This window comes from Streptomyces sp. NPDC044003 (genome assembly GCF_056435185.1).
This window is the reverse complement of record NZ_JBWKFA010000018.1, coordinates 1-111,821: the sequence shown is the minus strand read 5'-3', so window position 1 is coordinate 111,821 and position 111,821 is coordinate 1. Positions and strand designations below refer to the sequence as shown.

The window sequence follows — 111,821 nt, the reverse complement described above, 5'->3', positions numbered from 1 at the left end:
GGGCGCGGGAGTGCAGTTCGGCCTCGGTGGTGGTGAGCCAGATCGAGCCGAGCCAGACGCCCTGGGCGCCGAGAGCGAGTCCGGCGGCGATCTGCTCGCCGCTGCCGATGCCGCCGGCGGCGAGCACGGGCAGCGGGGAGACCGCGTCGACGACCTCGGGGGTGAGGACCATGGAGGCGATCTCGCCGGTGTGGCCGCCCGCCTCGTACCCCTGGGCGACGACGATGTCGATGCCGGCGTCGGCGTGGTGCCGGGCATGGCGGGCGCTGCCCGCGAGGGCGGCGACGAGGACCCCGTGGTCGTGGGCGCGGGCGACGACGTCGGGCGGTGGTGAGCCGAGGGCGTTGGCGAGGAGTTTGATCGGGTAGTCGAAGGCCACGTCGAGCTGGCTCCGTGCGACCTGCTCCATCCAGCCGGTGATCCGCCAGCCGGAGGCCTCGCCCTCGGCCAGTTCGGGGACCCCGTGCTTGGCGAGGGTGGCGCGGACGAACGCCCGGTGCTCCTCGGGGATCATCGCCTCGATCTCGGCCTCGCCGACCCCTTCGACCGCCTTCTTGGCGGGCATCACGACGTCGAGGCCGTAGGGCAGGCCGTCGGTGTGCTCCTGCATCCAGTCGAGGTCGCGGGCGAGGTCGTCGGGCGCGGTGTAGCGGACCGCGCCGAGGACGCCGAAGCCGCCGGCTCTGGTGAGTGCGGCGGCCACCGCGGGGAAGGGCGTGAAGCCGAAGATGGCGTGCTCGATCCCCAGTGTGCGACTCAGCTCCGTCTCCATGGGCGGCAGGATGCCGCAGCGGCGCGGCGGAGGGAAGAGGTTTTCTGACGCAACGTCAGATTCTTTGGGGCCGGTGCGTCCGCGTTTCGCCACCGCGCCCGGTGGGAGAGGGTGGGCATGACGCAGGAAGCGAAACGAGACGGAAGGCCGAGCCGCCGTGCGTTCGGCGGCGGGGTACTGGCCCTCGGAGGGGCGCTGATGATCGGTGCGGTGCCGGGTGCGGCAGCTGCGGAGGGCCCGCGGCCCGGGTCGGGATCGGCCGCGCGGCGGACCACGCTGCGGCGCGGGCCGGCCGAGCGCGCCGGGCTGCTCGCGCCGCACCTGGACGGGCTCGTCGCGGAGGCCGAACGTTTCCTCGGGCCCTCCCCCGCACACCCCTGGTACGCGGGCGCCGTACTGCTCGCCGGGCGGGGCGGGACCGTCGCCCTGCACCGGGCGATCGGCTCGGCCGTGCGGTACGCGGCGTACGACGAGAAGACCGACACCGGTGTCGAGCTGCCGCCGGAGCGGCAGATCCCGATGACCGAGGAGACCGTCTTCGACCTGGCGTCGGTCTCCAAGCTGTTCACCTCGATCCTGGCGGTGCAGCAGATCGAGCGCGGGGCGCTGGAGTTGGAGGCGAAGGTCACCGCGTACCTGCCGGAGTTCGGCGGGGGCGGCAAGCAGGACGTCACCGTGCGGCAGCTGCTCACCCACACCTCCGGGTTCCGGTCGTGGATCCCGCTCTACCGGGAGCCGACGCGGGAGGGGAAGCTGCGGCTGCTGTGGGCGGAGACCCCGGCGAACCCACCGGGGACCGCGTACCTCTACTCCGATCTGAACCTGATCTCGCTCCAGCTGATCCTGGAGGAGATCACCGGTCTCGGTCTGGACACCCTGCTCCACGACGAGATCACCGCTCCGCTCGGGATGCACCGCACGCGTTTCAATCCACCGCTCTCCTGGCGGCCGGAGATCGCCGCCACCGAGGACGCACGGCCGCCCTGGTCCGGCCTCGACCGGGGCATGGTCTGGGGCGAGGTCCACGACGAGAACGCCTACAGCCTGGGTGGCGTCGCCGGCCACGCCGGCGTCTTCTCCCGCGCCTGGGACCTCGCCATCCTCGCCCGCACCCTGCTGAACGGCGGCGCGTACGGCCGGGCCCGGATCCTCTCCCCCGCGTCGGTGGAGCTGATGTTCACCGACTTCAACACCGCCTTCCCCGGCGACGAGCACGGCCTCGGCTTCGAGCTCAACCAGCACTGGTACATGGGCGCGATGGCCACTCCGCGCACAGCGGGGCACACCGGCTTCACCGGCACCAGCCTCGTCCTCGACCCGACGACCGACGCGTTCCTCATCGTGCTCGGCAACTCCGTGCACCCGGTGCGGTCCTGGCGCTCCGGCTCCGCGCCGCGCGTCGCCACGGCGGACCGCCTGGCGAGAGCCGTGCCGGTGCGGCCGGCCGGGGGCCGCGCGGCCTGGTACTCGGGCATGGCGAGCGCCACCACGGCGACCCTCACCCTGCCGGAGGTCCCCGGGGCGGCCCGCCTCGCCTGCTCCCTGTGGTGGGACACCGAACCGGGCCAGGACGCCGCCTTCCTGGAGTCCTCTCGCGACGGCGGGGCGAGCTGGGAGCCGGTGCCGTTCGTCACCGTACGCCCGGGAGAGGAGCCGGAACCGCACCCGACCGGGGCTGCGAGCGGCTGGTCGGGCCGGGTCTGGCACCGGCTCACGGCGGAGGTGCCGGAGCCGGGCGCCCTGCCCGTACGGCTGCGCTGGCGGTACACGACGGACAAGCGGTACGTCGGGCGTGGGGTGTACGTGGACGGGCTGCGGCTCCTGGACGCGGCCGGGCGGCCGGTGTTCGACGAGGACCGTCCGGCGGACGGCTCCCGCGTCGAAGCGGTGGGCTGGACGCGCTCGGCGGACTGACCGGCGTACGGCTGTGGGGGCTCAGGCTGCGCGGGCCGCCGTCGGGGCCTCCGCCGCCACGAGGAAATCGGCGAGCGCCTGCCGGTAGCCCTCGGGTTCCTCGACCGAGGGCAGATGGGCGCTCTCCTCGAACACGACCCAGGAGGCGCCCCGGATGCCTTCGGCGAGCGGACGGACCAGGGCCGGGGTGGCCAGGTCGTAGCGACCGGAGGTGAGGAGCACGGGGAGGTCGATCTCACCGAGCCGGCCGGTCACGTCCCAGTCCTTCATGGTGCCGGTGAGGCTCCACTCGGTGGCACCCCACAGCGTGCCGTACACGTCCCGGCGGAGGTTCGTGAAGGCGCGCGCGACGTGCGGCGGCCACGGGGCGAGGCGGCACAGCCAGCGCCTGTAGAAGGCCATCGTGGCCTGCTCGTACTCCGCGTCGTCGGTGGTCCCCGCCGCCTCGTGGCGGTCGAGGATCTCCCGTACGTCCGCGGGCAGGGAGTCCTTCAGGCGGCGCGCCTCGACCTGGTAGGCGGGGACGTCGGCGATGGGGCCGGCCAGGGTCAGGCTCGCCAGGCCGGTGGGGCGGGTGAACACGTACTCCAGGGCGATCTGGCCGCCCCAGGAGTGGCCGTAGAGGTGGACGCGGTCGAGGCCGAGGGCCGCCCGTACCGCGCCGACCTCTTCGACGAAGGTGGACAGGACCCACAGCTCGGGCTCGTCGGGGTGGTCGGATCTGCCGCAGCCGATCTGGTCGTAGAAGACGACCTCACGCCCGGTCTCCTCGTGCAGCGCGGCGAGGTCGTCCAGATAGTCGTGGGGACAGCCGGGGCCGCCGTTGACGACGAGCAGCGGAATCCGGCCGGCGCGGCCGCTGCCCACGACCCGGTACCAGGTGCGGTGTCCGCGGAACGGCACGGTGCCTTCGGTGACGGGCATGGTCGGACTCCTCCCGGGAGCAGCCCCCTTCCATCATGCGCCGGGCTCAGCCGCCCTGGCCCGCCGCGCCCCGCAGGGCGTCGAGGACCGGGCTGATCAGGGGGTGCTCCTCGGCTCCTCTTCGTACCGCCGCGAAGACCCGGCGGGTGGGGGCGACCCCGTCCACCGGGCGGACCTCGACGCCCGAGAGGTCCATTCCGCGCAACGCCGAGCGGGGGACGAGGGCCACTCCGGCGGCCGCCGAGGCGAGGGCGGCGACGGCCCGGAAGTCGTCGGAGACATGCGCGAAGCGCGGGGCGAACCCGGCGTACTCGCAGGCCAGGACGGTCACGTCGTGACAGGGGTTGCCGGTGGACTGCCCGATCCAGGTGTCCTTGGCGAGGTCGGCGAGCGCGACCCGTTCGTCGCCCGCCAGGGGGTGGCCGGGCGGCAGGACCGCGTCGAACGGCTCGGCGTACAGCGGGACGCGGGTCAGCCGGGCGTCGTCCTCGCCCGGGGCGCCCCGGTACTCGACCGCGACGGCCACGTCCACCTGCCGGTCCAGGACCATGAGCAGGCTCTCGTCGCCCTCCGCGTCGCGGACCCGGACCCGGATGCCGGGCGCGGTGCGGGCGAGGGCCGTGATCGCGGGGGCCACGACGAGCCCGATGCCGGTGGCGAACGCGGCGACCGTGACCGTACCGGCGTCGCCGGAGCCGTAGGCGGCGAGCTCGGCCTCGGCGCGCTCCAGCTGGGCGAGCACGGCGTTGGCGTGGCTGAGCAGGATCTCGCCGGCCGGAGTGAGGCGCGCGCCGCGCGCGCTGCGGTCCACCAGGCGGTGGCCGGTCTCCTGCTCCAGGGCGGCGAGCTGCTGGGAGACGGCGGAGGGGGTGAGATAGAGCGCGGCGGCCGCCGCCGTGACCGTGCGGTGGTCGGCCACCGCACGGAGGATGTGCAACCGCCGCGCTTCGATCATGCCCCCAGTGTCTCAGCCTTCGGACACTACCCCCGCAGGGCGGCCCTGGCGTCGACGAAGGCGTCCACGGCCCGGTTCACGTCCTCCGTCGAGTGGGCGGCGGAGAGCTGGACGCGGATGCGGGCCTGGCCCTGGGGCACGACCGGGTACGAGAAGCCGATCACGTACACCCCGCGCTCCAGGAGGAGCTCGGCCATCCGGCCGGCCTCGGCGGCGTCGCCGATCATGACGGGGGCGATGGCGTGGTCGCCGGGGAGGATGTCGAAGCCCTCCTCGGTCATCCGGGAGCGGAACAGCGCCGTGTTGGCGTTGAGGCGCTCGCGCAGGTCGCCGGCGGACTCCAGCAGGTCGAGGACCTTGAGGGAGGCGGCGGCGATGACCGGGGCGAGGGTGTTCGAGAAGAGGTACGGGCGGGAGCGCTGGCGCAGCAGGGCGACGATCTCGGCGCGGGCCGCGACGTAGCCGCCGGAGGCGCCGCCGAGGGCCTTGCCGAGGGTGCCGGTGATGATGTCGACGCGGTCCATGACGCCGTGCAGCTCGGGGGTGCCGCGGCCGCCGGGGCCGACGAAGCCGACCGCGTGCGAGTCGTCGACCATGACCATGGCGTCGTAGCGCTCGGCCAGGTCGCAGATCTCGTTCAGCGGGGCGACGTAGCCGTCCATGGAGAAGACGCCGTCGGTGACGATCAGCTTGCGCCGGGCGCCGCCCTCCGTGGCCTCCTTGAGCTGCTGCTCCAGGTCGGCCATGTCGCGGTTGGCGTAACGGAAGCGGCGGGCCTTGGAGAGGCGGATGCCGTCGATGATCGAGGCGTGGTTGAGGGCGTCGGAGATGACCGCGTCCTCGGCGCCGAGGATCGTCTCGAAGACGCCGCCGTTGGCGTCGAAGCAGGAGGAGTAGAGGATCGTGTCCTCCTGGCCGAGGAAGGAGGAGATGCGGGCCTCCAGCTCCTTGTGCACCTCCTGCGTGCCGCAGATGAAGCGGACGGAGGCCATGCCGTAGCCCCAGCGGTCCAGCGCCTCGTGGGCGGCGGCGATGATCTCGGGGTTGTCGGCGAGGCCCAGGTAGTTGTTGGCGCAGAAGTTGAGCACCTCGCCGGGGCGGCCGCCCGCGGTGACCTCGACGGTCGCGGACTGGGGGGTGCCGATGACCCGCTCGGGCTTGTGCAGTCCGGCCTGCTCGATCTCTTCGAGGGTGGCACGGACGGAGTCGCGTACGGAATCGAACATGGGTCAGGCTCCCGTGGTCCAGTCGAGGATGATCTTGCCGCTCTTGCCGGAGGCCGCGTCGTCGAAGGCGGCCTCGAAGTCGGTGTAGTCGTAGCGACCGGTGATGACCGGGCTCAGGTCCAGGCCGCCCTCCAGGAGCACCGACATCGCGTACCAGGTCTCGAACATCTCGCGGCCGTAGATGCCCTTGATCGTGATCATGGAGGTGACGATCTTCGCCCAGTCGACGGCGAAGTCCTCGGCGGGCAGGCCGAGCATGGCGATCTTGCCGCCGTTGGTCATGTTGGCGACCATGTCGCGCACCGCGTGCGGGTTGCCGGACATCTCCAGGCCGACGTCGAAGCCCTCCTTGAGCCCGAGGGTGCGCTGGCCGTCGGCGATGCTCTGCTCGGCGACGTTGAGGGCGAGCGAGACGCCCGTCTTGCGCGCCAGGGCGAGGCGCTCCTCGCTGACGTCGGTGATGACGACGTTGCGGGCGCCGGCGTGCTTGGCGACGGCGGCGGCCATGATGCCGATCGGGCCCGCGCCGGTGACGAGGACGTCCTCGCCGACGAGCGGGAAGGACAGGGCGGTGTGCACGGCGTTGCCGAAGGGGTCGAAGATCGCGGCGACGTCGAGGTCGACGGGCACGCGGTGGACCCACACGTTGGAGGCGGGCAGCGCGACATACTCGGCGAAGGCGCCGTCCCGGCCGACGCCGAGGCCGATGGTGGCGCGGCAGAGGTGGCGGCGGCCGGCCAGGCAGTTGCGGCACTTGCCGCAGACGAGGTGGCCCTCGCCGCTGACCAGGTCGCCGACGTTGATGTCGGCGACGTCACGGCCGACGGAGACGACCTCGCCGACGAACTCGTGGCCGATCGTCAGCGGCGTGGCGATCGTCTTCTGCGCCCAGCCGTCCCAGGAGCGGATGTGCAGGTCGGTCCCGCAGATACCGGTCCGCTTGACCTTGATGAGGACGTCTCCGGGACCCGTCTCCGGCTCGGGAACGTCCGTGAGCCAGAGTCCCGGCTCCGCGTTCAGCTTGACCAGTGCCTTCAATGCAACGGCTCCCGACGTGCGTGTCCTGTGATGTGGGGGTGCGGGCACGGCTGAGTGCCCAAGATCCCTGGAAGAGAATCTTCCGTACGCGAGGCTTTCGGTCCATCGAGGATTTCTTAAGCGCGCTCGCAGATCAGCTTCACACCCCAGGCGGGAGGGCGGCGACGTCAACGGGGCCGAACGGAGAGAACACCGGCGGCGGGGCCTCACCCAGAGGCCCCGCCGGGCCGCCCCTCGGCGGCCGTTCGGTGATCCTTCAGCGGCCCAGGGCCGCCATCGCCGCGTTGTGGCCGGGGATGCCGCTGACTCCGCCGCCGCGGATGGCGCCCGCTCCGCACAGGAGGACATTGGCGTGCGGGGTCTCGACGCCCCAGCGGCCGCCGTCCTCCTCCCGGTACGGGAAGGAGAGGTCGCGGTGGAAGATGTGGCCGCCGGGCAGCCGGAGTTCGCGTTCGAGGTCGAGCGGGGTCTTCGCCTCGATGCAGGGGCGGCCCTCCGCGTCGAGGGCGAGGCAGTCGGCGATCGGCTCGTCCAGGTGGGCGTCGAGCTGGGCGAGGGTCGCCGCGAGGAGCTTCGCGCGCGTGCCCTCGTTGTCGGCGGCGAACAGCCGGGCGGGGGTGTGCAGGCCGAAGAGCGTGAGGGTCTGGTGACCTGTGGAGGCCAGTTCCGGGCCCAGGATCGTCGGGTCGGTGAGGGAGTGGCAGTAGATCTCGGACGGTGGGGCGGAGGGCAGCTGCCCGGCGGCCGCCTCGGCGTGGGCGGTGGCCAGCTGTCCGTACCCCTCGGCGATGTGGAAGGTGCCGGCGAAGGCCTCGCGCGGGTCGACGGAGCGGTCGCGGAGCCTCGGCAGCCGGGTCAGCAGCATGTTGACCTTGAGCTGGGCGCCCTCCGGGGCGGGTGGGGACGCCTCGCCGAGCAGGACGGCGAGCTCCTGCGGGGAGGCGTTGACGAGGACCTGCCCGGCCTCGACGGTGCCTTCGCCGCCGGTGGTCCGGTAGGTGATCGCCGCGCGCTGCCCGTCGGTCTCGATCCGGGTGGCCTCGTGGCCGGTCAGGATGTGCGCCCCGGCAGCGCGGGCGGCCTCGGCGAGGGCGTCGGTGAGCGCGCCCATGCCGCCGACGGGCACGTCCCAGTCACCTGTGCCGCCGCCGATGACGTGGTAGAGGAAGCAGCGGTTCTGCAGGAGCGTCGGGTCGTGGGCGTCGGCGAACGTCCCGATGAGGGCATCCGTGAGGACCACACCCCGGACCAGGTCGTCGGCGAAGGTCTTCTCCACCGTGACCCCGAGGGGTTCCTCGAAGAGCATCCGCCAGGTCTCGGCGTCGTCCACGCGGGCGTGCAGCTCGGCACGGGTGGGGAGGGGTGCGGTGAGCGTGGGGAAGATCCGGCGGGCGGCTTCGCCGGTCCGGCCGTAGAAGCCCTGCCACGCCTCGTACGCCCGGTCGGAGCCGGTGAGCGCGGCGAAGGAGGCGCGGGTGCGCTCGGTTCCGCCGCCGACGAGGAGGCCGCCGTCGCCCTTCGGGGTGTACGAGGAGACGGACCGTTTCCGCACGGCGAACCGCAGCCCGAGGTCCCGCACGATCTTCTCCGGGAGGAGCGAGACCAGATACGAGTACCGGGAGAGCCGGGCGTCGACCCCGGCGAAGGGCCGCGTCGACACGGCCGCCCCGCCGGTGGAGCCGAGGCGCTCCAGGACGAGGACACTGCGGCCTGCACGGGCCAGATAGGCGGCGGCGACGAGCCCGTTGTGCCCTCCTCCGACGACGACGGCGTCGTACGAGCGGGCGGGGGCCTGGGCGTCGGGAAGTGGATCAGGGGCGCTCATGGCTCATGCTCACACGCGCCCCCGTCCCGGGGGAACCCCGCCGTCATGCGGCATGATCACGGGATGACTGAGATCGTTCTGATGTCGGATCCGAGGGTCGCCTCGATACCCGTGACGGAATGCGGCGAACGCCTCGTGGACGTCCGAGACGTCGACTCGCTGCTCGTCGACACCCGCAAGCAGGACCCCGCGGACGCCTTCGCGTACCTGCGTGAGGGCGTCGTCGAGCGCCTCCTCGCGGCGCAGGAACGACTGCCGGGCGGTCTGCGGCTGCTGTTCGTCGAGGGGTACCGCCCGCCCTCGCTCCAGCGGGCGTACTTCGAGGAGTACGCCGACAGCCTGCGCGCGCTCCACCCCGGGTGGCCCGAGGAGCGGATCCGTACGGCGGCGAGCCGGTACGTGTCCCCGCCCGAGATCGCCCCGCACAGCGCCGGGGCGGCCGTCGACCTCACCCTGGCCGGGGCCGACGGGCGGGAGCTGGACCTGGGGACCCGGATGAACGCGGACCCGGAGGAGAGCGACGGCGCCTGCTACACCCACGCCGAGAACATCGGCGCGGAGGCCCGCGCCCACCGGGAGCTGCTCGGCTCCGTGCTCACCGCTGCGGGCCTGGTGAACTACCCGACGGAGTGGTGGCACTGGTCCTTCGGCGACCGCTACTGGGCCCTGGCGACCGGCGCGGACTCTGCCCCGTACGGCCCGAAGGAACTCACGCCGGCCGCGTGAGCGACGTACGCGCCGCGCCCCGCCGCGCCGTCAGGCCCCCGGCGGCGTGGCCGCCTTCATGAGGAGCGCGGCCGCTTCCTCGTGGCGGCCGAGGCGCTCCAGACTGCGGGCCTCGTCGTCGAGGGCGGCGAGGGTGTCGGGGTGCGCGGGGCCCTGGAGGCGGGTGCGGGCGGCGGCGATCGCCCGGTGGCACTCCAGCGCCTCCTCCCAGCGGTCGAGCCTGCCGAAGGCGACGGCGGTCTCCCACCGGCTGAAGAGCGTGTCCGGATGGTCGGCGCCCAGCACCCGACTGCGGTCGGCGTGCACGGCCTCGGACTCGGCGAGCGCCTCCGTCCAGCGGCCGAGCCGGCCCAGGTTGACGGCGAGGGCCTGGCGGGCGCGCAGCGTCTCCGGACCGTCGGGGCCCTGGGCGCGGGTGCGGGCGGCGACGAGGTCGCGGCAGAGGGCGAGCGCGTCCGCGGCCTGGCCGAGCCGGCCGAGACAGACCCCGGTCTCGTAGCGGGCCGCGAGGGTGTCCGGATGGTCGGGGCCGAGGGCGGCGGCGCGCGCGTCGGCGACCGCGCGGTACTGGACGAGCGCCTCCTCCCCGCGTCCGAGCCGGGTGAGGGTGAACGCCACTTCGTTACGGGTCACGAGGGTGTCCGGGTGGGCCTCGCCGAGCAGCCGGGACCGGGCCTCCGCGACCTGGTACGCCGTCGTGTACGACTCCTCCAGGCGGCCGATGCGGCCCAGGGTGTACGCCAGGTTGTGGCGACAGCGCAGGGTGTCGGGGTGGTCCGGGCCGACGGTGCGCTCGCGGGCGGCGAGCACCGAGGCGTACACCTCGTACGCCTCGGTGTGCCGTCCGAGCCGGCCCAGGGCGTAGGCCCGTTCCTGACGAGCCGCCAGGGTGTCGGGGTGCTCGTCGCCGAGCACGCGGGCGCGGGCCTCGGCGACCTCGCCGAAGACGTGCAGGGCGTCGGCGGGGCGGTCGAGCCGGGCGAGGGCGAAGCCGACCTCGTAACGGCTGGTCAGGGTGTCGGGGTGGTCCTCGCCGAGGGCCCGCGCACGGTCCTGGGCAACGGACCGGTGCACGGACTCGGCCTCGCCCCAGCGGCCGAGGCGGCCGAGGCCCATCCCGGCCCGGAAGCGGCCGGCGAGCACCGCGACCAGCTCCGCCGGGGGCACGGGGGCGGGCGGCGGCGGGCCGTCGGGGGCCGCGGTGGTCCACTCGGTGGTGAGGACGGCCGCGGCGGGATCCTGGGCGGCCGGGCGCGGCCCGGTGAGGGCCGCGGGGCGGTGCCCGCCGGTCATCCCCCGGACCCACGCGGGCGCGGGGGCGGTCCCGTCCGCCGCGGACTCCGGCGGGGGAACGGGCATGGGCACCGTCAACGGCAGCGCGGGCGGCGGGAACGAGGGCGCGCCGAAGCGGCCCGAGACGATCCGGCGGCGCAGGTCGCCCGCGTCGTCCGGCCGCTCCTCGGGAACCTTCGCGAGCAGGTCGACGACGATCCGGTCGAAGTAGTCGGGAAGCTCGGCGCGGATCGCGCGCGGCGGCGTCGGCACCGTGTCCCGGTGGCCGATGAGGATGGCCCACGAGTCGCCCAGGTCGAAGGGCGGCGCGCCGGTGGCCAGTTCGTACAGCACGCAGCCCAGCGAGTAGAGGTCGCTGCGGTGGTCGATCTCGCCACCGCCCCCGATCTGCTCGGGGGACATGTAGTGCGGCGTCCCCATGGCGATGCCGGTCCCGGTGAGCTTGGAGGTGAAGCCCATGTCGGCGCCGAGTCGCGCTATCCCGAAGTCGCAGATCTTCACCGTGCCGTCCCGCAGCCGCATGATGTTCGCGGGCTTGAGGTCGCGGTGCACGATCCCCATCCGGTGCGTGTACGCGAGGGCGTCGGCGACCTGGTCGGCGATCTCGACGACGTCCTCGACGGGCAGCGGCTGCTGGTCGTTGGAGACGAGGAGCTGGCTGAGGTTGCGCCCCTCCAGGAGCTCCATGACGAGGAAGAGCACGCCTTCGTCCTCGCCGAAGTCGTGCACGACGGTGATGCCCCGGTGCTGGAGCGCCGCCGCCACCCGGGCCTCGCGGCGGAAACGCTCGCGCACCACGGTGAGGACCTGCGGGTCCTGCTGCGGCCCGAGCGGTTTGAGGCACTTCACGGCGACACCGCGCCCGAGCGCCTCGTCGGTGGCGCGCCACACCTCGCCCATGCCCCCGCGACCGATGACCTCGTGCAGGCGGTACCGGCCCTGGATCAGTCTGGAGTCCCCCATCGTGTGCTGCCGCCCCCGTCGATTCCGTACTGCCTCCTCGGCTCCTCCAGTATGGCCGCCGGGTCGGACAGTGAATACGGGGCGGGGTACGCATACGGGTCGGGCCGGGTCTCCGGGCCGAGCCGGTCCATGGCGCGCAGGATGTGCCGGGGCGGCAGGCGCCAGCGCAGGCGGGCAGGGACGCAGCGCAGGAGGTTGGCCGTCGCGACGAGCCGGTGGGTGACGGTCTCCGGCGGCGGGGCGGGGCGGCCGTAGAGCGCCTGGGCGTAGGGGGGCAGAGTGTCGTACGCGAGTGCGCTGACGCGCCGCCAGATCACCTCGCGCGCCGGGACGAGGACGGGTTTGACGGGCGGGCGGCGCAGGAAGTCCGCGACGGCCCGGGCGTCCGGTCCTGCGGCGAGGCCGGGGCGGACCGCGTCGAAGTAGGCGGCGAGCTCGGCGGTGGACCCCGGGACGCTGTCCGGGTCGAGGCCGACGAGCCGGGCGGAGGTGCGGTGCTCGTCGACGTACCGGTCGGCCTGGGCGTCGGTGAGCGGGATCCCGGAGCGGCGTGCGACCGAGAGGTATGAGTCGGTCTCGGCGCAGTGGACCCAGAGCAGTAGTTCGGGGTCGTCCACGGCGAGCAGCCGGTGGATCCGCCGGACGCGCGCCCCCGCCGCCTCGGCGGCCTCGCTGGTCCCGTAGCTGAGGGTCCCGACGAAGTTCGCGGTCCGCATCAGCCGGCCCCAGGGGTCCTCCCGGAAACCGCTGTTGATCATGACGCCGCGGACGGCGACGGGGTGCAGTGCCTGGAGCCAGAGGGCCCGGACACCGGCGATCCACATCACCGGGTCGCTGTGCAGCTGCCAGGTGACGGAGCGGGGACCGAAGAGCCCGGGGTCGGCATCCTGCCTCATGGCGCTCAGGCTACGCCGGTACCGGCCCCGGGGAACCGGTCGGGACGACGTCCTCCGCCGAGGGGCGCCCTGTCGGTCCGGCGTCCGGTCAGGCCTCGCGCTGCGCGTCGATCTCCGCGATCAGGGCCTCGACGCGGGCCCTGATCTCGTCCCGGATGGGGCGGACGGCCTCGACGCCCTTGCCGGCCGGGTCCTCCAGGGCCCAGTCGAGGTAGTTCTTGCCCGGGAAGACCGGGCAGGCGTCGCCGCAGCCCATGGTGATGACGTAGTCGGAGGCCCGGACGGCCTCGGTGGTGAGGATCTTCGGCGTGGCGGCGGAGATGTCGACGCCGGCTTCCCGCATCGCCTCGACCGCGGCCGGGTTGACCCGGTCGCCCGGGACGGAGCCCGCGGAGCGGACCTCGACGCGGTCCCCGGCGAGGTGGTGCAGGAACCCGGCGGCCATCTGCGAGCGGCCGGCGTTGTGCACGCAGACGAACAGCACGGAGGCGAGCGGAGCGGTCATCGGTTCTTCCTCGGGGCAGCACGGTCGGGGAGGCGTCAGCACAGGCGCACATCGGCCTCGGCCGGTGTGAAAGTATCAGCCCATGATGACATCAGTCGACACTGATCTGATGCGGGCGCTCGGAGACCCCCTGCGCCTCCGGATCGTGACCCTGCTCGCCCGCGAGACGCTGTGCACCACCCATCTCGTCGAGGAGACGGGTGCCCGGCAGACGAATCTCTCCAACCACCTGAGGGTTCTGCGCGAGGCCGGGGTCGTCGAGACCGAGCCCTGCGGCCGGTTCACGTACTACCGGCTCAAGCCTGACGTCATCGAAGCCCTCGCCGGGCAGTTCGCCGCCCTCGCGGAGACCGCCCGCACCCACGCCGACACCAAGAGAGCCTGCCCGTGACCGTCACCGAGTCCGCCGTCGGAGGCGTCGCCGTCGCCTCCCCTTCGCCCCGGCCCGCAGCCCATGCCGCCCCGCTCGCCTCCCGCGCCGCCGCAGAGCTGCTCGGCACCGCCGCCCTGGTCGCCATCGTCGTCGGCTCCGGCATCCAGGCCACCCAGCTCACCGACGACGTGGCCCTGCAACTGCTCGCCAACTCCACCGCCACCGTCTTCGGCCTCGGCGTCCTGATCACCCTGCTCGGACCGGTCTCCGGGGCCCACTTCAACCCGGCCGTCACCCTCGCCGAGTGGTGGACCGCCCGCCGCGGGGGCACCGGCGTGAGCGCCCGCGAGCTCGCCGTCTACGTCCCCTCCCAGATCGTCGGCGCGATCGCGGGTGCCGTGCTCGCGGACGCCATGTTCGGCGAGCCGCTGGTGAAGTGGTCCACGCACGACCGCTCGGCCGGCCATCTGCTCCTCGGCGAGGTGGTCGCCACGGCCGGGCTCGTCCTGCTGATCTTCGGCCTGGCCCGTACCGACCGTCTCCGCTTCGCGCCCGTCGCGGTCGCCTCGTACATCGGCGCTGCCTACTGGTTCACCTCGTCGACGTCCTTCGCGAACCCCGCCGTGACCCTCGGCCGCACCGTCACCGACACCTTCGCGGGCATCGCCCCCGCCTCGGCCCCCGCGTTCATCGGGATGCAGCTGATCGGCGCGGCCGTGGGCCTGGCCCTCGTCGCGGTCGTCTTCGCGCGGGGCAGGGACACCACCTCGTAACGGAAGACCGACCACAGCCGGCCGGCGCGGGCAGGGCGGCGTTCGACGACGAACTCCGCCCGGGCCTGCACGACCGCCGTCCCCGTGCGGGGTGCCGCCCGGCCGCGCATGCTCGAAGCATGTCCTGCAAGCATGACGACCGGCCCGCTCGGACGGGCCCGGGGCGGACGGTGCCGGAATGACGTGGCTGCCCGTCCTCGCCGGAGCGGCCCTGATCCTGTTCATCCTGCGGGACGTCTTCCACACCATCTGGCACCCCACCCGGCACGGCGGGCTGAGCAGGCTGGTGATGCGCAGCGTGTGGCGCCTCTCGGCCCATCGCGGGGCGCGGTGGCGGCCCGTCGGTCTGGCGGGTCCTGTGGGCATGATGACGGTCGTCACCATCTGGGCGTTCGTCATCGCCGCCGGCTGGGCGCTCATCTACTGGCCGCGCATGCCGGACGACTTCTCGTACGCCACGGGGCTCACCCCCTCCGAGCACGCGGGCCCGGTCGACGCGCTGTACGTCTCCCTCGTCACCCTGGCCACCCTCGGTCTCGGCGACATCGCGCCGGCCTCGGGGTGGCTGCGGATGCTCGCGCCGATCGAGGCCCTGGTGGGCTTCGCCCTCCTGTCGGCGACCGTCGCCTGGATCCTCGGCATCTACCCTGCCCTCGCCCGCCGCAGGGCGCTCGCCCTGCGCCTGTCCCACCTGGGCCGCAGCGACGGCTCGACCGCGGCCCTCGACTCCGCCGGGGGTGCCGCGATCCTGGACGGCCTCGCCTCGACGCTCTCGACCGTCACCGTCGACTTCCTGCAGTACGCCGAGTCGTACTACTTCTACGACGGCGACGAGAACATCTCCCTGGCCCGCCGGCTCGACCTCGCCGTCGACCTGGCGGACCGGGCGAAGCACGCCCGCCATCCGGACGTCCGGCTCTCCGCCTCGGTCCTGCGCACGGCGCTCGACGACCTGGCGACCGTCCTCGACGAGCGCTTCCTGCGCACAGGCGGGCCCCCGGAGAAGGTGTTCAGGTCGTACGCGGCGGACCACGGACGGCCCTGGGACGGTGCGGGTGGTGACGGGGACGATATCCCCTCGACATGATCACTCCGGGCGCACATCCTGAGCCCCATGGAATTCCTCTGTTACCACCGCGACCGGTCCGCTTCCATGCCCCTGAGGCAGGCCCTTCTCGAAGCGCACTGGACGTACATGGACGGCTTCGCGAAGGAGCTGATCGCGCGCGGGCCGACCTTCGACGCGGCGGGCGAGACGTGCACGGGGAGCGTGCACATCGTGGACCTGCCCGACGCCGCCACGGCCCGGGCGTTCGCCTTCGACGAGCCCAACTACCAGGCCGGGGTGTACCGGGACGTCCTGCTGCGGCGGTGGCGCAACACCCTGGGCCGGACGATGTGGGAGTTCCCCGGCGGCCGCGAGGGCGGCAACCGGTACCTGGTCCTGGGCCTCGGGGAGGGCGAGCCCGTCGACCTCACGCCGCCGCCCGCCCCGGACGACCTGATCGCCTACGGCCCCCTGCTGGCGGACGACGGCACGACCTGGGTCGGCACGGCGGCCCTGGTCCGCGCCCCGGACGCGGCGACGGCGGCGGCCGTCCTGCGGACCCCCGAGCGGTACGCCGACATCGAGGTCCACGACTGGTCCTTCGGCGGCCGCCCGACCACGACCTGACCAGCGCCGACCCGCTCCGTCCAGCACGTGAGACCGTCCGAGGAGGCCGCCCCGGCCGCCGCTAAGGTGCCCCTGTCCGTGGCCGGTACGCGATGACCGGGCCACTCCTTCCGCCCGATTCCCGCGAGGACGCCCATGTTTACGGTCAACGAGTACTTCGACGGCACGGTCAAGTCGATCGCGTTCACCCAGGAGCAGGGCCCGGCGACCATCGGCGTCATGGCTCCGGGTGAGTACGAGTTCGGCACGGCCGCTCCGGAGGTCATGCACGTGGTCAGCGGCGCCCTGACGGTCAAGCTGCCGGACGCCGACGGGTGGGAGACCTTCGCCGCCGGGGACCACTTCAAGGTCCCCGGCGACAGCAGGTTCCAGCTGCAGGTCGCGGTGGAGACCGCCTACCTCTGCGAATACCGCTGACATACTGCTCCGATGATCACCCCGCCCGCCGCCGCGCTCGACTCGCTGTCCGGACTCGCCTTCGGTGATGCCTTCGGCGACCGTTGGTTCGGCATCCTGCGCCGGGAAGGCCCGGCGGCCCTTGAGGCTCGGATCGTCCCTCCCGAGCCGGTCTGGCAGTGGAGCGACGACACCGCCCAGGCACTCGTGCTCGTGCGGGAACTCGCCGAGGGCGGCGGCACCGTCGACCAGGACCGCCTCGCCCTGCGCCTGGCCGAGGCCTACGCCGACGACACGCATCGCGGCTACGGAGCGTCGATGCACGACGTGCTCCGCCGGATCGGCGCGGGCGAGCCCTGGCGGGACGTGGTGGCCGGACAGTTCGGCGGCCAGGGGTCCTGGGGCAACGGCGCGGCCATGCGCGTGGCCCCGCTCGGCGCCTGGCTCGCCGAGGACCTCGACGCCGTGGCCGAGCAGGCCGCCCTGCAGAGCACGGTCTCGCACCACCACCCGGAGGCGGTGGCAGGGGCGGTGGCGGTGGCTCTCGCCGCGGCCCTCGCGACCCGCAGCCGGGGCGGGCCCGCGCCGGCCCGTCCGGACTTCCTCGGGGCCGTCGCCGCACGACTCCCCGACAGCGACGTCCGGTCCGGGGTACGGATCGCGTCCCGGATGCCGGCACACACCTCGGTCCGGCACGCGGCCGAGGTCCTCGGTTCCGGCTACCGGATGTCCGGGCCCGACACCGTCCCGTACGCCCTGTGGTGCGCGGCAGGCCACCTCGACGACCTGCACGAGGGGCTCTGGATCACCGTCGCGGGGCGCGGCGACATCGACACCACCTGCGCCGTCGCGGGCGGGGTGATCGCCGCTCGTACGGGCGTCGCCGCCCTCCCCGCCGCATGGCACGCGGCCCGCGAACCCCTGCCGCCGGTCGGCCCGGACAGGGCGGGCGGGCCGGACAGGGCGGGCAGGCCGGACAGGGCGGGCGGGCCGGGCCGGCTGTGACCAGGCCTGCTCATGGGCACCAGGCAGCTCCGAGTAGCCGGTGCTGCTGGTCGAGGGCGCCCGCTTCCTGCCGTTCAACTCGTGGTGTCGTAGGCACCTGAGTTCCGCTGTCCGAGGGCGGTGTCTTCCTCGGTGAAGCGCACAGCGTCCCACCCCGGGCTGCACCCGTCGGGCCGGTTGGTGAAACCGTGCACGGCCAGGGCCGCGATGACCCCCTTCCTGGTGCATGTCCATGCGCAGAGCCGCGCCGCGGGAGCGGCGGGCCTACCCGGCCCGGTGGCCCGGGCGCGCACCGACTCGAGGGTGATGCCCTCCAGCGCCATGCCGAAGGAGCCGGCCTGCCCGGCCCCTTCGGCACCTGGACCGATCAAATCGGCCAAGACGACGAGCGCGACCCGGCCGAGGACGCTCCCGCCGAACCGCACTGCCGACCTACCAAGATCACCCCATGGCGGCTTTCGGGCTCACCCTGACCGACCCCCAGACGCGTGTGTGCTCGTGCGTCGATCACACGGACGGGGTCTCGGCGGACCGCCACGTCGCCGTCCGGGCATGCGCCACAGGGTGAACGTTTCTGCAAGTCATGCCTGGTCAGTGAGCTAGTCGAGGTGCGAGGAGATGAATGGTTTCTCCTCAGGCTCCTTGGGTGCGCCAGACCCCCGGGTGTCGGTCCAAATGGCCTCCAGCCCGAGCGAGCGTCGGAACTCCTCGAGCCTCCCAGGCTTCGGCAGGTAGCTGCCCTCGGGGCGGGAGCTCTCCATGACCCCGGGCAGCACTTCGTGCTGGATGGCCCCCAGGCGCCGACGGAAGTCGGCCTGCAGGTCATCCATCGTGCCGAGAAAGTCATCCAGCAGGACGTCACGCATTCAGTTCCTCCTGCGCTGCGCCGGCCACCGGGTGCTCACCGCCACTGCGGCGGGGAGAGTCCCGGGCTGCGCGGATGGGCGCAACGGTTCGGGTGGGTAGTGGTCGGTTGTGATCAGATCCGGAATTCCAGACTTCCCAACGACCCTCGCCCCGAAGCGGCACGAGCCATTCGGGTGATTGCTCTCCAACCTCGGCACCGCCGCGCATTCCGCATCCGCACCGGGGCCAGAGCACATGGGCGACCGTCACTTGATCGCCTGCCCGGCCACGGCAGGCGTCAAGCACTGCCTCCACTCCCCGCCCATGACGCACTGTTTGTCGTCGGCGACAGTGGCCATGGGTCGGACATTGTCGGCGCACACATGGGTTCGGAGAGTCAGAGACCGTGAGGATGTTCTCGCCGAGGGAAGCCCTGATCCACGTGCGCGGCGTCCGTGCAGGTGGACGTGCAGGGTGGGCCGTACCGGGCCGACCGGACACCCGCGCACCTCACCGTCCGCCCCGGGTCAAGGAGGAACATGACCAGCCACTTCAACCACCCGGATGCCCAGCCCGTGCCAGGGTGCGAGAAGTGCGCCGCGCTGGCCGAACAGCGGACGAAGGCCCGTGGCGACGTGGACTACAGCGCCGCGGTGGACGCGAACGTGCTCCTCAACCAACACCTCGCCGACGCACACCGCCCCTGATGGGCGCCGACGGCTCCGGAGCCGTCGGCGCTGTCATGGCCGGGTGGTGACCGGACCGGTCGCATGATGATGAGGCCTGTACGCCGCGGTCGCCCTGGTGGTCTCCGGGGCGACCGTCATCTGCTGGTACGCCGGCATTCCTCAGATCGGCACGGGGCTGGGCATCGTCCTGTCTCTGGTGTTCCGGCTGGCCGCCGTACGCTACGGCTGGTCGTTGCCCGGCGGACGGGACTGGCACCCGGCCGCCAGGCCGGCCGAATTCCCCTACCACCTGCGCCCTGAAGGCGCCCACCGTCACGAGGACCGCAGCAGACATCACACGCGGGACGGAGGAGTTTTCTGACCGGCTGCCCGGAATGCCGTCACTCCTCGGGGGTGATCGTGCCGGTCAGGTGGTCGTAGGCGATGTTGCAGTGGAGGCGTACGCCTTGGACGAGGGCGTCGTCGTTGACGTAGAAGCGCGGGTTGTGGTTGGGGACCAGCCCTCGTCCGCCGGGGGTGGGCTCCAGTTTCCCGGCGTCGGTCAGCTCGCTGTCCTGCGCGCCGAGCATCAGGTACACGCCGCCGTACTTGTCGACGAACTCGGAGACGTCGTCGTAGCCGAGGGTCGGCGGGGTCTCGTAGACCTTCTCCGCGCCGGCGACGCGCTCGAGGGTGGGCAGGACGGCGTCGGTCCACTTCTTGAGGTTGTGCACGGCCGGCACGTCCTGGAGGTACTCCACCTCGGCGGTGCAGTTGTACGCGGCGGCGGTCTGCTCGGCCAGGGCGGTGAGCCGCTTCTGAAGGTCGGCCATGTCGTCCTCGACCGTGCAGCGGATGGTGCCCCACAGCGTGACCGTGCCGGGCACGATGTTGAAGCGGCCGACGTCCTCGACGTGGCCGATGGTGACGGTGACCGGGTCGAAGGCGGGGACCTGCTGGTACAGCTGCCCGATGCCGACGATGAGGGCGCCGGCCGCGGGCATCGGGTCGATGCCCATCCACGGGGTGGAGCCGTGCACCTGCTGCCCGGTGAGCACGATCTTGATCATGCAGGAGGCGCCGAACTGGTTGCCGACCCGGTAGCCGACGTACGTGTTGGGCAGCGGGGCCAGGTGCATGCCGAACGCCATCGTCGGCACCGGGTCGTCGCACGCGCCCTCGGTGATCATCTGCTTCGCGCCGGACTTCTCGCCGGCCGGCGCACCCTCCTCGGCCGGCTGGAAGACGAACAGCACCGTGCCGGGCAGCTGCTCGCGGACGCCGGCCAGGACGGTGGCGGCGCCCAGCAGCATGGCGGTGTGCCCGTCGTGGCCGCAGGCGTGCGAGACCGGGAACGGGCCGCCGGGATAGTCCTGGTCCACGACGGTGGAGGCGAAGCTCTCGCCGCTGTCCTCCTTGACCGGCAGGGCGTCGATGTCGGCGCGCAGCGCGACCACGCGGTCGCCGGGCCTGCCGCCCCTGAGGACGCCGACGACGCCGTGCCCGGAGATGCCGGTGCGGACCTCGTCGAGGCCCAGGGAGGTCAGGTGGTCCGCGATCAGCCCGGCGGTGTTCACCTCGCGGTTGGACAGCTCCGGGTTCTGGTGGAGGTGGTGGCGCCACGCGATGACCTGCGGCTCCACGGCCGCGGCCTGCGTGTCGAGCTCGGCGTGCATCGGATCGCCGCCCATGTCCCGACTCCTTCGAAAGTCGATCCTGCTGACACCCGCACGCTATGGAACCGGCCGCCGCGCCACCGCCGCTGATGGTGCAACCGGGTGATGGCGGAGCCCGGCGGCATCGTGGAGCAGCGGGAGGCCCCCGGCGGAGTCCCGTGCCGGGGGCCTCTTCGTGCGGGTGGGGCCTACGCGAAGCGCTGGGCGGCCGAGCCGTCGCAGGCACGGAGGGCCACGGCCTTGCCGGCGACCGGCTGCGTCAGGCACAGGCCGTTCGCGGTCGCCGGGCGGATCGTGCCGTCCGCGGGACGGGTCCACTTCTGGTTGTCGCCGCCGTGGCAGTCCCACAGGATCGCGGCCGAGGGGGCCTGGATGTCGCGGGAGTCGAGGCATCGGTCATGGGACAGGCCGATGTGGATCGATCCGCGCTCCGGGTCGTACCACCAGGTCTGATTGGGGCCTCCGTGGCAGTCCCAGCCGACGACGGCGGTGTAGTTGCGCGAGGAGCCCCCGACGGCGTCCATGCACTGGCCGGTGGCCTCGTTCCTGAGGGGCTTGAACATGTCGTCCCAGGCACCGGCGTAGAGCTTGGGGGTGTTGGTGGAGGCGGGGTCTGCGCAGGAGGCCTCGTGCCGGCCGGAGTTGTAGAACTGGGCGAAGCACGATGCGAACGCGCCGTGACCGGCGGCGTTGGGGTGGTACGACTGCCGGACGGAGTTCTCGTCGGGCGGGAAGGCGCCGCTGTAGAAGAAGCCTCGCGCCCAGGTGGTTTCCGTGCACACCTCGTGGCCGTGGAAGAGGCGGGAGGCGTCGAGGTAGTCGGCGCCGGAGAGCTGGGCGGCCTTGCGGATGCCGCGTTCGAAGGCGGGCACGGCGGTGTTGCGGCCCCATGCGGCGTCGGAGTCGTAGCCGAGGCAGCCGCCGGAGAGCTTCCCGGGGAAGTTCGGGTTGTCCTGCATGTCGGGGCTGATCGGGGACGGATAGGACATGAGCACGAGCTTGTAGGACCCGGCGGCGTATCCGGCGTCGCTCATGGTCTTCCTGAGGTCGCCGACGGTGGCTGTGACCTTGGGAACCATGCCGTCCACGCGGGCCTGCCAGCCCGGCGCGTACGTCGGCTCGCAGGTGCCCTTGGACAGGACCCAGCGCTCCACGCAGTCCGTCATCACCGGGCCGAACTGGACGTCGTCGTTGGCGCCGACCACGAGCACGACCATCTTCAGGCGGGTGTTGCGGGCCTTGATCGCGAGATTGTCGGACTGGACGAGCTGATCGGCGTACTGCTTGGAGCCTCCGATCTTGACGTGGTAAGTCGCGGCGCCGGAGCACGAGACGTTGTTCGCGACGTCCGACAGGCCGGTGCGGTAGATCGCGGCCTCCTGCGAGCGGTGGCACCAGTTGGTCGGGCCGTCGGTGCCGGGCCAGTACGACCCGGCACCCTCGCCGGAGATCTCCGAGTCGCCGAGCGAGATCACCCCTGTCTTCCGCTCACCCATCGGCCGTTCCTCCGGGCTGCCGTACAGCGCGGTGGCCTCGGCAGCGCGGATCTGCTCCAGTTCCGCGGGAAGCGGCGTGGACGCGGTGACGCCGGTGGTCGCGGTAGGGGCGGCGCTCACGGAGGGGACGGCGACCGCACCGAGGGACAGGGCTGTCACGGCCGTGACGGCCCAAGTCCTCATCCGTGGACTGCAGTTGAGCATGAAACCTCCTGGAGTTGGTGTTACCCCCGGTAATTACCGGGCGGTAGACCCTCCTGGGAAGCCCCTGAACATGACAAGTGCTCAACTTTCTCGGAACAGGCGGTCCCGGCCGGACGCCCGGGTTCCTCGACGAGCCCTCGCCGTCGTCGCGCAGTGGGTCGAAGCCGGCGGTGGTGATGTGCGGCGGCGATGTCGCCGCCCGCGCTGTCGCCGCCGACGGCGATGCGTGCGGGGTCGGCCCCGAGGCCGCCGGCGTGGGCACAAGCGGAATCGAAGGCGGCCGGCGCGCCCTCGACGGCCGCCGGGAAGATGTGCTCGGGAGGCTGCCGGTACGCGACGGACAGGACGCGTACGCCGGCCTGCCGGGCGCTCGACAGTGTCCCCGTCACCGCTCTCGCCGCACGCGCCTCTTCACTTGCGGCCTCGGACTCACGGTCGGCGGAGGCTTCTTGAGGGGCCGTCATGGACTCGAACTCTTCGCATGACACAAGTCGTCTTCGTCCGACTGTATTTGGTCTTACTCGGGCATCGGATCGTTTACGGGAGTGGCTGACCTCTTCGGCGTAAGGTCGGTGCCGTACATGGGATTGCCGAAGCCCTGGTTCGGGCACGGAGGAGCCGTCGATGCTGGACCAGGATCTGCTGCGCGCCTCGCGCCTGGCTGGTTACGGGACCGTGAGCACTCAGCTCTCCTTGCTGAGTGACCACCGGCTCGGGGAGGTCGTGGCAGCCGCCACCCCGCTCGGGTCGGGCATCGGCGGCAGGTCGGCAGAGCTGGACATCGACGGAACGCGCGTCTTCGTCAAGCGGATCCCTTTGACGGCCACCGAATTGCGCTCGGAGAATGTGCGGTCGACGGCGAACGTCTTCGGACTGCCGATGTTCTACCAGTACGGGGTGGGCTCGGCCGGCTTCGGTGCCTGGCGGGAGCTCGCCGTGCACACCATGACCACGAACTGGGTTCTCGGCGACGAGTACGCGGGATTCCCCCTGATGTACCACTGGCGGGTTCTGCCCGACTCCCCTCCCGAAGGATTCACCGACGTGTTCGGTGGCCTGGAGGGGGCCGTCGCGCACTGGGAGGGATCACCCGCCGTTCGTGACCGGCTGGAGGCCATCGGCCGGTCCTCGTACAGCCTGGTGGTCTTCCTGGAGCACGTGCCGCACACACTCGCCGGATGGCTGGCCGACCACCGCGAGGCTGCCCTGCCGGAAGGCGGGGACGGCTCGCCCTTCCGCTGGGTGGAGGAAGCTCTGATGGACGGAGCTGCCTTCATGAGTTCTCGCGGACTTGTCCACTTCGATGCGCACTTCGCCAACATCCTGACCGATGGCCACCAGCTCTACTTCGCCGACTTCGGGCTTGCCCTGAGTTCCCGCTTCGACCTTTCGGCGGACGAGTCCGACTTCCTCTCGAACCACCTCGCGTACGACCGCTGCTACACCGCGAGCCACCTGCTCCGATACCACCTGCTCGATCGCGTGCGCGGTGATACGGAACGCGAAGTCTTCCTGCACGACTGGATCGCGGGCCGGCGCCCCAGCGACGTCCCGCCCGAGATCACGGTCATCATCGACCGGCATGCACGCCCTACCGTCGTCGTGGACTCCTTCTTCCACCGTCTGGTCACCGAGAGCAAGCAGACGGCGTTTCCGACCGCGGAGATCGTGCGGCAGTCGGGTGCCGGCGCCACAACCCCGAGCTGATCCAGGCCCTCGCCTCGGCTGTCCGGAAGTGCGGTTCAGCGGGAGCGTCTTCGGCCGGTCGCGCTCATCGTCCTGGTCGGTTTGATCTGTGTCCACGTGCCGAACGGGCCGGGCAGGCCGGCCTCGTCGGCAGGAGCCGCGTCACAACGGCCCTAACGGCGAACGCGGGGCATGCCCAGGCCGATCCAGGAGATGATCTCGCGCTGGATCTCGTTGTTGCCGCCGCCGAAGGTGAAAATGACGGCCGAGCGGTAGCCGCGTTCCAGTTCGCCGTGGAGGACGGCGCCCGCCGAACCCTCCTTGAGGGCGCCCGCCGAACCGACGACCTCCATGAGGGCGGCGTAGGCGTCCCGGCGGGCCTCGGAGCCGTACACCTTGACGGCGGAGGCGTCCTGCGGGGTGAGGGTGCCGTTCTGGACGGCGTTCACCATCTGCCAGTTGAGGAGCTTCATCGCGTCGAGGCGGGCGTGGGTGCGGGCCAGGGTGCGGCGGACCCACGGGAGGTCGATGACGCGGCGGCCGTCGGAGAGCGGGGTGCCGGCGGCCCAGCGCTGGACGTCGTGGAGGGCGCGGATCGCCATCGTGCCGTGGGCGGCCAGGGTGACCCGCTCGTGGTTGAGCTGGTTGGTGATGAGCCGCCAGCCCTTGTTCTCCTCGCCGACGCGACGGGAGACGGGGACGCGGACGTCGTCGTAGTAGCTCGCGGTGGTGTCGTGCGAGGCGAGCGTGTTGATGATCGTGCAGGAGTAGCCGGGGTCGCTCGTCGGCACGAGGAGCATGGTGATGCCCTTGTGCGGCGGGGCGTCGGGGTCCGTGCGGACGGCGAGCCAGACCCAGTCGGCGGTGTCGCCGTTCGTCGTCCAGATCTTCTGGCCGTTGACGACGTACGTGTCGCCCTCCCGCACCGCGCGGGTCTTCAGGGCGGCCAGGTCGGTGCCCGCGTCGGGCTCGCTGTAGCCGATGGCGAAGTCGATCTCGCCGGAGAGGATCCGGGGCAGGAAGTACGCCTTCTGCTCGTCCGTGCCGTACCGCATGATCGTCGGGCCGACGGTGTTCAGCGCCATCAGCGGCAGCGGGACGCCGGCCTGCGCGGCCTCGTCGAAGAAGATGAACTGCTCCATGGGGGTCAGCCCGCGGCCGCCGTATTCGGTGGGCCAGCCCACCCCGAGCCAGCCGTCGGTGCCGAGGCGTCGCACGGTCTCGCGGTAGAAGCGCTTCTGAGCGGCCGGGTCCTCGTAGCGGGTGTGGACGTCGTCCGGGACCAGCTCGGCGAAGTACGCCCGCAGCTCGGCGCGCAGGCTGTTCTGTGCGGGCGTGTACTCGAGGTGCATGGCGTCCTCCCGTGGCGGCGTCCTGCGGCGTCCGCGACGTCCTCGTTCGGGACGCGCGACGGCGGACACGGTAGAACGTGTTCCATAAATGCGGAAGCCTCGGGACTCCCCCGGCATGCCCGCGACCCCGGTTCGGAGCTTCCGATCCGGGGCCTACGGGAGGGTGGTGTGCGTCCTACGGCAGGAGCTCGTCCATGCAGGCCCGGCCCTTCTCGGCCATGCGGCGTTCCGCCCATGCGAGATTCTTCGGATTCACGTCACGACCGGAGGCGAGGACCACGTCCTCCGGCGTGTAATCGCCCTCCGACCCTGTGTGCAGCAGCCGGTCGGGCGTCGGGAACTCCCCCGGGGACGTCTTGTCGGGCTCAGCGTTCATGCCGCCTCCTACGTGTTCGTCCGGCACTGGCCATTCTCGTGTCCGGTCCCCGTGAGCGCATCCGGGGCCGCGGTCGTCCCGCGTCGACGGGCTGTCGGCGTCGTGTCGACCGGCACGGGGAGGGTGGGGGCCAGCCCCGCCGTCCCCGAGGAGTACGCGATGCCCCAGCCCTTGCCCCAGCCCCAGCCCCTGCACCGCCTGCACGTGACCGCCGTCCGCCCGGTGACTCCGCGCATGCGCCGGGTCACCCTCGGCGGTCCGAGCCTCGACGGCTTCGTCCTGGCGGGCCCCGACCAGCAGGTGAAGCTGTTCTTCCCCCGGCCGGGCCAGGCCGAGCCGGTGCTGCCGGTGCCCGAGCCCGACGGTGACGTGATGCGCTGGTACGGGGCCTATTCGGCGCTGCCCGAGGCGGAACGGCCGTGGATGCGGAGCTACACCCTCCGGGCGCACGACCCCGCCGCCGGGACCGTCGACATCGACTTCTTCCTCCACGGGGACGGCGAGGACGCGGGCCCCGCGACCCGCTGGGCGCGGTCGGCGCGGCCGGGGGACGTCCTGGGCATGTTCGGTCCCTCGGCGGCGTTCGCGGTCCCCGTCAATCCGGGCGCGGGCGACTGGACGCTGCTGTACGCCGACGCCTGCGCGCTCCCCGCGCTCGCCACGGTCGTCGCCGCGCTGCCGCCGGGGCGGCGGGCCGTCGCGTACGTCCAGGTGCCCGACGCGACCGAGGAGCAGCCGCTGCCAACGGCAGGGGACCTGACCGTACGCCACCTTCGTGACGGGGATTCGCCGGCCGAGGCCGTGCGGGCCGGCACGCTGCCCGCCGGCCGTCCGTACGTCTGGCTGGCGGGCGAGGCCTCGGCCGTGCGCGGGCTGCGGCGGCACATCGTGGAGGAGCGGGGTGTCGACCGGCGCTCGGTGCACTTCACCGGGTACTGGCGCCGCCGCCTCACCCAGGACGACGCGCCGACCCCGGAGGACCTGGCCGAGGCGCGCGAGCGGCTGTCGCTCGGATAGGGCCTAGTTCCGGACGAGGAGGGCGGCTGCCCTGAGGGCGAGGCCGGCGCCCTCCTCGTACTCGCGGGTGTACGCCTCCGCCGGCAGGGCCGCGCGGAGCACCTCCTCGGCGCGGGCCCGGATCGCGGCCTCGGTCTGCGGGGTGAAGGGACGGAAGCCACCGCCCGTGTCGGAGCCGGCGTGGGCGTCGTACGCGCCGAGGAGCCGGGCCCCCGTCTCGGCGTCGCCCGGTCCGCCGCGTCCGCCACGGGCCCAGGCGGCGGTCGCGAACTGGGCGACGACCAGGTGCGGGGCGACGAGGTGGGCGAGGGTCTCCACGTCCACGACGGCCCGGGCGAGGCGTTCCAGGGCCCGGTCGTAGTCGCGGTCGAGGCAGTCGAGCCACGCCCAGGTGCCTCCGACGAGGCCCCAGAAGAGCGCGGGGGTGACCTCCCCGAACTCCCCCTCCACGAGGGAGAGCTGGGCCCGGGCAAGGCCGGTGCGCCCGGTGTGGCCGTAGTGCTGGGCGAGCAGCAGCCGGCCGGTGCCGGCGGCCTCGGCGCCCCACTTCCCGGCCTCGTCGGCGGCCTCGGCCAGGAGGCGTTCGGCCTCCGGGTCCCCCGCCGGGACGAGCCGGAGTCGTACGGCCGCGAGGCGGGCCGTGAAGACGGGCACCTGGGAGCGCGCGCCGACACGCGCGGCGGCGTCGGTCGCCCGCTCGAAGTCGGCGGCGGCCTCGGCGAGCCTGCCCTCGCGCTCGTAGGCCTCCCCTCGGGCGGCGAGGGACTCCGCGATCCCCCAGGAGTCCCCGGCCGCCTCGAAAAGGGCGAGCGCCTCGGCGGCGTCGGGGCCGTGCCCGACGAGCTTGGCCCGCATGAGGAGCGCGAAGCCCAGGTCCCAGCCGGGGCCGTGGGCGCGGCAGGCGTCGACGATCAGGGTCAGGGTCTCGTCGAGACCGGTGAGCTCCCCGGTCATCAGCCGGGCGAAGTACCACATCGTGCCCGGCTGACGGCTGGTCTGCGGCAGGCCGGGGCGGTACGCGGCGACGAGGGCGGTGAGCCGGGCACGGGTCTCGGGGCGTTCGAGGGCGCTCGCGCCCTCGCCGCCCTCGGTCGCGAGGGCGTACAGCCGGCCGCCGCGCCGGGCCTCCCACAACCGCTCGCCGGTCCACGGCGGCGGCACGTCCACGCACCGTCCGTCCAGCGGCTCGGCAGGGCGGACGGGCTCCTGGAAGGGGTCGGGGCCGATGCGGCCCGCTTCGGCGGCCCAGGTGCGGGCGTCGACCTGGTGGTTGCGGAGCTGCCAGAACCAGCTGAGCACGTGGACGAGGCAGAGCAGCTCCTGCTCGTCGCCGAGCGCCACGGCCGACCGGAGGGCGCCGCGCAGGTTGCCGTGCTCCCGCTCGAACCGGGCGATGGCGGCGATCTGGCCGGAACCGCGCAGCTCCGGGTCGGTCCTGCGGGCGAGCTCCCGGTAGTACGTGAGGTGCCGCCGCGCGACCGCGGTCCGCTCCCCGGCCTCGTCGAGCCGCTCCCCGGCATACTCGGCGACGGTCTCCAGGAGCCGGAAACGCATCCCGGCGTCGTCCGGGGCGGCCACGACGAGCGACTTGTCGACCAGGGCGCCGAGGACATCAAGGACGTCGAGGACGTCGAGGACGTCGGCACGCGGGAGGTCGGGCAGGCCGAGGGCGCCCGTGCCGGGCGCGCCGCCAGGCGCGCCGCCGGACACATCGCGGGACACGTCCGGCGCATCGGGACCAGGAACGTCCAGGGCATCAGCGCCCGGGGCTTGTGCCGCCTGCGCAGCCGCGCCACCCGCACCCGGGACCTCCGGCACGTACGCAGCCGCGCCACCCGCACCCAGGACCTGCGGCACATACGCAACCGCGCCACCCGCGCCCTGTGCCCCCGGCTCCGCGCCGCCCCCGCACACCGTCTCCGCCGCCGTCAGGTCGCAGCCGCCCGTGAAGACCGCCAGCCTCCTCAGTACCGCCCGTTCGGCCTCGTCGAGGAGGTCCCACGACCAGTCGACCACCGCCCGCAGGGTCTGCTGGCGCGGCAGCACCGTCCGGGCGCCCGAGGTCAGCAGGCGGAAGCGGTCGTCGAGACGGTCCGCGATCTGCCGGACCGACAGCATCCGCAGCCGCGCCGCCGCCAGTTCGATCGCCAGGGGCAGCCCGTCGAGCCGGCGGCAGATCTCCTCCGCCGCTTCCGGGTCCTCCGCCACGTCGAAGCCCGGGCGCGCGGCCGCGCCCCGCTCCCCGAGGAGCCGGAGCGCCATGTCCACGGGCAGCGGGCCCAGGGGCCGTACCTCCTCCCCCGGTACCCCGAGCGGCTCGCGGCTGGTCGCGAGGACGGTCACGCCCGGGCAGCGGGTGAGGAGCGCCTGCGCGAGCTCCGCCGCCTCGGCGACGACGTGCTCGCAGTTGTCGAGGACCAGGAGCATCCGGCGCCCGGCGCAGTGCTCGACGAGAGCCGCGAACCGGTCCTTCGGTCCGGCCGGGGCGACGGTCGGGGTGTGCCAGAGCTGGGTCTCGCGGGCCCCGAGCGCGGTGAGGACGGCGGCGGCGACCGTGGACTCCTCGCGTACGGAGGCGAGTTCGGCGAGGTGGACGGGGCCGTCGTACGTCCCGGCCGCCTCCAGGGCGAGCCGGGTCTTGCCCACGCCGCCCGGCCCGGTGAGCGTGACGAGCCGTCTCTCCTCCCAGGCGACGGCGAGCGAACCGAGCTCCTCGGCCCGGCCGATGAACGAGGTCAGGCGGGCGGGAAGGGTACGCGGCGGGGCGGGTACGGGCCCGTCCTCCGCGAGGAGTTCGGCATGCAGGGAGCGCAGGTCCGGCCCCGGGTCGGTGCCGAGCCGCTCGGCGAGGGCCTCGCGCACCTCCTCGTACGCCGCGAGGGCCTCGGCGGGCCGTCCCGCCGCGCGCAGGGCACGGATCCGCAGGGCCTGGAGGGGTTCGTCGAGGGGCTGCCCGGCGGCGAGCGCGGCGAGGGGCGCGAGGACGTCGACGGCCCGCCCGAGGGCCAGGTCGGCGGCGAGCCGGTCGCGCCGCGCCTGGGCGTGCCGCTGTTCGACGCGTACGACCACGGGGTCGGTGTCCCGGCCGGGCAGGTCCGCGAGTGCGGGCCCGCGCCAGAGTCCCAGGGCCTCGTCGAGGAGCGTGGCCGCCCGCTCGGCGTGGCCGTCGGCGAGGGCGGCGGCGCCTTCGGCTGCGAGCCGTTCGAAGAGGTGCAGGTCCACGGCGTCCGGGCCGGCGGCGAGCCGGTAGCCGCCGCCGGGCGCCGAGACGACGGTCTCACGGCCGAGGGCGCGGCGCAGGCGGCCGACCAGGGCCTGGAGCGCGGCCGTACGGTCCTGGTCGTCGGCCGGGTCGCCGTCGGCCCACACCTGGTCGATCAGCGCGCCGGGGCCCAGCGTGCGCCCGCCTGCGGCGGCGAGCGCGGTGAGGAGGGCCCGGAGCCTGGCACCGCTCAGGGCGGCCTCCGTCCCGTCGTCGGTACGGAAGGCCTGGCACGGGCCGAGAACACGGTAGGGCGGCTGCACCGGCCCATTCTGCCCCGGCCCGGTGGCCGCGGTCCCACGGGCCCAGGCACCCGGCGCAGTCCGGGCAGGGTCCGAGGAGGCCCCGCGCCGCTGGGTGCCGGGGCCCGGGAAGGCCCCGCGCCGGGGCAGGGTGCCGCCGGGGGCCCGGGGAGGGCCCCGCGCGGCCGGGTGCCGCGGGCCTGGGAAGGCCCCGCGCCGCCGGATGCCGGAGGCCCGGGGAAGGCCCCCCGCCGCCGGATGCCAGGGCCCGGGAAGACCCCCCGCCGCCGGATGCCGAGTCCCGGCAAGGCCCCCCGCCGCCGGTCCCGACGGGCCGCCTTCGCACACGCCCGCCGCGGCGAACTCGCGCCACGCCGTGTCACCGCCATGGCGTCCGCGGGGTGCGGGTTCGACAATGGGGAGGATGACCGATGACGACCGGCGTACGCGCAGTGGCGAGATCGGGCCCGCCGAGTGGCTCGCCATGAACCGGACCGGCAGCTTCGACTGGGATCTCGACAGGGGCAGCATCGATGTCGACGAGTCAGGGCTGCTGATCTTCGGCTTGGCCCCGGACGCCTTCGACGGGCGACCGGGGTCCATCGTGACGCGTCTGGCCCCCGACGAGCGGGAGAAGCTGGACGACGTCGTACGGAGGGCCGTCAAGGGTGGCGCGACCTCGTACACGGCGCACTTCCCCATCCCGCAGGCCGACGGCTCACCCCACTGGACGCATGTGCAGGCGCGGATCCTGCGCTCGCCGGACGGCCGGGCCCGGCGGATCGTCGGCGTCGTGCGGGACACGACCGCCGAGGTCGCCCACTTCGCCTTCGTGCAGGAGCTGGAGAAGCGGCGCGAGGTCCAGACGAACATCGTCGAGCGGACGACGAACGCGCTCTCGCGCGCGGTGACCGTGGACGACGTGACGGCCGCCCTGACCGGTCCCGGCGGCCTCGCCCGGCTCGGCGCGGACGGTCTCGCGCTCGGTCTCGTCGAGAACGGCTCGCTCAACATCATCGCGCTCAGCGGCGAGTCCCTCGACGTGCTCAACGACTTCCGCAGCCGTCGTCTCGACCGGAAACTCCCGCTGGCCGATGCGGTACTGAGCGGCCGGCCCCGGTTCGTCTCCTCGTTCCCGTCCCTGGGGCGGGACTTCCCCGAGCTCGCCCCCTACCTGACGCGCCTGGAGTTCCGGGCCGCCTGTTATCTCCCGCTGGTGGCGCAGGCGCGTTCGCTGGGCGGCATGGCCCTGTTCTACCGGGGCCGCACCTCCTTCAACGCCGACGAGCGCAACCTCGCCCTCGGGCTGGCGGCGATCGTCGCCCAGTCGCTCCAGCGGGCGATCCTCTTCGACGAGGAGCGGGAGTTGGCCACCGGACTCCAGGCGACGATGCTGCCGCGCCGGATCCCGCAGTTCGCCGGCGGCGAGATCGCCGTCCGCTACCACGCGGCGTGGAGCGGACGCCAGGTCGGCGGCGACTGGTACGACGTGATCCCGCTGCCCCGCGGCCGGGTCGGGATCGTCGTCGGCGACGTCCAGGGCCACGACACGCACGCGGCCGCCATCATGGGGCAGCTGCGGATCGCCCTGCGCGCGTACGCCGGCGAGGGCCACGCCCCCTCGACCGTCCTCGCCCGGGCCTCCCGGTTCCTCGCCGAGCTGGACACCAACCGCTTCGCGACCTGCACGTACGCGCAGGTGGACCTGGCGGGCGGCACCCTGCGCGCCGTACGGGCCGGGCATCTCGGTCCGCTGATCCGGCACACCGACGGCCGGGTCGGGCAGCCCAAGCTGCGGGGCGGGCTCCCGCTGGGTCTGGCGACCGTGTTCGGGGACGAGGAGTTCCCGGAGACGCGGCTGGACCTCGTGCCCGGCGAGACGCTGGTGCTCTGCACGGACGGGCTCGTCGAGCAGCCCGGTTCGGACATCGAGTCCGGTCTCGCCGCGCTGTCGGGCGCCATCAGCAGCGGCCCGCCGCAGGCGGAGGCGCTCGCCGATCACCTCTCCGAGCGGCTCTGGGAGCGGTGGGGCTCGGGCGACGACGTGGCGCTCCTCGTGCTGCGCCGCAGCCCGGACCCCGGCACGCCCCGGGCGCCGCGCATCCACCAGTACATCCACCAGGCCGACCCGCAGGGCCTCTCGGACGCGCGTGCGGCCGTCGGGCAGGCGCTGCGCGACTGGGGCATGCCGGAACTCGTCGACGACGCCGAGCTGTTGACGGGCGAGCTCCTCGTGAACGTGCTGCTGCACACCGAGGGCGGAGCGGTGCTGACCCTGGAGGTGCTGCCGGAGCCGGTGCGGCGGGTACGGCTCTCGGTGCAGGACCGGTCGAGTGCCTGGCCCCGGCGGCGTACTCCCGGCGAGGCCGCCACCTCGGGGCGGGGGCTGCTCCTGATCGACGCGCTGGCGTCCCGGTGGGGCGTGGAGCCGCGGGGCGAGGGCAAGGCGGTGTGGTGCGAGATCGGGCCGTCGCCGGTGGCGGCCGAATCCGCCCCCGGCGGTGGGTGAGGAGGTCGTCGTGGACCCGGTCGCCGCGCTGAACCGCATCGCGTTCCTCCTCGAACGCGCCCAGGCGCCCGGCTACCGGGCGCGTGCCTTCCGTACGGCCGCCTCCACCGTCGCCGCGCTGCCGGAGGGCGAGGCGGACCGGCGCGCGGCGGACGGCACGCTGGAGTCCCTGAAGGGCGTCGGCCCGAAGACGGCGGCGGTGGTGCGGGAAGCTCTGGAGGGCCGGGTGCCGGAGTATCTGGCCCATCTGGAGGACGAGTTGCAGGCCTCGCTGGGCCCGAAGGAGACGGACGGGCAGGGCGGTGAGGCGCTGCGGGCGGCGCTGCGCGGCGACTGCCATCTGCACTCGGACTGGTCGGACGGCGGTGCCACGATCGAGGCCATGGGGCTCGCCGCGGCGGCGCTCGGGCACGAGTGGGCGGTGCTCACCGATCATTCGCCGCGGCTCACGGTGGCGCGGGGCCTGTCCCCCGAGCGCCTGCGGGAGCAACTGGACGTGGTGGCGCGGCTCGACGAGGAGTGGGCGCCCTTCCGGCTGCTCACCGGGATCGAGTGCGACATCCTGGAGGACGGCTCGCTCGACCAGGAGCCGGAGCTGCTCGACCGCCTGGACCTGGTGGTGGGTTCGGTCCACTCGAAGCTGCGGATGGACGCCCGGTCGATGACCCGCCGGCTCGAACGGGCCGTACGCGACCCGCTGGTGGACGTGCTCGGGCATTGCACGGGACGTCTGGTGGCGGGCGGGCGGCTGCGTCCTGAGTCCGCGTTCGACGCGGAGCGTGTCTTCGCCGCCTGCGCCGAGTCGGGTACGGCGGTGGAGATCAACAGCCGCCCGGAGCGCCTCGACCCGCCGCGCCGGCTGCTGCGGCAGGCCGTCGCGGCGGGCACGTACTTCGCCGTCGACACGGACGCCCACGCGCCCGGTCAGCTGGAGTGGCAGATCCTGGGCTGCGCGCGGGCCGAGGAGTGCGGGGTCCCGCCGGACCGGGTGATCAACACCTGGCCGGCGGAACGGCTGCTGGAGTGGACGGCGGGCTGAGCCCCCGGCGGGTCAGGCCCGCTGCCAGACCGTCGTCGGGTTGCAGAACTCGCGGATGCCGTGCCCGGAGAGCTCACGCCCGTACCCCGAGCGTTTGATCCCGCCGAAGGGCAGCGCCGGGTGCGAGGCCGTCATGCCGTTGACGAAGACACCGCCCGCCTCCAGGTCGCGGACGAAGAACGCGACGTCCTCCGCGGAGCGCGTCCACACGTTGGAACTGAGGCCGAACGGGGAGTCGTTGGCGACGGCGACGGCCTCCTCGATGTCGCTGACCGGGTACACGGTGGCGACCGGGCCGAAGGTCTCCTCCTGGTGGATCCGCATCTCCGGGGTGATGCCGGTGAGGACCGTGGGCCGGTAGTACCAGCCGTTCCGGAGCTCCGACTCCTCGGGACGGTGTCCGCCGCACAGGACGGTGGCGCCCCGTGCCACGGCGTCGTCGACGAGCACCTCCAGGTCGGCCCGGCCCTGCTCGGTGGCGAGGGGGCCGACGTCGGTGGCCTCGTCGAGGGGGTCGCCGACGGTGAGGGCGTTCATGGCGGCGGTGAAGCGCTCCGAGAAGTCGTCGTACACGTCCTGGTGGACGATGAACCGCTTGGCGGCGATGCAGGACTGCCCGTTGTTCTGCACGCGCGCGGTGACGGCGGTCTTCACGGCCCCGACGATGTCGGCGGAGGGCATGACGATGTACGGGTCGCTGCCGCCGAGCTCCAGGACGGTCTTCTTCACCTCGTCGCCGGCGACGGCGGCGACGGACCGGCCGGCCGGCTCGCTGCCCGTGAGGGTGGCGGCCACCACCCGGGGGTCCCGGAGCACGCCCTCGACCTCGCGGGATCCGATGAGGAGGGTCTGGAAGCAGCCGTCGGGATATCCGGCGCGGCGGAAGAGGTCGCCCAGGTAGAGCGCGGTCCTCGGCACGTTGGAGGCGTGTTTGAGGAGGCCGGTGTTGCCCGCCATGAGCGCGGGCGCGGCGAAGCGGATCACCTGCCAGAGCGGGAAGTTCCACGGCATCACGGCGAGGATCGGGCCGAGGGGCCGATAGTGGACCCGGGCCACGTCGGCCCCGGAGTCCTGGACGTCGCTCTCGGCCGGGTGCTCGTCGGCGAGCAGCTCCTCGGCGTGCTTGGCGTACCAGCGCATGGCCTTGGCGCACTTGCCGGCCTCCGCGCGGGAGGCGGCGATCGGCTTGCCCATCTCGGTGGTCATGGTGCGGGCGATGTCCTCGGTGTCCTCGTCGAGGAGGGTCGCTGCGGCGCGCATGAGCCGGGAGCGTTCGGCGAAGGAGGTCGTGCGGTACTGGCGGTACGCCTCGTGGGCGGCGGCGATGCGCCGCTCGACCTCCTCGGGCCCGTGGGCCTCGTACGTACGCAGCGTCTCGCCGGTCGCGGGGTTCACGGTGGCGATGCCCATGACGTGCCTCCTCCTGTCATCGGCCCCCGTCTGCAACCTTCCGCTCCCTGGGCGTCGGCGCAACAGGGGCGGGGCGGTGGGGTGACCGCCCGCCGGGCGGCCGGGGGTGCGGACTCAGGCCGTGAGCCAGGCCAGGGCGCCGGAGAGATGGGCACGGAAGGCCGGGTCGCGGTACGTCTCCGAGGCGTGCCCGAGCGCGGTGAAGAGGAAGCGCCCCCGGTCGACCTCCCGACACCAGACCAGCGGATGGTCGTCGCCGTGCGTGCCGCCCCGGTAGGTGGACTCGTCGGCACGGGCCAGGACCCGGACGCCGGCGGCCCGCGGATCGGAGGTGAAGTTGTACCACTCGTCGGTGCGGGCCCAGCGTTCCGGGAGCGGGGCGGTCGCCGGGTGGTCGTGGGCGTCGACGAGGACCAGGCCCGGCTGGATCTCGGGATGGCCGTCGAACCGGGTGCCGAGCAGCTCGCCGTAGAAGGGCCAGTCGGGTTCGGCGTTGGCGGCGGCGTGCACGGCGAGGAGCGAGCCGCCGCCCCGGAGGTACGCCTCGAAGGCGGTGCGTCCCTCGGGCGTCAGGACGTTCCCGGTGGTGGACAGCAGGACGACGGCGGCGCACCGGCCGAGCCGCTCGGGGGTGAAGACGGCCGGATCCTCGGTGATCTCGGCGGCCTTTCCGAGCTCGCGCGCCAGCTCGGCGAGGGCGGTGGCGCCGGCGGGGATGGAGTCGTGGCGGTATCCCGCCGTACGGGTGTAGACGAGGACGTCGGCGGTGGGCACGCGGTGGACTCCAGGGGCGGTACGGGACGGGGCCGGGCGGCGGTGAACGCAGGGGGAAAGCGCTTTCCCCCACGCCTCGACCGTAGCCACCGAAAACCCCGGGCCGCAACCCCCGTCGCTCCGCCACACTGCCCTGATGACACCCCTCCACGATCACGCCCGGCGGGCCCTCGCCCATGTCACCGACCGCTCCACCGGGAAACCCCTCGACCCGAGCCTGCGGGTCACTGTCAACTTCCACCCGCACTTCCTGCACCGGCTCGCGGACGACGGCGTCTACCGCTCCCAGTTCGCCACCGGCACCAGCAACGGCGGCCTGACCGCCCACCCCGGCGGGGACCGCTGGCGCTGGGAGAGCCGCATCTTCGGCGGGGCGTACGACGCGGCCCCGGCGGAGACGCGCCCGGTGTACGGCGCCCTCGACTTCCGCCGCCGCCCTTTCGGGGCCGCTCCCCGCTTCGGCTCGGCCCATCTGCGGCTCACGGCGGCCGCCCTGCACCGGGCGACCTTCTGCTATCCGGACAGCTTCCTGGAGCCGGACGACTTCGGCGTCGCGTCCCGGATGCGCCTGATCGCCCTCGCCGAGGCCGACGAGAAGGATCCGCTCGACGACTACATCGAGGCGCAGGTCCACGGCCCGCTCGTGATCGGGCGGGACGTGGAGGCACTGGTCCTGGACCCGAGCCACCGGGGTACGGAGGTGGAGGAGGAGGCGCGGCGGCTGCCGTGCGCCGTGGAGTGGCACGGGGGTTTCCGCGTCTCCGTCGACGAACTGCGGCGGCATCCCGCGTTCCGGGGGCCGGAGTACGTGGAGCTCGCGGCCCGGATCGCGGTCGACGGCCGGCTGGACGCCCGGATCGTGCAGGAGGCGGCCGGCTCGGGGCGGTACGACCTGCAGGACGTGAAGAAGGTCTGGCACTACCTGGCCCGGTTCGGAGCCCCCACCACCTGATCCGTTGTCGTATCGGATACATCTCTGTATCTTTTGGCGCGCCGTACGCCCCGCCCGTACACCCCGTTCACCGAGGAGCCGTCATGAGCACCGTGCCGCCCGCCATCGCCGCCGCCGTCGGGCCGCTGCCCGAAGGCGCGATCGTGCCGCTGCCGCCCACCTTCGACTCTGTCGAGGAGGAGCGCGCGTACCGCAAGGAACAGCTCGCCGCCGGGTTCCGGATCTTCGGGAGGTTCGGCTTCTCGGAGGGCGTCGCCGGGCACATCACCGTGCGCGATCCCGGCGACCCGAACGCCTTCTGGGTCAACCCGTTCGGCATGAGCTTCACCCAGATCAAGGCCTCGGACCTGATCCTGGTGGACCACGAGGGGAACGTCCTCGAAGGGCGGAGGCCGGTGAACCGGGCCGCGTTCGTCATCCACTCGCGGGTGCACGCGGCCCGCCCCGACGCGGTCGCCGCCGCGCACTCGCACTCCCTGCACGGCAAGGCCTTCTCCAGCCTCGGCATCCCGCTCGACCCGATCACCCAGGACGCCTGCGCGTTCTTCGAGGACCACGGGATCTACGACGACTACCGGGGCGTCGTGAACGAGACCGAGGAGGGCGAGCGGGTCGCCAAGGCCCTCGGCGACTTCAAGGCGGTCATCCTCAAGAACCACGGGCTGCTCACGGTCGGCCACTCCGTCGCCGAGGCCGTGTGGTGGTTCGTCACCATGGAGCGCTCCTGCCAGGCGCAGCTCCTGGCGATGGCGGCGGGCACCCCGCAGCTCATCGACCGTGAGACGGCCCTGCTCACCCGGGGGCAGATCGGCGGGCATCTGGCCGGCTGGTTCCAGGCGCGCCCGCTGTGGGATCAGATCACCGCGTCCGACCCCGACCTCTTCGACTGACCCTCAGCCGGCGTTCCCGGGGATCTCGCGCGTCGTCGCCTCCAGGAGCGGGGCGAGGAACTGCCGTTCCAGGGTGCCGGGCGGGAGCTCGGCCGGCTCCACGTAGCTCTGCGCGAGTCCGCCCTCGCGCAGGGCGATGAGGAGGCGGGCGAACCGGTCGGCCTCCACGGTCAGTTCGCGTCCCGCCCGACGCAGCACCAGAGTGAGGCCGCGGGCGATCTCGGCCCGCAGCCGCTCGTCGTGGCGCGCGAGCACCCAGGCGGCCTGGGGGTCGCGGATGGCGTGCAGGGTGAACTCGGTGGTGACGAGGTACCACTCCCGCTCGTCCGGTTCGACGCGGGCGGCGAGCTCCGCGAGCCGGGTCAGGGTGTACTCCTCGGGGGTCAGCGCGTCGATGGACTCGGCGAGGCGCCGTACCGTCCGCTCGCTGTGCTCGTCGAAGAGGGCGAGGAAGAGCTCTTCCTTGCTCGCGAAGTTCGAGTAGTACGCGCCCCGCGTGTAGCCGGCGCGCTCGCAGATCTGCTCGATGGTCGTCGCGTGGAAGCCGTGCTCGGCGAAGGTCTCCAGGGCTGCCTTCAGGAGCGCCGCGCGCGTGCGGGGCCGTCGCCTGGTGACACCTTTCGGCACGGGTTCCTTCTCCTTCGTCGGGGCCGCTCGCGCGGCGGACGCCCACCCTACCGGCGTCCTCATCCCGGGCGGCGATCAGCACCGGCGGATAAAATTCAACGCATGGCAGAGCGGCCCGTCGTGCCCGCGGCGCCCGATCTGGTCCTCGAGATCGACGGGGACGCGACGCTCATGAACCCGAGCCGCGTCTATCGCATCGGGCGCGACCCCAACAGCGACATCGTGCTCGCGGACGCCCGGGCGTCCTGGCACCATGCGGTGCTCAGCGCCGCCGGCGGCCACTGGACCCTGGCGGACGAGGGCAGTACGAACGGCACCTTCGCGGACGGTCTGCGGGTGGCCCGGCCGCGGGAGGTCGGTCCGGGGACGGTCGTACGGTTCGGGCATCCGGACGACGGGCCGCGAGCGGTCCTCCTGACCGGCGCCCCGGCCCGGCCGGCGGAACCCCGTGCCGTACCGGAGCCCCCTCCCGAGTTCCGGGCGCAGCCCGTACCGGAGCCCCCTCCCGAGTTCCCGCCGGAGCCCGTACCGGAGCCCTGGCCCGTGCCGGAGCCGGAGGCCGCGCCTCTGCTGCCGCCCCCGCCGCCGCCGGAGGCCGTACGGGACCTGCCGCCGGAAGCCGCGCCGGCGCCCCTGCGGGAGCCCGCCCCCGAGGCCCCGCCGCTGCCCCTGCCCGAGCCTTCCGCGGTGAGCCTCGGCCGGCCCGTGACACCGCGGCCCCCCTCCGTCGAGCATCCGGCCGCGACCGGCACCTTCCGGCAGCCGACCTCCGTGCGGCCGCTGCCCACCCACAGCATCCGGATCGGGCGCGCGCCCGACAACGACGTGGTCGTCGCCGACCTGGTGGTCTCCCGGCGGCACGCCGAGCTCCGTGCCCAGCCCGACGGCACGTACTGGATCCACGACCTCGGCAGCCACAACGGCACCTTCCTCAACGGCGCTCCCATCGTGGACGCCCGGGTGACGGCGGAGGACATCGTCGGCATCGGCCGGGCCGCGTTCTGCCTGATCGGCGGGCAGCTCGTCGAGTTCACCGACACCGGCGAGGTCTCCCTCGACGTCCGCTCGCTCGCGGTGACCGTCGACCACGGGCGCAAGACCCTCCTCGACGAGGTGTCGTTCCCGGTGGGCCAGAAATGCCTGCTCGCGGTCGTCGGCCCCTCCGGCGCGGGGAAGTCGACGCTCCTGGGCGCGCTCACCGGTCAGCGCCCGGCCGACCGGGGCACGGTGCTCTACGACGGCCGCGACCTGTACCGGGACTACGCCGAGCTGCGCCAGCGCATCGGGCTGGTCCCGCAGGACGACATCCTGCACCTCCAGCTCACCGTCCGCCGGGCCCTCGGGTACGCCGCCGAACTCCGCTTCCCCGAGGACACCGTGTCGGCCGAGCGACGCGCGCGCGTGGACGAGGTGATCCGGGAGCTCGGGCTCGTGGAGCGCGCCGAGCAGCCGATCCACAGCCTCTCCGGCGGCCAGCGCAAGCGGGTGAGCGTCGCCCTCGAACTGCTCACGAAGCCCTCCCTGCTCTTCCTCGACGAACCGACCTCCGGGCTCGACCCGGGCATGGACCGCTCCGTGATGCACATGCTGCGGGGGCTCGCCGACGACGGCCGCACGGTCGTCGTGGTCACCCACAGCGTGCTCAGCCTCGACGTGTGCGACCGGCTGCTCGTGCTCGCGCCGGGCGGCCGGGTCGCGTACTACGGCCCGCCCGCGGACACCCTCGGTTTCTTCGGCTTCGAGCAGTGGCCGGAGGCCTTCGAGGCCTTCGAGAACGACCGGGACCGCGACTGGGCCGAGCAGTACCGGTCCTCCCGCTTCCACCGCCGGTACATCGCGGACCCGATGGCCCAGCCCGACGTCCCCGCGCCCGCCCCCGGGCCCGCGGACGGCCGGGCGGCCGTGGAGCCCGGACCGCCGCCGAAGGCGCAGAGCTGGGGCTCCCAGCTGCGGACGCTCGTCCGCCGGTACGCGGCGGCGCTCTCCGCCGACCGGACCTTCCTCGCCATCATGATCGCCCTGCCGTTCGTGATGGGCGCGATGGCCCGGGCCCTGTCCGAGGGGAGTCTCAACCCCGAGTCGACGATGAACGTGCTGCTCATCCTCTGTGTGGGTGGCGTCCTGACGGGCGCGGCGAACGCCGTGCGCGAACTGGTCAAGGAGCGCACGATCTACCGGCGCGAGAGAGCCGTCGGCCTCTCCCGCTCCGCCTACCTCGCCTCCAAGGTGGTGGTGCTGGGTCTGATCACGGTCGTGCAGGCGGTGGTCCTGACCCTGGTGGCCCTGATCGGCGTACCGCTGAACGTGCCCGGCGGCAAGGGCGTCCTGATGCCGCCGCTCGTGGAGATCACCCTCGCGGTGGCGCTCCTCGCCTTCACGGCGATGATGCTGGGCCTGCTGGTCTCGGCGCTCGTCCGCAAGGAGGAGGTGACGATGCCGCTGCTCGTCCTCCTCGCGATCGTGCAGGTGGTGTTCTGCGGGGCGCTCCTCAAGGTGCGCGGCACGCCCGTCCTGGAACAGCTGGCCTGGCTCGTGCCCTCCCGGTGGGCGTTCGCGGCGATGGGTGCGACGATCGACATCGGGAAGATCGCGCCGAGCGAGAAGACCGCCGATCCGCTGATGCGGCACACGGCGGAGGCCTGGTTGTTCGACATGGGCATGATGGTGGTGCTCTGTCTCGTCCTCGGGCTGGCCGTGGCGCGGCTGCTGCGCCGCCACGAGCCGGTCGTCATGCGGAGGTAGGCCGGTGAGCGTCCTTCTGGTGGAGGTGAGGCCGTGAGCGTCCCCGTGCCCGAGTACGTGCCGGACTTCCGGCCCACCCATGTGGTGCCGCGCTCCGGGCTGCCCGCCTGGGAGGAGCCCGATCCGGGGCTGCCCACGGCGCCGCTCGACGCCTTCCTGCCGGTACGGCTCGTGGACCGGACCGGCGACTGGGGACGGGTGCTGTGCTCCAACGGCTGGACGGCGTGGGTCGACGCGCGCCTCCTGGTGAGCGTGCCGGACGACCCTCCGGCGGCGGGCCGCCCCCTCACCAGGACCGCCGATCCCCGGCCGCTCATCGCCCGCGCCGAGGACGCGCTGGGCCGCTACCGGCGGGCGGCGGAGGAGCTGGGCGCGGGCCGGCTCGACGGCGAGGGCTTCCGGCTGCGGACCCGCGGCCTGCGGGTCGGCATGGTCGTCGACGGCGAGTCGGTGTGGCTGTACGACGCGGAGCACGAGCGCTGGGTGTACTGCGACGGGGTCGGGCTCAGTACGTACGCGGCGTCGGCCGCGCCCTCCGCCGAAGCCGCGCAGCCGGCCGAGGAGCCCGAGGCGGCGCCCCCCGGCTACGAGCCGACACAGGTCGTGCCCCAGGTGGATCCGGCGAAGGCGGCCGGGCCCCCGCCGACGCAGGTCGTGGGGCCCGCGGGACCGGCCGGTGACGAGCGATGACCGTCGGCGGAGCGCACGGGAACCCGGAGATCCCTGCGGGCCGGGCCTCGGGGCTGATCGGCAAGGAGATCGCGGGCTACCGCGTGGAGGGCGAGATCGGGCGCGGCGGCATGGCCGTCGTGTACCGGGCACGGGACCTGCGCCTCGACCGGACGGTGGCGCTGAAGCTGCTGGCGCCCGAGCTGGCCCGCAACGACACCTTCCGCAAGCGCTTCGCGCACGAGTCGAGGGTCGCCGCCTCGATCGACCACCCGCACATCGTGCCGGTCTTCGAGGCGGGCGAGACGGAGGGCGTGCTGTACATCGCCATGCGGTACGTGGCGGGGCAGGACCTGGTGGCCCTGCTCGACCGCGAGGGGCCGCTGCCGCCGGTGAAGGCGGGCCGGATCGCGGTGCAGGTGGCCTCGGCCCTGGACGCGGCGCACGCGCACGACCTGGTGCACCGGGACGTGAAGCCCGGGAACATCCTGGTCGCGGAGGGCACCGACGGCGACCACCCGGAGCATGTGTACCTGACCGACTTCGGGCTGACGAAGAAGTCGCTGTCCCTGACGGGTTTCACGACGGTGGGCGAGTTCGTCGGGACCCTGGACTACGTGGCGCCCGAGCAGATCTCCGGCAAGCCGGTGGACGGCCGGTGCGACGTCTACAGCCTGGCGTGCGTGGTCTTCGAGACCCTGACGGGGGCGCCGCCGTTCCGCCGCGACACCGACTGGGCGGTGCTGTGGGCGCAGCAGTACGATCCGCCGCCCCCGCTCTCCGAGGTGCGGCCGGGGCTGCCCGCGGCGGCGGACGCGGTGTTCGCCAGGGCGCTGGCGAAGACGCCGGACGAGCGGTACGGGACCTGCCTGGAGTTCGTCGCCGCGCTGCGCGCCGCCCTGGCCGACGCGGGCGGCGGCGATCCGGTGGTGCCTCGGGAGCCGCAGCGGCTCGGTGCGCCGCCCGCTCCGCCGGCGTGGGCGCGGCCGGTCTTCCGGGAGTTCGACTAACGCTGTTCGTGGGGGTGTCGGTGGCGTGTGCGAGGGTGATCGGTGGGGGTGTCGTTCCAGGCGCCACGCAGGCCTGCACGTCCAGGGGGAGCACCACATGGCCGGTCGTCGCGCGCGTTCGGACCTCGACGGCGTCAAGGCATGGTGGCGGACGCTCGGCGGTGACGGCTTCGTGGTCCTTCCGCCGCCGACCCGGGGCCGGTACACCCAGAGCGACGGGCACGAGGACGCCGCCGAGCTGATCGGGGCCCGGGGGCTCGGTGACGGGACGTCGTTCGCGTACTGGCACTGGCAGGCCCATCAGGCCTTCGACCGGTCGGGGGCCCTGACGCGGGAGCTGATGCTGTACTGGGGCGGCGACCACGCGGCCGTCGCCGCCGGGCTCGGCGCGGGGCCGGCCGGGTTCCGCGTCGTCGACGGCGGACCGCAGGGGGCCTTCCGGCTCGACCGGCTTTCGGATCGGGACGAGGCGGGGCTGCCCGACCCTGCGGACCCCGTCGGGGTGCGGCAGTTCCTCGACGGGCTCGACGAGCCGCTGGACCGCACCGTGCACCCCTTCCACCACCGCCCGCTGACGGCGGCCGAGGCAGGGTGGCTGCACGAGCGGCTGCGGGACCCCGTGGAACTGCCGGACGCGGCCCGGTTCGTGACCTCCCTCGAACGCCGCGACGGGCTCTCCTACGAGGAGACGGCGCGGCTCTCGCTCGCCTGGCGCGCGACGTACGAAGGGCGGCTCGCCGAGTGGGACGGCTGGCGGGCGCTGCTCCACGCGCTGCTGCGCCACGACCTCGCCGAGGCCTGGGACGCGGTCGCCGGACTCGGGACCCGGGCGGCCGAGGTGGTGCGTGAGGTGCCGTCCGAGCGGGGGCTCGCCGTGCTGCGGGAGTTCGCGCTCGCCGGCGACCGCGCGGCGGTCGGCGCCTGGCTCGCGGTCCACCGGGCGGTCCGCGAACCCGACGCGGTCCTGGCGGCGGCCGCGCTCGCCGCGGACCTGGACGCGCACGAGCCGACGGAGGCGTCGCTGCGGGGTCTGTCCTGGGCGCTCTCCACGGCCGTCACTGCCGACCGGCGGCGGGAGTCGGGGGTCGACCACCGGGCGGGCCGGTCCTTCGCCGCGCTGTCGGCGGTGCGTTTCTCCACCGACGAGCGTCTGCCGCGCGCCCTGCGCGTGCTCGCCGCCGACGAGGCACGCGACCAGGTCGCCCACGTACGGGAAGAGGCCCTCCGGCTCGGCCCCGCCTACGCCGACGTCACCGGCGTCGACGCGGCGGACGCGCTGGCCGCCGCCGACCGCTACGACGCCGTCCGCGACGAACTGCTCGCGGGCACGGGCCCCGACCTGACCGCCTACGAGGGCTCGCTGTGCGACGTCCACGACCGGTACCGGACGCTCACCGAGGCCGACGTCCACTGGCTGCGGGCGCGGGTGGCCGACCCCGGCACCGGCATGCAGGGCCTCGGCTTCTGCCTGGAGCTGCTGTACGCCCACGGCTCGGCCGGCGCGGCGGAGGTCGAGGCACTGCTGCCGCGCTGGAGGAAGGAGCTCACCAAGCGGTACCGGACCACGTACACGGAATGGCGCCACCCGCTCGTCACCCTCACCTGTCTGGCCCTCGACCTGGGACACCCGGTCGCCGGGGACCTGCTGGCCTGGTGGGCCGGGCCACGGCCGCTGTGGAAGGACGAACTCCGGCCGCTCACCCATCTGGGCGCCCCGGACGAGTCCAAGGCGGCCGAACTGTGGGACGTCGTCACGTCCGGCGCCCACGACGTCGGACAGCTCCTCACCTGGGTCCTGGTGCGCGCCCGGCTCGACGGCGAGTCCCCGCTCCTCGTGGCCGACCGCCTGCTGCGCACACGGGCCCTCCCCGCGCATGTCGAGCGGCGACTGCTCCTCGCGGCGGTGGACCCCGCGCAGCCGCTGTGGCACTACTCCTTCGACTCGATGCGCCGCGGCTGGTGGCAGCGCGCGGTGGAGGTGGCGGATCATCCGGGGCTCTCCGCCGAGGCCCGTGCGATCGGCCTGCGGGCGGCCCGGGAGCACGATCTGATCCGCCGTCCGGACCAGGTGCGCCCCACGCCGACCGAGGCCGAGCGGACGGCGGCCCGCGCCTGGCTCGACGAGCACCCGGAGGCCGACGGGCCCTGACCGCGGCCCAACGGTGGCCGAGAGGGCCCGACCGCCCTGACCTCGCCTTATCGTTGGCCTGAACTATTGCGGAGAGTGATCGACTCCGGGATGATCCCCGCCGTGACCATCCTCCTCGCCGTCGTATTCGGCGTGTTCCTGATCGTGCTCTACCGCCTCTTCGTCTCCCCCCGCCGTGCCGCCGGCTGGGCCGGAGAGCAGTTCGTGGCCTCCGCCTACGGCCTGCCGCCCCGCGAGGTGCTCGACCCGCGACGCCCCGGCCCTCCCCCGCCGCCCCACCGGACCGAGGAGCGGCAGTCGGTGGCCGACGCCGCGTGGGAAGGGGACTGGCGGTCCGCCGAGCGGTACGTCGCGGCGGCCGGCGAGGACTGGGACGAGCGCTGGGCACGGCTGGAGCTCCTGCAGCAGGTCGCTCAGGAGGACGACGCCTGGCTCGGCGCGTGGCGCGCCGCCGAGCCGGGGAACTGCGACGCGGCCACCCTCCACGCGAGCCTCATGGTCCACCGGGCCTGGGAGATCCGGGGCGGCGGGTACGCCCACGAGGTCTGGCCCGCAGACATGAGACACTTCCGCGCCATGCTGCCGGCCGCGATCAAGCAGGCGCGGCAGGCGGCGCTGCTCGACCCCGCGAACCCAGGCCCCTGGGTCGTCATGATCACGGCAGCACGCGGAGCCCAGTACAGCCACGACGAGTTCGAGCCGCTCTGGGAAGAACTCGTCGCCCGGGCGCCCCACCACTACGAAGGGCACTGGCAGGCCCTCCAGTACTGGTGCGCCAAGTGGTTCGGCAGCGACCGGGAGATGCTGCGGTTCGCCCGCCAGGCGGTCCACAAGGCCCCACCCGGCAGCCCGCTCGCGGGAATCTACCTGCACGCGCTGAACGAACTGGCCGACGGGCCCTCCTTCGTGCTGTCCGTCACGCCGATGACGAGGAGCATGCTGAAGCGGGTCGCCGCCTCGTTCGACGGGGTCGCGCCCGACGACGAGCGCCTGCCGGTCCTGCGCCACCTGCTGGCGCACTACATGCTCAGGGCGATGCTGTACGGGCCGGCCCTGGAGCAGTTCCGCCTGATCGGACCGTGGTGCGGCGCCCAGCCCTGGCGGAAGAACGAAAACCCGGTCCTGGCCTTCGAAGCGGCCCGCGGCACGGCAGCGAAGCTCTCCCGCACCCGCCCCACCACGACGCCACAGGTCTACGGGATGGGCCGCTAGCCAGGGCGGCCTGTCCGACCGTTCCCGTCGGATCAGGTCCTAGTCGACGACCTCGCCCTTGCGGCGGACCCGGGAGGCGAGGAGGCCGCCGAGGAATCCGAGCACCAGGCCCCAGAGCAGCGCGAAGCCCGTCGTCTTCCAGACGTCCGGGCGGAGCACCACCTCGCCGCCGAGCGAGGCGAGGTCGCCGATGCCGAGGACCGAGAGGCCGAAGCGGGCCTCGACCAGGGTGAGCGGTGCGGCGACCAGCATGGTGAGCGCGAAGGCGATGCCCAGGTGCAGGGAGTGCTTCCAGAGCGAGATCCGGGCCGGGGAGCGGACGGCCGCCAGGAAGGCCGCCGCGAGCACCAGGACGGCGGCCACGGGCAGCAGCCACCACGCGCGTGCGTCCTGCGCGGCGAGCGAGGACAGGTCGACGGTGGAGAGGTCCGGGCTGTCGCCCTTGCCCCGCAGGACGGCGTCGAGGATCTGCGGCATGGGCAGACCGAAGGGTCCTTCCGCCTTGCCCTGCCAAGAGCCGCCGATGCCCACACCGAGCGCGAGCCAGGTGATGTTGGGAAGGCCGAGCAGGAGCACGGCGAGGGTTTCGGCGGTGTGGCCCTTGGTCGCCGCGACGACGATCCCGATGACCAGTCCCACGACGACGTACGCGAGCAGCAGCAGGAGCATCGCGAAGGCCGCGGGCCGCACGGGTTCCTGGTAGCGGACGAGCCGGGGCGGCAGCGGGGTCCTGCGGGACACGAGCAGGGCGATGACGAGCACGCCGAGGATCCACAGGAGCCCGTAGAAGAGCGTGGGACCGACGTCGGTGCGGAAGCCGACGGTCGGGTTCGTGGCGTCCAGGAGCTCGCCGAAGATGTCCATGAGGGACCCTTCGGAGGTGCCACCGCCGAGGGTGAGCGGGAAGTCGTGGCGGGCGAGCGCCGAGAGGCCCCCGAGCGCGGCCAGCCAGAGCACGACGACGCTCACCGCGCGGAGCAGGAGCGCACGGGTGCTGGTCACCGCGTGGTGCCGCAGCGGGCGCAGGAAGCAGTAGCCGGTGACCAGCGCACCCACCAGGGTGACGGTGAGCGGCATGGCGGTCAGTTCGGCCTGGGTGCCGGCGAGGGCGCCCGCGTCGCCGGAGAGTTCGATCTTGCCGCCCGAGGCCATGACCACGACCGCGGCGAGGACGGCGGTGAAGCCGCCGGGCAGGTCGGCGGCCCCGGCGGCCCAGAGCCCGAGCCCGGCGACGACGCCCATCGCGACGAACCCTGCGACCACGGCGGCCAGGGCCTGGAGGGCGACGCGGGTGTAGGGCCCGGTCGGGGTCGCGGGTGACCGCGAGGAGGTGGGGAGCCGACTGCTCGTCACCCGGCCCACGCTAGTACCGGGGGCGGTGCTCCGCTTGCGGACGGGCACCATTCGGCGCACACAATGGGCGCGGAACGGAAGAAAGGGAAAAAAGTGACGTCCCACCCGCCGTCCGGCCCTCCGTCGGTTCCCCCCGCAGGTCCCCCCTCGGGCCCCCTCTCGGGTCCGAGCACACGCCCGGGAAGCGCCGGTCCCCCACCACCGCCCGGACCGCCCCACGGCGGTTCGGGGGGCGGCGGTTCGTCGGGCGGCGGCTCCGGACCGGGCGGCGAGGAGCCGAGCGGTGACGGGAAGGGCGGCGGCGGTCCCTGGTGGCGCTCCGTCCCGAAGGTCGCCTCGGTCACCGCCGTCCTCGTCGCGGCCGCGGCGCTCGCCGTCGTCCTCACCAACCGCCCCGACGGCAACAGCGGCACGACGGGTTCCGGCGGCGGTGAGGTCTTCCTGCAGAACGCCGCCGCGACCGGCCCCGACCCCTTCACCCGGTCGACGGCAAGCACCGGCGGCGGCTCCGCCCCGCCGGCCTCGCTGCCGCCCCGTACCGCCACGGCCGTACCCGAGGTGTCCGGGTCGACGCCCGGCCTGTACGGCGGGACGAAGTCGGTGTCGAGCTGCGACGTCGAGCAGCAGGTCCGCTACCTCTCCGGCGCGCCGGCGAAGAACGCGGCCTTCGCCGACGTCGTCGGGATCTCGCCGGACGACGTGCCCGGCTATCTCCGCTCCCTGACCCCGCTCCAGCTCCGGGTCGACACCCGGGTGACGAACCACGGCTTCCGCAACGGCGCGGCCACCACCTACCAGGCGGTGCTCCAGGCCGGGACGGCCGTCATGGTGGACGGCCACGGGGTGCCCCGGGTGCGCTGCGCCTGCGGCAATCCGCTGTCCGTCCCCGTGGCGCAGAAGGCGCCGCGCACGACCGGCACGCCGTGGCAGGGGTACAGCTCCCAGCAGGTCGTCGTGGTGGCGCCCTCCGTGACGGTCGTGAACATCTTCGTGGTGTACGACCCCGAGGACGACGGCTGGTTCGCGCGGCTGCACGGGGACACCGGCGAGCACGACAAGCCGACCCCGCCGCCTCCCCCGCCGCCCAGCGTCTCCCCGTCCACCCTCGTATCGCCCTCGCCGTCCAGCTCGTCCCCGTCGGTGTCGCCGTCGTCGCCGGTGCCGTGCGTGACGGTGACGGGCACGGAGACCCCGACACCGAGCAACGGGATCACTCCGTCGCCGTGCCCCTCGACGCTCTCCCCCTCGGCGTCGACGTCCTCGCCGGAGTCTCCGTCCGACTCCTCCGGCCCCACGGACTCCTCGCCGTCGACGGAGTCGTCGGGCCCGGAGTCGGGGCCCGCGTCGGGCGGTTCGGCCGATGTCGCGAGCGGGCAGGCGGACCGGCAGAACCAGTCGGCGGCCTCGCTCTCCCCGTCGGGATCCAAGGTGCCGTCGGGTTCGACGTCGGCGTCGGCGTCGCGTTCCCACTCGGGTTCGGCTTCCGCTCCCGCCCCCGGACCCGGATCCGCTCCCGTCGTGTGAGGCCTCGGGCCGTCAGTTCCCGGTCCTCCGACCGGGACGCGCGGACGGCGCCCGCCCCCGTACCTCCGTACCGGTCCGTTCCTCCGGTACGGAGGTACGGGCGTTCCGCCGCAGGACGCGGGCCTCGCCGGGGAACAGGACCGGACCCGGCACGGTCAGCACCGACCCGGCCGCACGGCGCAGGACCGCGCGCAGCACCGGCCGCCGGCGGAACGGGGCGAACCGGCCCCGCCCCGGGGCCGAGCCGAGGACCAGCAGATCCCCCGGACGGTCGGCCATCGCACACAGCGAGGAAGCGGGGGGACCCCGGACCACCCGGCCCTCGAAGGCGAGGCCCGCGGGGACGCCGCCGAGACCGTCGACGAGCGCGTCCTCCAGGCGCCGCCGGGCGTCGTCGCCCCACATCCGCGCCCAGGCCCGGTCGGGCATCCGGGCGAACAACGCCTCCCCCTCCGGGGGCTCCCAGACCAGCACCGCGAGAAGCGGCTTGTCCGCACGGCGGGCGAGGGCGGCCGCGTACCGGAGGGCGGCGAGCGAGGCGAGCGAGCCGGTCACCCCGACGACGACCCGGCCACCACCCTGCGGGAACGGGCCGCTCATGCCGGTTCGCAGGCGTGGGCGCGAGGCGTCGGCGTCGCGGCGCCGTGCTCCACGCGGGTGCGTGCCGCCCGGCGGCGCAGGGCCCGGAACCAGGTTCCGATCGGCAGGGGGCGGGCCGCCCGCTCCTCGGCGCGCAGCTGCCACATCCGCTCGTCACGGTCGGTGAAGTGTCCGGACATCGGTCGTCTCCTTCCCTGAAGAACATCTGAAGAACGTGGCCACCAGGCCACTGGGAAGGAGTCTGTAACCTTATTGGCCCGGACAGCAGAGCCAATAAGGAGTGATTGGCATGGCAGTGGCACGCGTGGTCCATACAGCGGACCGAACCCTGACGGGCCGCCAGCTCGCCTCGCTCCTCACCCCGCCTCCGGAGGGCCGGTTCGGGTACCGGGAGCTCGCGCGGGCCGTGCGGGAGGCGCTGCTCGACGGCCGGGTGGCGCTGCGCCTGCGGCTCCCGGCCGAGCGGGAGCTCGCCGCGGTCCTCCTGGTGAGCCGGACCACCGTGACCGGGGCGTACGACCTGCTCCGGGAGAGCGGGTACGCGCACAGCCGGCGCGGCGCCGGCACGTGGACCGCACTGCCGGACGGACAGGCGCCCACCGTGCTCGGCGCCTTCCAGGACGACGCGGGCGCCACGATCGACCTCGCCCTCGCCGCGCCGCACGCTCCGGAGGAAGAGCTGTCCGCAGCCCTCGCGGCGGCGGCCGCCGAGCTGCCCCGCTACGCCGGCGCGCAGGGCTACCACCCGTACGGGCTGCCCACGCTGCGCTCGGCGATCGCCGAGCGCTACACGGCCCGCGGCCTGCCGACCCTCCCGGACCAGATCCTCGTCACCACCGGCGCGCAGCAGGCCGTCTCGCTGGTGCTCACGCTGCTCGGCCGGGCCGGCGACCGGGTGCTCGCCGAGAACCCCTCGTACCCCAACGCCCTCGACGCGATGCGCGGGCGCATGCTCCGCGTCACGCCCGTGCCGGTGACCGAGACCGGCTGGGACAGCGGGCTCGTCGACGCCGCGCTCCGGCAGACCGCGCCACGACTGGCCTATCTGATCCCGGACTTCCACAACCCGACCGGGCGGCTCATGCCGGCGGAGCAGCGCCGGGAGCTCGCCCGGTCCGCGCGTGCCACCGGGACCTGGCTGGTGGTCGACGAGACGCTGACGGACATCGCCCTGGACGTGCCCGCGCCGCTGCCGTTCGCGGCGGCGGCCGGCGGGGGCGACGGCGAACAGATCGTCTCCGTCGGCTCACTGAGCAAGAGCTGCTGGGGCGGACTGCGGGTCGGCTGGGTGCGGGCCGCGTCCCGGGTCGTGACCGAGCTGGCCCGGGTCCGGATCACCGCCGACCTGTCCGGTTCCGTACTCGACCAGCTGGTGGCCGTCGCCCTGCTCGACCGCCTGGACGTGATCGTGCCCCGGCGGCTCGACGAGCTGCGGCAGCGCCGGACCGCGCTGACCGACGCCCTCACCCGCCATGTGCCGGAGTGGCGGTGGACGGAACCGCCGGGCGGGATGTGTCTCTGGATCGACCTGGGCCGGCCGGTCGCGTCCTCCCTCGCCTCCCGGGCCCTGCGGCACGGGGTACGGGTGGAGGGCGGCGCCCGGTTCGGCGTGGACCCGGGCACGCACGAGCACCGGCTGCGGATCCCGTTCACACTGCCCGTGGAGGTGTACGAGCCGGCGGCGGAGCGGCTCGCGGCGGCCCTGGACGGCGCCCCGGGGAACTTCGCCGACCCGGCCCAGCCGGACTGGGTGGCCTGAGGGCATCGGTGGGGCGAGCGGGGGGCCGGTGGGGCGACTGGGGGCCGGGTGGGGCGAGCGGGCCCGTGGGGCTCATATTCGGATGCCCGCCGCCGGGGGTCCGTGTACGGTCCACCGAGTGGAACCACTGACCGACAAACAGATCCGCTCGTCCTTCGTGAACTGCACCAAGGGCGAGGCGGCGCGACTCAAGCTGCCCCTCGACTTCGCCGAACTCCCCTGGGACGACCTGGACTTCCTCGGCTGGGTCGACCCGGGCGCGCCCCTGCGGGCGCACCTGGTCGTGCCGCGCGAGGAGGGGCCGCTCGGTGTGACCCTGCGGGTCCCGGCCACGGGCCGGACCAGCGCCGTGAAGTCGAGCATGTGCCAGGTCTGTCTGACCGCGCACGCGTCCTCGGGCGTCACCCTCCTGGTGGCGCCGCTGGCCGGCAGCCGCGGCCGCGAGGGGAACACGGTCGGGATCTACCTCTGCGCCGACCTCGCCTGCTCCCTCTACGTCCGGGGCCGCCGGCAGCCGAAGCTGCGCCACCGGCGCCACGAGGAGTCCCTCACCCTCGACGAGCAGGTCGCCCGCCTGACGGGCAACCTGGACGCGTTCGTCGACCGCGTGACGACGGGCTGAGGGACCGGGACGGGGTCCCGGTTCAGCGGAAGGCCTGCTCGCCGGTGAGCGCCTTTCCGATGACCAGGGAGTGGACCTCGCTGGTGCCCTCGTAGGTGAGCACCGACTCCAGGTTGTTGGCGTGGCGCAGCACCGGGTACTCCAGGGTGATGCCGTTGGCGCCCAGGATCGTCCGGCACTCGCGGGCGATCGCGATCGCCTCGCGGACGTTGTTCAGCTTGCCCACGCTGACCTGCTCGGGAGTGAGCACGCCCGCGTCCTTGAGCCGGCCGAGGTGGAGGGCGAGGAGCATGCCCTTGCCGAGCTCGACGGACATGTCGGCGAGCTTCTGCTGGGTCAGCTGGTAGGAGGCGAGGGAGCGGGCGAAGACGACCCGGTCCTTCGCGTAGGAGATCGCCGTCTCCAGGCAGTCGCGGGCGGCGCCGAGCGCGCCGAACACGATGCCGAAACGGGCCTCGTTGAGGCAGCCGAGCGGGCCGGAGAGGCCGCGGGCCTCGGGCAGCATCGCGTCGGCCGGAAGGCGGACGTCCTCGAAGACCAGCTCGCTGGTGACGCTCGCCCGCAGCGAGAGCTTCATCTTGATCTCGGGGGCGCTGAAGCCGGGGGTGCCGGCCGGGACGAGGAAGCCGCGGACGCCCTCCTCGGTCCGCGCCCAGACGACGGCGACGTCGGCCACCGAACCGTTGGTGATCCACATCTTGGTGCCGTTGAGCACCCAGTCGGACCCGTCCCGCTTGGCGTTGGTCCGCATGGCGCCCGGGTCCGATCCGGCGTCCGGCTCGGTGAGACCGAAGCAGCCGATGTACTCGCCGGCCGCCATCTTCGGCAGCCAGCGCTGCTTCTGCTCCTCGGAGCCGTACTTCCAGATCGCGTACATGGCGAGCGAGCCCTGTACGGAGACGAGGGAGCGCAGTCCGGAGTCGACGGCCTCCAGCTCCAGACAGGCGAGGCCGTACGCGACGGAGTTGGTGCCCGCGCAGCCGTAGCCCTCCAGGTGCATGCCGAGCACGCCGATCCCGCCGAGGGTGCGGGCGAGCTCGCGGGCGGGGATCTCGCCCTTCTCGAACCAGCCGGCGACGTGCGGCCGCAGCTCGCGGTCGGCGACGGCGCGCACGGTGTTCCGGATCTCCCGCTCCTCGTCGGTCAGGAGTCCGTCGACGGCGAGCAGGTCGAAGGGGTGGACGGGGGTGGACGGCGACTTCACGGACGGCCTCCTGGCGACTGTGGCAACTCGGCGAGCCGAAGCGTAGCCCCAGATCGGATATTGGATCCAGTATTGAAAATCCGAGATCCGGGCCGTACGGTCCGATTGGATCCAATCTCCAATCGACTGGATCCGATGTCCAACCGCCTGGATCCGATGTCCAGTCACTTGGATTCGATCTCCGATCGCCTGGATCCGATCTCCAATATTCGGATCCAACCTCCAGTCTTCGGTATCTCCAGCGGGAGCGAGGGAAGCTGAATGCGCGCAGACCAGCCGGACACCCCAGGGACGCCGCCCACGAGCGGCGCCCTGTCCGGGATCGTCGTCGCCGACTTCGGCCGGGTGCTCGCCGGGCCGTACATGACGATGCTCCTCGCCGACCTGGGCGCGGACGTGATCAAGATCGAGCGGCCGGGCTCCGGGGACGACACGCGCGCGTGGGGCCCGCCGTTCGCCGGCGGCGAGGCCACGTACTTCCTCGGCGTGAACCGGAACAAGCGCTCCGTGTCGCTCGACCTCACGGACCCCGAGGACCTGGCCACGGCCCGGGCGATCGTGGACCGCGCGGACGTCCTCGTCGAGAACTTCCGCCCCGGCACGATGGAGAAGCTCGGCCTCGGATACGAGGACGTGCGGGCGGGCAACCCCGGGCTCGTCTACTGCTCGGTGACCGGTTTCGGCACCGCCGAGGGCGCGCGGCTGCCGGGTTACGACCTGCTCGTCCAGGCCATGGGCGGACTCATGAGCGTGACGGGCGAACCGGACGGGCAGGGCACGAAGGCCGGGGTCGCCCTGGTCGACGTCATCACCGGCCTCCACGCGGGACTCGGCGTCCTCGCCGCGCTGCGGCACCGGGAACGCACCGGCGAGGGCCAGCGGGTCGAGGTCTCCCTGCTCACCTCCCTCCTCTCGGCGCTCACCAACCAGGCCGCCGCCCACCTCGGAGCCGGGGTCGTGCCGCGCGCGATGGGCAACAGACACCCGAGCATCGCCCCGTACGAGGTGTTCGAGGCGCAGGACCGGCCGCTGGTCCTCGCCGTGGGCAACGACCGGCAGTTCGGGGCCCTGTGCGCGCGGCTCGGACGGCCGGAGCTCGCCGCGGACCCCCGCTTCGCGACGAACACGGCCCGGGTCGCCCACCGGGAGGAGCTGGTCGAGGCCCTCTCCGGCCCGCTCGGCACCCGTACCGCCGACGGCTGGTTCGAGGAGCTCACCGCGGCCGGCGTGCCCTGCGGGCCGATCAACGACCTGGCGGCCGCCTTCGGCCTCGCCGACCGGCTGGGGCTCGCCCCTCGCGTCCCGGAGTCCGCGGCCGGTCCCGGGCAGGTCGCCAACCCGATCCGGCTCGACGCCACCCCGGCCTCGTACCGCGCTGCTCCCCCGCGCCTCGGCGAGCACACGGACGGCGTCCGGGCGGAGCTGGGAGAAGTTGTCCACAGGGGGTCGGCGGCGAACGGCCCCGCGTAGGAAGATGGTCGCCACCGGCGGAGGAATCCGCCGGTGGCGACACGAGGGAACGGAAGGTCACAGGCGATGAGCAGCGCGGTGCAGAAGCGGCGGCCGCAGACCGCCCAGCAGTTCGTCCTGGAGGAACTGCGGCGCGCCATCACCAGTGGGGAGCTCAGGCCCGGCGGGCCGATCCGCCAGGAGGCCCTGGCGGCCCGGTTCGAGGTGAGCCGGGTGCCACTCCGGGAGGCGCTGAAGGCCTTGGAGGCCGAGGGCCTGGTGGTCCATCACGTGCACCGGGGCTACTTCGTCGCGGAGCTCTCCCTCGACGACCTGGAGGAGATCTACCGGATCCGGGAGCTCCTGGAGACCGAGGCGGTCCGCATGGCCGTCCGGTGGATGCCGGAGGGCACGGTCGGCACGCTCGAACGGATCCAGCGAGAGGTGGAACGGGCCGCCGGTGAGGGGGACGTGGCCGCGATGGCGACGGCGAACCGACTCTTCCACTTCACCCTCATCGAGGCGTCGGGGATGCCGCGCCTGGTCCGCCTCATCACGACCCTGTGGGACGCCACCGACGCGTACCGCTCGCTGTACTACACCGAGCCCACGCATCGGAAGCAGGCCGTGCGGGAGCACCGCGCCGTGATCTCCTCGCTCCGTCACGGCGACGAGGAGGCCACCGTCCGCTGGCTCGACGAGCACCGGGCCCACGCGGTCGCCGCACTCCGCGAGGTCCTGGGCCGGGAACTCCCGGAACGGGACTGACCTCAGCCGGACACGGCCGGTCCCGATCCCGTACCCGCGCGCCGGACCGCGCCCGCCACCACCAGGAGCACGGACACGACCGCCAGGGCCCAGGGGGCGCCGGCGGCCGCGTGGAGCGGATCCGCGAACATGCTCGCGGCCACGAGACCCAGGAACACGCCCGTCGCGAGGAACCCGGTGCCGGCGGGCATGGCGTCCGCCGTCCGCCAGTCCCTGCGCGGGATCCACAGCCGCAGCAGCTCCGCGGTCATCACCAGCGCCACCAGGCGGCCCGAGAGGACGAACCAGAGGGGCGTCGCGTCCGTCACGCCGGCGCCGAACAGCGCGGTCATGGCGAAGAGGGCGACTGGCACGAGCCAGCCGAGGCTCGCCCGGACGCCGGGTTCGGGCAGGGCCTCGGCCACGGAACCCGGCGCGGTCCCGGCCGGCTCCCCCTCCGGTGTGCGAGGGGCCGGGATCGCCGGTGGCGCGGGCGGGACCGGGCGGAGGGCCCGGGAGCGCGCCCGGCGCTCGCGGAACCCGAGATCGCCGTACCGGTCGACGTGGGCGGCCAGTTCGGCCCGGAGCGCGAGCAGCTGCTCCGCCATCTCGTCGAACCCGGCCCTGCGCCGCGCGGCCTCCTGCGCCGCCTCGCACTCGGCGTCGGTCAGCTCCGCCAGGCGCTCCGCGTGCAGCTGTTCGGCTTCGGCGCGGGCGGCCTCGGCGGTCCCGGGGACCTCGGCGAGGTCCGCCTGGAGGCGTACCCGTTCGTTCTCGATGATCTCCTCGATGCGGTGCCGCTCGTCCGGCGGCAGTTCCTTCGGCGCGCGGGCCTCCGCCCGGGCGACGGCGGCTCGCCGCCACTCCATCAGGGGCCTGCCGCGGTGCTCGCCGATGCCGTTGATGTGGACCTTGCGGCCCTGGGTGCGGTGGATGTAGAGGACGTCGCCGCCCCGCCCGTTGGGGGCCTTGCCCCAGCTGACCCGCTTGAAGTCGGCGGCCGTCCTGATGCCCTGTGCCGCGAGGTCGCGGACGAGTCCGGTGCCGACGCCGTTCACCTCGCTCGCCGTCAGGCGCGTGCCGCGGAGCGAGCGTTCGATCGCTTCGCGGCGCAGTACGGCGAGCGCCTGGCGCTCCCGCCCGGCGCGCTTCCCGTCCAGGCCGTTCAGCTGCGCGGTGAGCGACCGCTCGCTCCTGGCGCGCTTCTCGTGGATCCGCTGGAGGGCCTTGCCGTGCCGGGCCTCCGCGCGGGACCGCGCCCCGGCCTCGCGGTTCAGCCGCCGGCGGTCGGCGAGTTCGAAGGGGCGCCGCCCGTCGAGGAGGCGGCGATGGGCCCGGACCGATGCGACGAGCCGCCGGCGGTCGGCGCGTATCTCTGCCCGGTCGGTGGACTGGAGTGCGGTGGTGCTGTCGGTCACGGCGGCTCTTCGGGAGGCGGGAGAACGGGAAGGCTTATTATCTCCGGCCGTGGGGACGAGTACAGGCCACGGTGCCCTTGCCCTCCTCGCTGCCCCGCACCCGCAACCGCGGTGCGGAACAGTGCGTCTTCGGACCTGCCGGACGGCGGACGGACGGCGCGAACGGACACAAAGGGGGTCCTGTGGTGAACGGGAACAGACGCCGGTCGGCACGGGGAACGTGGCTGATCACGGCCATGATGCTGGCATCGGTCACGGTGGGCTGCCAGGACACGGGAGGCGACGGAGCGGGTGCCGGTCCCAAGCCCGACAAGTCCGCCGGCGCCTCGAAGGCTCCGGGGAAGGGCAAGGGAAAGGAATCGGCCAAGCCGTCGCCGACGGCGTCGAAGAAGCCGACGGAGCCGACGGAGCCGGGCGAGGACACCTCGGCGGGCGCGCTGACGTGTGACCAGCTGCGGAACGCGGCGCTGCAGACTCCGTCCTTCCACTTCCCCGACGCCCCGGCAGGGACGGTCGCCTTCACCGACGGACGGTGGGAGGGCGACGGCGTGGTGATCGAGCTCCAGCCGCAGTGCGGCATCGGGGACATGACGGGCGACCCCGCCGAGGACGCCGTGGCGGCCGTCAAGGTCACGACCGGCGGCACGGGCAAGTTCTTCGGACTCGTCACCTGGCGCAACGATTCCGGCACCCCGGTGCCCGTGGCAGCCGCTTCGCTCGGCGACCGCACCCCCGTGGTGTCGATCGACGTCTCCTCACCGGCACCGCGCCAGGCGACCGTCGTCTACCTGACGCGCGGGGACTCCGAGCCCTCGGCCGTCGTGACGATCCGCCGCTCCGCCGTGTACCGCGTGACGGAACCCACCCTGACCGAACTCCACCACAGCGACACCCCGTACACCCCCTGACGGCTCGCTGAGCCGGTCCCGTCGCGCACGGGACCGGCGGGGGAAGGCGTGGGTGCTGCGGTTACCCTTTGCGCCGGACGCGAGGAGGAACCATGGCGCGGATGCCGTCGGCCGAACGACGCAGGCAGCTGGTCGAGGCGGCGATCAGGGCGATGACCAGGGACGGCGTCGCCCGGACCACCACCCGCTCGATCTGCGCCGAGGCCGGGGTCTCGCTGAGCGTCTTCCACTACTGCTTCGACTCCAAGCAGGCGCTCCTCGAAGCCGCGATCGAGACGATCACCGGCAACTACGTGGCGCGCGTGATGTCGGCGGTCGAGCCGGGCGCGACGCTGCGCGAGACCGTCCGGGGTGCTCTGCAGACGTACTGGGACCACGTCACGGCCCATCCGGGCGAGCACATGCTGACGTACGACCTCACCCAGTACGCCCTGCGGGAGCCCGGGTTCGAGCATCTGGCGCGCGCCCAGTACGAGCAGTACGTGGCGTCGGCGTCGGCGCTGATCGAGCAGGTCCGCGGGGTGCGCGGCGTCGAGCCCCGGGTGCCGGTGGAGGTGCTCGCACGGTATCTGGCGGCGGCGATCGACGGGCTCACCCTGCAGTACCTCGTGCTCGGCGACGACAAGGTGGCCGCCGGGAACCTGGACCTCACGGCCGATCAACTCGTGTCCCTGATCGAGGGTTGAGAACGAGGCGGCACCTGCAGAACTTCAACAGGTCATTTGACCCGGACTCTTGACTCGTACCCCCGGTAACGCGATCCTCGGGGCGCCCGGTACACCCCCACCGTCCGGAGGCCTCGCACAACATGACTCGATCTTTCTCGCGCAGGACCGGCGGCAGATCCGCCCTCCTGGCGCTGTTCCTCGCCCTCGCCGCGGTGCTGTTCGGCTCCGCTCCGGTCCCCGCCGCCGCCGGTGGTACGTGGTGGGACGCCACGTCCCGGCCCGCGCCCGACTCGCAGATCAACGTCACGGGTGAGCCGTTCAAGGGAACGGACGCACAGGGCAAGGTGCGCGGGTTCGTCGACGCGCACAACCACCTGATGTCCAACGAGGGCTTCGGCGGCCGGATGATCTGCGGGCAGACGTTCTCGACGGCCGGCGTCGCCGACGCCCTCAAGGACTGTCCCGAGCACTACCCGGACGGCTCGGGGGCGCTCTTCGAGCACCTCACGGGCGGTGACAACGGGAAGCACGACCCGGTCGGCTGGCCCACGTTCAAGGACTGGCCCGCCCACAACTCGCTCAGCCACCAGCAGAACTACTACGCCTGGGTCGAGCGCGCCTGGCGCGGCGGGCAGCGGGTGCTCGTCAACGACCTGGTGACCAACGGTCTGATCTGCTCGCTCCTGCCCCGCGACCGCACCTGCGACGAGATGACCGCGATCCGCCTGGAGGCCCGCAAGACGTACGAGCTGCAGGACTACATCGACGGGATGTACGGCGGCCCCGGCAAGGGCTGGTTCCGGATCGTCACCAGCGCCGACCAGGCCCGCTCGGTGATCCAGCAGGGCAAGCTCGCCGTCGTCCTCGGCGTGGAGACCTCGGAGCCCTTCGGCTGCAAGCAGATCCTCGACATCGCGCAGTGCAGCCAGGCGGACATCGACCAGGGCCTCGACGAGCTGTACGCGCTCGGCGTGCGCAGCATGTTCCTCTGCCACAAGTTCGACAACGCGCTCTGCGGCGTCCGCTTCGACAGCGGGACGACGGGCGTGGCGGTCAACATCGGCCAGTTCCTCTCGACGGGCACCTTCTGGGCCACCGAGAAGTGCGCGGGCCCGCAGCACGACAATCCGATCGGCCTCGCCGCCGCGCCGGCCGCGATGGCCGAGAAGCTGCCGGCCGGGGTGAGCGTCCCCTCGTACGCCTCCGACGCCAAGTGCAACACCCGGGGTCTGACGCGGCTCGGTGAGTACGCCCTGAAGGGCATGATCCAGCGCGGCATGATGCTGGAGCTGGACCACATGAGCGTCAAGGCCGCGGGACGGGCGCTGGACATGCTGGAGGCCGAGGAGTACCCCGGCGTCCTGTCCAGCCACAGCTGGATGGACCTGGACTGGACCGAGCGTCTCTACCGCCTCGGCGGGTTCGCCGCCTCGTACATGCACAGCGCCGAGGGCTTCGTCGGCGAGGCGTCGCAGAAGGCGGAGCTGCGGAAGAAGTACGGGGTCGGGTTCGGCTACGGCACGGACATGAACGGGGTCGGCGGCTGGCCGGGTCCGGTCGGGGCGGACGCGCCGAACGCGGTGAAGTACCCGTTCCGCAGCTTCGACGGAGGCTCGGTCCTCGACCGCCAGGTCACGGGCGAGCGCACCTGGGACCTCAACACGGACGGCGCCGCGCACAACGGTCTCGTCCCGGACTGGATCGAGCAGATCAGGCTCACCCCCGGTGGCCAGGGCGTCGTGGACGAGCTGTCGCACGGAGCGGAGTCGTACCTGACCACGTGGAAGCGGACCGAGGACCACGAGCCGGGTGTGAACCTGGCGGCCGGGCAGCCGGCGTCGGCCTCGACCACGCAGTGGTGGAACCCCTTCGTGAACTTCTCGCCGGGGCTCACGGTCGACGGCGACACGGGGACCCGCTGGGCCAGCGAGTGGTCGGACGACCAGTGGCTCCGGGTGGACCTGGGCTCGGTGCGCCGGGTCGGGCGGGTCACGCTCGACTGGGAGCGGGCCTACGCGCGCGCGTACCGGATCGAGCTGTCGGAGGACGGCACGACCTGGCGGGACGTGTGGTCCACGGACGCGGGTGACGGTGGCTACGACACGGCGGAGTTCGCCTCGCAGCCGGCCCGGTACGTACGCGTCCACGGGGTGAAGCGGGCCACGGACTGGGGCTACTCGCTCTACGAGGTGGTCGTCAACAGGTCCTGAGCCCAAGGGGAAAGGGGCTGTCGGATCCGGATCCGGATCCGACAGCCCCTTTGTCGTGAGGAGTGGCGTACGGAGCGTCAGCCGGCCGCGGGGCCGGACCAGTCCGCGGGCACGCGGGCGAGCCGCACCCGCTGGGGGTGGTCGCCGACGTCGACGGAGGCGACCCGCCGGCCGGTGGCGAAGTCGATCGCGGTCACCCGGTCGGCGCCGCTCTCGGAGATGACGCAGGACGTGCCGTCGCCGCTCACGGTCGCCCAGTAGGGCTTGGAGGCGGGGACGAGCGGGCCCTGCTGGAGGGTGGCGCGGTCGACCACGGTGACGTAGTCGTCCATCGTCCCGGCGACACAGAGCTTGTCGCCGTCGGGGCTGATCGAAAGGCCGTGGTGGCGCGAGTCGTTGACCCAGGTGGTGCGGTCGGGGTCGGTCGCCGGGTTGCCGGGGAGGTTCTTGAGGCGGGTGATGCGGTCGGAGTCGACGTCGTACTCCAGGAAGCCGTTGAAGAAGGAGACCTGGAAGTAGATCTTCTTCTCGTCCGGGGTGAAGACGAGCGGGCGGACGGCGTCGGAGAGGTCACCGCGCCCGAAGGCGTCGAGGCGGTCGCGCATGTCGATGACGCGGACGGTCTCGAAGGTGCGGGCGTCGACGACGGTGATCTTCCGGTCGCCCTTGGTCCAGTCGAGCCAGGGGGCGTCGAGCGCGGTGGTGACCTCGCCGATCGACATGTTCCAGAGCAGGCCGTCGGAGGTGAAGACGTTCTCGTGGGGCTTGTCGCCGGTCTTGAAGGAGCCGACCTGGCGTCCGGTGGCGATGTCCAGGACGTGCACGGTGTTCGCGGTGGAGGCGGAGACCGCGACGCGGGTGCCGTCGGGCGAGACGGCCATGTGGTCGGCGCGGTAGCCGGCCACGGGGAAGCGCCAGTTGATCCGCCCGGTCCGCAGGTCGAGGGAGACGACGTCGGCGAAGCTCGGTCGGGAGACGACCATGGCGGAACCGTCGGGGGTCGCGTACATGTCGTCGACGAACTGGTCGTGGCCCTCGCCCGGTCCGCTGCGGACACCGAGGAAGTAGGCGAGCTTGACGGGGTTCAGGTAGATCTCGCGGAGGCGCTCCTCCTTGTCCGGGATCACGTTCACGCGCCCGAGGCGGTGGAGGTCGCCGCGGGAGGCGATGACGTCGGCGGTGCCGTCCCAGTTGTTGCCGACGAACATCACCTCCTGGAGTCCGGCGGGGGCGGCGGCTCCGGTGCCGCCCGAGGTGGTGACGAGCGCGAGGGCGGCTGCGAGGGCTCCGAGAAAGCGGCGGGTCCCGGACGGGCGGGGAGAGGGCATGGGGGGTCCTTCTTCCGTGGCACGACGACGACTTACCGGAGGTAACCATGGTCGCGTCAAGCCCACAAGCCCCCGGACGCACCCCGCCGCACCGCCTTTCCCGCCCGGTGCGGGATCATGGAAGCAGGCACGCAGAAGGGACGGAACGGACGATGAGGCACCGCAGTGTCGCGGACCTGATGACGCCCACCGCGGTCGCGGTGCAGCGGGGGACCTCGTTCAAGGAGATCGCGCGGCTCCTCGACGAGTACGGCATCACCGCGGTCCCGGTGGTCGACGAGGAGAACCGGCCCGTGGGCGTCGTCTCCGAGGCGGACCTGCTGCGCAGGCACACCGCGAAGGACGGACCGAGCTCGGCGGAGGCCATGATGTCGAGCCCGGCCGTGACGGCCCGGCCCTCCTGGACGGCCGTCGAGGCGGCCCGTCTGATGGAACGGCACCGGGTGAAGCGGCTCCCGGTCGTGGACGCGGACGGCCGGCTGATCGGGGTGCTCAGCCGCAGCGACCTGCTCCAGCTGTTCCTGCGGAGGGACCGCTCCATCCAGGAGGAGATCCGCGAGGACGTGATCGTGCGCATCCTGCGCCTCTCCCCCTCGGCCGTGCACATCGACGTCGACGAGGGCCGGGTGACGCTGAGCGGCACCCTCGAACGCCCGGGCCTCGGCCCGATCCTGGTGCGCCTGTGCGAGACGGTGGACGGGGTGGTGGAGGTCGTGGACCGGATGGCGTACGGGGAAGGTGACGGCGCTCCCCAGGTCGACGCCCCGTAGGCCGACGCTCCGGGTTCCGTCACCGTCGGGGCGGGACGAACCCCCTCAGGGCATGCCCCGGAAGCCCGGCCGGGCGGCGCCCGCCCGTCGGGCTCCCGGGGCGGGAGGCGGTTCCGTCAGGAGACCGCCTCCGGCCAGCCGTATCCGGGGCCGGTGTGCTGGGGTACGGTCCCGGCGCCCACCGCCTCCATCTCCCGGTTGGCCTCCCGCATGAGCTTGCCGGCCAGGTCCTTCATGGCCCGGCTCGCGGCAAGGTCGTCGCCGATCGCCGGCACGTCCACGTCCGCCGGGTTGCACCGCGCGGAGCCGTGCCCCGTGATGGTCGAGGTGCCGGTGTTCAGCCGGGCCTCGGCCTTCGTCCTGCCGCTTTCCTCGGTCAGTTCCACGCCGACCGTCCACTCCAGCGTGCGGCTCATCGTCCGCCTCCTCGCATCGCCGGGTCGCGCGGAACCGAGGCGCGGCCCCTTCCGATACCTCCAGGATCCATCGCCGGGGACGAGAACGCGCGGGGACGGGGTCAGGGCGCGCGGAAGAACCGGGGGAAGCGGGGCGCGAGCCAGGGCTTGCGGCCCCAGCCGAGCGCCTTGCCCCGGGCGATCACCGGCCAGGGGTCGAGCCGCCCGAGGCCGAGGAGGAGGAAGGCGACCGGCTCCGTGAGGATCGTGCAGTCGGGACGGGCCGGCGGCTCGTGGCCGGTCGTGACCGCGCCGTCCGTGACGGTGACGCCGAAGCTCGGGCCGCCCCGGAGCCGTACGGCGAAGCTCGCGGTCAGACCGGCGACGGCGGCCGGGTCCGCGACCCGGGGCATCGCCTCCACCATGAAGGGCAGGGTGAGCGCGACCCGACGGGCGTCGAGCATGTGGGGGCGGTCCAGGGCGAGGGCGAGGTCATAGCCGTGGCCGAGCATATGGGTCAGCAGGTACGAGCCGAGGACGGCCGGGCTCATGCGGCCCAGCGGCGTGGAGAGCGGCTCGGCCGGGTCGCGCTCCTCCACGCGCGCGAGGAACGCGGCGGCCTGGGCCGTGATCGTCTCGGCGAGCGGGCCGGGCGCCCGTTCACCGAACCCGGCGAGGGCGGTTTCGTTGGCCTCCGCCAGGCTGCCGGGAGTGCCGTCGCCGTAGGGGCGCTCGTGGCCGCCGGCCAGGTCGGCCATGAGGGCGTTCGCCTGCGCCAGGTGGGCGGCGGCCTGCCCGACCGTCCAGGTCGAGCGGGGCACGGGCAGGGCCTCCGCCGGGCGTCCGCCGGGCGCCGGCGCGCGCAGGACCGCCGCGATGTCCTCGGCGGTCCCGCGTATCGCCTCGGCAAGCCCTTCGGGGAGCACCCCCGTCGTCGGCCGTGTCGTCATCGATCCGCCCCTCACCCGGCTCCGGCGGCTCCCTCGTGGAGCGCCGGCTGGTCAGGGACCGTACCAGTGAGTAGCCCCGCTCGTACCGGTCGCGGCGGGGATCTCTTCGCCGTCGGCCGTGGCGGCGACGACCTCCCGGAACCGGGGGCAGTCGGCGAGATCGTCGTGGGCGCAGCCCAGCGCGCATTCGACCAGGTCGAGACAGGCCTGCGCCTGCGCCACCCGGCGCCTGAGCTCCTCGCGATGCGCTTCGAGCCGCCGCCGGCGCGCGCCGGGGTCGCCGGTCCGCAGCAGCTCCCGGATGTCGTCGAGGGCGAGGCCCGCCCGCTTGGCCCGCAGGACGACGGCGACGCGGGTGAGGTGGCTGTCGTCGTAGCGACGGCGGCCGTGGGCGTCACGCGCCGGCGCGAGGAGTCCGGCGGACTCCCAGTGCCGCAGCACGTGCGTGGCGAGACCGAAGCGGCCCGCGAGTTCGCCGATGCTCATCGTGAGGACGGCCGGGGACGTACCGCTTGACTTCATGTCGGCATTAACCACGAGCGTGGTCGCCATGTCCATCACGCCTGCGGCCGGTTCGGGCCGCGACCACCGTCCTTCTCTGCTCGCCGTCCTCGACGCCGTCGACCGCGCCCCGGGGGCGGCCGCGCTGCGCGCCCGCTCGTACGGCCTCCTGGGCGTGGCGGCCGGCACCCGTCTGCTCGACGTGGGCTGCGGCGGGGGTCTCGCCGTCGCGGAGGCCGCCGCGCTCGGGGCGCTCGCCGCCGGTGTCGACCGGGACGAGGAGATGGTCGACGCGGCCCGGCGCCGCCACCCGGGGCATGCGTTCGCCGTCGCGGAGGCGGCCGCGCTGCCCTACGAGGACGGCGCGTGGGACGCGTACCGCGCCGACAAGGTGCTGCACGAGCTGCCCGATCCGGCGGCGGCGCTCGCCGAGGCGCGCCGGGTTCTCGCGCCGGGCGGGCGGGCCGTGCTCACCGGACAGGACTGGGACACCTGCGTCCTCGACGCCGAGGACGGCGCCCTGACCCGGAGGATCGTGCACGCGCGCGCGGACCTGGTCACCGGACCGCGCGTCGTGCGCCGCTTTCGCGGCCTGCTCCTGGACCACGGCTTCCGGGACGTGGCGGTGGAGGTCTCCACGGCCGTCCTCACCGACGCCCGTTGGCTCCCCCTGGCGACGGGGCTCGCGGAGTCGGCGGTACGGACCGGCGCCGTCACCCCCGGGCAGGCGGCGGCCTGGACGGCGGACCAGACCGCCCGGGCCGCCGGGGACCGCTTCTTCCTGGCGGTCCCCTTCTTCACGGCGTCCGGCACGCGGGCGTAGGTCTCACGCTCCGGTCGGTCCGCCGTCCGCCGTTCCGCCGTCCACGGTGAGGACGAGCTTGCCCGTGGTGCGCTCCGTTTCGCCGAGGGTGTGGGCCTTGGCGGCTTCGGCGAGGGGGAAGACGGCCTCGATGTGGGGGCGGAGGGCGCCGGAGGCCGCGAGGGCGGCGATGGCGTTCATGCCGGCGTGGTCCGCCTCGACGAGGAGGGTCTCCACGCGGACGCCCCGCGCCGCCGCCTTCGCCGGCTCGTCCGGGTCGGTGGGCGGGAGCAGGGAGACGAGCGTGCCGCCGGGGCGGAGGACGTCGAGGGAGCGGGAGCGGGTGTCGCCGGACATCGGGTCGAGGACCATGTCGATGTCCTGGACGACCTCAGCGAAGTCCGTGGTGCGGTAGTCGATGACCTCGTCGGCGCCGAGGGAGCGGACCAGCTCGTGCTTGGGGGCGCTGGCGGTGCCGATGACGTACGCGCCCCGGGCCTTGGCGATCTGGACGGCGAGGTGGCCGACGCCGCCGGCGGCCGCGTGGATCAGGACCCGCCGGCCGGGGCCGACCTGGGCGGTGTCGACGATCGCCTGGTACGCGGTGAGGGCGGCGAGCGGCAGGGCGCCGGCCTGCACGTGGTCGAGCTCGGCCGGCTTGTGGGCGAAGGCGCGGGCGGGGGCGGTCACGTACTCGGCGTGGGAGCCGACGCCGAACGGGTAGGGCAGCATCCCGAAGACCTCGTCGCCGGGCTTGAACACGGTCACGCCGTAGCCGACGGACTCCACGACGCCGGAGACGTCCCAGCCGAGGACGAGGGGGAAGCGGTCGAGGAAGAGGGGACCGGCGCGGTGCTTCCAGTCGGTCGGGTTGACGCCGGCCGCGCGGACGGCGACGAGGATCTGGCTGGGGCCGGGCACGGGCCGCGGGACCACGACCTCCCGGAGGACGTCGGGGGTTCCGTGGGTGTCCTGGCTGATGGCGCGCATGGTGGGCTGATTCGTCATGCCGTCCAGACTCGCCGTCGACCCCCACTCCGTACCATGGCATGATTGCCATCTTCCGAAGGGATCCTGCCATGAGTCCTGCCACGGGTGACCGTCATCGCGTCGTCGTCCTCGCCCTGGACGGCGTCTACCCCTTCGAGCTGGGCATCCCGAGCCGGGTGTTCGGTGCGGTGGACGAGCACTACGAGGTCCTGACCTGCTCGGTGGACGGCCGGCCCGTCCGTACCAACTCCGACTTCTCGGTGACCGTCGAGCACGGGCCGGAGGTGCTCGCCACGGCCGACACCGTGATCCTTCCGCCCTTCGACATGGCTCTCCTCTCCCGCGAGCTCCCCGCCGCCGTCAGCGCGGCGCTGGCCTCGGTGCCCGCCGGGGCACGGATCGTGTCCATCTGCACGGGCGCCTTCGTCCTCGCCGCCGCCGGGCTCCTGGACGGCCGCCCCGCCACCACGCACTGGGCGCTCGCCCCCGTCTTCCGCGACTGGTTCCCGCAGGTGGCGCTCGACCCGGACGTGCTGTTCGTCGACGACGAAGACGTGCTGACCTCGGCGGGCGCCGCGTCCGGCGTGGACGTCTGCCTGCACCTCGTCCGGAAGGACCACGGCACCGCCGTCGCGAACTTCGTGGCCCGGGTGTGCGTCGTGCCGCCCTGGCGGGACGGCGGGCAGGCCCAGTACATCGAGCAGCCCGTGCCCGAGACCACCGCCAACGACACCTCGGCGACCCGGCAGTGGGCCCTGGAGAACCTGCACGAGCCGCTGGCGCTCAGCACGCTCGCCGACCACGCCCGGATGAGCCTGCGGACCTTCGCCCGCCGGTTCAACGACGAGGTCGGCATGAGCCCCGGCCGCTGGCTGATCCAGCAGCGAGTGGCCCGCGCCCGGCATCTCCTGGAGTCCACGGACCTCGCCGTGGACGACATCGCGGGCCAGGTCGGCTTCGCCACCGGCACCTCCCTGCGCCAGCACCTCCACGCGGCGATCGGCGTCTCCCCGCTCGCCTACCGGCGCACCTTCCGGGGCGGGGCCGCCGTCCACCCATAGGCCCTGGTTAGGCTTGGCCCGTGAGACATAAGGATTCCGATGGCGTGGCGGGCGGCGCGGCGCAGCCGCCGGCCGACCTGAACCTGCTGCGGACCTTCCTCGCGGTCTACCGCTCGGGTTCGTTCACCGCCGGCGCCGGGCTGCTCGGTCTGTCGCAGCCGACGGTGACCACCCAGATCCGCGCCCTGGAGCGGCAGACCGGCCGTGAGCTGTTCGAGCGGCTGCCGCGCGGCGTCGCCCCGACCACCGTCGCCCACGACCTCGCGGCCCGGGTCGCCGGGCCGCTCGACGCGCTCGCCGCCGCGACCGGGCACGAGACCGCGCCCCACGAGCGGGCCGCGCCCGTCCACCTCGCGGGCCCCGCCGAGCTGCTCTGCACGCGCGTCCTGCCCGCCCTCGCCCCACTGACGGCCGAAGGCGTACGGCTGAGGGTCGGCCCGGGTCTGACCGAGCCGCTCCTCGACGAGCTGCGCGCCGGCCGGCACGACCTGGTGATCGCCACGTTCCGGCCGCGCGGGCGGGCGCTGACCGCCGTACCCCTCAGCGACGAGGAGTTCGTCCTGGTCGCGGCCCCGGTCTGGGCCGACCGCGTCAGGGAACGCATCGCCCTGGAGGGGCCGGCCGCACTGCATCCCGTCCCCCTGGTCACGTACGCCGAGGATCTTCCCATCGCCCGCCGCTACTGGCGGCACGTGTTCGGGGCGCGGCTGTCCTGCCCCGCCGCCGTGACCGTCCCCGATCTGCGCGGGGTGCTCGCCGCGGTCGTCGCCGGAGCGGGGTTCAGCGTCCTGCCGCGCTATCTCTGCCAGACCGAGCTGGCCACCGGCGCCCTCGTGCCGCTGCACGAACCGGAGGACCCGCCCATCAACACCGCCTACCTCGTCCAGCGCCCGGGCCGCCCCGACAATCCCGACGTCATCCGCGTACGCGACGTGCTGATCGAGGCCGGGCGCGCCTGGTGACTCCGGGGGCTCACCAGGGGCTCCTGCTATAACCGGCACATGATCTACCACGTCGTGACGTCCGCCGAATGGTCCGCCCGGCCCGAGGAGCCGTACGCCCCCGTCTCCCTCGCGGAGGAGGGTTTCGTCCACTGCTCCCCCGACGAGCCGACCACGCTCGCCGTCGTCAACGCCTTCTACCGCGGCGCCTCCCGGCCGCTCCTGGTCCTCCTTCTCGACGAGAGCCGGCTCACGGCCAGGACGGAGTGGGAGGCCGCCGCGCCGACCCCGCCGCCCGGCGTCTCCGAGGAGACGCTCTTCCCGCACGTGTTCGGGCCGATCGACCGTGCCGCCGTCGACGGGATCCTGGAGATCACCTGGGACGCGGACGGCCGGGCGACGGGGCTGGCGAAGACGGGCTGATCCGTCGTCAGTCCTTGTTCAGGTAGGCCAGGACGGCGAGGACACGGCGGTTGTTGGTGCCGTCGTCGACGATGCCGAGCTTGCCGAACAGGGAGGTCGTGTACTTCCCGATGGCGCTCTCACTGAGGAAGAGGCGCTGGGCGATGACCTGGTTGGACAGTCCTTCGGCCATGAGGCCGAGCACGGAGTGCTCGCGTTCGGTGAGCTTCTCCAGGCGCCGGTTCGACGGCGCTCCGGACAGCAGCTTGGCGATGACGGCCGGGTCCATCGCGGTCCCGCCGGCCGCCACGCGTTCCAGGGCGTCGATGAACTGGTCGGCGTCGAACACGCTGTCCTTGAGGAAGTAGCCGATACCGCCGGAGCCGTCGGCGAGCAACTCCCGGGCATAGAGCTGCTCGACGTACTGGGAGAGGATCAGGACCGGCAGTCCGGGCAGTTCGGCACGGGCGGCGATGGCGGCCCGCAGGCCCTCGTCCGTGTGGCTCGGCGGCATACGGACGTCGACGACGGCGACATCGGGCCGCCAGGTGCGCAGGGCCTGCAGCGTCTCGGGTCCGGTGGCCGCCGTCGCCACCACCTCGTGGCCGTAGGCCTCGATGAGCCGGACCATCCCGTCGCGCAACAGGTACAGGTCTTCGGCTACGACGATGCGCATGGCACCTCCAGGGTCACGCGGGTCGGGCCGCCCGCCGGGCTGTCGATCTCCAGGGTGCCGTCGAAGACGGCGAGCCGGCGGCGTAGTCCGGCGAGCCCGCCGCCGTCCCGGACGAGCGCTCCGCCGCGGCCGTCGTCCTCGACCTCGACCTCGACGACGCCGGTGCCCGTCTCCGCTGCCTCGGCCGTGCCGGTGCCGGCTCGGGTGAGGGAGATCCGGACCCGGGTCGCCCCGGCGTGCTTGACGGCGTTGCTCAGTAGCTCGGCGACGGCGAAGTAGACGGCCGATTCGACGGGCGGGTCCGGGCGGTGGCGCAGGTCCGCGTCGACGGTGACGTCGAGCGGGCTGTCCAGGGCGAGCGCGCGGACGGCGTCGACGAGCCCCCGGTCGCTCAGGACGGGCGGGTTGATGCCCCTGACCAGTTCCCGGAGTTCGGTCAGGGAGGCGGTGGCGCCCGCCCGTGCCTCCTTCATGAGGGCCTTCGCCCGCTCGGGATCCGTCTCCATCAGTTTCTCCGCCGTCGCCAGGGAGAGCCCGAGGCCCACCAGTCGGGCCTGTGCCCCGTCGTGCAGGTCGCGCTCGATCCGGCGGATCTCGGCGGCCTGAATGTTCGTCACATCGGCGCGCTGGGCGGTCAGTTCCTCCACGCGTTCCGCGAGGGCCATCGCGGACGACGGGCGCAGGAAGCGCACGGCGACCGGCTCGATCGTCCGCCAGGCGTACGGGGCGAGGGCGACGGCCGTCAGCAGGCCGAGCGGTCCGGCGATGCGGCCGGGGGTCCCCCAGGCGTCGAGCACGAGTCCGAGGACGGCCACGGCCACCCCGGCGGGAGGGAGGCAGGCGACGAGGCCCGCGGTGAGCGGCAGGATCGCGGTGAACCGCAGGTCGCGCAGGTTGGCGGGGTCGTTCCACCGGAGGCGCCGCTTCTGGTCCATGAGGGCGTCGCGGCGGGTGCGTTCGTAGCCGAAGCCGTTCCACCAGTACCCGGTGGACATCCGGGTGACCGGCGGGGCCTCCCGGTAGCCGGCGGGGACGACGGTGCCCGTCCACCGGGCGACGAGGTGACGGACGGTCCGGCAGACCGGCCGGGACAGGGCGAGCGTGCCCACCCCCACGAGTACGACCGGTGCGAGCCACGACCAGGGGTTGCCCGGTCCCCACCAGATGCCCAGCGCGACCGCGGCGGCCCACACGGCGGGGATCAGCATGCTGACGGCCGCCACGGCGCACGCTCTTGAGAACCCCACGCCGACCCGCACCGACCACGTCACCAGCTGCCTCATGCCTCCGCCTCCGTCTTCCGTCCGGCGCGTCCACTGTGTACCGGACGCGGCCCCGCGCCGCCCCGGTCGGCCGAGGAGTGTGGCCGGCCCCACCCCCTCGTGCGCCCAGACGGATACCGGCCACCCGGCAGGGTCGTGGGTATGGAAACCGACCTGAACACCCCGTCCACGGCCGCCCCCTTCGACAGCGACCTCACCCGGCGAGCCTTCGGCACGGCGACGACGAACGTCAAGATCTTCGGCGCACTCGCCGCCCTCTCCCTCCTCACGGTCGCCGTGGTGGCGGGCAGCGGTCATCAGGTCAACACGTTCATGTGGGTACGCGCCGTCCTGCTGCCCCTGGTCGCCGTCCTCGTCCACCGGCCGGCCGTGTCCGCCTCCCGCGGATCCCGGCGGGCCTTCGAGCGGGTGCGGGCCCTGTCCGTCATCCTGCCGATCGCGATCATCGGCGTCGACCTGATCCCGGGCGTCTGCCCGCCCTGGTACGCGGTGATGCAGACCGTCTGCATGCTGCCCGTGATCCGCCTGGCCCTCCTCACCCGCGGCCCGGCCCTGCGCACCGCCTTCCCCCGGTAAGGCCATCGCCGTGTGCGGTTCGTCCCGACCTCGGCTAGACCTGGATCACAGGGTGTCGGCCGGCCCGCCGGAAGCCACCAGTCCGGCGTCACGTGCCGCCCACCACCCGGGAGGAAGCCGATGATCACCCGTCGCCGTGTGCTCGGCGGAGCCGTCGCCGCCGCAGGCCTGCCGCTCCTCGCCCCCGGCACCTTCGCCGGGGGCGAGGCGCACGCGGCGCAGGCCCTGCCGCCGGCCGGTCCGCTCCGCGCGCCCGACCCCGTACCGCCCGCCTTCTCCACGGCCATGCCGGTCCCGACCGTGCTGCGTCCCCTCACCTCGACGGGCGGGGTGGACGTCTACCAGCTGACCATCCGCAGGGCCGAGGCCCAGATCCTGCCGGGCACCGCCACCGATGTCCTGACCTACGACGGGCACTTCCCCGGCCCCGTCATCCACGCCCGCTCCGGGCGCCGGGTCCTCGTCCGCCACCGCAACGGCCTCGACATGCCCGTCTCCGTCCACCTGCACGGCGCGAGCGTCCCACCCTCTTCCGACGGCAACCCGATGGACGTCTTCGCCCCCGGCACCTCGCGGACGTACGTCTACACCAACCGGCAGCCCCACGCCTCGCTCTGGTTCCACGACCACGCCCACCACATGGAGGCCGAGCACGTCTACCGCGGCCTCTCCGGCAGCTATCTGCTCACCGACGACCTCGAACAGAGCCTTCCGCTGCCCAAGGGCCGGTACGACGTACCCATCACGATCCGCGACGCCCGCTTCGACGCGAACGGGCAGCTGGCGTACACGATGTCCGACCGGAACCGCACCACCATCCTCGCCAACGGCAGACCCACCCCGTACTTCCAGGTCGCGGCCCGCAAGTACCGCCTCCGTCTGCTCAACGGCTCCAACCTGCGCCTCTTCGCGCTGAGCCTGTCCGACGGGACTCCGCTCACGCAGATAGCGTCGGACGGCGGACTGCTCGAACGCCCCGTCGCCGTACCCGTCCTCACGCTCTCCCCCGGCGAACGCGCCGACGTGGTCGTCGACTTCTCCCGCCATCGTGTCGGCACCCGGCTGGTGCTCGTCAACAGCGGCCCCGGCAAGCCCGAGCAGATCGGCAAGGTGCTCCGCTTCGACGTCGTGCGCACCGCCGACGACCCCAGCAGCGTTCCCCGGGTCCTGCGCGCCCTGCCGCCCGCCGCCGCCCTGCCCAAGGCCGCCGTCACCCGCCACATCGAGCTCAGCATGGACGAGGACGGGCGGCCCGATCCGCGGGGGTTCGTCAACGGGCAGATGTTCGACCCCGATCGCATCGACACCACGGTGGCCTTCGGGTCGTCCGAGATCTGGCACGTCACCAACGCCAACAAGCGCGTCCCGCACAACTTCCATCTGCACCTGGTCCAGTTCCGGGTCCTGGAACGCGGCGGAAAGCCCGCGGGCCCGACCGAGGCGGGCCTGAAGGACACGGTCCGGGTGATGCCCGGCGAGACGGTGAAACTGCACGTGACCTTCGACGGGTTCCGGGGCGACTACGTGTACCACTGCCACATGCTCGACCACTCGGCCATGGGCATGATGGCCACCTTCCGGGTCCGGTGAGCTCGCGGCCTCCTCGTGGCAGGGGGAGACTGAAGGGGTAGCACGGCCGGCAGTCAGGGGTGCCCTGAAGGAGTGGCCATGGGCGGCACGGCGGTGGAGACCCTGCGCGAGACCTTGCGCGGAGAGGTGATCGGCCCGGAGGACGCGGGGTACGACGAGGCCCGCCGGATCTACAACGCGATGATCGACCGCCGGCCGGCCGTCATCGCGCGGTGCGCGGACACCACGGACGTACGGGCGGCGGTGCGGTACGCCCGCGACAGCGGCATGGACCTGACGGTCCGCGGCGGCGGACACAGCGGCGGCGGCCTGTGCCTGGCCGACGGCGCGCTGGTGGTCGACCTGTCCGGCCTCCGCTGGGTGCGGGTGGACCCCGCGCAGCGGACAGCGCTGGTGGGCGGAGGCAGCCAGCTCGGCGACCTGGACCACGAGGCACACGGCTTCGGGCTCGCGACCCCGGCCGGGGTCATGTCGACGACGGGGGTCGGCGGACTGACCCTGGGCGGCGGGCACGGGCATCTGACCCGCGCCTACGGTCTGACCATCGACAACCTCCTCGCGGCGGACGTGGTCCTCGCGGACGGCTCGGTCGTCACCGCCTCGGCGGACGAACATCCCGACCTCTTCTGGGCGTTGCGCGGTGGCGGCGGCAACTTCGGCGTGGTGACGGCCTTCAGGTACGCCCTGCATCCGGTGGACGACGTCGGCCTCGGCGTGACGCTGTGGGAGCCGGAGCACATCGGGGCGGTGCTGCGCTGGTACCGGGAGTTCCTGCCGGCGGCGCCGGACGACCTGAACGGCTTCTTCACCATCATGGTGGTGCCGCCGGCACCGCCGTTCCCGGAGGAGATCCACGGCAGGAAGATGTGCGGCGTCGTCTGGTGCTCCACAGGCCCGACGGACGAGGAGAGCCTCGGGAAGGCGTTCGCCTCGGCCGCCGATCCGGCCCCGCCGGCCTTCCACTTCGCGACACCGATCCCGTACCCGGCGATCCAGGCGATGTTCGACGAGCTGATCCCGAAGGGCCTCCAGTGGTACTGGCGCGGCCAGTTCTTCGACCGCATCACGGAGGACGCGATCGACGTGCACCGCACCTTCCTGGAGAACATCCCGACCGCGCTGTCGCTGATGCACCTCTACCCCGTCGACGCGGCGGCCCACCGCGTGGGCCCCATGGACACGGCCTGGGCCTACCGGGACGCGATCTGGTCCGGCGTGATCGCCGGCATCAGCCCCGAACCGTCCGACGCGGAGGCCCTCCGCACCTGGGCGGTGGACTACTGGGAGGCCCTGCACCCGCACTCCATGGGCGCCGGATACGTCAACTTCATGGGCGCGGACGAGGGCCAGGACCAGGTCCGGGCCACGTACCGCGGACACCACGACCGACTGGCCCAGGTGAAGCGGACGTACGACCCGGACAACTTCTTCCACCACAACCAGAACATCGCCCCCGCGGAGTCTTGACGGCCCTTTGACGTTCAGCAGGGATCCGGCGGGCCCCGGACGGTGTCATCTTCGGTGTTCTACTCACCGTTCGGGGAAGGGTGGCCGCCGTGGAAGGCGCCGTAGCCGGGTTGTTGGTCGTCGTGGTCTGTGTGCTGGTCGTACTGCGCAGCGGGATGCGCATCGTCAATCAGGTGGAGCGGGGGGTGGTCTTCCGGCTCGGCAAGGCGCAGCCCGGTCACCGGCAGCCGGGGATCACCTTCCTCGTCCCGTTCGTCGACCGGATGCGCAAGGTGAACGTGCAGGTCGTGACGCTGCCGATCCCGACGCAGGAGGGCATCACACGGGACAACGTCTCGGTGAAGGTCGACGCGGTGGTCTACTTCCGGGTCGTCGACCCGGTCCGGGCCGCGATCGAGGTCCAGGACTACGTCTTCGCCGTCGGCCAGGTGGCCCAGTCCTCGCTGCGGTCGATCATCGGCAAGAGCGACCTGGACGACCTGCTGTCCGACCGTGAACGGCTGCACGAGGGGCTGGCGTTGATGATCGACAGCCCGGCGGCCGGCTGGGGCGTGCACATCGACCGGGTCGAGATCAAGGACGTCCAGCTGCCGGAGTCCCTCAAGCGGTCGATGTCCCGGCAGGCGGAGGCCGAGCGGGAGCGGCGGGCGCGGGTGATCACGGCGGACGGCGAGTTCCAGGCGGCGCAGCAGCTGGCCAACGCGTCGCGGATCATGGCCGACACCCCGGAGGCGATGCAGCTGCGGCTGCTGCAGACGGTCGTCGAGGTGGCCGCGGAGAAGAACTCGACTCTCGTGATGCCGTTCCCGGTGGAGCTGCTGCGCTACTTCGACCGGGCCGCGCGGAACCTCGGCGCCCCGGACGGCGCGCCGGCTGCCGCACAGGGCGAGAGCCTCCCGGAGCCGCGTACCGAGTCGCCGGCCTCGTAGGCGGTACGAGCAGAAGGGTGCGAGCGGACCGGGTCCGCTCGCACCCTTCTGCCTGCACCACCCGGCGACCTCAGTCGCCCATGGCCCGCATGGCCTCCGCTGCCCGCTTCTCCAGCTCCTCCGGAGAGACGTCCTCGACGTGCGTCGAGAGGTTCCAGCGGTGGCCGAAGGGGTCCTCCAGCTGTCCGGTGCGGTCGCCGTAGAACTCGTTCTTCACCGCGGACAGCTCCTTGGCGCCCCGGGAGAGGGCGTCGGCGAAGACCGCGTCGACGTCCTGGACGTACACGTGCAGGGTGATGGGCGTGCCGCCCACCGCCTTCGGGGAGCGGAAGTTCATCTCCGGGAACTCGTCAGCGAGCATGATGAGCGAGTTCCCGAGTTCCAGCTCGGCATGGCCGATCCTGCCGTCGGGCGCCGGCATCCTCATCCGCTCCGTCGCGCCGAGCACGGAGACGTAGAAGTCGATCGCCGCCGCGGCTCCGTCGACACAGAGGTACGGCGTGACGCGCGGATATCCCTCGGGGATGGGCTGGACGGTCACGGGGCTCCCGCCTTTCCGGACAGTGGCGATCAACGCCGACCGCCGTGTGCGACCACTGATATCCCGAACCCGCGGGCCGCGCTCCGACGCCGCGCGGCAGCCCGGCGCCGAATGCCCTGAAGGGGCGACCGGGCCGTTGTCGCGCGCGGGGTCGACAGCCCCGACACCATCGATGACACATCAAAGGGGTCGCCATGGCGCCATAAATGCGCCATGAGCGGCACTCGCTCGTGGGGAGACGTCATCGACGGGGGCGGGGATCATGGACACAGCACGGAACCGGGAGCGGGCGGCGCCCGGCGCCTTCACCGCCTTCGCCCGCTTCGTGCTGTGCGGCGGCGGGGTGGGGGGCGCCGCCGGATTCGCGGTGGCCGCCCTCGGCCACTGGATGCCCTGGGCCCTCGCCAACGCCCTGGTCACCGTGGTCTCCACCCTCCTCGCCACCGAGCTGCACGCCCGCTTCACCTTCGGCGCGGGCGGACGCGCGAGCCGGCGCCAGCACGCGCAGTCGGCCGGATCCGCGGCAGCCGGATACGTGGTCACGTGCCTCGCGATGCTCGCGCTGCACCTGCTGGTGGCGGCGCCCGGCGCGCTGCTCGAACAGGCCGTCTACCTCTCGGCCTCCGCGCTCACCGGTGTCGCGCGGTTCGTGGTGTTGCGCCTCGTCGTCTTCGCCCGCAACCGCTCCCGATACGGGCTCTTCCGCTCCTCCGGCGGCGACGCCCCGTGGTTCCTCGTCCACCGGTTCCGGGACGCGGAGGCCTGCCGGACCTGGCAGGACTCCCCCGAGCGGGCCGCCTGGTTCGCCGACTGCCAGGGCCACCACCACACCGAGATCGCCCGGCGCGAGCTCACCGGCATGGAGACCTGGTTCGCGAAGCCGGGCTCGACACGGCCCGCGCCGCCCCGATGGAAGATGGCGATCAGCGCGACGCTCGCGATCTACCCCATCTCCGTGCTCGGCGCCCTCTTCCTCACCCCGCACCTCACCGCACTCCCCGTCCTGCTCAGCAGCGCCGTCGTGGCCTGCGTCTTCAACGTGCTCATGACCTACGTGGCCATGCCCGCCGTGAGCAGGGTCCTGCGCGGCTGGCTCACCCCGTAGCGATCAGCGCGACAGGACATGTCCCGTCACCTGCGGTATGCCTTTTTCATGGATGTCCGCCGGCGAGCCCTCGTCCCCCGCGCCTCGCGGGCCCGCGGACGGCTGCTCCTCGCCGTGCCCTTCGTGCTGATCGCGGCGGTCACGGTGGTGGACGTCCTGTCGCCGCCCGAGGTCCACCTGGGGCCGTTCCTCATCGCCGCGCCGGCGGTGACCGCCTCGTTCGCGGGCCCGCGCATGACGGCCTTCGTGGGTGCGGTCGCGGTCCTCGCCCAGTCGGTGGTGGCGGTCGCGCGGACCAGCATCACGGATCTCAACCACACGTACCAGATCGTCGCGCTGGTCCTGATCTCCGTCATCGCGACCTTCTTCGCCCACCTGCGCGAGCGGGACGAGAACAGGATGACCCGCCTGCGCTCCATCGCCCAGGCCGCACAGAGCGTCGTGCTGCGCCCGCTCCCCCACCGGGCGGGGCCGCTGCACATCGCCTCGGTCTACCTGGCGGCCGAGGAGGAGGCGCAGATGGGCGGTGACCTGTACGCGGCGGCGCGTACGGCGTCCGGGACCCGGCTGCTGATCGGGGACGCCCGGGGCAAGGGGCTCGACGCGATCAGCGAGGCCTCGCTCGTCCTGGGCGCCTTCCGGGTCACGGCCCATCGCGAGCAGGAGCTCCCGGAGCTGATCGGTCACCTGGAGGAGGGCGTCGGCACGGCGGAGGGGGCGGAGGGCCCGGGCGCGGCGGAAGCCGGCACCGACGACACGGACGAGGCCTTCGTGACCGCGCTGGTCCTCGACATCCCGGACCACGAGCCGGTGGTACGGCTCGTGAACTGCGGGCACCCGCCCCCGCTGCTCCTGCGGCAGGGGCGCGTCGTCCCCCTCGACGCCGCCGACGCGAGCCCGCCGCTCGGCCTCTCGGACGTCCTCTCCCCGGACGTCACGGTGGAGACCTTCCCCTTCGAGATCGGCGACGTGCTCCTGCTGTACACGGACGGAGTCGTCGAGGCCCGCGACCGGACGCGGGCCTTCTACCCACTGACCGAGCGGCTCACGGCCTGGGCCGGTGACGACCCGGAGACCCTCCTCGACCGCCTGCGGGCCGACCTCCAGGCGTACGCGGGCGGCCACCTCGGCGACGACGCGGCCCTCGTCGCGGTCGAACGGCTCTCCCCGAACCCGTAGCGTGCCGGTTTCGGCGGAGGTGAACCGGCCTGGGGTCCCCGGTACTTGTTTGGTGGTGGGCCATCAGTCCTCCAGGGGGCGGGTGGCCGGGCCCTGGAGGACCCTGCCGTCGGAGGCGAAACGCGAGCCGTGGCAGGGGCACTCCCAGGTCTGCTCGGCCTCGTCGAAGACCAGCTCGCAGCCCATGTGGGTGCAGCGCCGGCCGGTCCGCAGGCCGGTGACGTAGTGCCGGGCCACGGTCGTCTGCCGGCGGGCGACCTCGGGAAGTTCGCGGGCGGGCAGCAGGCGGCGCGGGTCGAAGAGTTCCGTCCAGGCCGGGCGCGGGGCGCCGGTCAGGTGCGCGGTGAGCAGGCGGCCCGCCGCCACGCCGTTGGTGAGGCCCCATCCGCCGAAGCCGGTGGCGAGGTACACGTGCTGGGTGTCGGGATGCTCGTGGCCGACGCAGGGCAGCCCGTCGGCGGTGTGGACGTCCTGGGCCGCCCACCGGTGGACCGCCGGCGCGTCGGCGAAGCCCGGCAGCCGGTCGCGCGCCCAGGCCTCCAGGCGCGCGTACCGCTCGCGCACCCCCCCGCTGCCGGGTGCGGACGGCTCCCCCGCGACGATCAGCAGCCGCCGGCCCTCGCCGAGCGGGGCGGTGCGCACCGAGCGGGTGCCCTGTTCGAGCGTCAGGTACATGCCGTACGGGGCGTGGCGCTCCTCCACGGGCGCGGCGACGACCGGCTCGCGGCGCACGGAGAGCCGCATGAGGAGGGTGGTGTGGCAGCGGAGCGGGAAGTGGGTGGCGAGCACGACGTCCCGGGCGTGGACCGTAGCGCCGCCCTCAAGGGTGAGGCGGCACTCCGCGCCCTCGCGGAGGCCGGTGACCCGCGTGCCCTCATGGATGCGGCCGCCGAGCGCGATCAGGTCGGCCGCCGTGGCGAGCAGGAAGCGACGCGGGTGGAACTGCGCCTGGTCCTCCACCCGGACGGCCGCCGCGACCGGGTACGGGAGGTCGGTGGCGGTCACCGCGGTGGCCCGCAGGCCGGCCGAGGCGGCCGCCGTCGCCTCGGCCCGGATCGCCCCCGCGCCCGCCTCGTCGAGGGTGTACGTGTACGCCGGCCGGCGCTCGATCTCCGCGTCGATGCCCAGCTCCCCGCAGAAGCGCAGCACCTGCCGCAGGGCGTCCTCCTGGGCCTCGGCGTACAGGGCGGCGGCCTCCGCTCCCCGGCGGCTGCGCAGGCGCTCGTAGCAGAGCCCGTGCAGGGAGGTCAGCTTGCCGGTGCTGTGCCCGGACACCCCGGCGGCGATCCGGCCCGCCTCGAGGACCACGACCTCGCGCCCGGCGCGGGCCAGCTCACGGGCGGTCCACAGTCCGGCGACACCGGCTCCCACGACGACCACGTCGGCGGAGAGATCGCCCTCCGGGGGCGGCAGGAGGTCGGCGGGCGGCGCCGATTCCATCCAGTACGAGCTTCCGCGCATGATCGCTCCTCCAGGCGGCCGGCCGGCCTGTCGGGCGACTACCCGGAGCCGCGGTGCGCAGTCGCAGGGGGCGGGCGCAACCGTGGGTGCGGATCGTCGGCCACGTGGTGGACGCCCGGACGGGGTTGGGCGGGGCGGCCGGTCAGGTGGCCGCGTCGAGGAGGTGGGCTCCGTTGTTGCGGACGTTGTTGACGGCGGTGGAGACGGGCCGGGTGCTGAGCCGGCCGTCCGCGGGCCGGGTGAGCAGGGCGCGGAGGTCGTCGGTGTCCTGGTGGTGGGGGTCGAGCCAGGCGTCGTAGTGGTCCGGGCTGAGGGCGAGCGGCATCCGGGGGTGGACGCGGCCGGCCTCGTCGGTGGCCTCGGTGGTGATGATCGTGCAGGTCGTCAGCCAGGCGTCGGGGTCGTCGTCGCTCTTGACGTCGGGATTGCGCCAGTACTCGTACAGGCCCGCCATGGCCATGACCTGGTCGTCGGAAGGGTGGATGAAGTAGGGCTGCTTGCGGGTCCTGCCGGTCGCCTCGTCCTTCACCTGCTCCCATTCGTAGAAGCCGTCGGCGGGCAGGAGACAGCGGCGCCTGGCGAAGGCACGCCGGTAGGCGGGCTTCTCGTGGACGGTCTCGACCCGGGCGTTGATCATCCGGGAGCCGACCTTGGGGTCCTTCGCCCAGGACGGCACGAGGCCCCACCGCAGCGCCCGCAGCTCACGGCGCACCTCGTCGCCGTCGTCCCGCCCGGCGCGTTCGAGCACCGCGTAGACCTCGTCGGTCGGCGCCACGTTCCAGCTGGGCGCGAGCGTCTCGGCAGGGCGCCAGTCGGTGACCTGGAAGAGACGGGTCAGGTCCTCAGGACTGCGAGTCGAGGTGTAACGGCCGCACATGGCACCACTGTGCCACGCGCTGTGTCGGCCTGGCGGCTGCCCGCTCCGACGGCGCTCGCACCTCTCGACGCGTGCGTGCGGCGATACAGGTGGCCGCAGACGTCGCGCCGTACGAGGAGGACACCATGAGCATGGTGCGGGAGGACTGGCTGAGCGGGCGCGGGCGCTCAGGAATCGTCGGGGACGTGGATGTCCAGGACGCAGATGTCGTCGCGGTTTCCCGTCCGCTGCGCGGCCAGGGTGCGGGCCGGCATGTCGCTCCCGTCGTCCCGCAGAAGCCGGACGGCGTTCTCGGCGAGCCGCCCGAGGCCCGCCTCGATGTCCTCGCCCGGGTCCTCCACGAGGCCGTCCGTGTAGAACAGCAGGTGGTCCCCGGGCAGCAGATCGAGCGTCTCCTGGCCGTACTCGGCGTGGAACGCGGCGCCGAGCAGACAGCCCTCGGGCTGTGGCAGGAAGCGCGCCGTACGACCGCGGACGAGCAGCGGCGGCAGATGCCCGGCGCGTACCCAGGTCAGGCGTCGGTCCCAGGGCCGGTAGCGGCCCATGACCATGGTGGCGGTGGCGCCCTCGCGCTCCGTCGCCGTGTGCAGCAGGAGCGTGTTGAGCCGGCCGAGGACGTCGGGGAGGGCCGAGCCGGTGACGGTCATGCCCTTGGTGTAGAACCGCAGCTGTGCCATGGTGCCGACCGCGGACAGTCCGTGGCCGGCCACGTCTCCGACGACGAACAGGGCGCTCTTGTCCGGGAGTTCGATGGCGGAGTACCAGTCGCCGCCGACGTTCACACCGGTGTCGGCCGGGACGTACGCGACGTCGACGCACAGTCCTGCGAGTTCGAGCGACTGCTCGGGGACGGGCAGCAGGGTGTCCTTGAGCCGGGCGCCCAGGGCGCGTTCGGCCTTGAGCATGCCGCGCTGGACGAGGTTGGCGCGCTCGCTCTCGACCAGGGCGAGTTGGGCGTCGCGCAGGGCGGTGAGGTCCTGGAAGAAGCCGTGCACCTCGACCGGGGCGCCGTCCGCGTCGGTCCGCGCCTCCGCGACGAACCGCAGATGGCGTACCCCCTTCCCCGTGGTGACGCGGAACGGCTCGTCGACGGCCCGGCCGTCGTCGATGAGCCCCTGGAGTGCCGAACCCAGCCTCGGCAGGTCGTCGGCCGTCAGATGCCCGGGCAGGTCCTCCATCCGTATCGGACCCAGCGCCGGGTCGCGGTCGAAGACGGTGTAGACCTGGTCGGACCAGGTGATCGTGTCCGTGACGAGGTTCCATCCCACCCAGCCGAGGTTGCCCAGGCGCTGCAGTTCGGCGAGCCTGCGGGTCTGGGCCTCGCCGGTGTCGTGGCGGATCCACGACACGACGAGCCGGTCCCCCAGCCGGGACACCCGCACCGAGTACACCGACTGCCGCGGGACTCCCGCGGTCACCTCGTCGTACGTGAAGGGTTCGCTCTCGTACACCGTCCCGGTGGTCAGCGTCTCCCGGTACCCGTCCCACAGGGGGGTGCCCGCCACGGTGGGGTACGTCTCCAGGACCCGCCGTCCGACCAGTTCCCCGCCGCGCCGGCCGGCCACGTCGACGGAGTCCGGTGCCGCCGCGTCGATGCGGTAGTCCTCCACCTCGCCGTCCTCCGACCGCAGGGGGGTGAGCAGGACCATCGGCCCGTGCACGGTGTCGAGGATCGTCTGGACGGCCCCGGCCTCCGCGGGGAGCGCGCCGGGTTCCTCGCGCTCCCGGTCTTCCCGGAGGATGACGCCGCAGAGCCGGACGACCCGGCGCAGCAGGGTGCGGGTGTGCGTGTCGAACGCACCCGCCCTGGAACGGAGGAACCCCACGACCACCGTCGCCGGCGGGCTTCCCGGGACGGGGAGCCACGCACGGGAGGGCCACCGCTCGGGCGGATCGCCGATCAGCAGGTGCTCGACGGCGTCCGCCTCCGGGTCTTCGAGCCAGACCCCCTCGCGGGTGGTGGTCGCCTCGAGCGCCGCGACGCCGCTGAGCGGCGGGATGTGGCTCCACTGCTCGGCGAGCGCCGCGTCGACGCCGGCGCGCCCTGTCAGCTCCAGGCTGCCGGTGGCCACGAGCCGGTAGATCATGACGGCGTCCACGTCCTCCGGGTCGCCGAGGACCGCGAGCAGGAGTTCCGCCACGTCGTCCGCCGTACGCGCGTCGGCGAGGCCCTCGGCCAGCCGCGCCAGGAGCACCCTGGACCCGCCCGGCTGGTGGTCACAGAGGACGTCGCGGCCCGTACGGAACGGCGAGGGGGCCGGCGGCGGGGCGTCCGGCTCGGCCGCCGCGTCCCGCGGCGTCGGCGGGAGGCGCGGGCCGATCCGGCCCAGGACGATCCAGCACTCCTCCAGGAGGGTCCCCCGCCGCCGCTCGGCCCGGTCGAGGAGCAGCTGGTACGCGGCGTCTGCCGAAACGGCCGCCTGGGCCATCAGCACGCCCTTGGCCCGCTCCACGACGGCCGCCGTCGAGGTCACGGCCTCCAGGTCGGCGACCTCGGTACGAAGCTTCGTCACGACCTTGGCGAGCGCCAGCACCTCGGGTGCCGTGCCTCCGCCGGTGTCGGGAAGCGCGGTATCGCCCTCCATACGAATGAGCATCCCACGCCGGTGACGCGCCCGGCCCGTCCACCGGCGAGCCTCCGGGGCCCGGGGCCTGGTACCGGCATGCGGCAGCGGGCGCGGCGCGCCTGCCGTGCCCGCTGCCGCGTGCCGGTCACCTCTCGCGTGCGGCGTTCGTCGCCTCCGACACCGGCGGTGGCGCGTGGCTGCGACGGCGGCGGAGCCAGACGTAGAGCATCAGGCACGGCAGCAGCATGCCGCAGACGGTGAGGACGAGGAACGTCGTGAAGCTGGTGATGTGGCTGACCAGCCAGTCGAAGTTCTGTCCGAAGAAGCCGACCACGAAGGACAGCGGCAGAAACACGCTCGCGAGGATGGTGAGCCGCTCCATCGTGGCACTCTGCCTGAGATTGATCTTGTTCTGCTCGACGGAGATCACCGCGATGTTCGCTTCCAGGACGGTGGTCAGGAGGTCGCGCTGTGCGGCGACCTCCTCGTTGACCAGCAGCAGGTGGTCGTGGACGTCGCGGATGTACGGCTGGAGCGCGGCCGGCGACTTGCCGGACTGCAGGCGCCGGCCGAGCACGGCGAGGAGTGGGTGCACGGCGCGGTAGAAGTCCGTCGCCTCGCGGCGCAGGAAGTAGATCCTCTCGGTCGGGGCGACCGCCCCGGAGAACACGGTGGCCTCGATCTCCTCGATGTCGCGTTCGAGCTCCTCGACGACCGGCGCGTAGCTGTCGACCACCTGGTCGAAGATGGCCCACAGTGTGGAGGCGCTGCCGGTCTTCAGCAGCTCGGGGCGGCTTTCGAGCCGCCTCCGCGCTTCGTGCAGTTCGCTCGCGATGCCCTGGCGCACGGTGATCACGAAGTGTTGGGCGAGGAAGATGCTGATCTCGCCGGTGTCGATCTCCTCGCGCTCGTCGTCGTAGCGTGCCGTGCGCAGGATGATCAGTTCCGTGCCGTCCTCGTACTGCTCGGCCTTCGGCCGCAGGTGGAACGTCCGGGCGTCCTCGACGGCCAGCTCGTGCAGGCCGAAGACCTCCCGGACCCGGCGCAGTTCATCGGGGCCCGGTTCGAAGACGCCCAGCCAGACGAACCCGCCCTGCTTGCAGTGCGCGGCCGCCTGCTCCAGCGGCATCGCGCCCTCGTGCTGGCGGCGCCCGTCCTGGTAATGAGCACAGTCGACGATCATGGCCACCTCCTCGCGGCCGACCGACGTGCGCCGTCTGTTGTCCACCGGCGGCGTAGCGCGCCGTACCGGCCTCACAGCATTAGATGCTCCTCCGAGTCGCCGGAAATGTCCTCATGGTCGGCGCCGGTGGCCCCGATGGTCGGCACCGATGGCCCCGCACCCCCCTCAGTGGTCCGGTCGGCTCCGACACACCCGCCGGGTTGCCCCGGTTCACCGGCCCGGTCGACGAAGATCGCACTGCGGCCATCGCCCCGCGTCCCGGACAGGACGGCTGCCCGCGAGGGGCGTGCCCTGCTGCGGCCGACCGCGCCGCGCGGGGCACGAGGTCTCGCTCCCGGCGTCGGCCCGGACAAGCCGTTCCCCCAGCTCGCCGGAGTCACCATGGCCCCACCGCCGAACCCGCCTCGCCCACGCCGTTCCGGAGCGTCGATCCTCCTCCCGATCCTGGTCCCCATCGCGGTCCTGATCATGGTGGCGGTGGGCGTGGGGTCACGGCTGCAGTTCACCGAGCGGCAGGCGGTCGACACGATCCACACGGCAGGCTCCAAAGCCGCCGACCGTGTGGATGTGGAGGCCACCGTCCAACGCGTCGACGCGGCGGCCAGAGAGCTGGTGCTGCGGGTCCGGGTCACCCCGCGCGGGACCTTCGGCGAGGAGGAGGGGACCGCGCCGGTGGCCGATCTCGTCCTCCAGACCTCCGCCGCGACCCTCGGCGACCTGGCGTTCAAGGCGCACGAGCGGCTCGCGACCAGGGACGTACAGGTGGCCATCACGGGTGGCTCGATCAGCGACTACCCGTTCGACGCCTACGAGACCGACGTCGAGTTCTGGGCGGTGCTGGGCGGTGAGCCGGTGCCGGTGCGGGTGCTGTTCTCCAACAACGACACGCTCTTCTCGATCTCCGCGGCGCCCACGGCCTCCCCGCAAGAGGCGGTCGTGGGGCTGGGGGTGACCCGATCGGGCAGCCTGCTGGTCTTCGCGGTCTTCATGATGGTGGTGATGTGGGCGCTGGCGGCGTCCGTACTCATCGGAGCCTGGTACCTGAGCACCCGCAGCGAGGGCCTGGTCTGGCCGGCCCTCGCCTGGATGGCCGCCACCCTGTTCGCCCTCTCGGCGTTCCGCAACACCGCCCCCGGCACACCTCCGATCGGCTGCGTGCTGGACTGGTTCGCCTTCCTGTGGGCCGAGACGGTCATCGCCCTCTGCCTGATCTCCGTGGTGATCACCGGCGTCCGCACCGCCCTCCGATCGGACGCCGCCCGATCGGAGGGCGGTGCCCGCCACCCCTAGCGATGTACGCCCCGCTGCTTGGCCAGGGTGTCGGCGTCGGCCTTGACGACGTACACCTCCCACGGCTCGCGGCCCGGGCCGTGGACCCACACCTTGTCCTGGAGGGCGTAGCAACACGCGGTGTCGTTCTCCTCCGTCGTGGCGAGACCCTCCTGGGCCAGCCTGGTGGCGGCGGTGTGGACGGCGTCGGTGGTGTCGACCTCCACGCCCAGGTGGTCCAGTCGGGTGTCCTCGCCGTCGGCGCCTTCGACGAGGACGAGCTTGAGCGGCGGGTCGGCGAGGGCGAAGTTGGCGTAGCCGTCGCGGAGCTTGGCCGGCTCGGTGCCGAAGAGCTTGCTGTAGAAGGCGACGGATGCCGCCAGGTCGGGGACGCGCAGGGCGAGCTGTACACGTGACATGACGGGCCTCCTGCTGTGCGGGGGTGGCGAGGGCGGTCAGCAGCCGCCGGAGGTGGCCGGGGAGCCGACGCCGAGCTGGATGAGGGCCGGGGCGGGAGCGCAGCAACCGCCGCCGTCGGACTGGTTGCCGGCGGCCGGCTGGTCGAAGAGGCCGGCGCCGCCGCAGACCCCGGTCTCGGGAAGGACGAGTTCGACGCGCTCGGCGGACTCCCGGTCGCCGGCGATGGCCGCGACGACGGAGCGGACCTGCTCGTATCCGGTGAGCGCGAGGAACGTGGGCGCGCGGCCGTACGACTTCATGCCGACCAGGTACACCCCTTCCTCCGGGTGGGAGAGTTCCTTCACTCCGTGCGGGTAGACGGTGCCGCAGGAGTGCTGGTTCGGGTCGATCAGCGGAGCCAGCTCGACCGGCGCTTGGAGGCGTTCGTCCAGGCCCAGGCGGAGCTCGTCGAGGAAGGTCAGGTCGGGGCGGAAGCCCGTGAGCACGATGAGCTCGTCGACCGGGTCGAGGCGGCGGCCGTCCTCCGCGACCAGGACCAGCCGGTCGCCGTCCCGCTCGATCGCGTCCGTACGGAAGCCCGTGACCGCATCCGCGTGCCCCTCGTCGACAGCCGCCCTGGCGGCGAGGCCGAGGGCGCCGCGGGCGGGCAGCTGGTCGGCGGTGCCGCCGCCGAAGGTGGAGCCGGAGATCCCCCGGCGCAGGATCCACACCGCCTTCGTCCCCTCCTCCTCCCGGGCCAGGTCCGCGAGCGACGCGAGCGCGGTGAAGGCGGAGGCGCCGGAGCCGATCACGGCCGTCCGCCTGCCCGCGTAACGGGCCTTGACCGCCGGGTCCTCGAGGTCCGGTACGCGGTAGGAGATCCGGTCGGACGCCGCGCGCTCGCCGAGCGCCGGGAGCCCGTCGCCGCCGGCCGGGCCCGGGACGGACCATGTACCGGAGGCGTCGACGACGGCGCGGGCGAGGATCCGCTCCTCGCGACCGTCCGCGTAGGTGACGTGGACGGTGAAGGGCTGGGTCTCGCGGTCGGCGTCGACGATCCGGTCGCGGCCGACCCGGGAGACACCGGTGACGCGGGCGCCGGTCCGTACCCGCTCGCCGAGGACGTCGGCGAGCGGCTGCAGGTACTGCTCGGCCCAGTCGCCGCCGGTCGGGTACGTCTCCGCGGCGGGCTTCACCCAGCCCGTCGGCGCGAGGAGCTTCTCCGCCGCCTGGTCGGTGACCTCGCCCCAGGTGGAGAAGAGCCGCACGTGCGACCATCCGCGCACCGCCGCACCCGCCTGCGCCCCGGCCTCCAGGACCAGCGGCTCCAGACCGCGGTCGACGAGGTGGGCGGCAGCGGCCAGACCTGTCGGGCCGGCCCCGATGACCACGACGGGCAGCTGCTCGGTGGCGGTGGCGTTCATGACGATTCCCCTCGTACTTCGACATCCATCGATCTCTCGTTGGCCTCAGCATGGCACTTGCATCGATAGGCGTCAACATAGACATCCATCGAAACGGCGGGGCTGTTCATCGACCATGTCGGCGCCGCCCCCCTTCACCGTTCAGCGCCCTGGGCTCCTGGTTCGACATGTGTCAACATAGACGCATGTCGAATGTGTCGAACGTGGAGACGCTGCCGCTGCTGGAGCCCGTCGTCGAGCCCTGCTGCCCGCCGCTGGCCGAGCGGCCGCTGACGGCCGAGGAGGCCGAGCGGACCGCGGTCATGTTCAAGGCGCTGGGCGATCCGGTGCGCCTGCGCCTGTTCTCCGCGGTCGCCTCGCACGAGGGCGGCGAGGCGTGCGTCTGCGACATCTCCGACGTCGGCGTCTCCCAGCCCACGGTCTCCCACCACCTGAAGAAGCTCAGGGAGGCCGGGCTGCTCTCCTCCGAGCGGCGCGGCACCTGGGTCTACTACCGCGTCGAGCCGGCCGTTCTCGCCGCCATGGGAGCTCTTCTCACCAAGGCCGCCGCCGCATGACCGCCGCGTCCACCGTCGTCGTACCGCTCACCGCCGACCACGCCGACGAGGTCGTCGCGATCTACCAGGCCGGGATCGACGAGGGCAACGCCACCTTCGAGACGACTGCCCCCACCTGGGAGCAGTTCGACGCCGCCAAGCTGACCGAGCACCGCTTCGCCGCCCTCGACGAGACCGGGCGCGTGCTCGGCTGGGTCGCCGCCACCAAGGTCTCCGACCGGTGCGCGTACGCCGGGGTCGTCGAGCACTCGGTCTACGTGCACCCCGACGCCCGCGGCCGGGGTGCCGCCTCCGCCCTGCTGAAGGCACTCGTCGGCTCCACCGAGGCCGCCGGAATCTGGACGATCCAGTCCGGCATCTTCCCGGAGAACGCCGCGAGCCTCGCCGTGCACCAGCGGGCCGGCTTCCGGGTCATCGGTACCCGCGAGCGCATCGGCCGCCACCACGGCGTCTGGCGCGACACCGTCCTCGTCGAACGTCGCAGCCCCCACATCGACTGACGAGCGTCAGCCGCGCTCTCCGAGGGTGAGCTGGCGACGGTGGAAGTCGAAGTGCCGGGTGGGATACCGGTAGAGATCCGCGAGGGTCATGAAGTCCTTGAAGAACGGGTCCCACCGGACGGGAAAGTGCATGCCCCGCGCCAGGTCACGCTCGGACTCCCGCGCGAGGCGCCGCTCCAGCGAACCGGTGATCCGGTCGAACGCGGCGCCCGTCCTCCGGGGCCCGCACACCTTCACCGCCCCGCGCGGCCCGAGGTAGTTGACCACGTCGAAGGGCCGCGTCCCCGCGTCGAGCACCCGCGCGAAGCCCTTGCCGACGCTTCGGGGCAGCCGGCTGAAGACGCGTACGAGGAGCAGCAGGGCGCGGGTGACGAAGTAGCCGAAGAGCATGTGCCACAGCAGCTGACCGTTGTTCCACCGGGTGCCGTCGGTCGGGCGGTCGAGATCGGCCGCGGTGGCTTCGCCCAGCAGGTCATGGAACGTCTGGCGCGCCCTCGCGTAATCGTCGAACACGGCCTGTCGATCCATGACCCTTCCTTCAGGACTCCTCGCTGCCGGCGAGCACCCGCCGCAGCGTCTCGATGTCGGGAGCTCCGTCCGTGCGCCCCTCCTCGTCCCGGTACAGGCGGCAGGACACGCTCGGCGTCACACCGGCAACGGCGAAGGGGTCGACACCGTTCACCAGAACGGTCGGCGAGCCGGTCATGCCACGCCGAACCGCCTCGCCCTCGTCGTTCACCTCGACGAATTCCACGTCGACCGCCGCCTCACGGCCGGCCAGCGCGGCTGCCAGCCGCTCCCGCACGAGGGAGGCGTGGGGACAGTCCGGCACGGTCAGAACAGTGACTCGCGTGACGCTCATGAGGCCGACTCGATGCTGGGGCGGATCATGCCGGGGCGGATCATGCCGGGCTCGACGCGACCGGACCCGTAATCGGCGCGCTCGCGGGCGCTCCGCAGAGTGACGACGAGAGTGGTCATCGTGCCTGCTGCTCCTGGTAGACCTCGTTCGTGGTCTTCCAGTCTTGGCTCGACCTCACCCCCAGGGCAAGCCTTCGGCGTCGTACGGGATCGTCAGAGGCCGACGTCGCGGCGGTTCATGTCGTCCTGGGACTCGCGGCGCACGAGCGTGCGGGCGACGCCGCCCGCCACGGCGACGACGGGCGGGCGTCCCACCATGTTGTAGCCGGACGCCATGGACAGGTGGTACGCCCCGGCCACGGGCACGGCGAGCAGGTCGCCGGGGTGGACGTCCCCGGGCAGCGCCGTCTCGTCGGCCAGCACGTCGCCCGCCTCGCAGTGCCGCCCGACGACCGTGACCAGGCGCGCCGCCGCCGTCGAGCGCCGCCCGATCAGCCGGGGCGCGTACCGCACCCCGTACAGCGCGGGACGCGGGTTGTCGCTCATTCCGCCGTCGACGGCGACGAAGGTGCGGGACCCGGTGCGCTTGACCGCGAGGACCCGGTAGACGCAGATCCCGGCGGGGCCCACGACCGCCCGTCCGGGCTCGACGGTGAGCCGGGGCACGGTCAGGCCCGCCCCGGCACAGCCGTCCCCGAGCTCGGCCCGGACGCGCGCCGCGAGCACGGGCACGCTCAGACTGTCCTCGCCGGGTCGGTACGCGATGCCGTGCCCGCCGCCGATGTTCAGCTGCCGGAATTCGACCCCGTGCCGCTCCTTGATCCGTGCCATGAGGCCGAGCATGCGCCGCACCGCCGCCACGTACGGCTTGACGCCGGTGATCTGCGACCCGATGTGGCAGTGCAGTCCGACGAGTTCGAGGCGCGGCTGGCCCAGGACCCGGGCGACCGCGTGCAGGGCGGAGCCGTCGGTGACGGACAGACCGAACTTCTGGTCCTCCGTCCCGGTCCGCACCTTCACGTGGCCGCCGGCTGCCACACCTGGCACGACCCGCAGCATGACCCCCTGGCGGGACCCCTGCGGAACGATCGCGGCGAGACGCGCTATCTCCGAGGTGCTGTCGACGACGATGCGCCCGACGCCGAGGCGCACCGCGCTCTCCAGGTCCTGGGGGCTCTTCGCGTTGCCGTGCAGCACGATCCTCTCCGGTGGGAAGCCCGTGGTCACGGCGAGGGCGATCTCGCCCGCGGAGCACACGTCCAGGCCCAGTCCCTCCTCCCGCACCCAGTGGGCCATGGCCCGGCACAGGAACGCCTTGGCGGCGTAGACGACATCGGCGTCGGGAAACGCGGTGCGATACGTACGGCACCGCTCCCTGACCTCCTCTTCGTCCAGGACGTAGACAGGCGTGCCGAACCGCTCCGCGGTCTCGGTCAGCGACACCCCGCCCACGCGGAGGTCACCGTCCCGCCCGGGGCGGGCGGACCGCGGCCAGATCGACAGGCCGTCGCTGTCCCGCCGGTCCGGTGCGGACCCCTGGGGTGACGAGCCGGGGGACGGCGGGACAGGGGATGTGACGAGTGTGGACATGACGCCTCCTCAGCCGATCACGAGGTGGAGCGACGAGACAGCGGCGGCAGCGCCCACCACCCGGAGGGCACCGATGTGCTGCGGGTCCCGGTCCCGGTCCCGCCAGGAGTCCTCCCCGTCAAGGGCCTTCGGGGCGGCCGGAGCAGGGGCGCAGTAGCGCGGATCCACGGTGAGCGCGGTGACACCGAGGGGCTCGGCGAGGGAGCGCAGGGCCTGCTCGGAGAGCCGGATGGCGGGGTGGTCCGGGCCGAGAGCGGCGGCGAGCCGGGCTTGCGAGGTGAAGCCGACGGCCGTCCGGCCGCCGAGGGGCGTGCGGAAGAAGCGGGCACGGCAGCCCGCGGGTCCCGACCGGACAGGGACGTGCAGAGGTCCGGCCGGGCCTCGTTCGGAAGGCTCGGGGTCCTCGGAGTGCTCGATGTCGGTCACGTCAGTGCCTCTCGGAGAAGACGACCTCGCGCCGGCCGGTCGGCCGTGCGCACCCCGGTGAAGGTATGCCCGTCGGCCCGGTACCCGGCGACCGCGCTGACGGACCCTTGACGGGGAACCCGGCAGCGGTAACGCGCCCCTGACGGACATGGCCGGCACCGACCCGTCGGGCCACCGTCGGGCTTGTCCCTGCGGCGGGCGGGTCCCGCAGACGTACCGCGAGGAACGCAACACCGTGGACGGGACGGAGCGGAGTCAGCAGCCCGTATGGACTCGCGCGGTCGTCGTCAAGGCCGCGTCAAGGCCTGGCCGGAGGGAGGCGGGGACGGGGATAGCTTCGGTGTTCCGCTCCGGGGCCGCCTCCCCGCTTCCCCGGGGCGCGAGCCGCCGTCACCGCATCCCCAGGAGGGCCCCATGTGCTTGTTCCGGTACGAGGAAGACCCCGAGCCCGAGGAACGGATCCCCGCCGTCCCGCTGTACGTCCCCGTCCGGGCAGGCTCGGCGCAGATGGCCGTACGGATGTTCCGCACCCCGCTGGGCACGCGCACCGCGGTCGGTTTCACCGACCCGGGGCGGCTCGTCGCGACGCTCGGCCCCGGGCAGCCGTGGATCCGGCTGTCCGAGGCGGTACTGCGGTCGCTGACCGAGCCCTTGGGTACGACTCTGCTGACCGTCGACCCGACGCTCACCGCTCCCGCGGTAGCGGACGTCTCGGACGGTCGCCCCGGGGAGCGCTCCACGTCACCCGCCACCCTTCCGCGGGACAGCGCCACTCGGGTCGCCTGAACAGCCGACACCGACGACGGCCGGGCCGTCGGCGTCGAACGCGAGCGGTTCCCACGTCCGCAGCGGATCCGCCTCCAGCAGGCGCATGGTGATGTCGGCGTGCCCGACGTAGTCCAGGTGGATGTGCGCGCTGGTCAGGTCGCCCTTGCAGTCGCAGCACTTCACGCGGGTGTGCCTGTCGCAGACGGCCGCCTGGAAGCGGGCCTTGAGGTCGGCGTCGACGCGGACGTTGAGGTTGCCGGTCTCCAGGCCGGTGTTCCGGCGGGCCCGGTGGGCGCCTGCGGCCGGGGAGAACGTGGCGGCGGCGTGCTCTCCTCCACCGTTCACCGGATCGCGTTCGTCCTGGACCGGGAGGAGGCCGTCACCGTCGACGGCCACGTCGTCCCCCTGCCACCGTCGCCCAGTTCGTCGCCTGCGAGCTCGTTCGCGACGACATCCCCCGCTACCGCCGCACCCTCCAGCTCGCCAGCTGACCTGGGCACGAGGGATACGACGAAGGCCACCGCCCCGAACCAGGGTGGTGGCCTTCAAAGTTCACAGATATTACGCACGCGCGGCGTAGCGGAAAGGCTCGCCGGCGGGCCAGGGGCATGACCCCGAGGTCGGTGAACGGGCGGACCGCAGGGGCACAGGCCGCCAAACGGCCACTCAGGGCCGCGCGGCGGCATCTGCTCCCCGTCGCGAACCGCCCTCTCAGCCCTGCTTGGGGGCAAGTGCCCGGGTGTCTGTGTCGACGCGGTAGTTCTCGACCACGTCGGTCAGGCGCCTGACGACCTCCTGGGGGTCACCTTCGGCGCTGACCTCCGGAACATCCAACTCCGTCACGCGCTCACCCGCCTGCGGCACGAGGCTCGCCACCGGTGCACCGGGAGGAGACGCCACGAGGGCGGAGATGAATCCCTGCTCGTCGTGTACAACAGAAACGCGCATGCCGAATCCCTCCAGCGAACTCAAGTGCGGTCAGGCGGTGTTACGGGTGAGGTAGACGGTGTAGGACTTCACGGTTCCCTGCCCGCTGAGCCCGCTGTTCCTCGCCTTCGCCCAGAGGTAGGACTGGACATTGCCGATGTCCCCGGAGCCGATGTCCTTCTTGCCCACCGAGACGTCGTCAAGTGTCAGCCAGTAGAGGGTCTGGCGGAAGTCGGTGACCGGGTGGGCGGACAGGGTGAAGGTGCCCTGGCTGAAGAAGGGATCAGGGCCCCACGTCAGGTCTCCCCGGTATCCAGGGGGCAGGTTCTGGACGACGTAGTAGGAAAACGTCTGAGTTGCCATCGCTTCCTCCTGAGTGCGTGGACGTCCGGATTTGCGCACGTCGCCGTTCCCAGAGTTCCGCCACCCTTGTTCCGAGCGCCGTCTACACCCGCCGCCCGAGGCACTCGCGATCGAGCCCTCTGTGCAGCCGAACTGCTGGCCGCGACGTTTACCTCCCCTTTCCACGGTGATTCCAATGGCCCGATGCCGCAAGTCGATCCGGCTGATGCGGGCTTGCACCGGCCGGAGAGGGGCATGACCCCGCTGGGGGTACGCCCGGGCGGGGAGCGGCTCCGCCTCGACCGCGCGCCGCAGCTGCTCCATCCGCGTCGGCCACGGAGACCATCCGTACCGGCCGGCCATCACCAGGTTCAGCGCGGTGACGCCCTTCGTATACGCCACCCGCACCCCCTGCGGCCGCAGCGTCACCCCGGGCGGACCCGCCGCCGACGCACGCGGCGTCACCCACAACGCGGACCGGGCCGTCCAACGGCAGCGCCTCCACCACCCGCTCCCGGGCATCCAGCCACTGCCGCAACGCGACCCGGGTCCCCTCCCGCAGCGCGCACCACTCCACCTCCGGCAACGGCTCCATGAGTCGTCATCTGACTTGGCCGTGATCGCATCGCCTTCGCGTCTAGCGGGCAGGTTCGTGTACCTCCGCGAGGCGCTGACCTGTCGTCAAACAATCGCTTGCCGCCAGGCGGCCGACGCGTCCGGGTGATGGAGTCGGGACAGGCCGCTGTCTGCCATCGGTGAACACCACCCCGAGCGGGCGCACCGGTCATTACCGTCCAGTCGCATGACGACGATCACGACCCGTACGGTCGAATACCCGGCTGACAACCTGACGATGATCGGATACCTCGCGCTCCCGGCCGGTGCGGAGCGCCGGCCCGCAGTCCTGATCGGTCCCGAGGGGATGGGGCTCAGCGATGTCGAGCGCCGCCGGGCCGAGGCTCTGGCCGAGCTGGGGTACGTGGCGCTGGCCTTCGACCTCCACGGCGGACGCTATTTAGAAGACCCAGAGGACATGTTGGCCCGTTGCATGCCGCTGCTCGCCGACCCCGACCGGATGCGAGGAATCGGTCACGCAGCGCTCGACGTGTTGCGTGCCGAACCACGGGCCGACCCCGACCGGACCGCCGCCGTCGGCTACGGCACCGGGGGCGCAGTCGCACTGGAACTCGGTCGCGATGGCGTCGACCTGCGCGCGATTGGGACAGTCAACGCACTGACCACGGGTCGACCGGGCGAGGCGGCACGCATTCGCTGCCCGGTATGGGCCGGGGTCGGGTCGGAAGACCCGATCATGCCGCCCGCGCAACGGGACGCGTTCACCGCAGAGATGCAGGCCGCAGGCGTCGACTGGCGCCTCGTGGTCTACGGAGGAGCCCTTCACGCCTTCCACCACCCAACGGTCGACCACACCGTGCCGCCCGGCGTCGGCTACCACCCACGGCACGCACAGCGAGCCTGGCGTGACATCGTCGCCCTGCTCGCCGAGTGCCTGCCCGTCGCGGATTGATCCGATCGGCTCCTGATACTCAGAGCCTGGCGCGCTTGTCCGAACGCAGAAGGTTTGCATGGCCAAGGGCTATTGGGTCAGTGCCTACCGCACCATTTCCGACCCCGAGAAGCCGGCCGCCTCCAACAAGCCGGCCGGTCCGGCCGTCCAGGCCGGGGGCGGGCGGATGCTCGCCCGCGGCGGTCGGGTCGTCGCTCACGACGCCGGAATCGCCGAGCGCACCGTCCTGCATGCGACGGCGTTTCACCACACACCACTCGTGGCGCGACACAGCGACGCCCGGCACCGTGGCGCACGACCAGCGGTGGGCCGGGGACCTCCGGTACGCCGGTTGCTGTGCGGCGGCTCTCCCCACGGCTGCGGACGGTCGGGGCGTGACCTGAGACCGGCCGCGTGGTGACGCCTCCGCTCTCCGGCCGCCGGTCCCCCACCCTCGGTGCTCAGGGCCTACGCCCCGGAGGGTGCGGCTGCACGCCGGTCATCAGGAAGTCAAGGCCCCGCCGGGTCGTCGCGAGGACCACCCGGTCCCCCGCGCGCAGGACCCGCCCGTGCGGCGGACGCCAGTCGAGGCCCTGCCGGTCGAGCCGCAGCCCTGCCAGCGTGTCCATCGAGGACGAGGAGAACCGGGCGCCGGCGGCGCCGACGGCCAGGACGCGCCACTCGTGCTCGCGGAACGCGTCGTGGATCGAACGCCCCTCCAGCTCCGGGTGGCCGGCGACGTCGACCACGGTGAACAGCAGCGAACCGCGCTCGACCGGCATCACCCCCAGCACGTGCCGCCCCATCATCGCCGCGGCGAAGGACGCGGCGGCCAGCGCGGAGACGCTCCGGCTGCGGGTCAGGGCGGCCGGGTACGAGGCACGCATCGTCCGGGAGACGGTGGCCGCGAAGTCGTCGTCGTACAGCCGCATCACCACCCGGATGCGCGGGTTGATCTCACGCGCGGCCATGACGATGTCCAGGTTCTCGCTGTCCTCCCGGGTGAGGACGAGCAGGGACTTGCTCTCGCCTATGCGGGCCTGGTCGAGGACGCCGGGCGCGGCGGCGTCCTCCAGGATCAGGGGTATCCCGAGCTCGCGGGCGAGTGCGACCCCGCGAGCCCGGGGGTCCCGCTCGACGGCCACGATCTTGTGGTCGGTGGTGCCGAGCCGGGCCAGGACCCGTGTGCCGATCTTGCCGAGTCCGACCAGCACGATGTGGTCGCTCAGGTCCTTGGACGGCGGGTGGTTCGCGGAAGCGGTACGGAAGGCCTCGGTGGCGTGCATGGTGGCGGCCACGACCAGCGGGAGGACCGCGAGTCCGACGAAGCCGGCGACGAGCTGGAGGATCCGGCGGGCCGGCTCCTCGTCGGTCGCCGGGTCCCCCATGGTGAAGATGTCGAGCAACGGCAGGTACACGGCCTTCCACAGCGGGACGTCCACGACGAGGGCCGTCACCACGGAGAGCAGGAGCACGATCGCGGCCAGCGCCCCGTAGACGGCGGTGACCTCCTTGGAGACGAAGACCTTCCACGGCAGGTGGGTCAGATGCCCGAACAGCAGATCCCGGTAGGCACGGGAGGCCCTCGGTGTTTCCGGGGCGTGGTGGTGGGTGACCTCTTCGAGCATGAGCCGGCCGTGGGTGAACTGGCGGTGGTACGCCGTGCGGGTGTCCGGCAGCAGCAGGGTGCCGTTCTCTCCGGGCGTCTCCGCGCTGTCCTCGCTCGCCGGGTCGTCCTGGTGAGCCCCGGACAGCACGGCAAGGGTGGCCAGATCGGTAGGCCTGCCCGGGGCCCCGGCGGGGCGTACGACGCCTCGGAAGACCTTGCCCTCGACCTGGAGCGTGTGGCCTTGTCCGACGGCGGCGGCCGAGACCAGCTCCGGCACGGCGGTGTCGGTGTCGGAGAGGACGGTGGTGGAGGCGTCAAGGGACGCGTCGTCCGTCTGCCCCGCGACCTCGGCGGCGCGGTCGAGGAGCCGTTCCAGATGACGCCCTCGCTCGCGGTTGTACATGCGGATGACCAGGCGTACGGCCGGATTGAGGCTGCGGGCGAGGAGCGCGGCGGTCATGTTGACCTGGTCGTCGCCGTACGTCAGCGCGAGCGCGGCGGCCCGCTCGACCCCGGCCGCGCGCAGGGTCTGCTCGTCGGGCCTCGCGGACACCAGCAGCTCGACCGGCGATCGGGGGTCACGATGCAGGTCGGCGATCTCCGCCCCGTACGCGTCGCGCCGCGAGGGCAGGACCACGGTCACCGTCTCGCCGCACACGGCGTCGAGTTCGACGGCGAGACGGTGGGCGAGACCGTCGTCGCCGCAGATCACCATGTGCTGGGAGCGCTGGCCAAATGGCAGGCGCAGATGGATGGTTGACGTCACATGAACAAGATGGCCATTCACCGTGCGCCTGACTCGCTGTCGTACGGGAGTTCGGCGTCAGGGTTTCGTATGGATCGGGTTTCGGATCCCTCGCCCGGAGGTTGCCGTGGCCCGCTCCCCCGTGAAGGTGATGTTGTCCAGCTCCCGGCGGAACTCCCCCGCGAAGACCCGATCCTCGCGGTCGGCCCCGTAACGCACCCAGGTCTCGGCGAGTTTCGCGTCGTACGAGGAGAGGCCGATGTCGCATGCCGACGACGACAGCCCCGGCTCCTGGCCGCCCTCGGCGTGCGGCTGAGCGTCCGTTCCCCCTGCCGGCTCACACGGGGCAGCCGTGGCGGGCCGTCGACTCGGCCGCGAAGTCGGCCAGCGCCTCCTGGACGTCGGCGGGCCGGAGGTCCCCGGGAGCGCTCTGGCCCCCGGCCGGGCCGACCAGCTTGACGTACGCGGTACCGAGGGCGCCCTTGCAGGTGAGGGCGCGCGTGGTGGCGCCCTCGACGCTGCCAGGGTACCGGCCGTCGAGATACATCTCCTGTTCGGCGGAGGCTCCGTAATAGGCGGTCAGCTCGGCGAGGGTCTTGCCCCCGCGCTTCAGCGCGCAGCTCTCGGTCAGCGCGCGGCCGGCCGGCTTCTCGGACACGGTCGTGACGCCCAGCCGGGTCGCGGTCGCGGCGGTGAGCACGTTCCGGCAGGTCCCGGTCGCACGGGCGGGCGGAACATCGCGCCATCCGCTCAGGTCGACGCCGGACGGACGGTTGCCGAGCGCTCCCTCGCAATGGAAGCGGCCGGCCGCGTTCCGGGCCGTCTCCGTGGCGAGCCGGGCGACCTGGAGGAGCTGTTCCTTCGTCAGGTCCTCGGTCTTCGCCATGGCCTCGGTCAGGACCAGGAGGCCCTTGCCCGGCAGCGGGGCGCAGTCGACGAGGACCGCCGCCTCGGGCCGGCTCCGGCCGCCGAACGAGCCGTTCCACCCGTGGCCGAGCGGAGTCGCCGACGCATCCTCCGCAGCACCGCTCGCCCGGTGTGCGGCGACGGGCCGGATCTGCAGCCTCAAGGTGGGCCCCGAGTCCTGTCCGCGGGCCGTGACCGAGCACCACTCCGTGTCGTATCCGACCCATTCACCGGTGTGCCCGCTCGCCTCCAGGTCGGCACCGGCGAAGAACGTCCGGGCCTCCTCGACCGCCAGCGACCCGCGGCAGCTGTCCCCCAGGTCGTCGCCGGACGCCGTGCCCCCGCCGAGTCCGAGCCAGACCGCGCCGCCGGCCGCGGCCACCACCAGGGCGGCGGCGAGCGCCTTCGTTCCTGCCGTGTGCGCCTTCGTTCCTGCCGTGTGCGCCTTCGTTCCTGCCGTGTGCGCCTTCCCCCGCGAGTGCGCTGTCTCGCTCACCGGCACTCTCCCCCTTCTGTCCGCGTCCTCGATGCCCTGCCGGCACCCCTGAAGGACGACTGATCATCACGGTCGTACGGTTCCCTGCCGCGCGGTCATGTCGTCTCGGTCGTACGGTTCCCTGCCGCGCGGTCATGTCGTCTCGGTCGGCGCGTCGGGGTGGAAGGGCGGGGCGTCCCCGTCCATGCGGAGGCTGATGGCCATGGTGAGGCCGCCGCCCGGGGTGTCCTCGGCCGTGACCGTGCCGCCCATGGCCTCGACGAAGCCGCGGGCGACCGCGAGGCCGAGGCCGACGCCCGCGCCGCGCGGGGCGTCGCCGTGGCGCTGGAAGGCGCCGAAGATGCGGTCCTTGGCCTCGTCGGGGACGCCCGGGCCGCGGTCGACGACGCGGAGTTCGACGCGGTCGGCGAGGGCGCTGGCGGCGATGAGGACAGGTGTGCCGTCGGGGCTGTACTTCACGGCGTTCTCGACGATGTTGGCGACGGCCCGTTCGAGCAGGCCCCGGTCGACGACGACCATGGGCAGCGTCTCGGGGATGTCGAGTTCGACGCTGTCGTCGGGCACGCCCACGAGCGCCATCGGGACGACCTCGTCGAGGTCGGTCTGCCGCAGGACGGCGGTGACGGTGCCGGTCTCCAGGCGCGAGACGTCGAGGAGGTTGCCGACGAGGTGGTCGAGCCGGTCGGCGCCCTCCTCTACGTTCGCGAGGAGTTCGGCACGATCCTCCTCCGACCAGTCGACGTCGTCGGAGCGCAGCGAGGAGACCGAAGCCTTGATGCCGGCCAGCGGGGTGCGCAGGTCGTGGCTGACGGCGGCGAGGAGCGAGGTGCGGATCTTGTTGCCCTCGGCCAGCCGGCGGGCTTCCTCCGCCTCGTCGACGAGCCGCTGCCGGTCGAGCACCACCGCCGCCTGCGCGGCGAACGCGCCGAGGACGCGCCGGTCCTCGCCCGGCAGGACCCGGCCGGTCAGGGCCAGTGCCAGGTGGTCGCCCACGGGCATGTCGACCTCCGCGTCCTCGGGGCGGCCGACCGGACGGGTGCCGACGAAGGCGACGCAGGACCACGGCTCGGTGTCGTCGTGACGTTCGAGGAGCGCGACGGACTCCATGGCGAAGGTCTCCCGGAGCCGTTCGAGCAGGGCGTCCAGGCTTGTCTCGCCGCGCAGCACGCTGCCGGCGAGGAAGGAGAGCGTCTCCGCCTCGGCCCGCAGCCGGGCGGCCTGGTGGGTGCGGCGGGCGGCGAGGTCGACCACGGAGGCGACGGAGATCGCCACGCCCACGAAGACGACCAGGGCGACCATGTTCGCCGGGTCGGCGATGGTGAGTTCGTGGATCGGAGGGGTGAAGTAGTAGTTGAGCAGCACCGATCCGACGGCTGCCGAGGCCAGTGCCGGGCGCAGGCCGCCGAGGAGTGCGGCGGCCACGGTCAGGGTGAGGAAGAGCAGGACGTCGTTGGCGAGCCCCATGTCGGGGGTGACACCGAGCAGCAGGGTGAGCAGGACGGGTCCGGCGAGGCCGACGAGCCAGCCCCAGACGGTGCGGGACCTGCCCAGTTTCGTGCGGCGCGCGGCAGGCAGGTTGCGGCCCTTCGCCGCCTCGTCGTGGGTGACGATGTGGACGTCGAGGTCGGGCCCCGACTCGCGGGCGACGGTGGCGCTGACGCCGGGGCTGAAGGCGTACTGCCAGGAGCGGCGGCGGCTCACGCCGAGGACGATCTGGGTAGCGTTGACCCCGCGCGAGAAGTCGAGGAGTCCGGTGGGGATGTCGTCGCCGACGACGTGGTGGAACGTTCCGCCGAGGTCTTCGACGAGGGTCCGCTGGACGGCCAGCTCCTTCGGGGAGGCCGCGGTGAGACCGTCGCTGCGGGCGATGTAGACGGCGAGGACCTCACCACCGGCGCCCTTCTCGGCGAGCCGGACGGCGCGGCGGATGAGGGTGCGGCCCTCGGGGCCGCCGGTGAGGCCCACGACGATGCGTTCCCTGGAGCCCCAGATCTTCGAGACGCGGTGCTCGGTCCGGTACTCCTGGAGGTATTCGTCGACCCGGTCGGCGGTCCACAGCAGCGCCAGCTCACGCAGGGCGGTGAGGTTGCCGGGGCGGAAGTAGTTGGAGAGGGCCGCGTCGACCTTGTCCGGCTTGTAGACGTTGCCGTGGGCCATGCGGCGGCGCAGGGCCTGGGGCGACATGTCGACCAGTTCTATCTGGTCGGCGCGGCGTACGACCTCGTCCGGGACGGTCTCCCGCTGCCGTACGCCGGTGATCGACTCGACGACGTCCCCGAGGGATTCCAGGTGCTGGATGTTGACCGTGGAGACGACGTCGATGCCGGCCGCGAGGAGCTCCTCGACGTCCTGCCAGCGCTTGGCGTTGCGCGACCCGGGCACGTTGGTGTGGGCCAGTTCGTCCACGAGGGCGACCGTGGGCTTCCGGGCGAGCACCGCGTCCACGTCCATCTCCGTGAAGACCGTGTCCCGGTAGGCGATGTCCTTGCGCGGCATCGTCTCCAGGCCGTGCAGCATCACCTCCGTACGCGGCCTGCTGTGGTGCTCGACGAAGGCGACGACGCAGTCGGTGCCGCGCTCCACCCGCCGATGGGCCTCCGAGAGCATCGCGTACGTCTTGCCGACGCCCGGTGCCGCGCCGAGGTAGATCCGAAGCTTTCCGCGTCCCATGGTGTCGTTTCTCGTCGATGTCGGTCAGTGCTGGTACGTGTGCGGGCGGGGCGTCACGCCTCGAACCGGTATCCCATGCCGGGCTCGGTGATCAGATGGCGGGGGTGGGACGGGTCCGCCTCCAACTTGCGGCGCAGCTGCGCCATATAGACCCTGAGGTAGTTGGTCTTGCTGCTGTGACTCGGCCCCCACACCTCCATGAGGAGGCGCTGCTGACTGACGAGGACGCCGGGGTTACAGATGAGGATCTCCAACAGGTGCCACTCGGTCGGCGTGAGCCGGACGTCCCGGTCACCGCGCCGGACCTTCTTCGCCACCAGATCGACCGTGAATCCGTCGGTCGTCACCACGGCGGACGCCACTCCGGCACTGGACCGCGCGTGCCCGGGCGACTCCTCGATCCGGCGGGTGGCCGCCCGCAGCCGGGCGAGGAGCTCGTCCATGCTGAACGGCTTGGTCATGTAGTCGTCCGCACCCGCGTCCAGCGCACGGATCTTGTCCTCCGAGCCGCTGCGGGCGGAGAGCACGAGCACCGGAGCCCGGTTCCAGCCACGCAGCGCCCTGATGAGGTCGATGCCGTCCATGTCCGGCAGGCCGAGATCCAGGAGGATCACGTCCGGTTGCTCGGTGGCCGTGAGGCGGAGCGCGGTGGCGGCATCGTAGGCCGCGTCCACGGCGTACCTGCGCGCTGTGAGGTTGATCGTCAGAGCACGCGCGAGCTGCGCGTCGTCCTCGACGACCAGAACCCGGGTCATCGGCGTACTGCCTTTCGTCGTGAGCACGGCGTCGGATGCGCGTCGGGAGCCGGCAGCCGGGGCGTTCCCGGACTGCCGGCTCCCGTGCGTCGGGCGTAAGGCCATCAGCCCTTGGCCGCCACGAGGCTCTTCAGCGCGATGTTGAGCTGCAGGACGTTGACGCGGGGCTCGCCGACGAAGCCGAGGATCCGGTCGTCGGTGTGGTCGGCGACCAGCTTCTCGACCTGCTGGACGTCGAGGCCGTTCTTCGCCGCGACCCGGTGGACCTGGAGCTTCGCGTACTGGGGGGAGATGTGCGGGTCCAGGCCGGAGCCGGAGGAGGTGACCGCGTCGGCCGGGACGTCGGACGGCTTCACCTGGTGGTCGGCGGTGGAGTTGTCCTTGACGACGGCCGCCTTGGCATCCGTCACCCACGTGATCAGATCCTCGTTGTCGCCGGACCGGTTGGTCGCGCCGGACAGGATGATCGAGTACTGGGTGTTGACGCTGTTGCTGCCCAGGCCGTTGGAGGGGCGCGGCTGGAACCACTTCAGGTCCGGGGCCGCCGTCTCCTCGCCCTCCTTGAGCGGCAGGTTGTAGGTCTGGCCGATGAGTTCGGAGCCGACGACCTTGCCGCTCGCGTCCTTGATCTCGGAGCCGTTGGCCTTGCCGGGGAAGGCGAGTTGGGCGATCCCGGTGACGGCGAGCGGGTAGAGGACGCCGGTGATCACGGTCAGGACGAGCAGGGCCCGGAGTCCGGCCCAGAGCACGCGTCCGGTGTTTCCTACGGAGTTGTTCATAGCCGATCAGCCGATTCCGGGGATGAGGGTGAGGAGCAGGTCGATGATCTTGATGCCGATGAACGGGGCGACCAGGCCGCCGAGTCCGTAGAGGCCGAGGTTGCGACGGAGCATCGAGTCGGCGCTGCTCGGCCGGTAGCGGACGCCCTTGAGGGCGAGCGGGACGAGGGCGATGATGATCAGCGCGTTGAAGATGACGGCGGACAGGATCGCGGACTCGGGCGAGGCCAGGCCCATGATGTTGAGCCTGTCCAGCGACGGGTAGGCCACGGCGAACATGGCCGGGATGATCGCGAAGTACTTCGCCACGTCGTTGGCGATCGAGAAGGTCGTCAACGCGCCCCGGGTGATGAGGAGTTGCTTGCCGATCTCGACGATCTCGATGAGCTTGGTCGGGTTGGAGTCGAGGTCGACCATGTTGCCGGCCTCCTTCGCCGCCGACGTACCCGTGTTCATCGCCACGCCCACGTCCGCCTGCGCCAGCGCCGGGGCGTCGTTCGTGCCGTCACCGGTCATCGCCACGAGCTTGCCCCCCGCCTGCTCCCGCTTGATGAGGGCCATCTTGTCCTCGGGAGTGGCCTCGGCGAGGAAGTCGTCGACACCGGCCTCCTCGGCGATGGCCTTCGCGGTCAGCGGGTTGTCGCCCGTGATCATGATCGTCTTGATGCCCATGCGGCGCAGCTCGTCGAACCGCTCCCGCATGCCCTCCTTGACGACGTCCTTCAGGTGGATGACACCCAGGACACGCGCGCCCTTGTCGTCCTCCAGAGCCACAAGGAGCGGCGTGCCACCAGCCTGGGAAATGGCGTCGGTGACGTCCTGGGCGTCCTCGGCGACCTCTCCACCGCGTTCCTTCACCCAGGCCACGACCGAACCGGTCGCGCCCTTGCGGACCTTCCGCCCGTCCACGTCCACGCCCGACATACGGGTCTGGGCGGTGAACGCGATCCATTCGGCGTGGGCCAGCTCGCCCTGGTGGCGTTCGCGCAGCCCGTATTTCTCCTTGGCCAGGACCACGATGGAACGGCCCTCGGGCGTCTCGTCGGCCAGCGACGAGAGCTGCGCGGCATCGGCCAGCTCGGCTTCGGTGACTCCCCTGACCGGGACGAACTCGGCGGCCTGGCGGTTGCCGAGGGTGATCGTGCCCGTCTTGTCGAGCAGCAGCGTGGAGACGTCACCGGCCGCCTCGACCGCCCGCCCGGACATCGCGAGGACGTTGCGCTGGACGAGCCGGTCCATGCCGGCGATGCCGATCGCGGAGAGCAGCGCGCCGATCGTGGTCGGGATCAGGCAGACCAGGAGCGCCGTGAGGACGATCATCGAGGTCTGCTTGTCGGCGCCCGCGTAGATCGCGAAGGGCTTCAGGGTGACGACGGCGAGCAGGAAGACGATGGTGAGGGACGCCAGCAGGATGTTGAGGGCGATCTCGTTCGGGGTCTTCTGCCGCGCCGCGCCCTCGACCAGGTTGATCATCCGGTCGATGAACGTTTCGCCGGGCTTGGTCGTGATCTTGATGACGACCCGGTCGGAGAGCACCTTCGTACCGCCCGTGACCGCGCACCGGTCGCCACCGGACTCGCGGATGACCGGGGCGGACTCGCCCGTGATCGCGGACTCGTCGACCGACGCCACACCCTCGACGACGTCACCGTCGCCGGGGATGACGTCGCCGGCCTCGCAGACCACCAGGTCACCGATCCTGAGGTCGGTGCCGGGGACCTGCTCCTCGCCCGTCTTCGTGAGACGGCGGGCGACGGTGTCGGTCTTGGCCTTGCGCAGGGTGTCGGCCTGGGCCTTGCCCCGGCCCTCGGCGACCGCCTCCGCCAGGTTGGCGAAGATCGTGGTCAGCCACAGCCAGGCGGCGATCGCCCAGCCGAACCAGTCCCCCGGGTTCTTGACCGCCAGCGCGGTGGTGACGACCGAGCCGACGAGCACCACGAACATCACGGGCGACTTGACCATCACCCGGGGGTCGAGCTTCCTGATCGCGTCCGGGAAGGACGTGACCAGCTGCTTCGGGTCGAACAGACCGCCGCCGACACGGCCGGGGGCCTGGTGGCCCGCGGACAGGTCGTCGTGCGGCACCTTGGCCGCCGTGGCGGTAGACGGCTGATTCACAGCGCCCTCTTGCTTCTTCACGTCGATGGTCATGCCGCGAGCCCTTCGGCGAGCGGGCCCAGCGCGAGGGCCGGGAAGTAGGTGAGACCGGTGATGATCATGATCGTGCCGACCAGGAGCCCGGTGAACAGCGGCTTCTCGGTACGGAGGGTGCCCGCGGTCTCGGGGACGGGCGTCTGCTCGGCCAGCGAACCGGCCAGTGCGAGCACGAACACCATCGGGAGGAACCGGCCGAGCAGCATCGCGATGCCGATGGTCGAGTTGAACCACTGGGTGTCGGCGTTCAGGCCGGCGAAGGCGGAGCCGTTGTTGTTCGCGCCGGATGTGTAGGCGTAGAGGATCTCGGAGAAGCCGTGCGCACCGGAGTTCGTCATCGAGTCCGCCGGCGTCGGCAGGGCCATGGCCAGGGCGGTGAAGCACAGGACCAGCGTCGGGGTGACGAGGATGTAGAGCGCGGCGAACTTGATCTCGCGGGTGCCGATCTTCTTGCCCAGGTACTCGGGCGTGCGGCCGACCATGAGACCGGCGATGAACACCGCGATGATCGCCATGATCAGCATGCCGTACAGGCCGGAACCGACACCACCGGGCGCGATCTCGCCGAGCTGCATGCCCAGCATCGTGATGCCGCCGCCGAAGCCGGTGTACGAGGAGTGGAAGGAGTTCACGGCGCCGGTCGAGGTCAGCGTCGTGGCGACCGCGAAGATCGACGAGCCGCCGATGCCGAAGCGGGTCTCCTTGCCCTCCATCGCGCCGCCCGCGATGTCGAAGGCAGGGCCGTGGTGCGCGAACTCGGTCCACATCATCAGCGCGGTGAAGCCGAGCCAGATCGTGGCCATCGTGGCCAGGATCGCGTAGCCCTGCCTGATCGAGCCGACCATGCGGCCGAAGGTGCGGGTGAGTGCGAAGGGGATGACGAGGATCAGGTAGATCTCGAAGAGGTTGGAGAGCCCGTTGGGGTTCTCGAAGGGGTGGGCCGAGTTGGCGTTGAAGTAGCCGCCGCCGTTCGTGCCCAGCTCCTTGATGACCTCCTGCGAGGCCACCGCCCCGCCGTTCCACTGCTGCGTGCCGCCCGTGAACTGGCCGACCTCGTGGATGCCGGAGAAGTTCTGGATCGCGCCACAGGCGACGAGGACGAGCGCGCCGATCACGGAGATCGGGAGCAGGATGCGGACGGTGCCGCGGACCAGGTCGGCCCAGAAGTTGCCCAGTTCACCGGTGCGGGAGCGGGCGAAGCCGCGGACGAGGGCCACCGCCACGGCGATCCCCACCGCCGCCGAGACGAAGTTCTGTACCGCCAGACCGCCGGTCTGCACGACGTGGCCCATGGCCTGCTCGCCGTAGTACGACTGCCAGTTGGTGTTGGCGACGAAGGAGGCGGCGGTGTTGAAGGCCTGGTCCGGGTCGATGGAGACGAAGCCGAGCGAGCCGGGCAGGGAGCCCTGGACACGCTGGAGCAGGTAGAGGAAGAGGACGCTCACCGCGGAGAAGGCGAGCACCCCGCGCAGGTACGCGGGCCAGCGCATCTCGACGTTCGGGTTCGCACCGATCGCCTTGTAGATCCACTTCTCGGGCTTGTAGTGCTTCTCCGAGGAGTACACCTTGGCCATGTGGTCACCGAGCGGCCGGTAGGACAGACCGAGCGCGACGACCAGGGCGAGGAGCTGGAGGATTCCAGCCAGGACGGGACTCATATCCGTGCTCAGAACCTCTCCGGCTTGACGAGGGCGAGGACGAGATAAGCCAGCAGGCCGGCGGCGACCAGCAGACCGACGATGTTCTCGACAGTCACAGCTTCGCCACCCCCTTGGCGACGAATGCCACCAGCGCGAAGATCGCGATCGTGGTGACGACGAAGGCCAGGTCGGCCATCGTGAGCTCCCGGATGTGAGTGGATGAGATGAGCGGTCCGTCGGACCTCCTAGAGCAAAACCCACTTCAGCCACCACACCGCCGCCGTTGACGTCCCCCTAACGTGCACTGCGGCCGTCTTGACACATCCCGTACGCGGCTGCGTCCCGGAGCTGCCGGCTTCCTCGCCCACCGACCCCTTCAGGAGTCGGTTCGGCTCGTTCCCGGCGCCGTCGTACCCGGTGACGACGAGCTCACCGAACCGTTTCCGCAGCTCCGGCGCTGCCGCTCGTCTCGCGCGTTGGGCAGGGCAGGCTGACGACCATGGTCAGACCGCCGCCCGGGGCGTCCTCGGGGGTGAGTGTGCCGCCCACGGCCTCGGTCAGGCCCCGGGAGAGGGCGAGGCCGAGACCGATGCCCGTGGTGTTGTCGGTGTCGCCCAAGCGCTGGAAGGGCTCGAAGGCCCTTTCGTGGGCGTCTGCGGGAAGGCCGGGGCCGGTCCGTACGGAACGTCCGGCAGGCCGAGGGGACGAGAACGGGCCGGGGTGCCGTTCCAGGATGCGTGTCAGGACTCCGGTGCAAGGAAGCCGTCAGAGCCGGGCCCTCCACCGTCAGAGGGATGTCAACGACCCTCGGATCGGACGGAGTCGGCGACTAGGTTCGTCAACCACCGCTCACCGCCGGGGACGTCGGTGGCCCGACCGTCCTCGGCGCAGGCCGCTCGGTGTCATGCCTCCCATCCGCATGCGCCGAGCGGGAACGGCGTCCTGCCGGTCGCCGTACATCGTCGCTTTCGGCAGGACGCCGGCCCTCTCCCTTCCCGTTCCTCTGTCCGCCCGCCCGTCCGGCGCACCCGGCACCCCCGGCTGCGTCCTGCCGGTCCAGCCGCCGCCCGCCGTCCCGGTCGGCGGCTCCTTCATGAAGGTCCTGACCCCATGCATCCCGCCGCTCCAGTCCAGCAGGCGCCTTCCGTCCCGCCCACCGCACCTCCGCCACGGCGCAGACGCAGCGTGGAGGGCGGGCTGCTCGACCCCGCCCAGATGCTCGGCTCGTTCCCCGAAGCCCTCCGCAAACTGCATCCCCGGCACCTGATCCGCAACCCGGTGCTGTTCGTCGTCGGGGTCGGCTCGGTCCTCACCACCCTGTCCGCGCTCGTCAACCCGTCCGTGTTCACCTGGGTGATCAGCGTCTGGCTGTGGCTGACGGTGATCTTCGCCAACCTGGCCGAGGCGGTCGCGGAAGGACGAGGCCGGGCGCAGGCCGAGTCGCTGCGCAAGGCCCGTACGGACACAGTGGCGCTGCGTCTTCGCCACTGGCGGTACGGGACGGATCTCGACCGGGCCGAGACCGAGGCCGTGGCCGCCACGGATCTGAGGATGTTCGACTTCGTGCTCGTCGAGGCGGGCGAGCCGATCCCGGCCGACGGCGATGTGGTCGACGGGGTCGCGGCGGTCGACGAGTCCGCCGTCACCGGCGAATCGGCCCCGGTCATCCGCGAGGCAGGCGGCGACCGGACGGGAGTGACGGGCGGTACGACGGTGCTGTCGGACCGGATCGTCGTACGGGTCACCTCCCGCCCCGGCCATTCCTTCATGGACCGGATGATCGCCCTGGTCGAGGGCGCCTCCCGGCAGAAGACACCGAACGAGATCGCGCTGAACATCCTGCTCGCCGCACTCACCGTCGTCTTCGTCCTGGTGGTGGTCGCCGTGCAGCCCATGGCCACGTACGCGGGCGCCGCTCCCTCCACCACCGTCCTCGTCGCCCTGCTCGTGACGCTCATCCCGACGACGATCGGCGCGCTCCTCTCGGCCATCGGCATCGCCGGCATGGACCGGCTCGTCCAGCGCAACGTCCTCGCCATGTCGGGCCGGGCGGTCGAGGCAGCCGGCGACATCGACACGCTCCTCCTCGACAAGACGGGGACCATCACCCTGGGCAACAGGGAGGCCGCGGACTTCGTCCCGCTGCCGGGCATCGAGGAGGGCATGCTCGCGAACGCCGCGCAACTGTCCTCGCTCGCCGACGAGACGCCCGAAGGCCGCTCGGTGGTCGTCCTGGCCAAGGAGCGGTACGGGCTGCGGGCACCGGCCGAGGGCGAGCTCGCGAACGCCCGGTTCGTCGAGTTCAGCGCGCAGACCCGGATGAGCGGCATCGACCTGCGCTGGGACAACGGCGCCGTCTGCCACATCCGCAAGGGGGCGACGGCTCAGGTCGTCGCCTGGGTGGAGATGTACGGCGGCCGGGTGCCGGGCGAGGCACGGACGTGGAGCGACCAGATCTCGGCGGCCGGCGGGACTCCGCTCCTGGTGGCCGTCGACGACTGGGACGGCCCGCGCGTCCTCGGCATCGTCCACCTCAAGGACGTGGTGAAGGACGGTATCAGGGAACGGTTCGCGGAGCTGCGCCGCATGGGCATCCGTACGGTCATGATCACCGGCGACAACCCCCTGACCGCCCGCGCCATCGCCCACGAGGCCGGGGTCGACGACTACCTCGCCGAAGCCACCCCCGAGGACAAGCTCGCCCTCATCAGGAAGGAGCAGGAAGGGGGGAAGCTGGTCGCGATGACCGGTGACGGCACCAACGACGCCCCGGCGCTCGCCCAGGCGGACGTCGGCGTGGCGATGAACACGGGCACGTCGGCGGCGAAGGAGGCCGGCAACATGGTCGACCTCGACTCCAACCCGACCAAGCTCATCGAGATCGTCCGGATCGGTAAGCAACTCCTCATCACCCGAGGGGCGTTGACTACCTTCTCGATCACGAACGACGTGGCGAAGTACTTCGCGATCATCCCCGCGATGTTCACCGGCGCCTACCCCGGCCTCGAAGCGCTCGACATCATGGGCCTGCACAGCCCCACCTCGGCGATCACCTCCGCCATCATCTTCAACGCCCTGATCATCGTGGCGCTCATCCCGCTCGCGCTGCGCGGCGTCCGCTACACACCGGCGTCCGCGCACGACCTGCTGCGCCGCAACCTGCTGCTGTACGGGCTGGGCGGACTGGTCCTGCCGTTCGTCGGCATCAAGGCCGTCGACCTGTTCGTGTCGATGATTCCGGGGCTCGGGTGAATCCCCGTCAGAGCGGCATCAGGGAAAGGCCCCCGGCCTTGCCCGGGGATGGGGGCGGCCGCCCCCGCCCGGGGTGTCCGCCCCTCCGCGCATCCGCCCCCATCCCCTGTCCCCGCCCCCTCTCTCCGGAGGTTCTCGTGATCCCTCACTGCGCCCACCAGCCCCCGTCGTCCGCGCGGGTCTTCCCCGTCGGCACCCCCGGCACCGGCGCCCTGGCCGAACACGTTCTCGCCACGGGGCACGGACAGTGGTGGACCGACCGTGCGCTCCGGCCCCGGGTCGTGGCCGTCACGTCCAGCGGTCATGCGCTGCTCGCGGGAGACCCGACCGCCATGCCCCCGGCCGGACTCGCCTCGCTCACCGGGCACTACGTCGAGGCACCGGATCGCTTCCTGCCCGCGCTCGCCGCCGCCTTCGACCGGCTCACTCCGTGGGAACGCATGCTCTACGTCCACCGCGACGCGTCACCGCTCGCTCCTCGCGTGGCGAGGGGCGTGACCGTACGACGGCTCACGGCAGGCGACACGCCCGCGCTCACCGCCCTCGACGCCTCCATGGACTGGATCCACGACAGCTGGGGCGGCCCGTCGGGCCTTGCCACCTCCGGTCACGCCTGGGCCGCTCTCCGCCACGGCCGGATCCTCGCCGTCGCCTGCTCGCGGTTCGTCGGCAGCCGCTTCGAGGACGTCGCCTGCGCCACCTCGCCCGAGGAACGCCGGCAGCACCTCGCCCTCGCCTGCGTGACGCGCCTGACGGCCGAGATCGAGGCCCGCGGCCGCGCCGCGAGCTGGAGCTGCTCCCGGGACGACCGGGCGAGTCGGCTGCTCGCGTGGAGCGCCGGCTTCCGGCTCGGCCGCGAGTACGTCCACTACGCCGCCGGCCCCGTCACCCACGCGTCAGGACTCGCTGCCGCGGCGTAAGCGACACGCCAACGGTCCGGCCACCACACCCGAGGGCGGCCCACGGTGCCGCCATGGTTCAAGCCGGCGTACGGTCCCCGAGCAGAGCGGCGAGCGCGGCCGCGGCCTGCACCGCGAGGTCGGCGGCGACAAGCCGGGCCTCGAGGGACGGCGGCCGGGCATCGTCGCCGGGGGTCAGCAAGAACCTCCCCTGGTAACGCCCCCAGGCCACGGCAGGGAGCTCGATCTCGCCGTCCGGCCAGCCCTGCCGATCCACGTCCCAGATCCAGCCGGGGACCGTCAGTCCTCCGTCGGGCTCCAGCCTCGACAGACCGCCGGCCGGGGCTCCGCGCTCGAACCGGCAGTCCTTCAGTTCGAGCACGTCGATCAGGTCACCGCGGACCCGCTCGACGAACGCGTCGGCCGACACCGGGACCCGGGCCAGGCGCGTGGTGGTGTGCAGTCGTTCCAGGTGCGTGGCGTCCGTCAGCGCCACCGTGCCCAGGAGACGGGCGCGAGCGGCGAGCTGGGAGACGGCGAGACCGACCAGCAGGAGCAGGACGGCGGTCTCGATGTCGGCCCGGTCCTGGATGTGGAAGGTCTGGTACGGCTCGGTGTGGAAGAAGTCGAACCAGGCCGCGGCCGACAGAGCGGCCAGCGCCCCGGCGTAGCGGTTGCCCAGCGCGGACACGGCGACGACCACGACGACGAGCAGCAGCGCCAGATTCGTGTGCGAGACGCTCGTACGCCAGGGCAGCAGCGCGAGCGCCGCCAGGAACGGGGCGAGAAGTCCGGTCACCCATGCGGACGTGTCCCGAAGCGGTGTCCTCACTCCGCCACCTCCTGATGTCGGCACCCCCCATTTGTACGTCTCCAGGCTGCGCCGGGTGTGATGAAGGTGACGCCCGGAGGGGGGATCTTGACGCTTTCCTGACGCGCTGGCCCCTGCCCGGCCGGTTCTCGCTGCTTACGCTGTCCCGGCCGTCCGGGTGACGGCCGAAACCCCTCGTCGAACAGCACCCAGGAGCACCGATGGCCACCCCGATCGATACGCGCACGAGCAGGCTGCGCGCGTGGATGCTGGAGGGCCTGTCCGACATGGGCAAGGGCAAACCCTCCCGGCCCAAGGAGGCCGCCCCCGACGCGGGGCACAAGGGCCAGCGCTGGTGGCGGGTGATGTGCCTGACGGGTGTCGACTACTTCTCGACCCTCGGCTACCAGCCCGGCATCGCGGCCCTGGCCG

101 protein-coding genes and 3 pseudogenes (1 of these 104 running past the window's edge) are annotated in these 111,821 nt (G+C 72.7%); 48 read left to right on the top strand and 56 right to left on the bottom strand.

From position 1 onward, the window contains the following. Positions 1-772: the 5' portion of an NAD(P)H-dependent flavin oxidoreductase gene (locus AC07AW_RS39370; protein WP_086822071.1), read on the bottom strand. Its footprint begins 341 nt before the window's first position; only the first 772 of its 1,113 coding nucleotides appear in the window; its start codon is at positions 770-772; the stop codon falls past the left edge of the window. A 117-nt stretch (positions 773-889) separates the two neighbouring features. Between AC07AW_RS39370 and AC07AW_RS39365 the strand changes: the two genes are divergently transcribed. Then, positions 890-2,686: a serine hydrolase domain-containing protein gene (locus AC07AW_RS39365; RefSeq protein ID WP_478820277.1), complete on the top strand. Its 1,797-nt coding sequence runs from the start codon at positions 890-892 to the stop codon at positions 2,684-2,686. Positions 2,687-2,707: 21 nt separating this feature from the next. On the opposite strand, the gene AC07AW_RS39360 is transcribed toward AC07AW_RS39365, so the two are convergent. The 5 genes from AC07AW_RS39360 to AC07AW_RS39340 all read right to left on the bottom strand — a co-directional run bounded on the left by AC07AW_RS39360 (position 2,708) and on the right by AC07AW_RS39340 (position 8,654). After that, complete coding sequence (locus tag AC07AW_RS39360; RefSeq protein ID WP_478820276.1) at positions 2,708-3,610, bottom strand: proline iminopeptidase-family hydrolase; 903 nt, start codon at positions 3,608-3,610, stop codon at positions 2,708-2,710. Positions 3,611-3,656: 46 nt separating this feature from the next. Further along, entirely contained in the window at positions 3,657-4,565 is a 909-nt protein-coding gene (locus AC07AW_RS39355; RefSeq protein WP_478820275.1) for a LysR family transcriptional regulator, read from the bottom strand. A gap of 26 nt (positions 4,566-4,591) precedes the next feature. Continuing rightward, on the bottom strand, positions 4,592-5,791 hold the full coding sequence (locus tag AC07AW_RS39350; protein WP_478820274.1) for a glycine C-acetyltransferase: 1,200 nt from the start codon (positions 5,789-5,791) through the stop codon (positions 4,592-4,594). Positions 5,792-5,794: 3 nt separating this feature from the next. Next, positions 5,795-6,829 carry an L-threonine 3-dehydrogenase gene (gene tdh / locus AC07AW_RS39345; RefSeq protein ID WP_478820273.1) on the bottom strand — a complete coding sequence of 345 codons (1,035 nt, stop codon included), beginning with the start codon at positions 6,827-6,829 and terminating at the stop codon, positions 5,795-5,797. Positions 6,830-7,085: 256 nt separating this feature from the next. Then, the gene (locus tag AC07AW_RS39340) at positions 7,086-8,654 is read right to left on the bottom strand and encodes a phytoene desaturase family protein (protein WP_478820272.1); all 1,569 of its coding nucleotides are present in this window, start codon (positions 8,652-8,654) and stop codon (positions 7,086-7,088) included. Between the two features lie 63 nt (positions 8,655-8,717). On the opposite strand from AC07AW_RS39340, the gene AC07AW_RS39335 reads away from it, so the two are divergent. Next, positions 8,718-9,380 carry a M15 family metallopeptidase gene (locus AC07AW_RS39335; protein ID WP_478820271.1) on the top strand — a complete coding sequence of 221 codons (663 nt, stop codon included), beginning with the start codon at positions 8,718-8,720 and terminating at the stop codon, positions 9,378-9,380. A gap of 30 nt (positions 9,381-9,410) precedes the next feature. On the opposite strand, the gene AC07AW_RS39330 is transcribed toward AC07AW_RS39335, so the two are convergent. The 3 genes from AC07AW_RS39330 to AC07AW_RS39320 form a co-directional block, all read right to left on the bottom strand. After that, complete coding sequence (locus tag AC07AW_RS39330) at positions 9,411-11,636, bottom strand: serine/threonine-protein kinase (RefSeq protein ID WP_478820270.1); 2,226 nt, start codon at positions 11,634-11,636, stop codon at positions 9,411-9,413. Beyond that, positions 11,618-12,532, bottom strand: a complete 915-nt coding sequence (locus tag AC07AW_RS39325) for an oxygenase MpaB family protein (RefSeq protein ID WP_478820269.1) — start codon at positions 12,530-12,532, stop codon at positions 11,618-11,620. Before AC07AW_RS39325 ends, AC07AW_RS39330 begins: the two co-directional genes overlap by 19 nt. Positions 12,533-12,620: 88 nt before the next feature. Further along, a complete protein-coding gene (locus AC07AW_RS39320; protein ID WP_478820268.1) occupies positions 12,621-13,037 on the bottom strand; it encodes an arsenate reductase ArsC in 417 nt (138 codons plus the stop codon). An 82-nt stretch (positions 13,038-13,119) separates the two neighbouring features. Between AC07AW_RS39320 and AC07AW_RS39315 the strand changes: the two genes are divergently transcribed. From AC07AW_RS39315 to AC07AW_RS39290, 6 genes are all read left to right on the top strand, one after another. Continuing rightward, the gene (locus AC07AW_RS39315) at positions 13,120-13,428 is read left to right on the top strand and encodes an ArsR/SmtB family transcription factor (RefSeq protein ID WP_478820267.1); all 309 of its coding nucleotides are present in this window, start codon (positions 13,120-13,122) and stop codon (positions 13,426-13,428) included. Next, positions 13,425-14,183, top strand: coding sequence for an aquaporin (locus AC07AW_RS39310; RefSeq protein WP_478820266.1), 759 nt, complete (start codon positions 13,425-13,427; stop codon positions 14,181-14,183). The genes AC07AW_RS39315 and AC07AW_RS39310 overlap by 4 nt, the downstream gene beginning before the upstream one ends. A 178-nt stretch (positions 14,184-14,361) precedes the next feature. Next, on the top strand, positions 14,362-15,270 hold the full coding sequence (locus tag AC07AW_RS39305; RefSeq protein WP_478820265.1) for a potassium channel family protein: 909 nt from the start codon (positions 14,362-14,364) through the stop codon (positions 15,268-15,270). A gap of 27 nt (positions 15,271-15,297) precedes the next feature. Further along, positions 15,298-15,858 carry a YciI family protein gene (locus AC07AW_RS39300; RefSeq protein ID WP_478820264.1) on the top strand — a complete coding sequence of 187 codons (561 nt, stop codon included), beginning with the start codon at positions 15,298-15,300 and terminating at the stop codon, positions 15,856-15,858. Positions 15,859-15,993: 135 nt separating this feature from the next. Beyond that, positions 15,994-16,275, top strand: coding sequence for a pyrimidine/purine nucleoside phosphorylase (ppnP, locus tag AC07AW_RS39295; RefSeq protein WP_478820263.1), 282 nt, complete (start codon positions 15,994-15,996; stop codon positions 16,273-16,275). Between the two features lie 12 nt (positions 16,276-16,287). Next, a complete protein-coding gene (locus AC07AW_RS39290; protein WP_478820262.1) occupies positions 16,288-17,259 on the top strand; it encodes an ADP-ribosylglycohydrolase family protein in 972 nt (323 codons plus the stop codon). A gap of 599 nt (positions 17,260-17,858) precedes the next feature. Here AC07AW_RS39290 and AC07AW_RS39285 read toward each other — a convergent pair. After that, positions 17,859-18,125, bottom strand: coding sequence for a hypothetical protein (locus tag AC07AW_RS39285; RefSeq protein ID WP_478820261.1), 267 nt, complete (start codon positions 18,123-18,125; stop codon positions 17,859-17,861). Between the two features lie 519 nt (positions 18,126-18,644). Here AC07AW_RS39285 and AC07AW_RS39280 point away from each other — a divergent pair. Continuing rightward, positions 18,645-18,812 (top strand): hypothetical protein, encoded by a 168-nt coding sequence (locus tag AC07AW_RS39280; RefSeq protein ID WP_478820260.1) that lies wholly within the window; start codon positions 18,645-18,647, stop codon positions 18,810-18,812. Positions 18,813-19,174: 362 nt separating this feature from the next. Here AC07AW_RS39280 and AC07AW_RS39275 read toward each other — a convergent pair whose 3' ends face one another. From AC07AW_RS39275 to AC07AW_RS39265, 3 genes are all read right to left on the bottom strand, one after another. After that, positions 19,175-20,464, bottom strand: coding sequence for a M20 metallopeptidase family protein (locus tag AC07AW_RS39275; protein ID WP_478820259.1), 1,290 nt, complete (start codon positions 20,462-20,464; stop codon positions 19,175-19,177). A gap of 173 nt (positions 20,465-20,637) precedes the next feature. After that, complete coding sequence (locus AC07AW_RS39270) at positions 20,638-22,128, bottom strand: ricin-type beta-trefoil lectin domain protein (RefSeq protein ID WP_478820258.1); 1,491 nt, start codon at positions 22,126-22,128, stop codon at positions 20,638-20,640. Positions 22,129-22,169: 41 nt separating this feature from the next. Then, positions 22,170-22,613 (bottom strand): alpha/beta hydrolase fold domain-containing protein, encoded by a 444-nt coding sequence (locus AC07AW_RS39265; protein WP_478820257.1) that lies wholly within the window; start codon positions 22,611-22,613, stop codon positions 22,170-22,172. 160 nt (positions 22,614-22,773) lie between these two features. Between AC07AW_RS39265 and AC07AW_RS39260 the strand changes: the two genes are divergently transcribed. Continuing rightward, on the top strand, positions 22,774-23,856 hold the full coding sequence (locus AC07AW_RS39260) for a protein kinase family protein (protein ID WP_478820256.1): 1,083 nt from the start codon (positions 22,774-22,776) through the stop codon (positions 23,854-23,856). 152 nt (positions 23,857-24,008) lie between these two features. Here the strand turns inward: AC07AW_RS39260 and AC07AW_RS39255 are convergent, their stop codons facing one another. Then, on the bottom strand, positions 24,009-25,187 hold the full coding sequence (locus AC07AW_RS39255; RefSeq protein ID WP_478820255.1) for an acyl-CoA dehydrogenase family protein: 1,179 nt from the start codon (positions 25,185-25,187) through the stop codon (positions 24,009-24,011). A gap of 175 nt (positions 25,188-25,362) precedes the next feature. Continuing rightward, positions 25,363-25,563, bottom strand: a complete 201-nt coding sequence (locus AC07AW_RS39250; protein ID WP_478820254.1) for a hypothetical protein — start codon at positions 25,561-25,563, stop codon at positions 25,363-25,365. Between the two features lie 159 nt (positions 25,564-25,722). On the opposite strand from AC07AW_RS39250, the gene AC07AW_RS39245 reads away from it, so the two are divergent. Continuing rightward, positions 25,723-26,580, top strand: coding sequence for a siderophore-interacting protein (locus tag AC07AW_RS39245; protein WP_478820253.1), 858 nt, complete (start codon positions 25,723-25,725; stop codon positions 26,578-26,580). A 3-nt stretch (positions 26,581-26,583) separates the two neighbouring features. Here the strand turns inward: AC07AW_RS39245 and AC07AW_RS39240 are convergent, their stop codons facing one another. Beyond that, positions 26,584-30,105, bottom strand: coding sequence for an AfsR/SARP family transcriptional regulator (locus AC07AW_RS39240; RefSeq protein ID WP_478820252.1), 3,522 nt, complete (start codon positions 30,103-30,105; stop codon positions 26,584-26,586). Between the two features lie 403 nt (positions 30,106-30,508). Between AC07AW_RS39240 and AC07AW_RS39235 the strand changes: the two genes are divergently transcribed. Continuing rightward, positions 30,509-32,593 carry a SpoIIE family protein phosphatase gene (locus tag AC07AW_RS39235; protein WP_478820251.1) on the top strand — a complete coding sequence of 695 codons (2,085 nt, stop codon included), beginning with the start codon at positions 30,509-30,511 and terminating at the stop codon, positions 32,591-32,593. 10 nt (positions 32,594-32,603) lie between these two features. Then, positions 32,604-33,632 carry a PHP domain-containing protein gene (locus AC07AW_RS39230; protein ID WP_478820250.1) on the top strand — a complete coding sequence of 343 codons (1,029 nt, stop codon included), beginning with the start codon at positions 32,604-32,606 and terminating at the stop codon, positions 33,630-33,632. Between the two features lie 12 nt (positions 33,633-33,644). Here AC07AW_RS39230 and AC07AW_RS39225 read toward each other — a convergent pair whose 3' ends face one another. Together AC07AW_RS39225 and AC07AW_RS39220 are read right to left on the bottom strand one after the other, a co-directional pair. Then, positions 33,645-35,042 carry an NADP-dependent succinic semialdehyde dehydrogenase gene (locus AC07AW_RS39225; RefSeq protein WP_478820249.1) on the bottom strand — a complete coding sequence of 466 codons (1,398 nt, stop codon included), beginning with the start codon at positions 35,040-35,042 and terminating at the stop codon, positions 33,645-33,647. A gap of 114 nt (positions 35,043-35,156) precedes the next feature. Beyond that, complete coding sequence (locus AC07AW_RS39220) at positions 35,157-35,816, bottom strand: ThuA domain-containing protein (RefSeq protein WP_478820248.1); 660 nt, start codon at positions 35,814-35,816, stop codon at positions 35,157-35,159. A gap of 136 nt (positions 35,817-35,952) precedes the next feature. On the opposite strand from AC07AW_RS39220, the gene AC07AW_RS39215 reads away from it, so the two are divergent. Both AC07AW_RS39215 and AC07AW_RS39210 read left to right on the top strand, forming a co-directional pair. Next, on the top strand, positions 35,953-36,768 hold the full coding sequence (locus AC07AW_RS39215; protein WP_478820247.1) for a DUF3626 domain-containing protein: 816 nt from the start codon (positions 35,953-35,955) through the stop codon (positions 36,766-36,768). A gap of 83 nt (positions 36,769-36,851) precedes the next feature. Further along, complete coding sequence (locus tag AC07AW_RS39210; RefSeq protein ID WP_478820246.1) at positions 36,852-37,658, top strand: class II aldolase/adducin family protein; 807 nt, start codon at positions 36,852-36,854, stop codon at positions 37,656-37,658. Positions 37,659-37,661: 3 nt separating this feature from the next. Here the strand turns inward: AC07AW_RS39210 and AC07AW_RS39205 are convergent, their stop codons facing one another. After that, the gene (locus AC07AW_RS39205) at positions 37,662-38,285 is read right to left on the bottom strand and encodes a TetR/AcrR family transcriptional regulator (RefSeq protein WP_478820245.1); all 624 of its coding nucleotides are present in this window, start codon (positions 38,283-38,285) and stop codon (positions 37,662-37,664) included. Positions 38,286-38,387: 102 nt separating this feature from the next. Here AC07AW_RS39205 and AC07AW_RS39200 point away from each other — a divergent pair, with 102 nt between their 5' ends. The 5 genes from AC07AW_RS39200 to AC07AW_RS39180 all read left to right on the top strand — a co-directional run bounded on the left by AC07AW_RS39200 (position 38,388) and on the right by AC07AW_RS39180 (position 46,067). Continuing rightward, on the top strand, positions 38,388-41,027 hold the full coding sequence (locus AC07AW_RS39200; RefSeq protein WP_478820244.1) for an FHA domain-containing protein: 2,640 nt from the start codon (positions 38,388-38,390) through the stop codon (positions 41,025-41,027). Between the two features lie 33 nt (positions 41,028-41,060). Next, a complete protein-coding gene (locus tag AC07AW_RS39195; protein ID WP_478820243.1) occupies positions 41,061-41,717 on the top strand; it encodes an SH3 domain-containing protein in 657 nt (218 codons plus the stop codon). Continuing rightward, entirely contained in the window at positions 41,714-42,706 is a 993-nt protein-coding gene (locus tag AC07AW_RS39190) for a serine/threonine-protein kinase (RefSeq protein WP_478820242.1), read from the top strand. Before AC07AW_RS39195 ends, AC07AW_RS39190 begins: the two co-directional genes overlap by 4 nt. Before the next feature lie 97 nt (positions 42,707-42,803). Further along, positions 42,804-44,855, top strand: a complete 2,052-nt coding sequence (locus AC07AW_RS39185; protein ID WP_478820241.1) for a hypothetical protein — start codon at positions 42,804-42,806, stop codon at positions 44,853-44,855. Positions 44,856-44,957: 102 nt separating this feature from the next. Further along, positions 44,958-46,067: a hypothetical protein gene (locus tag AC07AW_RS39180; RefSeq protein ID WP_478820240.1), complete on the top strand. Its 1,110-nt coding sequence runs from the start codon at positions 44,958-44,960 to the stop codon at positions 46,065-46,067. Positions 46,068-46,106: 39 nt separating this feature from the next. Here AC07AW_RS39180 and AC07AW_RS39175 read toward each other — a convergent pair whose 3' ends face one another. After that, positions 46,107-47,471 (bottom strand): streptophobe family protein, encoded by a 1,365-nt coding sequence (locus AC07AW_RS39175; protein WP_478820239.1) that lies wholly within the window; start codon positions 47,469-47,471, stop codon positions 46,107-46,109. A gap of 42 nt (positions 47,472-47,513) precedes the next feature. Here AC07AW_RS39175 and AC07AW_RS39170 point away from each other — a divergent pair, with 42 nt between their 5' ends. Continuing rightward, positions 47,514-48,944: a DUF6777 domain-containing protein gene (locus AC07AW_RS39170; protein ID WP_478820238.1), complete on the top strand. Its 1,431-nt coding sequence runs from the start codon at positions 47,514-47,516 to the stop codon at positions 48,942-48,944. A gap of 12 nt (positions 48,945-48,956) precedes the next feature. Here AC07AW_RS39170 and AC07AW_RS39165 read toward each other — a convergent pair whose 3' ends face one another. Both AC07AW_RS39165 and AC07AW_RS39160 read right to left on the bottom strand, forming a co-directional pair. Continuing rightward, entirely contained in the window at positions 48,957-49,544 is a 588-nt protein-coding gene (locus AC07AW_RS39165; RefSeq protein WP_478820237.1) for a universal stress protein, read from the bottom strand. Further along, the gene (locus AC07AW_RS39160) at positions 49,541-49,723 is read right to left on the bottom strand and encodes a hypothetical protein (RefSeq protein ID WP_478820236.1); all 183 of its coding nucleotides are present in this window, start codon (positions 49,721-49,723) and stop codon (positions 49,541-49,543) included. The genes AC07AW_RS39165 and AC07AW_RS39160 overlap by 4 nt, the downstream gene beginning before the upstream one ends. 110 nt (positions 49,724-49,833) lie before the next feature. On the opposite strand from AC07AW_RS39160, the gene yczR reads away from it, so the two are divergent. Together yczR and AC07AW_RS39150 are read left to right on the top strand one after the other, a co-directional pair. Then, entirely contained in the window at positions 49,834-51,303 is a 1,470-nt protein-coding gene (gene yczR, locus AC07AW_RS39155; RefSeq protein ID WP_478820235.1) for a MocR-like transcription factor YczR, read from the top strand. Positions 51,304-51,421: 118 nt separating this feature from the next. Next, positions 51,422-51,925 carry an FBP domain-containing protein gene (locus AC07AW_RS39150; protein WP_478820234.1) on the top strand — a complete coding sequence of 168 codons (504 nt, stop codon included), beginning with the start codon at positions 51,422-51,424 and terminating at the stop codon, positions 51,923-51,925. 22 nt (positions 51,926-51,947) lie between these two features. Here AC07AW_RS39150 and AC07AW_RS39145 read toward each other — a convergent pair whose 3' ends face one another. Then, positions 51,948-53,129, bottom strand: a complete 1,182-nt coding sequence (locus AC07AW_RS39145; protein ID WP_478820233.1) for an acyl-CoA dehydrogenase family protein — start codon at positions 53,127-53,129, stop codon at positions 51,948-51,950. A 261-nt stretch (positions 53,130-53,390) separates the two neighbouring features. Between AC07AW_RS39145 and AC07AW_RS39140 the strand changes: the two genes are divergently transcribed. Beyond that, positions 53,391-54,599, top strand: coding sequence for a CaiB/BaiF CoA transferase family protein (locus AC07AW_RS39140; RefSeq protein WP_478820232.1), 1,209 nt, complete (start codon positions 53,391-53,393; stop codon positions 54,597-54,599). Between the two features lie 66 nt (positions 54,600-54,665). Next, a complete protein-coding gene (locus AC07AW_RS39135) occupies positions 54,666-55,346 on the top strand; it encodes a GntR family transcriptional regulator (RefSeq protein ID WP_478820231.1) in 681 nt (226 codons plus the stop codon). A gap of 2 nt (positions 55,347-55,348) precedes the next feature. Here the strand turns inward: AC07AW_RS39135 and AC07AW_RS39130 are convergent, their stop codons facing one another. Continuing rightward, positions 55,349-56,743, bottom strand: a complete 1,395-nt coding sequence (locus AC07AW_RS39130; protein ID WP_478820230.1) for a hypothetical protein — start codon at positions 56,741-56,743, stop codon at positions 55,349-55,351. 236 nt (positions 56,744-56,979) lie between these two features. On the opposite strand from AC07AW_RS39130, the gene AC07AW_RS39125 reads away from it, so the two are divergent. From AC07AW_RS39125 to AC07AW_RS39115, 3 genes are all read left to right on the top strand, one after another. Continuing rightward, positions 56,980-57,651 carry a hypothetical protein gene (locus tag AC07AW_RS39125; protein ID WP_478820229.1) on the top strand — a complete coding sequence of 224 codons (672 nt, stop codon included), beginning with the start codon at positions 56,980-56,982 and terminating at the stop codon, positions 57,649-57,651. 92 nt (positions 57,652-57,743) lie between these two features. After that, positions 57,744-58,337: a TetR/AcrR family transcriptional regulator gene (locus AC07AW_RS39120; RefSeq protein WP_478820228.1), complete on the top strand. Its 594-nt coding sequence runs from the start codon at positions 57,744-57,746 to the stop codon at positions 58,335-58,337. A gap of 122 nt (positions 58,338-58,459) precedes the next feature. After that, complete coding sequence (locus AC07AW_RS39115; RefSeq protein WP_478820227.1) at positions 58,460-60,529, top strand: galactose-binding domain-containing protein; 2,070 nt, start codon at positions 58,460-58,462, stop codon at positions 60,527-60,529. 77 nt (positions 60,530-60,606) lie between these two features. Here AC07AW_RS39115 and AC07AW_RS39110 read toward each other — a convergent pair whose 3' ends face one another. Next, positions 60,607-61,857 carry a YncE family protein gene (locus tag AC07AW_RS39110; RefSeq protein WP_478820226.1) on the bottom strand — a complete coding sequence of 417 codons (1,251 nt, stop codon included), beginning with the start codon at positions 61,855-61,857 and terminating at the stop codon, positions 60,607-60,609. A gap of 152 nt (positions 61,858-62,009) precedes the next feature. On the opposite strand from AC07AW_RS39110, the gene AC07AW_RS39105 reads away from it, so the two are divergent. After that, complete coding sequence (locus AC07AW_RS39105; protein WP_478820225.1) at positions 62,010-62,627, top strand: CBS domain-containing protein; 618 nt, start codon at positions 62,010-62,012, stop codon at positions 62,625-62,627. A gap of 116 nt (positions 62,628-62,743) precedes the next feature. Here AC07AW_RS39105 and AC07AW_RS39100 read toward each other — a convergent pair whose 3' ends face one another. The 3 genes from AC07AW_RS39100 to AC07AW_RS39090 all read right to left on the bottom strand — a co-directional run bounded on the left by AC07AW_RS39100 (position 62,744) and on the right by AC07AW_RS39090 (position 64,524). Continuing rightward, positions 62,744-63,043 carry a DUF1876 domain-containing protein gene (locus tag AC07AW_RS39100; protein WP_478820224.1) on the bottom strand — a complete coding sequence of 100 codons (300 nt, stop codon included), beginning with the start codon at positions 63,041-63,043 and terminating at the stop codon, positions 62,744-62,746. Positions 63,044-63,144: 101 nt separating this feature from the next. Beyond that, on the bottom strand, positions 63,145-63,972 hold the full coding sequence (locus tag AC07AW_RS39095; RefSeq protein WP_478820223.1) for a maleylpyruvate isomerase family mycothiol-dependent enzyme: 828 nt from the start codon (positions 63,970-63,972) through the stop codon (positions 63,145-63,147). 51 nt (positions 63,973-64,023) lie between these two features. Continuing rightward, positions 64,024-64,524: a MerR family transcriptional regulator gene (locus AC07AW_RS39090; RefSeq protein WP_478820222.1), complete on the bottom strand. Its 501-nt coding sequence runs from the start codon at positions 64,522-64,524 to the stop codon at positions 64,024-64,026. Here AC07AW_RS39090 and AC07AW_RS39085 point away from each other — a divergent pair. Then, on the top strand, positions 64,523-65,296 hold the full coding sequence (locus tag AC07AW_RS39085) for a methyltransferase domain-containing protein (protein ID WP_478820221.1): 774 nt from the start codon (positions 64,523-64,525) through the stop codon (positions 65,294-65,296). The two genes, AC07AW_RS39090 and AC07AW_RS39085, sit on opposite strands and share 2 nt — an antisense overlap. A 3-nt stretch (positions 65,297-65,299) precedes the next feature. Here the strand turns inward: AC07AW_RS39085 and AC07AW_RS39080 are convergent, their stop codons facing one another. Beyond that, complete coding sequence (locus AC07AW_RS39080; RefSeq protein WP_478820292.1) at positions 65,300-66,265, bottom strand: NADP-dependent oxidoreductase; 966 nt, start codon at positions 66,263-66,265, stop codon at positions 65,300-65,302. Between the two features lie 89 nt (positions 66,266-66,354). Between AC07AW_RS39080 and AC07AW_RS39075 the strand changes: the two genes are divergently transcribed. From AC07AW_RS39075 to AC07AW_RS39065, 3 genes are read left to right on the top strand one after another with little or no spacing between them, the layout of a single operon-like run. Continuing rightward, on the top strand, positions 66,355-67,326 hold the full coding sequence (locus AC07AW_RS39075; RefSeq protein ID WP_478820220.1) for a GlxA family transcriptional regulator: 972 nt from the start codon (positions 66,355-66,357) through the stop codon (positions 67,324-67,326). A 20-nt stretch (positions 67,327-67,346) separates the two neighbouring features. Further along, positions 67,347-68,288 (top strand): LysR family transcriptional regulator, encoded by a 942-nt coding sequence (locus tag AC07AW_RS39070; RefSeq protein WP_478820219.1) that lies wholly within the window; start codon positions 67,347-67,349, stop codon positions 68,286-68,288. A gap of 39 nt (positions 68,289-68,327) precedes the next feature. Continuing rightward, positions 68,328-68,690 (top strand): DUF952 domain-containing protein, encoded by a 363-nt coding sequence (locus AC07AW_RS39065; protein WP_478820218.1) that lies wholly within the window; start codon positions 68,328-68,330, stop codon positions 68,688-68,690. Between the two features lie 7 nt (positions 68,691-68,697). Here AC07AW_RS39065 and AC07AW_RS39060 read toward each other — a convergent pair whose 3' ends face one another. Further along, complete coding sequence (locus AC07AW_RS39060; protein WP_478820217.1) at positions 68,698-69,345, bottom strand: response regulator transcription factor; 648 nt, start codon at positions 69,343-69,345, stop codon at positions 68,698-68,700. Next, positions 69,330-70,628, bottom strand: a complete 1,299-nt coding sequence (locus tag AC07AW_RS39055; protein WP_478820216.1) for a sensor histidine kinase — start codon at positions 70,626-70,628, stop codon at positions 69,330-69,332. The genes AC07AW_RS39060 and AC07AW_RS39055 overlap by 16 nt, the downstream gene beginning before the upstream one ends. Positions 70,629-70,769: 141 nt before the next feature. Between AC07AW_RS39055 and AC07AW_RS39050 the strand changes: the two genes are divergently transcribed. The 4 genes from AC07AW_RS39050 (at position 70,770) to AC07AW_RS39035 (ending at position 75,190) form a co-directional block, all read left to right on the top strand. Further along, positions 70,770-71,204: a hypothetical protein gene (locus AC07AW_RS39050; RefSeq protein ID WP_478820215.1), complete on the top strand. Its 435-nt coding sequence runs from the start codon at positions 70,770-70,772 to the stop codon at positions 71,202-71,204. Positions 71,205-71,324: 120 nt separating this feature from the next. Continuing rightward, entirely contained in the window at positions 71,325-72,794 is a 1,470-nt protein-coding gene (locus AC07AW_RS39045; protein WP_478820214.1) for a multicopper oxidase family protein, read from the top strand. A 78-nt stretch (positions 72,795-72,872) separates the two neighbouring features. Then, positions 72,873-74,261, top strand: coding sequence for an FAD-binding oxidoreductase (locus AC07AW_RS39040; RefSeq protein ID WP_478820213.1), 1,389 nt, complete (start codon positions 72,873-72,875; stop codon positions 74,259-74,261). 89 nt (positions 74,262-74,350) lie between these two features. Beyond that, a complete protein-coding gene (locus tag AC07AW_RS39035) occupies positions 74,351-75,190 on the top strand; it encodes a slipin family protein (RefSeq protein ID WP_478820212.1) in 840 nt (279 codons plus the stop codon). Positions 75,191-75,260: 70 nt separating this feature from the next. On the opposite strand, the gene AC07AW_RS39030 is transcribed toward AC07AW_RS39035, so the two are convergent. Continuing rightward, a complete protein-coding gene (locus tag AC07AW_RS39030; protein WP_478820211.1) occupies positions 75,261-75,731 on the bottom strand; it encodes a VOC family protein in 471 nt (156 codons plus the stop codon). A gap of 262 nt (positions 75,732-75,993) precedes the next feature. On the opposite strand from AC07AW_RS39030, the pseudogene AC07AW_RS39025 reads away from it, so the two are divergent. Both AC07AW_RS39025 and AC07AW_RS39020 read left to right on the top strand, forming a co-directional pair. Continuing rightward, positions 75,994-76,422 (top strand): annotated as a pseudogene (locus AC07AW_RS39025) (GtrA domain-containing protein); the annotation flags it as partial. Between the two features lie 462 nt (positions 76,423-76,884). Continuing rightward, positions 76,885-78,015 carry a PP2C family protein-serine/threonine phosphatase gene (locus tag AC07AW_RS39020; RefSeq protein WP_478820210.1) on the top strand — a complete coding sequence of 377 codons (1,131 nt, stop codon included), beginning with the start codon at positions 76,885-76,887 and terminating at the stop codon, positions 78,013-78,015. 63 nt (positions 78,016-78,078) lie between these two features. Here AC07AW_RS39020 and AC07AW_RS39015 read toward each other — a convergent pair whose 3' ends face one another. From AC07AW_RS39015 to AC07AW_RS39000, 4 genes are all read right to left on the bottom strand, one after another. Next, positions 78,079-79,476: an FAD-dependent oxidoreductase gene (locus AC07AW_RS39015; RefSeq protein WP_478820209.1), complete on the bottom strand. Its 1,398-nt coding sequence runs from the start codon at positions 79,474-79,476 to the stop codon at positions 78,079-78,081. A gap of 142 nt (positions 79,477-79,618) precedes the next feature. Beyond that, positions 79,619-80,353, bottom strand: coding sequence for an SOS response-associated peptidase (locus AC07AW_RS39010; RefSeq protein ID WP_478820208.1), 735 nt, complete (start codon positions 80,351-80,353; stop codon positions 79,619-79,621). Positions 80,354-80,520: 167 nt separating this feature from the next. Continuing rightward, a complete protein-coding gene (locus AC07AW_RS39005) occupies positions 80,521-82,938 on the bottom strand; it encodes a PP2C family protein-serine/threonine phosphatase (protein WP_478820207.1) in 2,418 nt (805 codons plus the stop codon). Positions 82,939-83,065: 127 nt separating this feature from the next. Next, a complete protein-coding gene (locus AC07AW_RS39000; RefSeq protein WP_478820206.1) occupies positions 83,066-84,103 on the bottom strand; it encodes a magnesium and cobalt transport protein CorA in 1,038 nt (345 codons plus the stop codon). 381 nt (positions 84,104-84,484) lie between these two features. On the opposite strand from AC07AW_RS39000, the gene AC07AW_RS38995 reads away from it, so the two are divergent. Continuing rightward, positions 84,485-85,393 carry a DUF4436 family protein gene (locus tag AC07AW_RS38995; protein WP_478820205.1) on the top strand — a complete coding sequence of 303 codons (909 nt, stop codon included), beginning with the start codon at positions 84,485-84,487 and terminating at the stop codon, positions 85,391-85,393. Here the strand turns inward: AC07AW_RS38995 and AC07AW_RS38990 are convergent. Together AC07AW_RS38990 and AC07AW_RS38985 are read right to left on the bottom strand one after the other, a co-directional pair. Continuing rightward, positions 85,390-85,791 (bottom strand): ArsI/CadI family heavy metal resistance metalloenzyme, encoded by a 402-nt coding sequence (locus AC07AW_RS38990; RefSeq protein WP_478820204.1) that lies wholly within the window; start codon positions 85,789-85,791, stop codon positions 85,390-85,392. The two genes, AC07AW_RS38995 and AC07AW_RS38990, sit on opposite strands and share 4 nt — an antisense overlap. A 36-nt stretch (positions 85,792-85,827) precedes the next feature. Continuing rightward, entirely contained in the window at positions 85,828-87,195 is a 1,368-nt protein-coding gene (locus tag AC07AW_RS38985; protein ID WP_478820203.1) for an NAD(P)-binding domain-containing protein, read from the bottom strand. Between the two features lie 194 nt (positions 87,196-87,389). Between AC07AW_RS38985 and AC07AW_RS38980 the strand changes: the two genes are divergently transcribed. Continuing rightward, a complete protein-coding gene (locus AC07AW_RS38980; RefSeq protein WP_478820291.1) occupies positions 87,390-87,752 on the top strand; it encodes an ArsR/SmtB family transcription factor in 363 nt (120 codons plus the stop codon). Then, complete coding sequence (locus tag AC07AW_RS38975; protein WP_478820202.1) at positions 87,749-88,252, top strand: N-acetyltransferase family protein; 504 nt, start codon at positions 87,749-87,751, stop codon at positions 88,250-88,252. Before AC07AW_RS38980 ends, AC07AW_RS38975 begins: the two co-directional genes overlap by 4 nt. A gap of 6 nt (positions 88,253-88,258) precedes the next feature. Here the strand turns inward: AC07AW_RS38975 and AC07AW_RS38970 are convergent, their stop codons facing one another. The 5 genes from AC07AW_RS38970 to AC07AW_RS38950 all read right to left on the bottom strand — a co-directional run bounded on the left by AC07AW_RS38970 (position 88,259) and on the right by AC07AW_RS38950 (position 91,129). Continuing rightward, on the bottom strand, positions 88,259-88,780 hold the full coding sequence (locus tag AC07AW_RS38970; RefSeq protein ID WP_478820201.1) for a DinB family protein: 522 nt from the start codon (positions 88,778-88,780) through the stop codon (positions 88,259-88,261). Between the two features lie 10 nt (positions 88,781-88,790). Continuing rightward, on the bottom strand, positions 88,791-89,114 hold the full coding sequence (locus AC07AW_RS38965; RefSeq protein WP_478820200.1) for a hypothetical protein: 324 nt from the start codon (positions 89,112-89,114) through the stop codon (positions 88,791-88,793). Continuing rightward, positions 89,111-89,233, bottom strand: a complete 123-nt coding sequence (locus AC07AW_RS38960; RefSeq protein WP_478820199.1) for a hypothetical protein — start codon at positions 89,231-89,233, stop codon at positions 89,111-89,113. Before AC07AW_RS38960 ends, AC07AW_RS38965 begins: the two co-directional genes overlap by 4 nt. A gap of 93 nt (positions 89,234-89,326) precedes the next feature. Beyond that, entirely contained in the window at positions 89,327-90,703 is a 1,377-nt protein-coding gene (gene lysA, locus AC07AW_RS38955) for a diaminopimelate decarboxylase (RefSeq protein WP_478820198.1), read from the bottom strand. 9 nt (positions 90,704-90,712) lie between these two features. Next, on the bottom strand, positions 90,713-91,129 hold the full coding sequence (locus AC07AW_RS38950; RefSeq protein ID WP_478820197.1) for an SAV_915 family protein: 417 nt from the start codon (positions 91,127-91,129) through the stop codon (positions 90,713-90,715). Between the two features lie 414 nt (positions 91,130-91,543). Here AC07AW_RS38950 and AC07AW_RS38945 point away from each other — a divergent pair, with 414 nt between their 5' ends. Further along, a complete protein-coding gene (locus tag AC07AW_RS38945; RefSeq protein WP_478820196.1) occupies positions 91,544-91,915 on the top strand; it encodes an SAV_915 family protein in 372 nt (123 codons plus the stop codon). Here the strand turns inward: AC07AW_RS38945 and AC07AW_RS38940 are convergent. The 3 genes from AC07AW_RS38940 to AC07AW_RS38930 form a co-directional block, all read right to left on the bottom strand. Continuing rightward, positions 91,871-92,293, bottom strand: a complete 423-nt coding sequence (locus AC07AW_RS38940) for a hypothetical protein (RefSeq protein WP_478820195.1) — start codon at positions 92,291-92,293, stop codon at positions 91,871-91,873. The genes AC07AW_RS38945 and AC07AW_RS38940 overlap by 45 nt on opposite strands. Before the next feature lie 315 nt (positions 92,294-92,608). Then, positions 92,609-92,869, bottom strand: a complete 261-nt coding sequence (locus AC07AW_RS38935; RefSeq protein WP_478820194.1) for a hypothetical protein — start codon at positions 92,867-92,869, stop codon at positions 92,609-92,611. A gap of 6 nt (positions 92,870-92,875) precedes the next feature. Beyond that, the gene (locus AC07AW_RS38930) at positions 92,876-93,187 is read right to left on the bottom strand and encodes a hypothetical protein (RefSeq protein WP_478820193.1); all 312 of its coding nucleotides are present in this window, start codon (positions 93,185-93,187) and stop codon (positions 92,876-92,878) included. Positions 93,188-93,968: 781 nt separating this feature from the next. On the opposite strand from AC07AW_RS38930, the gene AC07AW_RS38925 reads away from it, so the two are divergent. Both AC07AW_RS38925 and AC07AW_RS38920 read left to right on the top strand, forming a co-directional pair. Next, on the top strand, positions 93,969-94,694 hold the full coding sequence (locus tag AC07AW_RS38925; RefSeq protein ID WP_478820192.1) for a dienelactone hydrolase family protein: 726 nt from the start codon (positions 93,969-93,971) through the stop codon (positions 94,692-94,694). Between the two features lie 58 nt (positions 94,695-94,752). Next, on the top strand, positions 94,753-95,094 hold the full coding sequence (locus AC07AW_RS38920) for a DUF1330 domain-containing protein (protein WP_478820191.1): 342 nt from the start codon (positions 94,753-94,755) through the stop codon (positions 95,092-95,094). A gap of 40 nt (positions 95,095-95,134) precedes the next feature. Here the strand turns inward: AC07AW_RS38920 and AC07AW_RS38915 are convergent, their stop codons facing one another. From AC07AW_RS38915 to AC07AW_RS38875, 9 genes and pseudogenes are all read right to left on the bottom strand, one after another. Further along, positions 95,135-97,048 (bottom strand): NAD-binding protein, encoded by a 1,914-nt coding sequence (locus AC07AW_RS38915; protein ID WP_478820190.1) that lies wholly within the window; start codon positions 97,046-97,048, stop codon positions 95,135-95,137. Positions 97,049-97,364: 316 nt separating this feature from the next. Then, positions 97,365-98,429 carry a hypothetical protein gene (locus tag AC07AW_RS38910; RefSeq protein WP_478820189.1) on the bottom strand — a complete coding sequence of 355 codons (1,065 nt, stop codon included), beginning with the start codon at positions 98,427-98,429 and terminating at the stop codon, positions 97,365-97,367. Positions 98,430-98,561: 132 nt separating this feature from the next. Next, on the bottom strand, positions 98,562-101,099 hold the full coding sequence (locus tag AC07AW_RS38905) for a DUF4118 domain-containing protein (protein WP_478820188.1): 2,538 nt from the start codon (positions 101,097-101,099) through the stop codon (positions 98,562-98,564). Between the two features lie 53 nt (positions 101,100-101,152). Then, positions 101,153-101,854 (bottom strand): response regulator, encoded by a 702-nt coding sequence (locus tag AC07AW_RS38900; RefSeq protein WP_478820187.1) that lies wholly within the window; start codon positions 101,852-101,854, stop codon positions 101,153-101,155. Positions 101,855-101,958: 104 nt separating this feature from the next. Then, entirely contained in the window at positions 101,959-102,633 is a 675-nt protein-coding gene (locus AC07AW_RS38895; protein WP_478820186.1) for a potassium-transporting ATPase subunit C, read from the bottom strand. Positions 102,634-102,639: 6 nt separating this feature from the next. Continuing rightward, positions 102,640-104,784: a potassium-transporting ATPase subunit KdpB gene (gene kdpB, locus AC07AW_RS38890; RefSeq protein WP_478820185.1), complete on the bottom strand. Its 2,145-nt coding sequence runs from the start codon at positions 104,782-104,784 to the stop codon at positions 102,640-102,642. Continuing rightward, positions 104,781-106,445: a potassium-transporting ATPase subunit KdpA gene (gene kdpA / locus AC07AW_RS38885; protein WP_478820184.1), complete on the bottom strand. Its 1,665-nt coding sequence runs from the start codon at positions 106,443-106,445 to the stop codon at positions 104,781-104,783. The genes kdpB (AC07AW_RS38890) and kdpA overlap by 4 nt, the downstream gene beginning before the upstream one ends. Positions 106,446-106,453: 8 nt before the next feature. Beyond that, a complete protein-coding gene (gene kdpF / locus AC07AW_RS38880; RefSeq protein WP_116162779.1) occupies positions 106,454-106,543 on the bottom strand; it encodes a K(+)-transporting ATPase subunit F in 90 nt (29 codons plus the stop codon). Between the two features lie 313 nt (positions 106,544-106,856). Further along, a pseudogene (locus AC07AW_RS38875) lies at positions 106,857-107,114 on the bottom strand (sensor histidine kinase); the annotation flags it as partial. A gap of 423 nt (positions 107,115-107,537) precedes the next feature. Here AC07AW_RS38875 and kdpB (AC07AW_RS38870) point away from each other — a divergent pair. Next, positions 107,538-109,679 (top strand): potassium-transporting ATPase subunit KdpB, encoded by a 2,142-nt coding sequence (kdpB, locus tag AC07AW_RS38870; protein ID WP_478820183.1) that lies wholly within the window; start codon positions 107,538-107,540, stop codon positions 109,677-109,679. Between the two features lie 137 nt (positions 109,680-109,816). Beyond that, entirely contained in the window at positions 109,817-110,599 is a 783-nt protein-coding gene (locus AC07AW_RS38865; protein WP_478820182.1) for a GNAT family N-acetyltransferase, read from the top strand. Positions 110,600-110,657: 58 nt separating this feature from the next. Here AC07AW_RS38865 and AC07AW_RS38860 read toward each other — a convergent pair whose 3' ends face one another. Then, on the bottom strand, positions 110,658-111,410 hold the full coding sequence (locus AC07AW_RS38860; protein ID WP_478820181.1) for a DUF4118 domain-containing protein: 753 nt from the start codon (positions 111,408-111,410) through the stop codon (positions 110,658-110,660). Positions 111,411-111,610: 200 nt separating this feature from the next. Here AC07AW_RS38860 and AC07AW_RS38855 point away from each other — a divergent pair. Then, positions 111,611-111,821, top strand: a pseudogene (locus AC07AW_RS38855) (amino acid transporter); the annotation flags it as partial.

Coding starts and splice junctions, on each gene's coding strand:
- AC07AW_RS39365 (WP_478820277.1), top strand. CDS start 890: ATGACGCAGGAAGCGAAACGAGACGGAAGGCCGAGCCGCCGTGCGTTC.
- AC07AW_RS39360 (WP_478820276.1), bottom strand. CDS start 3,610: ATGCCCGTCACCGAAGGCACCGTGCCGTTCCGCGGACACCGCACCTGG.
- AC07AW_RS39355 (WP_478820275.1), bottom strand. CDS start 4,565: ATGATCGAAGCGCGGCGGTTGCACATCCTCCGTGCGGTGGCCGACCAC.
- AC07AW_RS39350 (WP_478820274.1), bottom strand. CDS start 5,791: ATGTTCGATTCCGTACGCGACTCCGTCCGTGCCACCCTCGAAGAGATC.
- AC07AW_RS39340 (WP_478820272.1), bottom strand. CDS start 8,654: ATGAGCGCCCCTGATCCACTTCCCGACGCCCAGGCCCCCGCCCGCTCG.
- AC07AW_RS39335 (WP_478820271.1), top strand. CDS start 8,718: ATGACTGAGATCGTTCTGATGTCGGATCCGAGGGTCGCCTCGATACCC.
- AC07AW_RS39330 (WP_478820270.1), bottom strand. CDS start 11,636: ATGGGGGACTCCAGACTGATCCAGGGCCGGTACCGCCTGCACGAGGTC.
- AC07AW_RS39325 (WP_478820269.1), bottom strand. CDS start 12,532: ATGAGGCAGGATGCCGACCCCGGGCTCTTCGGTCCCCGCTCCGTCACC.
- AC07AW_RS39320 (WP_478820268.1), bottom strand. CDS start 13,037: ATGACCGCTCCGCTCGCCTCCGTGCTGTTCGTCTGCGTGCACAACGCC.
- AC07AW_RS39315 (WP_478820267.1), top strand. CDS start 13,120: ATGATGACATCAGTCGACACTGATCTGATGCGGGCGCTCGGAGACCCC.
- AC07AW_RS39305 (WP_478820265.1), top strand. CDS start 14,362: ATGACGTGGCTGCCCGTCCTCGCCGGAGCGGCCCTGATCCTGTTCATC.
- AC07AW_RS39300 (WP_478820264.1), top strand. CDS start 15,298: ATGGAATTCCTCTGTTACCACCGCGACCGGTCCGCTTCCATGCCCCTG.
- ppnP (WP_478820263.1), top strand. CDS start 15,994: ATGTTTACGGTCAACGAGTACTTCGACGGCACGGTCAAGTCGATCGCG.
- AC07AW_RS39290 (WP_478820262.1), top strand. CDS start 16,288: ATGATCACCCCGCCCGCCGCCGCGCTCGACTCGCTGTCCGGACTCGCC.
- AC07AW_RS39285 (WP_478820261.1), bottom strand. CDS start 18,125: ATGCGTGACGTCCTGCTGGATGACTTTCTCGGCACGATGGATGACCTG.
- AC07AW_RS39280 (WP_478820260.1), top strand. CDS start 18,645: ATGACCAGCCACTTCAACCACCCGGATGCCCAGCCCGTGCCAGGGTGC.
- AC07AW_RS39275 (WP_478820259.1), bottom strand. CDS start 20,464: ATGGGCGGCGATCCGATGCACGCCGAGCTCGACACGCAGGCCGCGGCC.
- AC07AW_RS39270 (WP_478820258.1), bottom strand. CDS start 22,128: ATGAGGACTTGGGCCGTCACGGCCGTGACAGCCCTGTCCCTCGGTGCG.
- AC07AW_RS39265 (WP_478820257.1), bottom strand. CDS start 22,613: ATGACGGCCCCTCAAGAAGCCTCCGCCGACCGTGAGTCCGAGGCCGCA.
- AC07AW_RS39260 (WP_478820256.1), top strand. CDS start 22,774: ATGCTGGACCAGGATCTGCTGCGCGCCTCGCGCCTGGCTGGTTACGGG.
- AC07AW_RS39255 (WP_478820255.1), bottom strand. CDS start 25,187: ATGCACCTCGAGTACACGCCCGCACAGAACAGCCTGCGCGCCGAGCTG.
- AC07AW_RS39250 (WP_478820254.1), bottom strand. CDS start 25,563: ATGAACGCTGAGCCCGACAAGACGTCCCCGGGGGAGTTCCCGACGCCC.
- AC07AW_RS39245 (WP_478820253.1), top strand. CDS start 25,723: ATGCCCCAGCCCTTGCCCCAGCCCCAGCCCCTGCACCGCCTGCACGTG.
- AC07AW_RS39235 (WP_478820251.1), top strand. CDS start 30,509: ATGACCGATGACGACCGGCGTACGCGCAGTGGCGAGATCGGGCCCGCC.
- AC07AW_RS39225 (WP_478820249.1), bottom strand. CDS start 35,042: ATGGGCATCGCCACCGTGAACCCCGCGACCGGCGAGACGCTGCGTACG.
- AC07AW_RS39215 (WP_478820247.1), top strand. CDS start 35,953: ATGACACCCCTCCACGATCACGCCCGGCGGGCCCTCGCCCATGTCACC.
- AC07AW_RS39210 (WP_478820246.1), top strand. CDS start 36,852: ATGAGCACCGTGCCGCCCGCCATCGCCGCCGCCGTCGGGCCGCTGCCC.
- AC07AW_RS39200 (WP_478820244.1), top strand. CDS start 38,388: ATGGCAGAGCGGCCCGTCGTGCCCGCGGCGCCCGATCTGGTCCTCGAG.
- AC07AW_RS39190 (WP_478820242.1), top strand. CDS start 41,714: ATGACCGTCGGCGGAGCGCACGGGAACCCGGAGATCCCTGCGGGCCGG.
- AC07AW_RS39185 (WP_478820241.1), top strand. CDS start 42,804: ATGGCCGGTCGTCGCGCGCGTTCGGACCTCGACGGCGTCAAGGCATGG.
- AC07AW_RS39175 (WP_478820239.1), bottom strand. CDS start 47,471: ATGGTGCCCGTCCGCAAGCGGAGCACCGCCCCCGGTACTAGCGTGGGC.
- AC07AW_RS39165 (WP_478820237.1), bottom strand. CDS start 49,544: ATGAGCGGCCCGTTCCCGCAGGGTGGTGGCCGGGTCGTCGTCGGGGTG.
- AC07AW_RS39160 (WP_478820236.1), bottom strand. CDS start 49,723: ATGTCCGGACACTTCACCGACCGTGACGAGCGGATGTGGCAGCTGCGC.
- yczR (WP_478820235.1), top strand. CDS start 49,834: ATGGCAGTGGCACGCGTGGTCCATACAGCGGACCGAACCCTGACGGGC.
- AC07AW_RS39140 (WP_478820232.1), top strand. CDS start 53,391: ATGCGCGCAGACCAGCCGGACACCCCAGGGACGCCGCCCACGAGCGGC.
- AC07AW_RS39135 (WP_478820231.1), top strand. CDS start 54,666: ATGAGCAGCGCGGTGCAGAAGCGGCGGCCGCAGACCGCCCAGCAGTTC.
- AC07AW_RS39125 (WP_478820229.1), top strand. CDS start 56,980: ATGATGCTGGCATCGGTCACGGTGGGCTGCCAGGACACGGGAGGCGAC.
- AC07AW_RS39120 (WP_478820228.1), top strand. CDS start 57,744: ATGGCGCGGATGCCGTCGGCCGAACGACGCAGGCAGCTGGTCGAGGCG.
- AC07AW_RS39115 (WP_478820227.1), top strand. CDS start 58,460: ATGACTCGATCTTTCTCGCGCAGGACCGGCGGCAGATCCGCCCTCCTG.
- AC07AW_RS39110 (WP_478820226.1), bottom strand. CDS start 61,857: ATGCCCTCTCCCCGCCCGTCCGGGACCCGCCGCTTTCTCGGAGCCCTC.
- AC07AW_RS39105 (WP_478820225.1), top strand. CDS start 62,010: ATGAGGCACCGCAGTGTCGCGGACCTGATGACGCCCACCGCGGTCGCG.
- AC07AW_RS39100 (WP_478820224.1), bottom strand. CDS start 63,043: ATGAGCCGCACGCTGGAGTGGACGGTCGGCGTGGAACTGACCGAGGAA.
- AC07AW_RS39095 (WP_478820223.1), bottom strand. CDS start 63,972: ATGACGACACGGCCGACGACGGGGGTGCTCCCCGAAGGGCTTGCCGAG.
- AC07AW_RS39085 (WP_478820221.1), top strand. CDS start 64,523: ATGTCCATCACGCCTGCGGCCGGTTCGGGCCGCGACCACCGTCCTTCT.
- AC07AW_RS39090 (WP_478820222.1), bottom strand. CDS start 64,524: ATGGCGACCACGCTCGTGGTTAATGCCGACATGAAGTCAAGCGGTACG.
- AC07AW_RS39080 (WP_478820292.1), bottom strand. CDS start 66,265: ATGCGCGCCATCAGCCAGGACACCCACGGAACCCCCGACGTCCTCCGG.
- AC07AW_RS39075 (WP_478820220.1), top strand. CDS start 66,355: ATGAGTCCTGCCACGGGTGACCGTCATCGCGTCGTCGTCCTCGCCCTG.
- AC07AW_RS39065 (WP_478820218.1), top strand. CDS start 68,328: ATGATCTACCACGTCGTGACGTCCGCCGAATGGTCCGCCCGGCCCGAG.
- AC07AW_RS39060 (WP_478820217.1), bottom strand. CDS start 69,345: ATGCGCATCGTCGTAGCCGAAGACCTGTACCTGTTGCGCGACGGGATG.
- AC07AW_RS39055 (WP_478820216.1), bottom strand. CDS start 70,628: ATGAGGCAGCTGGTGACGTGGTCGGTGCGGGTCGGCGTGGGGTTCTCA.
- AC07AW_RS39050 (WP_478820215.1), top strand. CDS start 70,770: ATGGAAACCGACCTGAACACCCCGTCCACGGCCGCCCCCTTCGACAGC.
- AC07AW_RS39045 (WP_478820214.1), top strand. CDS start 71,325: ATGATCACCCGTCGCCGTGTGCTCGGCGGAGCCGTCGCCGCCGCAGGC.
- AC07AW_RS39040 (WP_478820213.1), top strand. CDS start 72,873: ATGGGCGGCACGGCGGTGGAGACCCTGCGCGAGACCTTGCGCGGAGAG.
- AC07AW_RS39020 (WP_478820210.1), top strand. CDS start 76,885: ATGGATGTCCGCCGGCGAGCCCTCGTCCCCCGCGCCTCGCGGGCCCGC.
- AC07AW_RS39015 (WP_478820209.1), bottom strand. CDS start 79,476: ATGCGCGGAAGCTCGTACTGGATGGAATCGGCGCCGCCCGCCGACCTC.
- AC07AW_RS39010 (WP_478820208.1), bottom strand. CDS start 80,353: ATGTGCGGCCGTTACACCTCGACTCGCAGTCCTGAGGACCTGACCCGT.
- AC07AW_RS39005 (WP_478820207.1), bottom strand. CDS start 82,938: ATGGAGGGCGATACCGCGCTTCCCGACACCGGCGGAGGCACGGCACCC.
- AC07AW_RS39000 (WP_478820206.1), bottom strand. CDS start 84,103: ATGATCGTCGACTGTGCTCATTACCAGGACGGGCGCCGCCAGCACGAG.
- AC07AW_RS38995 (WP_478820205.1), top strand. CDS start 84,485: ATGGCCCCACCGCCGAACCCGCCTCGCCCACGCCGTTCCGGAGCGTCG.
- AC07AW_RS38990 (WP_478820204.1), bottom strand. CDS start 85,791: ATGTCACGTGTACAGCTCGCCCTGCGCGTCCCCGACCTGGCGGCATCC.
- AC07AW_RS38985 (WP_478820203.1), bottom strand. CDS start 87,195: ATGAACGCCACCGCCACCGAGCAGCTGCCCGTCGTGGTCATCGGGGCC.
- AC07AW_RS38975 (WP_478820202.1), top strand. CDS start 87,749: ATGACCGCCGCGTCCACCGTCGTCGTACCGCTCACCGCCGACCACGCC.
- AC07AW_RS38970 (WP_478820201.1), bottom strand. CDS start 88,780: ATGGATCGACAGGCCGTGTTCGACGATTACGCGAGGGCGCGCCAGACG.
- AC07AW_RS38965 (WP_478820200.1), bottom strand. CDS start 89,114: ATGAGCGTCACGCGAGTCACTGTTCTGACCGTGCCGGACTGTCCCCAC.
- AC07AW_RS38960 (WP_478820199.1), bottom strand. CDS start 89,233: ATGACCACTCTCGTCGTCACTCTGCGGAGCGCCCGCGAGCGCGCCGAT.
- lysA (WP_478820198.1), bottom strand. CDS start 90,703: ATGTCCACACTCGTCACATCCCCTGTCCCGCCGTCCCCCGGCTCGTCA.
- AC07AW_RS38945 (WP_478820196.1), top strand. CDS start 91,544: ATGTGCTTGTTCCGGTACGAGGAAGACCCCGAGCCCGAGGAACGGATC.
- AC07AW_RS38930 (WP_478820193.1), bottom strand. CDS start 93,187: ATGGCAACTCAGACGTTTTCCTACTACGTCGTCCAGAACCTGCCCCCT.
- AC07AW_RS38925 (WP_478820192.1), top strand. CDS start 93,969: ATGACGACGATCACGACCCGTACGGTCGAATACCCGGCTGACAACCTG.
- AC07AW_RS38920 (WP_478820191.1), top strand. CDS start 94,753: ATGGCCAAGGGCTATTGGGTCAGTGCCTACCGCACCATTTCCGACCCC.
- AC07AW_RS38905 (WP_478820188.1), bottom strand. CDS start 101,099: ATGGGACGCGGAAAGCTTCGGATCTACCTCGGCGCGGCACCGGGCGTC.
- AC07AW_RS38900 (WP_478820187.1), bottom strand. CDS start 101,854: ATGACCCGGGTTCTGGTCGTCGAGGACGACGCGCAGCTCGCGCGTGCT.
- AC07AW_RS38895 (WP_478820186.1), bottom strand. CDS start 102,633: ATGAACAACTCCGTAGGAAACACCGGACGCGTGCTCTGGGCCGGACTC.
- kdpB (WP_478820185.1), bottom strand. CDS start 104,784: ATGACCATCGACGTGAAGAAGCAAGAGGGCGCTGTGAATCAGCCGTCT.
- kdpA (WP_478820184.1), bottom strand. CDS start 106,445: ATGAGTCCCGTCCTGGCTGGAATCCTCCAGCTCCTCGCCCTGGTCGTC.
- kdpB (WP_478820183.1), top strand. CDS start 107,538: ATGCATCCCGCCGCTCCAGTCCAGCAGGCGCCTTCCGTCCCGCCCACC.